Genomic DNA, 113391 nt, shown 5'->3' on the forward strand with positions numbered 1-113391 from the left:
GTCCCCATCCGGCACGGGTCGGCGCACGAGTGCGCGGATCGGCGGTGGGATGGCGGACGCGCGGGACGGCGCGGGGCGCGTCACGGCAGGGGCGTCGGATGAGCCCCGATCGTCGTCAGCTGCCGGTGGTCAGCGGCGACACGTCGGACACAGACAGCGCGCACCGGTCGCACGGCGGAGGGCCGTGGGGGCCGGACGGGCCTCGACCTGTCGAACCAGGTGGGTGCGCGGATACATGTGACAAAGGAGACCAAGTCGCGGGTGACGGTGTCAAGCGGTTCGCCGATATCGGGGTGTCGGGTCTGTCACCTGTGCGGACTTCGTCCGGATCGCGCCCCGGGAACGGAACCGCGCTCGCCCCCGGGGCTCGCCGCCTCCGGCGGCGGTGGCGATGTCCCGGAAATCGGCGGGTGCGGTGCGGTGGGGCGGGTGCCGCGGCGTAGGTTCGGGAATGCGTTTTCGTCCGGCCGAAACGGCCGGGAAGCGGTGCTGCGGACGAAGCGGTGAGCGGACGGCTGTCGGAGGTGGCCAGTGCGGGACGGACATCGTCCGATCCGCCCCGGCGGAGCCGGGGGTTCCGCCGATGTGCCCGAGGCGCGCCTGGTCCGGATACTCGTGCGTGCCCTGGTCGTGGCCGCCGCGGGAATCATGGCGACCGGCTTCTTCCATTGGCGGGCCGGACTGCTGGTGGCGGTGTTGACCGCGATCACGGCCGTGCTGCTGGCGCGGCGGCACAAGGCACCCCCTCCGTAAGCGACCGAAAATCCTTACCTCTGCGGGAGAGGAGACGAGCGTCGCAGAGGTCGACATCGGCCCTTCCGGCCGTTCCCGAGCATGGGCCGCCTCCCGGCGGGTACGGGAGGACCTGCACCGATTCCACGTAGGGCGGGGTTTTTGTACCACTGCGTGGTGGCCAGCTGCGGTTCGTGGTAAAGGTCGTGAATCGCTACGAATTTTGGCAGAGGCGGTTACCGGCCCGCGAAGAGAGGCCTAGATTCTAGGAATATGACGGACCAGGACCTTGTCCACGCCCTGCGATCCAACAGGATTCAACCGTCCGACGCCTACGCTCGGCTCTATGACGCCTACGGTGAGGAGCTTTATCGCGAATGCTGGGTGTCGCTGCGTGACACCGACATGGCGCATACGGTTCTTCGCGACACGTTCATCGTGGCCAGGGCGCATATCGACCGGCTTTCCGATACCACGCGCCTGCGGGAATGGCTGATCGCCATCGCCCGCGCGGAATGTGCGCGGCATCCGCGCACCGCCCGTGCGCATGCGGCCGCGGTCGCCTCATCGAGGGCATCCGGCACGGCGCCCGCGCCCGTGGCCGGGCCACTCGGCGACGAATGCGACGACGGCTTCGGCACCGAAACCGATTCCTGCCGCCGCCCGCCGTGCCTGCGCCTGCGAGTCCTGAGCGGCGTCACCGGGCCGGACCTCTCCGGCTACCGCGCGCATATCGCCGAACGCGCCGACTCCTTCGACCGCGGCGGATTCCCCGTCCCGCCCTCGCAGCAGTGCCCCGACACCCTGTCCTCCCGGTTGGTCCCGGGCCTCATCCTCGCCGCCTGCGCGCTGCTCATCCTCGTACTGGTCGTCTACGTCTGTGTCCGGACGACCCCGGCTCCCATGCCCTGGCCGCTCGACCCCCTCGTGACGATGTCGGGCTGACCCGGTTCCCCCGAACCCCGATCGACGGCGCGCGGCGACACGCCCGGGTGTCCGGGATGCCCGGATAATCACCCGACAGAACACCGCGAACATGCCGCGGCCCGGTGGGGGCACCCCCACCGGGCCGCGATCGGCACGTCGAAACCCCTCCGAGGCTCGCCCTGCCGGAGGACTACTCGCCGCCGTGCGCGGTGCCGCCGTGCGCACCGTGCTCCTCGGCGCGCTTCACCGAGGCCAGCACCTCCTGCTCGGCCTCGTGGCGGCCCACCCACGTCGAGCCCTCGACGGACTTCCCGGGCTCCAGGTCCTTGTAGACCGTGAAGAAGTGCTCGATCTCAAGGCGCTCGAACTCGTTCACGTGGTGAATGTCACGGAGGTGCTCCATGCGCGGGTCCGTGGAGGGCACACACAGCACCTTGTCGTCGCCGCCGGCCTCGTCGCGCATCCGGAACATACCGATGGCGCGGCACTTGATCAGGCAGCCCGGGAACGTCGGCTGCTTCAGCAGGACGAGAGCGTCCAGCGGGTCGCCGTCCTCACCCAGAGTGCCGTCGATGAAGCCGTAATCGGCCGGGTAACTCGTCGAGGTGAACAGCATCCGGTCGAGACGGATCCGGCCCGTTTCGTGATCCATCTCATACTTGTTGCGCTCGCCCTTGGGGATCTCGATGGTGACGTCGAATTCCATGCTGATCTCGGCTTCCCTTACGACTAGTGTCGTTATGTCAGTACACGTTTTTCGCGATGCCGAAGGAAGGCGGTGCCGGGGTGCGGCAGGTACGGGCCCGAGCTCTCCTTGCCTTGGCCATGCTCAACATATTCGTGCTGGTGGCAGGCGTGGTCGCGGTGGATGTGCTCAAGTCCCGGCCATCGGCGACCATGCCTTACCCTGTGGCCCTCGCGGAGGAGGCCCCCGCATCGGCCGGGTCGGACGCCGACCCGATCAGCCCTGATCGGCTCGCGGACAAGCTCGATGATCGCATGTCCGACTCCGACCTGAGTGACGGACTCTCCGCTTTCGTCACGGATGCGGCCACAGGCACCGTTCTCTTCCAGAAGGACGCGGGCGAGGCGAGAATTCCCGCGTCCACCACCAAGATCGTCACCGCGATCACCGCACTCGACGTGCTCGGCCCCGACGCGCACCTGCGCACCACCGCCGTCCGCGACGGCGGGACCGTCATCCTCGTCGGCGCCGGCGACCCCATGCTCACCGAGCGCAACGCGCCCGATGACTACCCGCAGATGGCGAGCCTGGAAGAGCTGGCCGACCGCACCGCCGAGGCGCTGCGCGGCGACGGCGTCGACAGCGTGCGCCTCGCCTACGACGACTCGCTCTACACCGGCCCCGCCGAGGGCCCGGACTGGAAGCCGAGCTACATCTGGGACGGCAATGTCGCCAAGGTCACCGCGCTGATGGTGGACGGCGGCCGCACCAAGAAGCAGGTGAACTACAGCGAGCGGGTCGACGACCCGCCGCGCGCCGCCGCCGACGCGTTCGCCCGCCGCCTGCGCGACGCCGGGGTGCGGGTCGAAGGCCGCCCCTCCCCGGCCGAGGCCCCCGCCGACGCCGAGGAGCTGGCCGCCGTCGGCTCCGCGTCGATCTCGGCGCTGGTCGAGCGGATGATGCTGGACAGCGACAACAACATCGCCGAGGCTCTGTTCCGGCAGGTCGCGCTGGCCAAGGGGGAGGAGGTCTCGTTCTCCGGGGCCTCGCGGGCCGTCGGTCGGGTGATGGCGGACTTCGGCGTGTCGGGTGTGCACGTCGAGGACGGCAGCGGCCTGACCCGCAACAACAGGATCAGCCCCAAGGCCCTGGTCGAGCTGCTGGAGATCGCGGCCGACCCGCAGCACCCGGAGTTGCGCGCCACGATCACCGGCCTGCCCACCGCGCACTTCAGCGGGTCGCTGCACGACCGCTACTCCGCCGACAGCGGCTCGGCGGCCGGCGCCGGGCTGGTCCGCGGCAAGACCGGCACGCTCAACGGCGTGAGCGCGCTGGCGGGGACCGTGCACGCGCGCGACGGCCGCCTGGTGCTCTACGCCTTCGTCGCCAACGACGAAGCGGCCGCGGGCCGAACGCTGGACACCTTCACCTCGGCGATCGCGGAGTGCGGCTGCACGTAGGGGGTAGCCCTGAGGAAACCCCGAAATCGAAGCGGGGCCCGCCTTCGGCGGTAGAGCAATGGGTACGGTGAGAGCGTGAGCCTGATCGACTGGGACGTAGCCGTCAACACCGGAATCCGCCTCGTGCGCCCCGGCCCGCAAGTGGACCTCGCCGACGCCCGCCAAGCGGTGGCGCAGCTGCGCGAGCTGTCCGTGACCGCCCAGGGCCATGTGCGCGACTTCACCGGAATGCAGCCCCTTGAACCGGCCGGGCCGGCGGTCATCGTCGACCGTCCCGGTTGGATCAAGGCCAACGTCGAGGGGTTCCGCGTCGTGCTGGAACCCATGCTCGACCGCCTCGGCTCGGAGAAGCTGGGCAACAACACGGCCGCCTCCATCACCTCGGCGGTGGGATCCCGGGTCACCGGGGTCCAGCTCGGTGCCGTGCTGTCCTACCTCGCCGGGCGCGTGCTCGGCCAGTACGAGCTCTTCCTGCCGCCGGACCCCGACGGCACCGCCCCGACCGGCCGCCTCACCCTGGTCGCCCCCAACATCGTGCACACCGAGCGGGAGCTCGACGTCGACCCGCGCGACTTCCGGCTCTGGGTCTGCCTGCACGAGGAGACCCACCGCACCCAGTTCACCTCCACCCCCTGGCTGCGCGAGTACGTACAGAAGCAGATGCAGGAGCTGCTGCTCGCCTCCAACGTGGACGCGGCCGAGTTCCTCGACCGGCTGCGCGCCGCGGGCGAGGCCGTCGCCGAGGTCGTGCGCGGCGGCGAGGGCAACCTCATCGAGGTCTTCCAGACCGACGAGCAGGGCGAGATCCTGGAGCGCATCACCGCGGTCATGACGCTGGCCGAGGGCCACGGCGACTACGTGATGGACGCGGTCGGCCCTGAGGTCGTGCCCTCGGTCGCGGAGATCCGCCGCCGTTTCCAGCGCCGCCGCGAGGGGGCCAACCGGATCGACAAGATCATCCGCCAGCTGCTCGGCCTCGACCTCAAGATGAAGCAGTACGAGGAGGGCGCGGCGTTCGTCCGCCAGGTCGTCACGCAGGTGGGCATGGCCGACTTCAACCGGGTGTGGGAGTCGCCCGAGACCCTGCCGACGATGACGGAGATCCGCGCGCCGGAACTGTGGATCAACCGCGTCGTGCGCGGGGCCGAGCTGCCCCCGTCGCCTGAGGGCAACGGTCAGGTGCCTGCGCCGCCACAGCAGCGCTCGGGGGACGGCCCCGGGGAGGAGTGAGCCGCCGCGCCCGCGTCGATGATCATGGGCACGCATCGGAGGATGCCCGCCCTGTCCGGTCGATCGCGCCCGGTCGGTTTCGTCCGGCCGATGCCGTCCGATCGGTTCCCGTGATCATCCGGTGGAGGCCATGACCGTGCCCGACCCGTCAGCCACCGGCCCCACTGGCCCCGGCGGTCCCGCCGGCGGCGCCCCGCGGCGCCGCCCGGCCCAGCCTCCGCCGGCCGTCGCGACCGCGCGCCGCGCGGTGTGGCGGGCGCTGGCCGCGCCCGGCGGGCCGCAGGCCGGTGACCTCGTCCTCGTCGCGTGCAGCGGTGGGGCCGACTCCCTCGCCCTGGCCGGGGCGGCGGCGTTCGTCGCCCCGCGCAGCGGGCTGCGTATCGGCGGGATCACCGTGGACCACGGGCTGCAGGACGGATCGGCCGAGCGAGCCACCGCCGTCGCCGGCACCCTGCGCGGGCTCGGCCTCGACCCCGTCGAGCAGGTGCGCGTCGACGTCGGAAGCGCGGGCGGCCCCGAGGGCGCCGCCCGCACCGCCCGGTACGCCGCACTCGACGCGGCGGCCGAGCGGCACGGCGCCGCCGCCGTCCTGCTCGGGCACACCCGCGACGACCAGGCCGAGACCGTGCTGCTGGGGCTCGCCCGCGGGTCCGGGGCCCGGTCGCTCTCCGGGATGGCCCCGCGCATCGGCCGCTACCTGCGCCCCTTCCTCGGACTGGACCGTGCCGCCGTCCGCTCGGCCTGCGCCCTGATGGGCTTGGCGGCGTGGGACGACCCGCACAACACCGACCCCGCCTATGCGCGTTCGCGCGTGCGCGCCGCGGCACTGCCGGTGCTGGAGGATGTCCTCGGGCCGGGCATCGCCAAGGCCCTCGCACGCACCGCCGACCTGCTGCGGGACGATGCCGAGGCGCTGGACGCGTGGGCGGGACGGGTCGAGACGGAGGTCCGCGGCCCGGAGGGCGGGCTCGACGTCGGCGCGCTGGAGGCGCTGCCGCGCGCGGTGCGGACCCGGCTGCTGCGGCGTGCCGCGCTCGCGGCCGGGTGCCCGGCGGGCGCCCTGACCGCAGGGCACGTGGCCGAACTCGACCGGTTGGTCACCCACTGGCGTGGCCAGGCACACGTCGACCTCCCCGGCGGCATGCGCGGCCACCGCACCGGCGGAATGATCGCCGTCACCCCCTCCCCCCGCTGATCGCGGGGACACCGACCGGTGTCCTCGCCGCTCTCGGGTCGATGGCCGTGAGGTCGACGGAAGGGGTGGGGATGGGGAGAGCTTTTGACGGTGAGCGGGGTGTATATGGCCCGCGTGGCACCTTCTGCACCTTTATCCTGGTTGCGCATCAGTCCGACGGAGCAGCGAGGCAGTGAAGCGTGGACGCGAAAGACATGGGCGAGGATCTGGAGAAGGTCCTGGTCACCGAGGACGAGATCAAGGCACGGCTGCGCGGGATGGCCGCCGAGATCGACGCCGACTACGCAGGTAAGGAGCTGCTGCTCGTCGGTGTCCTCAAGGGCGCCGTCATGGTGATGGCCGACCTCGCCCGGGAGCTGCACCACGATGCCGAGATGGACTGGATGGCGGTGTCCTCCTACGGCGCCGGCACGACCTCCTCCGGTGTGGTGCGCATCCTCAAGGACCTCGACACCGACATCAAGGACCGCCACGTCCTGATCGTCGAGGACGTCATCGACTCCGGCCTGACCCTGTCCTGGCTGGTCGGCAACCTCAAGTCGCGCGGCCCGGCCTCGGTGGAGATCTGCACGATGGTGCGCAAGCCGCTGGCCTTCAGCGTCGACCTCGACGTCAGGTACATCGGGTTCGACCTGCCCAACGAGTTCATCATCGGCTACGGCCTGGACTACGCGGAGAAGTACCGGAACCTCCCCTTCATCGGTACCCTGGCGCCGCACGTCTACCAGGAGTGAGCGAGCTCACCGTGCGGTACCGCGGCGACCGCGCCGCAGGAGCCGCGCGAACGCGGCACCGTCCGATCACCGGGTGCGCCGGGGAGGACGGGAACAGATCGTGCCCATCATGCGTTGCCGTCATGACGGGTGCTCAGCGGAGCGCACACCTCGCCGCAGGAGTGCGTTCGCCGACAGCTGGGGTGTACCGTCAATTATCCCGGCATCATTATTCGGGAGTACGTGTCCGATAGGTCCCGCTTCCGGCGGCCACACGAGGCCCTCCGGCAGAACGGTGGAGCAACTCGGGTGCGGCGCACCGCCGCGTCGTCCCGCACCACCCGCCCGCCCGGTCGGGCGCCTCTGCGGTACTGGGGGCAGGCCGCCTGGTCAGGAGGGACGGACCCAGCGGGGTTCCGTATAGATGAATCTCAAGCGTTTGTACCGCGGGCCGTGGCTTTGGATCCTGGCCATTGGCCTCTTGCTCTTCGCGTTCTTCCAGTTCACCAATTTCGGGTCCGGCCCTGAGCCGGAGAAGGTCGACACCTCCAAGGTCTTCGACCTCATCTCCAAGGACCAGGTCGACAACGCGAAGCTCATCGACAAGGACCAGCGGATCGAGCTGACGACCACCGACGACAAGGTCTACGAAGCCTACTGGGTCGAGGGTCAGGGCTACGAGCTCGCGCAGGAACTCGGCAAGCAGGAGATCGAGGGCGAGAACCTCAAGTCCTACGACGTCGAGGTCCCCAAGGACAGCATGTTCGTGTCCCTGCTGTTCAGCTTCTTGCCGCTGATCATCCTGATCGCCATCTTCCTGTTCATCATGAACCAGATGCAGGGTGGCGGCTCCCGGGTGATGAACTTCGGGAAGTCCAAGGCCAAGCTGATCACCAAGGACACCCCCAAGAACACGTTCGCCGACGTGGCCGGTTCGGACGAGGCCATCGAGGAGCTCCAGGAGATCAAGGAGTTCCTGCAGAACCCCGCCAAGTTCCAGGCCATCGGCGCCAAGATCCCCAAGGGCGTGCTGCTCTTCGGCCCCCCCGGCACCGGTAAGACGCTGCTGGCGCGCGCCGTCGCGGGCGAGGCCGGAGTGCCGTTCTACTCCATCTCCGGTTCCGACTTCGTCGAGATGTTCGTCGGTGTCGGCGCCTCCCGGGTGCGCGACCTGTTCGAACAGGCCAAGGCGAACGCCCCGGCGATCATCTTCATCGACGAGATCGACGCCGTCGGCCGCCACCGCGGCGCCGGCATGGGCGGCGGCCACGACGAGCGCGAGCAGACGCTCAACCAGATGCTCGTCGAGATGGACGGCTTCGATGTCAAGGGCGGCGTCATCCTCATCGCCGCCACCAACCGCCCCGACATCCTCGACCCCGCGCTGCTGCGCCCGGGCCGCTTCGACCGGCAGATCGTCGTCGACCGGCCCGACATGGAGGGCCGCAAGGGCATCCTGGAGGTCCACGCCAAGGGCAAGCCGATCGCGAGCGACGTCGACTTCGCCGTCATCGCGCGGCGCACCTCCGGTATGACCGGCGCCGACCTGAACAACGTCGTCAACGAGGGCGCCCTGCTGACCGCCCGCGCCGGGCGCACCGAGATCGACATGGCCACCCTGGAGGAGGCCATCGACCGCGTCATGGCCGGCCCGGAGCGCAAGACCCGGGTCATGTCGGACGCCGAGAAGAAGGTCATCGCCTACCACGAGGGCGGCCACGCGCTCGTCGGGCACGCGCTGCCCAACTCCGACCCGGTGCACAAGATCACCATCCTGCCGCGCGGCCGCGCGCTGGGTTACACCATGTCGGTGCCGATGGAGGACAAGTTCCTCACCTCGCGCTCGCAGATGATGGACCAGCTCGCGATGATGCTCGGCGGGCGCGCCGCCGAGGAGCTCGTGTTCCACGAGCCCACCACAGGCGCCGCCAACGACATCGACAAGGCCACCTCCCTGGCCCGCAACATGGTCACCGAGTACGGCATGAGCGAGCGGCTCGGCGCGCGCAAGTTCGGTTCGGCCAGCACCGAGCCGTTCCTGGGCCGCGAGATGTCGCACGCCCGCGAGTACTCCGAGGAGATCGCCTCCCTGATCGACGAGGAGGTGCGCCGCCTCATCGAGTCCGCGCACGACGAGGCCTACGAGGTCCTGGTCGAGAACCGTGAGGTCCTCGACGACCTGGTGCTGCACCTGCTGGAGAAGGAGACCCTCTCCAAGGAGGAGGTCCTGGAGATCTTCGCCCCGGTGAACAAGCGCCCCGGGCGCGGTTCCTTCACCGGATACGGCAAGCGCCAGCCCTCCAAGCAGCCGCCCGTGCTGACGCCCAAGGAGCTCGCGCTCATGGGTCCCCAGGAGGTCGAGCAACTGACCACCGGCAACGGCCAGACCTCCTGGACCGGCACCGAGTCGTGGCAGGGCGGCCCCGAGGCCGACCCGTCCGGGCGCGTCAACGGGACGCCGGACGCGCAGCGTCGCGGCGGTGACGCCGAACCAGGGGAGCACGCGTGAGCACCGGGGCCGGCGGCGACGTCTTCGCGACGGAACCTCCCGTCACGGGTGTCGACCAGCCGCGGATCGAGAAGGCCGTCCGGGAGATCCTCCTCGCCATCGGGGAGGACCCGGACCGCGACGGCCTCGTGGACACCCCCGCGCGCGTCGCGCGGGCGTATCAGGAGCAGTTCGCCGGGCTGTCACAGCGGCCCGAGGAAGTCCTGACCACCGTGTTCGAGGCCGGGCACGACGAAATGGTGCTGGTCAAGGACATCGAGATGTTCTCGACCTGCGAACACCACCTGGTGCCGTTCTACGGCAGTGCCCACATCGGCTACATACCGAACACCCAGGGGCAGATCACCGGCCTGTCCAAGCTCGCCCGGCTGGTCGACGTCTACGCCCGCCGCCCGCAGGTTCAGGAGCGCCTGACCACCGAGATCGCCGACGCGGTGATGGGTATCCTCGACCCGCGCGGCGTGATCGTGGTCATCGAGGCCGAGCACCTGTGCATGACCATGCGCGGCGTGCGCAAGCCCGGCGCCAAGACCGTCACCTCCGCGGTGCGCGGCGTGTTCGCAAAGCGCGACCGTACCCGCGCCGAGGCGATGAGCCTCATCATCGGCCGGAGCTGAACACCGCGAAGCGGGACGAGTCATACTCCCGACGGCGCCCGTCGCGACCGAGAGGCCGCGACGGGCGCCGTCGCGCGTCGCGAGTCTCGTAGGGTGTTGGCATGGCGTCGACGTACAAGCTTCCAGGGTTGCCCCAGCACGGGCGCTGCCTGGTCATGGGGGTCGTCAACGTCACCCCGGATTCCTTCTCCGACGGTGGCGCCTGGTTCGATCCCAAGAGAGCCATCGAGCACGGTCTGCGGCTGGCCGAGGAAGGCGCCGACATCGTCGATGTCGGTGGCGAGTCCACCCGCCCCGGCGCCCAGCGCATCTCGCGCGACGAGGAACTCCGCCGGGTGGCCCCGGTGGTCCGGGAGCTGAGTCGCCAGGGGGTGGCCGTCAGCATCGACACCATGCGCGCCGAGGTCGCCGAGCACGCGGTCGAGGCCGGTGCGCGCCTGGTCAACGACGTCAGCGGCGGCCTCGCCGACCCGTCGATGGCCCGACTGGTCGCCAAGACCGGTGTCGCCTACGTGTTGATGCACTGGCGCGGGCACAGCCACGACATGCAGCACCGCGCCATGTACGACGACGTCGTCCGAGAAGTCCACAATGAGCTGAGGCAGCGCATGGAGGCCATGGTCGACGAGGGGGTCGCACCCGACCAGATCATCCTCGACCCCGGGCTGGGCTTCGCCAAACGGCCCGATCGCAGTCACAACTGGGCGCTGCTGAGCGCCATGAACGAGTTCCACGACATGGGCCGGCCCCTCCTGATCGCAGGTTCCCGCAAACGCTTCCTCGGTCGCCTGCTGAGCGACGCCGAGGGCGGCGCGCGGCCGGCCGTCGAGTGCGACGCCGCCACCGTGGCGCTCACCACGCTGGCGGCGGACCGGGGCGCCTGGTGTGTCCGCGTGCACGACGTCCGGCCCAACGCCGACGCGGTACGGGTCGCGGCGGCCTGGCGCAGCGGGGGCGCCGACCTCGACGAAGGTCGGGCCGACGTGATCGGCCGGGGCGGCCAGTGAGGTCCCGCCACGAGGTCATGGAGCGCGTGGCCGAGGCCAACGCGCAGTTCTACGGAGCCATCGAGAACGGCGACATCGACCTGATGCGCCGCGTCTGGGCGGAGGAGGACGAGGCGCCCGACCTCGTCTGCGTGAACCCCGGCTGGCCGCTGCTGCGCGGCCGAGCCGAGATCATGCGGGCCTGGTCGCTGATCATGGCCAACGTCCCCTACATCCAGTACGTGCTGACCGACACCCACATCGGTGTGAGCGGCGACGTCGCCATGGTCACCTGTGAGGAGAACGTGCTCACCGCCGAGGACGACAGCCCCGGCTTCGTCGCGGGCGGCCAGGTGGTGACCACCAACATGTTCGTCAACACCGAGCACGGTTGGCGACTGTGGTCGCACCACGCCTCACCGGTGCTGATGGACGAGGAGGACGGGGAAGAGGACGACCAGTGACCGCAGGAGCGATGAGCGGGGAGCCGGACCGCATCGCCGTACGGGGGCTGCGTGCCTTCGGCTACCACGGGGTGTACCCCGAGGAGCGGCGCGAGGGCCAGGACTTCGTGGTCGACGTCGTCCTCGGGCTCGACACCCGGGCCGCGGCGAAGAGTGACGACGTCGCCGACACCGTTCACTACGGCGAGCTCAGCGGCCGCCTCGTCGCGGTGGTCGAAGGGGAACCGGTGAACCTCATCGAGACCCTGGCCGAGCGCCTGGCCGCGGCCTGCCTCGACGAGCCGCTGGTGCAGGAGGCCGAGGTCACCGTCCACAAACCGGACGCGCCCGTTCCGCACCGCTTCGACGACGTCGCCGTCACGATCCTGCGGAGACGCGGATGAGCGCGGAGCGCCCGGGCGAGCCGCCGCAGGCGGGGGAGGCGGCCACGTCGGCACAGGATGCCGGCGCGGCCGGCCCCCTGCAGGCGCGCCGCGTCATCCTGGCACTGGGCAGCAACCTCGGTGACCGGATGGCGACCCTGCAGGGGGCCGTCGACGCCCTGTCCCGCGACCCCGCGCTGCGGATCACGGCCGTCTCGCCGGTGTACGAGACCGCGCCCGTGGGCGGCCCCGAGCAGGGCGCCTACCTGAACGCGGTCATCGCCGCCGAGTGCGCGCTCGCGCCCGCGGCCGTGCTCAAGCGCACCCAGGGAGTGGAACAGGAGTTTCACCGGGTGCGCGAGGTGCGGTGGGGGCCGCGGACCCTGGACATCGACATCATCGACGTCGAGGGGGAGAGGGACGACGACCCGGTGCTCACCCTGCCGCACCCCCGCGCACACGAGCGCGCCTTCGTGCTGCGGCCGTGGTCCGATATCGACCCCGACGCCGCCGTCGCCGGCCGGGGCGCCGTGCGGGACCTGCTCGGCGCGGTCGCCGACCAGGAACTGCGGCGCCGCCCCGACCTCGCACTGCGACCGCCGGAGTAGGTGAGCCCATGGACGACGAGAGGAACGGGAAACCCCGCGAGGGCGGGATGCGGCTGACCGGGTGGCAGCTGCCCCTGGGGATCATCCTCGTCAGCGGCGCCCTCGCCTACGTGGTGGTCGAGGCCGTGTACGGCCGGCTCCCGATCCTGCCCTGGACCGCCATCCCCACCCTGCTGCTGCTCGCGGCGGGGGAGGGCATCGCGGCCTGGCACACCCGCCGCCGGATCCGCAGGGTGCCCGGCACCGAGCCGGTCGATCCGCTGAGCGCGGCGCGGCTCGTGGCCCTGGCCAAGGCCAGCGTGATCATCGCCGCCCTGGTGATCGGCGTCTTCGGCGGCACCGCCCTGTCCCTGGCCGACCGCCTCGACGTGCCGACCCCGCGAGCCGACGCCCTCACGGCCTTCGGCACCATGCTGGCGGGCATCGTCCTGCTCGCGGTGTCCCTCTGGCTGGAACACGCCTGCCGCGTCCCCGAGGACGGCGACGACTCCAGCGGTCCGGTGACCCCGACGGCGTAGGCGCGGTCCTCCGCTTCCCACCGGATTCCACCGGGTCCCGCGGCATCCCACCGCGTCCCACCGGGGTCCGCCGGGCGGCAAGGCCGCACAGCGGAACTTCGCCCCAGTCCGTGCTCGGTCGTGTGGGGGCGCGGCATGTCACTGCGGATTGGCGTGGGGATGATTGACTGGAATCGTGGATTTTGCCGCGTCTGACGCGAAGTCACAGCAATCCGATGGCGATGCGGGTCCCGGGGAGCACCCGGAGCCCGACGGCGGTGCGCCGAGAGTCGCCGAACCCGGTGCTGACGTGCCGACGTCGGCCGAGGACACCGAGCATCCCGCGGGCGAACCGGTGTCGGCGTCCGCCGATCGGGCGGAGGGGGCGGCCGCGCCCGAGGGGGCCGGAAGCGCGGTCGCACCGGAGGGATCCGACGGCACGGTCGAGCGCGACGGGGGCGGATCGGCTCCGGAAGGGGGGTCGGCCGAGGAAGGCGCCGGAACCTCTGCGGAGGGGGCGCCACCCGCGGTGCCCGAAGCAGCGCGGTCCGGGGTCGAGGCGGCGTTCGCGGCTCCGGGGGGCACGTCGTGGAACCGGGTCGCCCCGGAACTGGACTGGTACCGGCGGCTGGTCGTGCTCGCGGCGCTGGTGCCCGCCGCCGTCGTCGGCGGCACGGTGATCTGGGTCTGGTCCGGCTGGGGCTGGGCGCTCGCCTGGGTGGTGCTGTGTGTCCTGGGCATGGCCGCCGGGTGGGTGGCGGCCGAACCCGCGCGCCGCTCCTGGGGGTACGCGGAAGGACGCACGGACCTCTACCTGACCTACGGGGTCGTCGTGCGGCAGCTGGTGGTCGTGCCCTACGGCCGGATGCAGGTCGTGGACGTGACCTCCAATCTGCTGGAGCAGGCCCTCGGGATCGCGACGGTGCAGGTGCGGACCGCCGCCACCACCGCCGCCACGCGGATCCCCGGTATGCCCTTGGACGACGCCGTCGAACTGCGCGACCGCCTGGCCGCGCGCAGCGAAACCTTCTCCACGGGACTGTGACGCGTGAGCGAAGCCGATCGGGACCACCCCGAGACCGACCAGGACACGGCCCACGACCGGTCGACCCCGCAGACCGGGGTGAAAGCCGACCCGCAGGCCGAGCCGCACGACCACGCGAGCGCGGAACCGCCGCCCGACCCGCCGGGACACCCGGGTGCCGAGTGGCGGGCCGACGTGGCGGGCGAACCGTCCGAACCGTCCGAACCGTCCGAACCGTCCGAACCGTCCGGATCGGCCGGTTCCGGCCGGGGGACGGGGGGCCGCGCGGGCGATGAGGACGACTGGTTCTTCCCCGAGCCGCTGCCGCCCGCCGACCCTCCGGCGCTGCGGGAGGTGACCGCGCCGACCGACGCGAATTTCGTGGAGCAGGTGGCGCCGCCGCTCCCGGCCGACCTGGGGGCGGACCCGACGCGGGGCGTCGACTCCGCCGGCCCTGCCGGGCATGCCCCTCCCGTTGGGGCCACCGAACCCGCCGCGGGCGATATGGACGGTGCCGGGGTGGCCGGGCCTCTGTGGCCGCGGGGGCGGTCGCGGGAGGACGAGGGGCGACCGGTTTCAGGACCCGGCGGGCCGGGGGTGCGGGCGGAGGCCGACGCGGCGGACCCTGGTGGTCCGGGTGAACACGGGCCTTCCGCCGGGCCGGAGGGTGGCGATACGGGTCGGGGCATGCCGCGCTTCTCGCCGCCCGCGCTTCCGTCGGCGTCGGTGCCCTACGGGCCGCGATCGGCCGCCACCCCCACCCCGGGGCCGCAGGCCGCCCCCGGTGGTTCTGGGCAGCCGCCGGTCCACCACCCGCCGCACGTCGCCCCTCCCCACGCGCCGACCGGCTACCCGTACCACGGGGTGCGGGCGGCGGGGCACCGTCCCGGATACCCGTTGTACCCCGCGAGCACGGGCTATCCGGGGTACAACGGGGGCGGCTCCCCTGCGCCGCCTCCCCCTCAGCACGCGTACCCGGTGGCCGGGGCCTCCCCGGGCGGCAACGTGCGTTTCCTGCCACCGATGGCGCCGGTGGGCGGGCAGGTCGCGGCACGTCCGCAGCAACCGCCGCCCGCGCCGGTCCGGCCGCCACAGGAGGATGAGGACGACGTCACCCGCGGCTCCCACCAGCCGCACTGGGCGACGGTCCCCTTCCAGGTGCTGCTGGTCTCACTGGTCTTCATCGCGGTGCCGGGGCCGCTGCTGATCGGGTTCGGGCCGGGGTGGCTGATGACGAGTACGCTCGCCGTCGCCCTCGGCACCACCGTCTATGCCCTGCTGTCCTGGTGGAACTCCTCCTTCGGACTGCGCGACGACCACCTCGTCGTGCACAGCGGCGTGTTCCGGCGCGTGTCCCGCGAGGTACCGCTGAGCCGCCTGCAGGCGGTCGACGTGGTGCGCCCGCTACTGATGCAGATCCTCGGTCTGGCGGAGCTGCGTATCGAGCTGGCCGGGGGCGACTCCAGCGGGATCCGGCTGCGCTACCTGAGCCGCCGGACGGCCGAACGCCTGCGCGCGGCGCTGCTGGCCCACGCCGCCGGGCTGTCCGGGACGACACCGGAGGCACCGGAGTGGCCGCTGTACCGGCTGCCCTTCGGGCTGTTACTCGGTGCGCTGGCGTTCCGGCTGCCGGTGCTGGGTGCGTTCGTGCTGTTCCTCGCGTTGATGGTGGCGGGCATCTGGCGCGGTGAGCCGGGGGTGCTGGGTGCCGCCGTGCCGCTCCTACTGGGCCTGATGCAGGGGTTCATCGGTCCGCTGCTGCGCTACACGGACTTCTACGCCTCACGCTCCCCGGACGGGTTGCGCCTGCGCTACGGGATCTTCCAGGCGCGTATGCAGACGGTCCCGCCGGGCCGGGTGCAGGCGGTCCGCATCGTCGAGCCGCTGCTGTGGCGGGCGCTGGGCGTGGTCCGGGTCGAGGCCAATGTCGCCGGGTATGTGGGGGAGCGCCAGATGGACTCCTCAACGCTGCTGCCGGTGGTCCCGCGCGCTGTGGCCTATGCGGTCGTCGGCGAGGTCCTCGCCGGGGCGGACGCGACGCGGGTCCCGCTGCACCCGTCAAGCCGGGCCGGGGTCGGTGTCGGGGCCGGGCACGACGCGCTGGGCCTCGACGAGCGCCTGTTCGTCACCCAGCGCGGTGTCCTGTGCCGGATCACCGAGATCGTCCCGCATGCGCGGGTGCAGAGCATCCGGTTGACGGCGGGCCCGATCAGCCGGTGGCGGGGCGTGGCCGACGTGGACGCGGACACACCGCCCGGACCGATCCGGGCACGGGCCGTCGGCCGGGACCTGGCGGAGGCACGCCGAGTGGTCGACGGGGTCGCGGAGCGCGGGCACTCGGCCCGGACCACGATGGCGGGTCCGGAGCGCTGGGCGACGCGGAGCGAGATGCCCGGTCGAGCCGGATGAGTCCCGTTTCGCAGGTGTGAGCCACGTTTGTTCGGGGGACGAGTACGTCAGCCCCCGGAAAGCCCTGCGGGTGTGTGGCCTCGGAGGGGGGCGAAGCGGCCTGCCCCGACCCCCGCCGCAGCAGGGAACCGGCCTGTCGTGTGGGTGAGTTTGCGGCCGAAAAGGCCTCGGTGCGTCACGCCGTAAATGTGACGTGCGTCACGTGCGATGCCGTGTGTTGGGGAGATTCCTGTCGGCATTTCCTGACTTCTGCCCTTACTCCCGGTCAATGAAAGACTCCCGGCTGTTACTCATGTTCCTGGTTTTGCTGCTGTGACCCGGCGAAGTGTGGCTACATGGAGACCGAACACGCGATGTGTTCACGAACCCACTCAAAGCAAACTTTCCGGGTGGCACGGTCGCCCGGTTCGAATGAGGAGATCCGAGAGTGCTGAAGAAGACCTTCGCCGCCACCGCCGTCGCCGCCGCCGCTTCCGCCGTGCTGCTGGCCGGCGCCCCCGCTCACGCCCACAGCAACAAGACCTCCGGCGCGGGCAGCGTCGCGGGTGGCAACCAGGTCGTGGTCCCCATCGGTGTCGCCGCCTCCATCTGCGGCATCAACGCCGTCAACGTCATCGGCAGCCAGAACGCCTTCTGCAAGGGCGTGGCCAAGAACAACCAGAACTGATCGGTCGGGTCGTGCGCACCCCCCGTGCGCACGACCCGACGCCAGAGGACTGGTGCCGTCCTTCCCCCAGGACGGCACCAGTCCTCTTTTTCGTGTGGCCGGTTCGGAGGTTTCCGGGCGTGGCGGTGGCCTTGGGGCAGTGCCAGGCCGGTGGATCGTGGCCGGTCGTTGCCGCATCCGGCGACGCGTCGGCCACGTGTGCTCGGAACCGTCAGCGCTGAAAAGGCGTATCGGTGGACGGCGGAATCACGGGCACCGCCTGTGTCTTGCGTCACATGCACCTCACGCGTCGCGGCGATTCCCTGTGCGAAATCCGGATATGTCCCGTCGCTTGACGTGATGATGCCGTTCCTCCGTGTCATTTTTCGAGGTCGAACGGCTGCGATCGGGTGACGATGTCTGGCTAAATGGCACTTGGGCACGGACAGTGCTCACGCAATCACACCCCCCGATGGCCGGTCGGATTCCCCGGGCCGGCCCGTACAAGGAGTCATGCAGTGCTGAAGAAGTCCCTCGCCGCCGGTGCCGTCGTCGCTGCCTCCGCGGGCGTCCTCCTCTCCGCCGCCCCGGCCAGCGCCGTCACCGGTGTCACCGCCGCCGTCCCCCCGGTGAACACCGTCATCGGCAACGCCCCCACCCCCGGCATCGCCGAGGGCAACAAGGTCGGCACCGCGGTGCCCGGTGGCGCGCCCTCCGAGACCGGGGCGGTCATCGCCGCCCTGAAGCCCTTCGGCGTGTACCTCGGCGAATAGGCGGGCGGTGTCCGGGCACACCACCTCGCAGCCGGACGGTAGGAATCCCCTCAGCAGAACCTCGGGCGTGACCGCGCACCACGACCCGATCGACGGCGCCGACCCCTTCCCCTCAGGGGCGGCGCCGTTCGCATGTCCGGGCTCTGTCCCGGTGCCTGGGCGCCGGTCGGTCCGCAACCCTGGATAGGGAGCGGCAGAAGGGGGCCGATGCGGGGGGTGTTCGCGGGGTATTGACTATGGCGGCCCTGGTCTGTTTGGTCCACTAAATCCGGATACGTCAGCATTCATGCGCCGCTGATGATCAGGCTCTGTGATCATTCTTCGAGGTTTGGGGGCTATTGCGGCCCATGGCCGGGCACATCGGAAATGAGCCCGTGTGGTCCCCGGGCTGTACCCCCTAAGGGCCGGTTCCCCGGTCGGCCCGTATGGATGGAGTCAGAGAATGCCGAAGAAGACCCTCGCGACCCTCGGTGTCGCCGCTGCAGGCGTGCTGTTGGCCGCGGCCCCGGCACACGCGTACAACAACGACGCAGGGCCGGTGTCGGCCGAGGTCGGGGTCGCGATCGAAGCCGAAGCCGCTGCCTTGGCCGAGCTCGGCAATGCCGGCAACGACGCAGGGCCGGTGTCGGCCGAGGTCGCGATCGAAGCCGAAGCCGACGTCTCGGTCGGGATCGGCAATGCCGACAATGAGGGCTGAGCCCGTGCGGTCTCCGGGCTGTACCCCTGTGGGCCGGGTCCCCCGACCGGCCTGAACAAGGAGTCATACGGTTCACGAGAAGTCGCTGCCGTCGTCGCGGGTGTGGTCCCTACCACCGCCCCTGCCCACGCCGTTTCCCTCGGAGGAAACCAGGTCGACGCCCCGACCTCTGCGGCTGTCAACGCGTGCGGTAACACCATCGCGGTCCTCGGAGGCACAGCGATGTGCTTCCGAGGACCGAGGGGAGCCCGGTTCTGGCTCGACAACGTGAACGGAACCTTCTGAGTCCTCCTCACCTCGCCCGGTCTCAGCGCCCCGGCCCCCGATCGCGTCCCGCCCCTCGATTCTCCTTGTCTGTGCACGTCCGGCGTAGTCTGGATCCCGGTGCTCGTGATCCGCTACGGACAGTAGGGCTTGCTGATTTCTGCGCCAATCTGACCAAATTTGGCCGTGTGACCTGCGGATTTGCCAGGTGGTCAACATCCACCCCCGTAGCACGAAGGTTGAAGCACGCACTATCTGCTCATGCCCTCGTGCCGCGACCGCAGGAGTAGTAGATGGCAAAAAAGAAGCGGAAGAACGAGCTCCCGGCGCTAGCCAAGAGCTGGGAGCGAGCCCTCCGGGCCGGGATCAGCCCGACGAGGAAGGAACGGAAGTCCGCGAGCAAGCACACGATCCACAACTACCTCAAGACCCTCAGTCTCCTCGCGGCGCACCTCGACGAGCACGAGCTGCCCGCCACCGTAAAGACGATGCGTGTCGGCGACCTCGACGACTGGATCACTCTCATCACTGACCGGACGTCCGCCGCCAATGCGGGCCACCACTACCGCAATCTCGTTGCATTTTGGGCGTGGGTCGTCAAGGTGGAGAAGATGGTCCCGCCCGGCAAGAACCCGATGCTCGAAGTGCCCGCCCCCTACGAGCCCCAGATCAAGCGTCCACCGCTGAGCCACGATCAGGGGCACCGGGTCAACCACAAGCGCGTCGAGCGCCTCATGCGGGCCGTCGGCCTGCAGGGCATCCACCTGCGCCGAAAGATCCGTACCACCGTGCCCGAACCGTCCGATCAGCCGGTCCCCGACCTGCTCGGCCGGGACTTCACCGCTGATGCTCCCAACAGCCGCTATGTCGGCGACATGCCCTCCTTGCCCGCCATCGGGCAGGAGGGGCCCCCTACCTGCCTGTGGAAGGGGGCCGCTTCTGCTATCTGGCCAGTGTGATCGACCTGTACTCGCGGCGCTTGGTGGGGTGGTCGATCGCCGAGCACATGCGCACGTCCCTTGTGGTCGACGCGCTTGCGGCCGCGCGACGCGAGCGCGGGAGCCTGGCCGGCGCGGTGTTCCAATCCGATCACGGAGCCCAGTACACCTCGGCGGAGTTCGCTTCTGTGTGTGAGCAGTTCGGGGTGGCCCGCTCGATGGGCGCGGTGGGGTCCAGCGCGGACAACGCGGCGGCCGAGGCGCTCAACGCCACGTTGTAACGGGAGACGTTGCAGGGGCGGGGGTTGAAGCGGTGGGAGAGCACGAGGGCGGCCAGGTTGGCGGTGTTCTCCTGGATCGCCCGCTACAACACCAAGCGCCGCCATTCCGCGAACGGGCAGCTCAGCCCGCTCGTCTACGAGCAGCAGGCGGCGAGCCTAGAGCTCGCTGCCTGATCAGAAGGTGTCCACTACTCAGGGGAAAGCCCCGCGCGGGCACCGGGACATCAACAGCACGGCGTGCCCCGGTGACGACCTCTACGCCTGGGTGAAGGCGGGCATGCCGGTCAACAACACCACCCCGCCGTCATCGAGCGGGGATGGCGCGACTCCTGGCACCAAGGCACCGGCCTTCCCGCTTCGCCGCGGGACGAGGTTCCCGCCGAGGTCGCCGCCGCTGTCGTGGTCGTCCTCGGCGCGGTTGTCGGGTACCTAACGCCACACACCCCACGGCCTGACCAGGGATGACCTAATACTATCCGTACTCATGTTCGGTGTGGGTGGGGGAAGACCAGCATCGAACGCAGCGCCCCCGCCGCCACTTTGGCGGCGGGGGCGCTTTCGCTGTCTGCGGCGGATGGTCCAATCGGACACCAGGTGCGGTGCTTCTGCTGCTGCCCGTCGACTCAGCTCGGCCTTGGCTCAGACGGTGATGGTGGTGACCATCCCGAGCGCCACGAGGCCCTCGGCGCGGCACAGCCGGTCGGACGTCCCACCGACTTCGGTCTGCAGTAGCTGGTAGTCAGCACCGGACCGGTACCCCCAGGCCATGGCCGCGCGCCACAGCGTGCGCCCATGGCCACGTCCGCGGTACTCGGGCAGGACTCCGAAATACTGGGGCAGTAGCCGGGCGTGTCCGAGGGGGTCGGGACGGGTCGCCATGGGTCCGATGGCGCCAACGATCCGACCGGTCTCGGTCACCGTCAAGACGGGCCCGTCGAGAGTGCCCGCCCGCTCATGGGCAGCGAGGAAGGCGAAACCCTCGCCCGCTAGTTCCTCGGCGAAATCCGGCCACGTAGCTCGCACCTCCGAGGGGAGGCGGTCGAGCTCGGTGATCCCGTCGACAGCGGGCGCCTCGGTGCCGGGTCCGAAGGTGCGCAGTTGGATCCGGCAGCATCGTCCAGCCTGCGGGGTAGGGGTGAGTCGCACGAGGCGGGCATGCTCGGCGCCGAGGTCGGCTGCGAGCTTGGCCGCGTGCTCGGCCTCCTGGTCGAGGTTGACGTCGCCGTACAGGTGGACGCGGACCGTGCGCCGTTTCCCACGCTGGAGCAGCGTCGGCACCGCAGTCTGCTCGTCGCCGGTGCGGACCTGGTCGACCAAGACGTGCTCGCCCTTGGGTCCGCCCCAGCGTGCGTCCTTGTCGTGGGCTAGGAAGCGGCCGGTACCGGAGTTCTCGACGACCTGGCCCCACAGATCGGAGGTGACCGTGTCCGGGTGCATCGGACCCAGGGTGGGAACGTAGGGCACCGAGAACACGAGCCCCGCGGGCCCGCTGGTGTCGCGCATGGCGACATGCTACTCACACGACACGGGCACCGGTGGGAAGTCCACCAGGGCCCGCGTCACCCGACACTAGAACGGGTTGTCGTCACCGGCGTCGCAGCTGCACTTCTCGGATTCGAGGACCGTGTCCAGGTCCTCGACCACCTCGACCGCTTCCTGACTGGGCAGGGTCGGCACAGCGACCGTCACAGGGGCCATTACGCATTCACCTCCTTCGGCTTTCCGTGCTGGCAGTACGTCCCCAAGGGGGCCTTGGCCTGCTGGTACTGCTTGGCCAGCGGGCGACACACCGTGCAGGACCCGGACAGGGCACATCCGGAGCACCCGCCGGTGCGCAGCATGAGGCGGTCGGCGATCTCACCGAGCCGTGACAGGCCCTCAACGCCCTCGGCCATGAGGTCGATGGCGTCGTCTCGGCCGACTTTGCAGATCGAGGCGCGCCCGTGCGGGTCGGAGTGGAAGAAGGTGTGTCCGGCGTTGCATCCGCCGAATGGCTTACGCTCGCGCAGGTACTCGGCTGACTGGGTGACCAACACCCGGCCGTCGCCCTGGATGGTCGGGACCATGTTCACGAACACGTGATGCGGTAGGCCCCTGCTCTCGGCCATGGCGCACATGGCGTCGACCTCGTGCTCGTTGTGGTTGGACACCACCACGTTGATGTTGACCGGGAGACCAGCCTCGACGGCAGCGTCGAGGCCCTTGACGAACTTCCGGTAGGAGCCGCGGCGGCGGGTCATGCCGTCATATGACTCTTCGGTCGCTCCATACACCGACAGGGTGATCCGGTAGGGCCGGTAGGTGGTCAGCAACTCCAGGATGCGCGGGTTCGACAGGCGGGACCCGTTCGAGCTGATGCTGATCATCATGCCCAGCTCGTAGGCGAGCCGATGCACGTCGGGGAAGTGCCTGTCGATCAGCGGTTCCCCGCCGGTGAGCTGCACCCACACCACGCCGGCGTCGCGCATGATGTGCAGCAGCCGTTCGCGCCCCGCCCAGTCGAGCCCGTCGAACGGGCGGTCGCCCAGGTAGCAGTGTTCGCAGTCGTAGTTACAGCCCAGGTTCAGCTCGTAGGAGGCCCGCACGTACCCATACGGGGATCGGTCGCGCACCAACACCGTGGGAGTCAGCGGACGCCCCATCAGGTCGAGGCCGTACACCCCGGCTGCGGTGTCGACCAGCCAGGTAGGCACCGGGGCGTCGCCGGGCGTGGAGGCCAGTTCGTCGTAGCGGCGTCGGGGGAGCTTGGCGCCCGCGGTGTGACCGGGGTGCATCAACAGGTAGGTGTCGAGGAACGGGGCGACGATCAATTCGTGCATCGGGTTCCTTCCGATCGCTCGTAACGTTGGTGGTGGTGCCCCGTGCGCCCAGGATCCGAACCCCCAAGGCCACGGTGGTCATCAGCCTCTTCCACATCCCCTCGACGGTTGGTCGCGCCCCGCCCCCGGTCGGGGCGCGACCAGCCGAGGTACCACCCCCGAGGGCTCCGGTCCGGCCCTCGGGGGCAGCGGCGGGCCGCCGTGTCCCCTCGACGTCGGCGGCCCGCCTCCGCGGCCGGGATGTTGGGGTCCGTAGCCTCCCGGTCGCGGGGTGGTGGCCGCCCGGCCCCCGGGGGAAGAACCGAGGCCGGACGGCGGTTCAACGGGGCGATCGCGGCCGGGTTGCGCGGGCGGCTACCCGCCACGCGGCACGGTGCGCCGCCTCATGGGCGAGCTCCGACAGCCGCCACATGGCCTCGGCCGCAAGGTCGGCGCCGTCACCGGTGGTCGGCACGATGACGCGCGCATCGCCGAGCACAATGTGCACATGGCGCCCGTCGGCCGAGTCGACGATGTTCATCTGATGGGGGTCGAGGTCGGCGACGTCGATCGTGGTCGACCAGGTCTCGCCGGTGACGTCCATGTGCGGCCCGGCGTGGTCGAGCGGGCGGGCACACGGGGGCCATGCGACGCCGGGAGTGGAGGCCTGGTAGCCGGGGCGCCGCTGTGAGCACCGGGGCTCACCAGCAGCCCCATAGCGCGCGAGGTAGGCGGCGGTCACCGGGCCACCCCCTCATCGGCGATGGCGCCCTCCATGCGGCGCGTCAGCTCACGGACGTCACCCCAGACCCCCATCAGCTCTCTGCCGGACGGAGTAAGCGGGTGGTCGCCGGTGTCGGGGTCGATCGCGTCAGGGTCGCGAAGGTGGTCGATGATGTCGCCGAGGATGCCCTCAGCTTGGCGCACCATCGTGTGTGCGGCGCGGAGCCGCCGCTCGTCGGCGGGGGTCGGCTTGGCCCGGTAGTAGCTGCGGGGGGCGGGGGTCACCGGGCTACCTCCGTGCGGGCGTGCTGGTCGAGGTCGGCGCGCTCGGCGGCTGCGCGAGCGGCGTCGCCCGGCGACGGCGCTGACCTGGCGGCCGCGTATGGCCGGAGCATGGCGGGGGGGTCGAGCATGTCGAGCGTGGCCTCCAGTCCGGCCACGTTGGACGCGGCGAACACGATCGTCGGATCGACCCGGTGGCGCGCGGTGTAGGGGGCCAGGGCGTCGTGGTCGTAGGTGAAGCTCCAGAGACCGGCGTGCCTCGACAGCTCGGCGAGCCGGTAGAACGCGTCCCGGTCGCGGATGCGCGCCGGCCGCGGCGCTGGTGCGGCGGCGGTGCGGCTGTCGGCCGCATACGGGCGCGACCGCGCCGACGTTCGCTGTTCCGCCTGGCGCTTCGAGGAGGCGGGGGAGTGGGGCGCCTCAGGGGCGCGGGCGGTGGCCGCATGTCGACCAGCAGGGGATGGCTGCTGACCAGTCACACGCAGCAGCAGAGCCGCTAGAGGGATGAGGAGGGATACGACGTACCCCACACACCAGATCTTGCATACAGATTTCATGGGGGATCCTGCCACTGTGTTGCTATCAGGTACCGCCATGCTTATATGCAATCAACAGAATCGCAAGGGGTTCTGCGAAAGATTCATAGTGCGAGATCGCCCTAGACTGGGGGCATGCCGACTCGCCCCCGTACTATCCACAGCCCAACCGTGCGGCTACGGCGACTTGCCGCCGAGATGCGGCGCGCACGCCTGAACGCCAACTACACGCAACTCGGCGACGCCGCGAAGGCGCTCGGGTGGTCCGGGCCGAAGCTGAGTCGGATCGAGGACGGCAAGACCCGCTTCATCAAGCCCGACGACATCGACCGGCTTTGCGACCTGTACGGGATCAAGGACGGGGAAGCCCGCACGGCCCTCCACGCTCTGGCCCGTGAGGCACGCGAACGCGGCTGGTGGTCGGAGTACAAGGACGTCTTCGGCGACAACGTCCTGCCCGACTTCGAAGCAGAGGCGTCGATGATCCGCGCCTATGAAGCTCTGGTCATCCCGGGACTACTGCAAACGGCCGAGTACACAGAAGCGGTCTTTCGCGGAGGGCAGGCACACCCCGACGACGTCGTCGAGCGACACGTCTCGGCACGGCTCGAACGCCAGCAGATCCTCAACCGGCACAAGCCACCACACTTCTCGGTGGTGATCGACGAGGCGGCCCTGCGCAGGCATGTTCTGGAACCGGGCGTCATGCGCGACCAACTTCAGCACCTGCTGAACATGGCTACACGGCACAACATAGACATACAGGTGTTACCGTTCAGCGCTGGTCCGCATGCTGCGACAACCGGCCCGTTTGTCATCATGGACTTCCCGGCAGAGATAGACCCCTCGATCGTGTACACCGAGACCGCGACCGGGCACGTGATCAGCGAGGGCGAAGGCGTCGCGCAGTACGTGACGATCTTCGGACACGTGCAGGCCGCGGCGCTCCGCGCGTCAGAGTCGGTCAGTTTCATCAGACAGCTACTGACCCAAGAGAGTGATGATCCACAATGAGCGAGACCAACCCGCGCCCGCTGCTGTTCCACAAGAGCAGCTACAGCGCCAATAGCGCCAACTGCGTGGAGGTCGCCGCCACTGACAACGGCGCCGCTGTGCGCGACTCGAAGCAACCACACCATGGTCACCTCTTGTTCGCCGCGGCCGAGTGGCGCGCCTTCCTCCACGATCTCAGGGCAGGCCACATCTAGCGCCCTCCGCGCAACAAACACGCGGCCCCCGGTCGAAGGAACCGGGGGCCGACGCATACCTGAAAGCAACCCAATGGGCTAGGGAGAGCCTACCGCTGCGACTGCTGTTCACCCCACACGAGGCCGATTCCGAACACCCTCCCACCTCCAGTGCACGAGGAAGCCCTCCCGGAGACCGTTCGCTGCCTCAGGGAGGGCTGATGAGATCGGAGGGACTCCGGAAAGGCCTCGGCTAGTCGACCTCGCCCACGAAGAAGATCGTGGGGCGCTCCCACACATCGTCGTTCACCGACACCTCGATCTGCAGGTACGTCTCGTCCTCCGGCATCGCGCACCCGTAGTCGGCGGTGGCCTGGCGCCCGTCCATAAGCGTGCTGGTGAAGCCGTCGCCCAAGCCCTGATCGGCATCGGCGACGAACTCCCCGCGGCGGCCTTCGTCGCCTACCTGGCACTCGACGTGGGTCAGGGCGGTGTCGATAGAGCTGCCGCTGTCGTTCTGAAGCTGGATGGTGAACTGCACCATGGGCGCGTTCTCCGGGAACGCCCACTTGCCGGACACGCCCCGCTCGACGCCGGAGAGCTCGACGGCCAGGCCGTCGTCGAACTCGTAGGTGCCGCCGAGCTTGACCTCGACGGTGTCAGCCTCCGCGCCTTCCGCGTCGTCCTTGGCCTCCTCGGCCGCGGCGCCCTCCTCCTCGACGGCGTCCAGTTCGGTGGTCCGGTCCTCGGCGCCGCCGCTGCCGCATGCGGTCAGGCCGAGCAGGGCGGCCAGGGCGACAGCGGTCAGGGGCATGGTGCTGCGCATGCTTGCTCCCGTGGATCGTGGGGGGGTGAATGGGTCCGGCGGAGCGGGAGCCGGAGTCGCCAACCGCGGCACCGGCAGGGGCCGGCGGAGGCGTTGAGGGGGAGCGTAGGCCCTGGGGTGCACGGGCCGCCGGGGAATGACGGGAGGCGCGGCAGGCCAGGCGCTCTAGTAGTACGTGCTGGCCACGGAAGATTTGGCAAACACTACTCGTAGCACGACGGTCGGTGATAGCGTGCCAGCCACCTCGGCATCCGTCGGTCGCACGAAGGTCATGCAGCAGACTACGGACAGTAGGCTGTGCGCACGACGTCCGGTACCCGTCCGTGGACTGGAACGAGGGGCAGCGATCCGATGGAAACCACACAGCAGCGACCGGCACGGCTCACGGTCGGGGTGATCGGCCCCGGCCGCGTCGGGTCGGTGGTCGGGGCGGCGCTGGAGCGCGCCGGGCACACCGTGGCCGCCGCGTCCGCGGTCTCGGCCCCTTCGCGTGAGCGGGTCGAGCAGCGGCTGCCCAACGCGCGCGTGTGCGAACCGGCCGACGTCGTCGCCGCGTGCGACCTGGTGCTGCTGACCGTCCCCGACGACGCCCTGCGCCCCCTGGTGCACGGCCTCGTGGAGACCGGTGCCCAGGTCGAGGGCCGCATCCTCGTGCACACCAGCGGCGCGCACGGCTACGGGGTCCTCGACGACGCCACCGCCAGGGGCGCCCTCCCGCTGGCCCTGCACCCGGTGATGACGTTCACCGGTCGCGACGAGGACCTGGATCGCCTGGCCAGCTGCTCCTTCGGGGTCACCGCCCCCGAGCAGCTGCGACCCATCGCCGAGGCGCTGGTCGTGGAGATGGGGGCCGATCCCGTGTGGATCGCCGAGGAGCACCGCACGCTCTACCACGCCGCCCTGGCCGGCGGCGCCAACCACCTGGTCACCCTCGTCGCCGAAAGCGCCGGCCTGCTCACCGCAGCCGGGGTGGAGCAGCCCGGCCGCATGCTCGGCCCCCTGCTGGGCGCCGCCCTCGACAACGCGCTGCGGCTCGGTATCGACGGCCTCAGCGGCCCGGTGCTGCGCGGCGACTCCGAGACCGTCGCCGCCCACATCGCCGAACTGCGCGCCCACGCCCCGGAGAGCGTCACCAGCTACGTGGCGCTGGCCCGCCTCACCGCCGACCGCGCCCTTGCCGCAGGTCTGCTCAAGCCCCACGACGCCGAACGCCTGCTGGACGTCCTCCAGGCGTGAGTCGCCACCCCGCCCGACCATTGAGGACACCCGACATGACAGAACCGGCAACCACTCCTCCCCGCACCGCCCCGGTCGTGGCCCGGACCCCCGAAGAACTCGACCGGCTGCGCCCCGACCTCGGCCGCATCGCGCTCGTCCCCACCATGGGCGCCCTGCACACCGGACACCGCAGCCTGGTCGCCGCCGCGCGCGAGCAGGCCGACGCCGTGGTCGTCAGCATCTTCGTCAACCCCCTCCAGTTCGGGCCGAACGAGGACTACGACCGCTACCCCCGCACCTTCGAGGCCGACCTCGCGATCTGCGCCGAGGACGGCGTCGACGCGGTCTTCGCCCCGCCGGTCGAGGTCATGTACCCAGGGGAACAGGTGGTCACGGTCAGCCCCGGCCGGATGGGCCAGGTGCTGGAGGGCGAGTTCCGCCCCGGGTTCTTCGACGGGGTGCTCACCGTCGTCAACAAGCTCTTCAACCTGGTCCGGCCGGACATCGCCGTCTTCGGCCAGAAGGACGCCCAGCAGCTGGCCGTCGTGCGACGCATGGTGCGCGACCTGTGCATGCCCATCACCGTCATGGGCGCGCCGACCGTCCGCGACAGTGACGGCCTGGCCACCTCCAGCCGCAACGTCTACCTCGGAGCCGAGGAGCGCACCAGCGCGCTGGCACTGTCCCGCGCCCTGCTGTCCGGGGCGGACGCGTCCGTGACCGGGCCGGTCGGTATCCTCAGCGCAGCTCGTGACGTTCTGGACGAAGCCGCCCGCGCGACCCCGCCGGTCGCCGTGGACTACCTCGCCCTGGTCGACGCGCACACGTTCGACGAGGTCCCCAACGACTTCCGGGGCGAGGCGGTGCTCGCCGTCGCCGCCTGGGTCGGCAAGACCCGACTGATCGACAACGTGCCGCTGACCCTGTAGCGCACGAGTCATCCCGGCGGGACGCGGCACCACCGGCCGTGTCTGCCGTGACGAGGGCGAACGACGTGGACATCGAGGAGGTCACACGGGTGAGCGAGAGACAGGCGCCGCTGCCCCGCCGGCTCACGGCGCCCGCGCCCGGCTGGTCCGTCGAGGCCGACGTGGTCGTCGTCGGCTCGGGTATCGCCGGGCTGAGCACCGCTCTGCGCTACGTCGAGCGCTCCCCGGCGGGCCGGGTCGTCCTCGTCACCAAGGACCTGTTGTCCACCGGGTCCACGCGCTGGGCCCAGGGCGGCATCGCCGCCGTCATCGACCCCTCCGACGCCCCCGTCGCGCACATGGTCGACACCGTGATCGCCGGGCGCGAACTGTGCGCCCCCGAGGCCGTGCGCGCCCTGGTCACCGAAGGCCCCGATGCGCTGCGCTGGCTGATCGAACGCGGCACCGCCTTCGACCGCACCGGCGCCGGGGAGCTCGCGCTGACCCGCGAGGGCGGCCACCGGGCCCGACGCATCGCGCACGCCGGGGGCGACGCCACCGGCGCCGAGATCCAGCGTGCGCTGAGCGACGCGGTCCGGGCCGCGTCCCGCATCGAGCTCATCGAGCACGCCTTCGTCCCCGACCTGCTCATCGGCGCGGGGGTCGGGGGAGCGGTGCGCGGCGTCACCGTGCACGTCATGGGCGAGGGCGAGCGCGACGGCGTGGGTGCCGTGCGCGCCGGGGCGGTCGTGCTGGCCACGGGCGGCATCGGGCAGGCCTTCGCCGCTACCACCAACCCCGAGGTGTCCACCGGCGACGGGGTGGCGCTGGGCCTGCGCGCCGGAGCCACCGCGCGCGACCTGGAGTTCGTGCAGTTCCATCCGACGGTGCTGTGGCTGGGCGCCGACGCCCGCGGCCAGCAGCCGCTCATCTCCGAGGCGGTGCGCGGAGAGGGTGCCTTCCTCGTCGATGCCGCCGGCCGCCGCTTCATGCAAGACCTGCACGACCTCGCCGACCTCGCCCCGCGCGACGTCGTCGCCCAGGGGATCGCCGCGGCCATGGCCGCCACCGGTGCCGACCACGTCCACCTCGACGCCCGGCACTTCGGCGCAGCGATGTGGGAGGAGCGGTTCCCCACCATCCTCGCCTCGTGCCGCAAACACGGCATCGACCCGGTCACCGACCTGATCCCGGTGGCCCCCGCCGCCCACTACGCCTCCGGTGGGCTCACCACCGACCTCAACGGGGAGACCGACGTCCCCGGGCTGTTCGCCGTCGGCGAGGTCGCCTGCACCGGTGTGCACGGCGCCAACCGGCTGGCGTCCAACTCGCTGCTGGAGAGCGTCGTGTTCGCGCACCGGGTGGCCGAACGGCTGATTCGACGCCCCGCCCCCCGGCCCGACGCCGTCGCCGACCGGACCGCCGACCTGTCGGCGGGGCTGGTCGCGCCGAGCGTCGTGCCGCGCATCCGCGCCACCATGTCCCGCCACGTGGGCGTCGGCCGCGACGCGCAGGGCCTGGAACGTGCCCTGCGCGAGCTCGACGCGCTGGCCGCCGACCCGGCCAACGCCGACGCCGAGCCCGGCACCCCCGCCTGGGAGGCCGCCAACCTGCTGACCGTGGCGCGCACGCTCACCGCCGCCGCCCTGCACCGCGCCCGGCACCTGACCGCGCCGGGCGGCCCCGCACCGAGGCGCGGGCCGACCAACGTCGCGGTCCGAATCGAAGGGAATGCCATGTCCGTGGACCGGTCCCGCGGCGAGGTCCGGCTGCCCGAGCACCTCGCCGCCGAGCTCGCCGAGATCACCCGGGGCGATGTCCGCGGGTCCGGCACCCTGGGTGTCGAGCGGCTCGTCGCCGACGCCCTCGACGAAGACCTCGGCCCCGACCAGGACGGCCCGGATGTCACCACCGCCGCCACCATCCCCGCCGCGCAGCTTCGCACCGCCGACGTGGTGGCCCGCGCCGACGGTGTCGTCGCCGGGCTGCCCTTGGCCGAGTACGTCTTCTGGGCGGTCGCCGACGGGATCCTCGACGTGGAGCGGCACGCCGCCGACGGCGACCGGGTGCGCCGCGGCGATGTCCTGATGACGGTGACCGCCCGCACCCGCCACCTGCTCACCGCCGAGCGCACCGCGCTCAACCTGCTCACCCACCTCTCCGGTATCGCCACCGCCACCCGCGCCTGGGCCGACGCCGTGGCCGGGACGCGGGCGAGGATCCGTGACAGCCGCAAGACCCACCTCGGCCTGCGTGCGGTGGAGAAGTACGCGGTGCGCTGCGGGGGCGGGACCAACCACCGCTTCGGGCTGTGCGACGCCGCGCTCATCAAGGACAACCATGTGGTGGCCGCCGGCGGAGTGGCCGAGGCGGTCGCGGCCGTCCGCGGCGCCTTCCCCGACATCCCGCTGGAGGTCGAGGTCGACCGGATCGACCAGATCGAACCGGCGCTGCGGGCCGGTGCGGAGGAGATCCTGCTCGACAACTTCACCGTGGAGGAGTTGCGCGCGGCCGTGGCCCTCGTGGACGGCCGCGCGCGGCTGGAGTCCAGCGGAGGGCTGACTCTTTCCGCCGCTTCACGGGTGGCGGAGACCGGGGTGGACTATCTTGCGGTGGGTGCCCTCACGCATTCCAGCCCGGCGCTGGACATCGCGCTCGATCTGCGCGAAAGTCACTGATCCGTTCCACGACCTCGGATAAGGCCCAGATGCTGCTCGCTATCGACGTCGGTAACTCGCACACCGTCCTCGGCCTCTTCGACGGGGACGACCTGATGGAGCAATGGCGTGTCGGGACGGAGGCCCGGCGCACCGCTGACGAGTGGTCGGTCGTGCTGCGCGGACTCGTGGGCTCCAGCGAGCTGCTGACCATCGCCGACATCGACGGGATCGCGCTGTGCTGCTCGGTGCCCTCCGTGCAGCACGAGATGCGCGAGATGTTCCGACGGCAGTTCGGGGACGTCCCGGCGGTGATCGTCGAACCGGGTGTGAAGACCGGCGTCCCGGTCCGGATGGACAACCCCAAGGAGGTCGGCAGCGACCGCATCATCAACGCACTGGCGGCCGTGCAGCTTTACGGCGGCCCGTGCATCGTCGTGGACTTCGGCACCGCCACCACGTTCGACGCGGTGAGCGTCAAGGGCGAATACGTCGGCGGTGCCATCGCCCCGGGGATCGACATCTCGGTGGAGGCGCTGTCGCAGCGCGGTGCGCAGCTGCACATGGTGGAGATCGTCAAACCGCGCAGCGTCATCGCCAAGAACACCACCGAGGCACTGCGCTCGGGCATCGTCTACGGCTTCTCCGGCCAGGTCGACGGCATCGTCGACCGGATGGCCCAGGACCTCACCGACGACGTCGACGACGTCGACGACGTCACGGTGGTGGCCACCGGCGGGCTGGCGCCCCTGGTGGTGGAGGAGTGCGAGACCGTGGACGTCCACGAGCCGTGGCTCACCCTGGTCGGGCTGCGCCTCGTCTTCGCCCGCAACGCGGGGTGAGAAGGGGTGCGGCGGTTGTGGACAGGCGCCCCGGGCACACGGATCGGGCCGATAGGATCGGGCCTGTGAGCGATGTGCTGGACGAATCCTACGATGAGCTGCCCGAGCAGATGCGGGTCCGGCGGGAGAAGCTGGACCGGCTGCGGGGCGAGGGGATCGACCCCTTCCCCGTCACCTTCCCCCGGACCACCGCCATCGGTGCGGTGCGGGAGAAGCACGCCGGGCTGGAGCCCGACACGGCGACGGGCGAGCGCGTCGGGATCGCCGGCCGGGTCATGCTCTACCGCACCGGGGGCAAGCTCTGCTTCGCCACGCTGCGCGACGAGTCCGGCGACCTCCAGGTGATGATGTCCCTGGACAAGCTGGGTGCCGAGGCACTGGCAGCGTGGAAGAGCGACATCGACCTGGGCGACCACGTCGGCGTCGAGGGCGAGGTCATCACGTCGCGGCGCGGCGAGCTCTCGATCATGGTCGACGCGTGGCGGCTGACCGCCAAGTGCCTGCGCCCTCTGCCCGAGAAGCACAAGGGGCTGACCGACCCCGAGGCGCGCGTGCGCCAGCGCTACGTCGACCTCATCGTGAACCCCGAGTCGCGGGAGATGGTGCGCCGCCGGTCGGCCGCGATCCGGTCGCTGCGCTCGACCCTGGACGGGCTGGGCTATATCGAGGTCGAGACCCCGATGCTGCAGCCCGTGCACGGCGGCGCCACGGCGCGCCCGTTCACCACGCACATCAACGCCTACGACCTCGACCTGTACCTGCGCATCGCGCCGGAGCTCTACCTCAAGCGGCTCGCCGTCGGCGGCATGGAGAAGGTCTTCGAGATCAACCGGAACTTCCGGAACGAGGGTGCGGACTCCACGCACAACCCCGAGTTCACGATGCTGGAGTTCTACCAGGCCTACGCCGACTACAACGTGATGGCCGACATCACGCGCACCCTGATCCAGGACGCGGCGCGGTCGGTCTTCGGCTCGCCGGTCGTGGAGCGCGACGGCGAGGAGTTCGACCTCGGCGGAGAGTGGCCGTCGGTCACCCTGTTCGGCGCGGTGTCCGAGGCGCTCGGCGAGGAGATCACCCCGCGGACGCCGATCGACACGGTGCGCAAGCACGCGGACGCCCGGGAGATCGAGTGGAGCCCCGACTGGGGCCAGGGCAAGCTGGTCGAGCACCTGTTCGAGGAGCTGGTGGAGCACACCCTCGTGCAGCCCACCTTCGTGCGGGACTACCCGCTGGAGACCAGTCCGCTGACCAGGGTGCACCGCGAGGACCCGTTGCTCACCGAGAAGTGGGACCTCATCGGGTTCGGCATGGAGCTGGGCACCGGGTACTCCGAGCTGGTCGACCCGGTCGAGCAGCGGCGGCGGCTGACCGAGCAGTCGCTGCTCGCGGCGGGGGGCGACCCCGAGGCCATGCAGCTCGACGAGGACTTCCTGCGCGCCCTGGAGTACGGTATGCCGCCCTCGGGCGGCGTCGGCATGGGCATCGACCGCCTGCTGATGGCCTTCACCGGCAAGAACATCCGGGAGACCGTGCTCTTTCCACTCGTCAAGCCGGAGTGAGCGCGGCGGGGTCGGCGCGCGGTGCGCGAACGCCGGTCCTGGGGTGAGACGATCGCCGGGGGCATCCGGTTCGCGTTGCCGAATCGTGATATTCGTTCACTGTGTAAAGCCCCAGGCCATCGCACTGTCTTCATGGTCACTTTCTTCAATACTCTTCGGCCGATCACGGTCCGTGCCGCGCCTGCGCGCTGAAGATTATTTTCGCAGGTCACTGCCGTCTTCGTAGGTTCTTGTTCTCTACGGATGTGACGATACGTCTGTTTATAATCACTCTGAGTAAGATGATTGACCTTGACGCCCTGTTCCCAGCCGCTTAGCGTTTCGAAGCGAGCGGAGATTTTCCGCCTGTTTGCCGTAGTGGATCTGAGGTGACGGCGAGTGAGGATGGCTGAGCGCGGCTCCGGCAGGTTCGCCCATCTCTCGCCGTGTGTGCACTCGCCCGGTCTGTCCGTCCCAGACCGAGGTCATCGGGTCCGCGGATCATGGCCTACACCGAGCTCTCGTTTCTGTGCCAGGGGAACGAGTACGTCGGTGGCCTGCCGTCGGTCCGCATCAGCGCCCGAGCGCATATGTCCGGAGGTTCGTACCTCACCTCACCCAAGGTTCCTGCGGCGACGAGTTGTTGTTCCGCACTCACCATGGATGAGGGAGGACGGAGTGGAACAGGCCACACTCGTACGTCGTGCCGTAAACGATCCCGGTGTCCCGCCGTTCGGCGAGGCAATGGTGCCGGCCCCCGCGCCTTCGCGCGATGGCGGGCCGAGCCTGCCGGTCGAGCTGACCGACGATGAGCTCCAGCTGCTGGCGGAGATCGCCACCGGCGTGACCACGGACGTCGCCGCGCGGCGTCTCGAACTCAGCGCGCGCACCCTGCGCCGCCGTCTCCGGGCCATATGCGACCAATTGGGCGTCAACACCCCGATAGAAGCGGTGGTGTGGGCCGCCCGCAAGCAGCTGATCTGACCGAACACCGAACCGTGTGAAGTTCCGCCCGGGAGAACGAGGCATCCCGGGTGGGACTTCTGTGGTGCCGACTCCGCGCGGGTGACACGGGTAGGTAACCTTATTCGGTCATGCCCATAACGCAGGTCGCCGTCCGCCGCGCGCGGACCCAAGACGTCATCCACATCCGCCGACTCATGGATATGTTCAGCGGGGAACGCCGTGTCCTCTCCAAGAGCACGGTCAACCTGTACGAGGACATCCAGGAGTTCTGGGTGGCCGAGGCCGACGATGGCGAACGGCGGACCGTCGTCGGCTGCGGTGCCCTGCACGTTCTGTGGGAGGACCTCGCCGAGGTCCGCACCGTCGCGGTCGACCCCGCCCTGCAGGGGCACGGCGTCGGCCACCGCATCGTCCGCGAGCTCCTGGTGCACGCCCGGGATGTGGGGGTGCGGCGCGTCTTCTGCCTCACCTTCGAGACCGCCTTCTTCGGCAGGCACGGCTTCGAGCCCATCCAGGGCACTCCCGTGTCCCCCCGCGTGTACGAGGAGCTGCTGAGGTCCTATGACGAGGGCGTAGCCGAATTCCTCGACCTGGAGCGGGTCAAACCCAACACCCTCGGCAACACCCGCATGCTCGTGTATCTGGATGACTGAGCACGCCCGGACGGCCGCGCAGGCGCCGGGGCGTGGATCAAATGGCGCCACCCCTTCGGGTACGTCCGATTGCATTGCCGACGGCGGGTTTCTCCGCAGAGTGCACGAATCCCGGTGGTTTCTGACAACTGGTGGGGAGGGTGCGCAGGTCCCCGGCACCGTTTTCGTCCCCGCCCGGAACACCGGGGGCGGGCTGGACGGGTCGGATTGGCACGCACATCCCCATACCGGGTGGGGGTGAGTGAAATCACCGCGACCCGGTAGGGCAATGCCGGGGCGGTAGGCGCACGGGTGGAGCGTTCACGGCCGAATCCCACAGTGAGCCCGTGAGTACTTGGTGCGAATATGCAGTTCAGGTCGGAACCCGGCGCCCTACCTCCCAAAGTCCTCTTGTAGCGTGCCCGTAGGACTTACGCTCTTCTTAGATGGTGTCCCGTTAGGTACCGCCAGAGTCACGATCCCACAACTTGCCGAGGTCGTTTGCGCGTTCGCGTCAACCGGGGTGAGAGTGGGGTATAGAGGCAGGTAATCTATGGATTGTGATCGAGAGGCCGCGGGAGGCTTCCTTCCGGACGTGCCGAGCCGGGCGAGTGGGGCCGGTTTCATATCCCCAACCCTCTCGGGGGTGATTCCGCTCGCATGTGGCTACGAAGCGTTGTCAGTTCACCGGTGATTCGGTCGCGACCCCCCGCGCTTATGGGAGATCGCGAAGTCCTCGGGACGCCGTCCCCCCTATTGCGGCCCCGGCTGCCGCCCGGGTCGAGGTTCTGGGACTCCTCGCACGTAGGGGGTCTTGGAAAGGGGCCGAAGGTGTCTATGATGTCGGGGTCCCCCTTCCCACACGGTTGGGGATGCGGTCAGAGTGTCCGCGTGACCCGAACACGCCCCTCCGTGGGGTAATTGCTGCATAAAGTAACGACAAGGAAGGGGAGTGCGTTCGATGGGTGATATTTTGTCGGCGCTGATCCCCCCTGCCGTTGTCGCGGCGGTCTTCTGCACGTTCGTCGTCAAGCTGCTCCGTAAGGAGATGGCTCCGAGAACGTCGGACGGCCGGCTCGTCAGTGAAGTCGACGACGCAACGGGTTCCGCGCAGGGCGACGCCGCGGCGGCGAGCCCGGCCGGGGCCGCCGCCGTTGCGCCGGAAGACGGGGCAAAGGGTGCGGAGGGGGCTTCTCCGGAAGTTCCCGCCGACCGTGGCGATGCCGCTGACCGCTAACCGACAAGGTATGGGAATGGGGTCAGGCCCCTCGTGTTAACCCTTGCCGCCCGCCCAGGGGTGCGGCAGGGGTATCGAGCGTCGCGCCGAGCTTTTCGCCGGGGAGGCTCCGGCGCGGACCGCACGATTTTTTGCCGCGCGGAGAATTGTCTTCCGCGTTCTTTCCGGATAGCTTTATATTAAGGTGCCGTCGCACCGCACTCTTGAAAGGTTTGTATCTATGGCACAAAAGGTTCAGGTGCTTCTCGTCGACGATCTCGACGGCGGCGAAGCGGAGGAGACCGTTTCGTTCGGGGTCGACGGTACTAGCTACGAAATCGACCTCAGCTCGGACAACGCCTCGAAGCTGCGCGAAGCGATCGCCCCGTTCGTCGAGGCCGCCCGCAAGGCCCCGGCCAAGCAGGGCCGCGGCGGACGCCGCGCCGCGCGCAGCGCCCCCAGCCGTGAGCGCAGCGCGGAGATCCGCGCCTGGGCGAAGGCCGCCGGCAAGCAGGTGAACGAGCGTGGCCGCATCCCGGCCGCGATCGTGGCCGAGTACGAGGCCGCCCAGCGCTGACCCCGCGCCATGCGGGCCTAGCGTGCATCGCGTCGTGGAACACGGCCGCGGGCCGACACGTGTCGAGCGGATGCTTTCCGGTGAGCGAGCGCCCTTGCGGCGGCCGCGCGTGAGGAAGCGATCCGCACAACGCGCCCTGGGCCCGCGGCGGTGCGGGGCTGCGCCGTTCGCGGCGAACCGGGCCCCCTTCCGGACCCGCACGGGGATCACCGCCGGATCACCCGGTCCGGAGGACCCCGAGTCCCGCGAGGCGGTGTTCGCGGCCTGCCGCTCTCTGTTCGCTGAGAGCAAACCACCGCAGTATTCACAGGACGGCCCGCGTGCCCCCGCCATCCGGGGGCGCGCGGGCCGTTCGCTTGCGGCGTACTTGGAACACTGAAGGCCCGATTGGTAGTTGGATGAGGGTGAACGCCCTATCGTCGGGGAAAGTCTCTGGCACGGATGGTCTGGGACGGCCACCGTGCGGGATGTGTTTGTCGGGTCGGTCCGGGTGGACCGGACGGCTTGGTGGACGGGTGCGGTAGCGCCCTGCAGGGGCTCACTCCCCGGCGGGGCCGGAATGCGGAAAAGTGAGGGCCGGAGCTTCCGTCCCTGCCGGACCGCTCTGTGAGGAGCGACGAGACATGTTCGAGAGGTTTACCGACCGCGCACGGCGCGTGGTGGTCCTGGCGCAAGAAGAGGCCAGGATGCTCAACCACAACTACATCGGTACGGAGCACATCCTGCTCGGCCTCATCCACGAGGGTGAGGGCGTCGCCGCGAAGGCCCTGGAGAGCCTGGGGATCAGCCTGGAGGCGGTCCGCCAGCAGGTCGAGGAGATCATCGGGCAGGGTCAACAGGCTCCTTCCGGTCACATCCCCTTTACCCCGCGCGCGAAGAAGGTCCTGGAGCTCTCCCTCAGGGAGGCCTTGCAGCTCGGGCACAACTACATCGGTACGGAGCACATCCTGCTCGGCCTCATCCGCGAGGGCGAGGGCGTGGCCGCGCAGGTCCTGGTCAAGCTCGGTGCCGACCTCAACCGTGTGCGCCAGCAGGTCATCCAGCTGCTGCACGGCTACCAGGGCAAGGAGCCCCAGGCCACGGGTGCCTCCTCGGAGTCCACTCCGTCCACGTCCCTGGTGCTCGACCAGTTCGGCCGCAACCTGACGCAGGCGGCGCGCGAGAGCAAGCTGGACCCGGTCATCGGCCGGGACAAGGAGATCGAGCGCGTCATGCAGGTGCTGTCGCGCCGGACCAAGAACAACCCGGTCCTGATCGGTGAGCCCGGCGTCGGCAAGACCGCCGTGGTCGAGGGCCTGGCGCAGAAGATCGTCAAGGGGGAGATCCCCGAGACGCTCAAGGACAAGCAGCTCTACACGCTCGACCTGGGCGCGCTGGTCGCCGGCAGCCGGTACCGCGGCGACTTCGAAGAGCGCTTGAAGAAGGTGCTCAAGGAGATCCGCACGCGCGGTGACATCATCCTGTTCATCGACGAGCTGCACACGCTGGTCGGAGCGGGCGCGGCGGAGGGCGCCATAGACGCCGCCTCCATCCTCAAGCCCATGCTGGCCCGAGGTGAGCTGCAGACCATCGGCGCCACCACCCTGGACGAGTACCGCAAGCACCTGGAGAAGGACGCCGCGCTGGAGCGCCGCTTCCAGCCGATCCAGGTCGACGAGCCGACGATCTCGCACACGATCGAGATCCTCAAGGGCCTGCGCGACCGCTACGAGGCGCACCACCGGGTGTCCATCACCGACAGCGCGCTGGTGGCCGCGGCACAGCTCGCCGACCGCTACATCAGCGACCGCTTCCTGCCGGACAAGGCCATCGACCTCATCGACGAGGCCGGCTCGCGCATGCGCATCCGCCGCATGACCGCCCCGCCGGACCTGCGCGAGTACGACGACAAGATCGCCGAGGTCCGCAAGGACAAGGAGTCCGCGATCGACGCGCAGGACTTCGAGAAGGCGGCGTCGCTGCGCGACGACGAGAAGCAGCTGCTGAACAAGAAGGCGCAGCGGGAGAAGGAGTGGAAGGCCGGCGACATGGACGTCGTCGCCGAGGTGAACGAGGAGCTCATCGCCGAGGTCCTGGCCACCGCCACCGGCATCCCGGTCTTCAAGCTCACCGAGGAGGAGAGCTCCCGGCTGCTGCGCATGGAGGACGAGCTGCACAAGCGGGTCATCGGCCAGGAGGACGCCATCAAGGCGCTCTCCCAGGCGATCCGCCGCACCCGGGCCGGGCTCAAGGACCCGAAGCGCCCCGGTGGCTCGTTCATCTTCGCCGGCCCGTCGGGTGTCGGTAAGACCGAGCTGTCCAAGACGCTCGCCGAGTTCCTGTTCGGTGACGAGGACGCGCTGATCCAGCTCGACATGAGCGAGTTCATGGAGAAGCACACCGTCTCGCGCCTGTTCGGCTCGCCTCCCGGCTACGTCGGCTACGAGGAGGGCGGCCAGCTCACCGAGAAGGTGCGCCGCAAGCCGTTCTCCGTGGTCCTCTTCGACGAGATCGAGAAGGCCCACAACGACATCTTCAACTCGCTGCTGCAGGTTCTGGAGGAGGGTCGGCTCACCGACGCCCAGGGGCGCACGGTCGACTTCAAGAACACCGTCATCATCATGACGACGAACCTCGGTACGCGGGACATCTCCAAGGGCGCGGCCATGGGCTTCGCCAAGGAGGACGACGCCAAGACCAACTACGACCGGATGAAGGCGAAGGTCAGCGAGGAGCTGAAGACCAACTTCCGGCCCGAGTTCCTGAACCGTGTGGACGACGTCATCGTCTTCCACCAGCTCACCGAGAAGGAGATCATCAGCATCGTCGACCTGATGGTCAACCAGCTCGACGAGCGCCTCAAGGACCGCGACATGGGCCTGGAGCTGCGTCCGAAGGCCAAGACGGTCCTCGCCGAGCGCGGCTACGACCCCGTCCTGGGCGCCCGGCCCCTGCGCCGGACGATCCAGCGGGAGATCGAGGACCAGCTCTCGGAGAAGATCCTCTACGGCGAGGTCCAGCCCGGCCAGATCGTCGTCATCGACGCCGAGGGCGAGGGCACGGACGCCAAGTTCACCTTCCACGGTGTGCCCAAGCCGGACTCGGTTCCGGACACCCCGGCGGTCGAGGAGACCGCCGCGGGCAAGAGCGAGTAGCCGCACCCGCTCCACCGCACCCGGCCTGACCGAAGCGGGCCCACGCCACCACGGCGTGGGCCCGCTTTCGCATAGGTGGGGTGATAGTGGTCGCCTGAGGAACTTCTATGGAATCCCTGCGCGAAGACGACCGCGAGGAGTATGGTCGTGAGTATGGCAACAAAGAAAGTGACCATCACCATCCCAGAGGATCTACTCGAAGAGATCCGTGCCGAGGTGGACGAGCGGGGCATATCGGCGTACTTCACTGAGGCCGTGCGCCAGAAGCGGGACCGTGACCTGCTCGCTGAACTGTTCGACTGGCTCCAGGAGGAGTACGGTCCGGTCAGCGAGAGTGCACGCGCCGCCGCGTGGGCTGAGTTGGCGGAAATCGACGCCGAGCACGAGACACGGCGTGCTTCTGCTCGCGAATCGGAGGACGCCGCGTGACGAGGCGGTACGCCAATCTCAAGCCACTGCGCTACTTCGTTCTCGACTCTGAAGCACTGTCGCTGATAGTGCACGGCGATGAGCGGATGATGGCATTCGTCGAGATAGCGGTCGGAGGCCACGCCGACATGGTCACCTCCCCGATGACACTCGTCGAGGCCTACGACGGGAAGATCACCGAACGGCGTTGGGACTGGGCGCTCTCCCGGATCCAGGTCAACAAGATCGGCAAAGAAGAGGCCCGTGCTGCTCGCCGACTACTCGCAGAGACCAAGCTCCATGGACACCAGTATGCGGTGGACGCTGTCTTGGCTGTCATCGCCCGCCGGTTGAAGGGTGATGTCACGATCTTCACCTCGGACGTGGAGGACCTGAAGCTGCTGGCCCCGGGCATCAGCATCCGGCGCGTGTGAGCGCCTGACCGGTGTGGGCCGGCGGCCGGCTCACACCGGTCAGCTCGGGAGGGCGTAGCGGCCGTCGTCGAGGGGGTCGACCAGGCCGTCGGCGACCAGGGCGTCCAGGGCGCGCTCGCGCTGGACGGGTTCGTCCCACACGCCGTCCAGGGCCGGCTTCTCCACCGGGCCGGGGGCGTCGCGCAGGACGGCCAGCAGGCGGCCGCGGACCTGCCGGTCGGTGCCCGCGTAGGTCTGGCCACGGCGCGGCGGGCCGTCGTGGGCGGGTTTTCCGGCCAGGCGCCAGGCGCACTTGTCGGCGATCGGGCAGTCGGCGCACGCGGGGGAGCGGGCCGTGCAGACCAGGGCGCCGAGCTCCATGATGGCCACCCCCCACCGGGCCGCGACATCGGGTTCGGGCGGGAGCAGCGATTCGGCGAGCCGCACCTCGGCCTTGCTCTGCGCCTTGGGCGGGTACTCGATGCCGGTGTCGGCACGCGCCAGGACCCGGCGGACGTTCGTGTCGAGGATGGCGTGCCGCTGCCCGAACGCGAAGCTCGCAACCGCCGCGGCCGTGTAGGGGCCGACGCCGGGCAGCGCCAGCAGGTCGGCGTGTGAGTCGGGCACCTGGCCGCCGTGGCGGTTCACGATCTCGCGGGCGCAGGCGTGCAGGTTGAGCGCCCGGCGCGGGTACCCGAGGCGGTTCCACATCCGGACGGCCTCACCCGACGGTTCGGCGGCGAGGTCGGCGGGGGTGGGCCAGCGCTCCATCCACGCCTCCCACGCGGGCCGTACCCGCACGACCGGCGTCTGCTGCAGCATGATCTCGCTGACCAGGATGGACCAAGGTGAGGCATCCGGGCGGCGCCATGGCAGATCGCGGGCGTTGGCCTGGTACCAGGTGAGAACGGTGGTGCTGTAGGGGTTGTCGAACATGCGCAATCAGTGGAGAGTTCGGCGGGTTGAGTAGGTGACACGCGGGGAAACCCGGAATACTACGCCCCATGGCGGCAAGTGCTGGGCATCCTGGACCTGTTAGTCCGGAAACGTATTGGAAGCGACGTGTGTTCGTCCTGGCGGGGCTCCTCCTCGTTGTGGCGCTGATCGCCTACGCGTGTTCCCGCCCCTCGTCCTCCGACGAGGACAGAGCGGCGGCGGGTACCGACGCCGACGCGTCACCGGAGGCGGCCTCGCCCAGTGTCTCACCCGAGCGGTCTCCCGGTACCGAGGAGAGCCCGAATCCCGACGGGGACGTGGATGCCGACACCGGCGACGGCGACGGTGAGGCCGGGGGCGCCGACGGCGGCGGCTCGGGCGGGGGTGCCGACACCGGCGCCGCAGGGTCGGCGGCCGGATCGGGGACCGGGTCGGGGTCCGGAGGCTCGGGCGGGTCGGGCCGGTCCGGCGCCAAGGAGTCGGTGCCGATGCCCACGAAGGCGAGCGACCCGTGCCGCCCGCAGGATGTCGTGGTCACCTTCGAAGTCGACAAGTCCGACTACGCCTGGGACGCCAAGCCCAAGATCAAGATCACCGCAGTGAACACCGGCGAGCAGGCCTGCACCGTGGACATGGGGCCGAAGAACATGGAGGTGCTGATCAGGTCCGGTGACGACCGGGTCTTCTCCACGGCCGACTGTGCCAAGGGCGACAAGGCCACGGTCAAGAAGGAGTTGGAGCGCGGAGTCCCCGAGACCCGCACGATCAGCTGGGACCGCAAGCGGTCCTGGAAGAACTGCCGTGACGCCGACGTCAACGCGCCCCGTCCCGGCACGTATGTGGCCGTGTTGGAAAGCGACTACGACGAGGGCGCCGAGCGCCAGGTGTTCCGCCTGAACTGACGGCGTCCGCACGCGTCCCCGTGGGTCGCCCGGCCCCGCCCGGTGCCGCACCGCTCCACTCGGTGCGGCGCCGGGCGGGGCCGCGTCATGCGGTGCCCTGGGACCGGCGCCGGGACGGCAGCGCCAGCCGCAGCCCCTCGGCGAGGTCGTCGATGCCGATGGTCTCGATGCCCTCGACCGGTTCCTCGCTGTGCCGGGGTACGACCGCCTGGGTGAAGCCGAGCCGCTGCGCCTCCATCAGCCGCCGCTGCACGCCGCTGACGGCCCGCACATCGCCGGCCAGACCCACCTCGCCGATGGCGATGAGCCCGCGCGGGAGCGCGACGTCCTTCACCGAACCGGCCGTGGCCAGCGCCAGCGCGAGGTCGACCGCGGGCTCGCCCAGTCGGACGCCGCCCACGGTGGATGAGAAGACGTCGGCGTTGGCGATGCGCACACCGGCCCGCCGCTCCAGGACGGCCATCACCATGTTGACCCGGCCGGTGTCCAGTCCGGAGGTGGCGCGGCGCGGGGCCGGCAGGTTGGAGTGCGAGACCAGTGCCTGCACCTCGGCGATGAGCGGACGGCGCCCCTCCAGGGTCACCGTGACACACGTGCCCGGCACCGGCTCGTTGCGCCGGGTGAGGAACAGGCCGCTGGGGTCGGGCAGGCCGATGATGCCGGAGTCGGTGAGCTCGAAGCAGCCGATCTCGTCGGTGGGGCCGTACCGGTTCTTCACCGCGCGCAGCATGCGCAGCTGCGAGTGGCGGTCGCCCTCGAACTGCAGGACGACGTCGACCAGGTGCTCCAGCAGCCGCGGCCCGGCGATGGACCCGTCCTTGGTCACGTGCCCGACCAGCACCGTGGCGATGCCGCGCTCCTTGGCCAGCCGGATCAGCGCACCGGTGACCTCGCGCACCTGGGTGACCCCGCCCGGAACTCCGGAGACCTCGGGCGAGATCATGGTCTGCACCGAGTCGACGATCAGCAGCCGCGGTGCCACCGCGTCGACATGGCTCACCACGGCGGCCACCGATGTCTCGGCCGCGAGGAACAGCTTGGACGAGAGCGCGCCGAGCCGCTCGGCGCGCAGCCGCACCTGCCCGGTCGACTCCTCGCCGGTCACGTACAGCACGGGACCGCTGTCGGCGGCCAGCGCGGCGACCTCCAGAAGCAGCGTGGACTTGCCGACACCGGGCTCACCGGCCAGCAGCATGACCCCGCCCGGGACCACGCCTCCGCCCAGCACCCGGTCCAGCTCGTCGAGCCCGGTGGGCGCGGCGTGTGCGGCCTCGACGTCGATCTCGGTGATGGGCAGGGCCGGGGACGAGACACGCGACGGCGCGATCACCTCCGTCGAGGCGGTACCGGCCTCGTCGACCGTGCCCCACGCCTGGCACTCGCCGCAGCGCCCGACCCACTTGAGGGTGGTCCAGCCGCACTCGGCACAACGGAACGTGGTCTTGGGAGCCTTGGCCATGCCAAGCACGCTAGCGCCCACCACCGACATCCCGCGCAGGTTGTCCACGGACTCGGGGGAAGGGCGCATCGTTCAGGGCACGCCTCAGTAGTCGCGCCACCAGAGGTTGATCGCGTAGTCGACCTCCAGGCCCGGGTGGGTGGCGATGACCTCGTCGGCGACGGCGGGGGTGAACTCGATGCGGACGACAGCCTCGAAGTCGGCGCGGTCCTCGAACAGCCAGCGGATGGTCAGCCGTTCGCGCTCGAAGCCCTGACGGGCCCAGAAGCGTTCGACGGCCACCGGGTCGTAGGAGGGGAGGAAGCGCCGGAACCAGGTGCCGAACGTGCTGCGGGTCGCATCGTTGTCGATGATGAACGCGACGCCGCCGCGCCGCATCACCCGGCGCAGTTCCGCCAGGCCCGGTTCGCAACCCGGACCGAAGAAGTACGCCCAGCGGGCGTGCGCGACGTCCGCGGAGGAGTCGGGGACGGGCAGCCGCTGGGCGAGTCCGGTGCGCACCGCGGCGTTCTCCACCCCCGCCACCCGGGCGCGCGCCGCGCTCGCCAGCCCGGCGTGCGGCTCCACCCCGGTCACCCGGGCCGCCCGCCGGGCGAACCGGGGGAGGTGGAAACCGGTGCCACACCCGATGTCGAGCACGTCGGCGCCGTCCATGCCGCGGATGCGGCCCATTGCGGCGTCGATGACACCATCGGGGTCGACCGCACGGTTCTCCAGCTCGTACACCCGGGGGCTGTTCCAGATGTTGGGGCTCGGGATCGCCCCCTCCAGCGCTGCGCTCACCCGTAGGACGATAGCGATCGGCGGCGGATCCGAGCCAATCGGAGGCCGCACCGCATACCCTTGTCAAGGTGAGCGCTATCCAGGTTCCAGACGCGCCCGTTGTGCTCTCGTCGGCGTCGGTCTACCCGGAGAAGACGCCGGTGGCCTTCGAGCTCGCCGCCAAGCTCGGCTACGACGGCGTTGAAGTTCTGGTGTCCACGGACCGGGTGAGCCAGGACATCGACATGCTCCGCCGCCTCTCCGACTACCACGGGGTGCCGATCCTCGCCGTCCACGCCCCCTGCCTGATCTTCACGCAGGCCGTCTGGGGCCGCGACCCGTGGGGCAAGCTCGTGCGCTCCAAGGAGATGGCCGAGAAGCTGGGGGCCAAGACCATCGTGGTGCACCCGGCGTTCCGCTGGCAGCGGGACTATGCCCGGGAGTTCGAGACCGGTATCGAGCGGATGCAGGAGGAGACCGACGTCGTCTTCGCGGTCGAGAACATGTACCCGGTGCACATGCGGGGCAAGGAGGCCGTGCCCTACGCGCCGAGCTGGAACCCGCTGGACCGCGACTACCCCGACGTCACCCTGGACCTCTCGCACACGGCCATGTCGCGCTCCGACGCGATGGACATGGCCAAGCAGCTGGGCGACCGGCTCTCCCACGTCCACCTCGCGGACGGCACGGGCAAGCAGAACTTCGACGAGCACCTGATCCCGGGACGCGGCACCCAGCCCTGCGCCGAACTGCTGGAACACCTGGCCACCACCGGCTACGAGGGTCAGCTCGTGCTGGAGGTGAACACCCGAAAGGCCGCCGACCGCGAAGCCCGCCAGCTGGAGCTGGCCGAGGCGCTGGCCTTCACGCGGCTGCACTTCGCAGCGGGGGTGCGGGGGTCGTCCCCCGGGGAGCACGGTGCAGCGGGGGTGCGGGGGTCGTCCCCCGGGGAGCACGGTGCAGCGGGGGTGCGGGGGTCGTCCCCAGGTTCCCCGGTATCCCGGGACGCGGAGGCGCCCCGCCCCCGCGACCGCCGCGAGCGCATCGCCCTGCAGCGTCGGGCCGAGCCCGCTCCACCGCGCCACTTCGTCGTGGACACCGACGGCACGGTCACGGACGAGACCTGACACCCTGGTCGCCATGGCGAGAACAGGACGACGGCCGGGCGCCACGCAGACCCGGGAGGAGATCCTGCGGGCGGCCCGCGAACAGTTCGCCGAGTTCGGCTACGACGGCGCCACGATCCGCGGCATCGCCCGGGCGGCAGGGGTCGACCCCGCACTCGTGCACCACTACTTCGGGGCGAAGGAGCAGGTGTTCGTCGCGGCGATGCGGCTGCCCTTCAACCCGGCCGAGAAGATCCCCGCGATCATCGCCGAACACAGGGACGACCCCGCCGAGGCGATCATCCGGTTCTTCCTCGGCGTCTGGGACGCCCCCGAGACCCGCGAACCGCTGCTGGCCCTGATCCGCTCCGCGGCCGGCCACGAAGACGCGGCGGCGGTCGTGCAGGGCTTCATGAACGATGTCATCGTGCACCGCATCGCCGAGGAGTTCGGCTTCGCGCCGCTGCGTGCGGCGATGATCGGATCCCAGCTGTTCGGCCTGGTCCTGATGCGCTACGTGGTGGGCGTCGAGGTGGTCCGCACAGCGGACGCCGAACAGATCGTCGCCATCTACGCCCCCGCCATCCGCGCCGTCATCGAGGGGGGCGATGCGTGACCGCCACTCGCAGTCCCCGCCCGGTGATCGGGAGCATCGGGAACCCGGGTTCGTCCCGCCCTGCCTGTTGAACGCGCATCCCTTCGCCTCCCCGAGGTGCCCTCGGTGGCTCCGGCCGGCGGACCCTCGGCCCGCCCACGGGCCGACCGGGCGCCGGAGGTTCGTCGCGGGGGCATCGTGCACCGGACCCGTTTCCCGGCGTCCGCGGCTGCGTGCCCTCGACAGGGATCGGGGCGTCGGGCGGCGTAGGCTCGAAAGACCCCCTGGTGTCGTGGTGTGGATGGAGGAGCGGCGGATGGTCTGGCGGAACGCTTTCCTGGCGGTCTCCGGGAACGAGCGGTTGCGGTCGTTCGTCTCGTCGTCGCGGGTGACGCGGGGGGTCATCGACCGGTTCGTCGCCGGGGAGAGCGCCGTCGACGCGGTGCGGGCGGCGGGGGAGCTCGCCGAACGCGGTATCTACTCCTCGGTCGACCTGCTGGGGGAGGACACCGCGCACCCTGCGCAGGCCGAGGAGATCACCCGCGGGTACCTGCGGCTGCTGGAGCGGCTCGACGACGCCGGGCTGTCCGGGTGGGCGGAGGTGTCCGTCAAGGCGACCGCCGTCGGCCTCGCGCTCGGGGCAGAGGGGGAGGCACTGGCCGCCGAGAACGTCGGGCGCATCTGCGCGGCCGCCGGCGACGTCGGGACCACCGTCACCGTCGATATGGAGGCGCCCGACACCGTCGACGCCACGCTGCGCATCGCCACCTCGCTCCGCGACCGGTTCCCCTGGCTGGGCTGCGTGCTGCAGTCGTACCTGTACCGCACCGACGCCGACACCGCCGCGCTGGCACTGCCCAAGGCCCGGATCCGGCTGTGCAAGGGTGCCTACGCTCCCGACCCCGTCACCGGATTCACCGCGCGGCGCGACGTGGACGCCTCCTACGTGCGCTCGCTGCGCCTGCTGATGGCGAGCGAGGCCTACCCCATGGTCGCGACGCACGACCCGCGGCTGATCGACATCGCCGGGACGCTCGCCCGCCGCTACGGCAAGGCGCCGGGCGACTTCGAGTACCAGATGCTCTACGGCGTGCGCCCCGACGAGCAGCGACGACTGGCCGACGAGGGCCACAAGGTACGCGTCTACATCCCCTATGGCGACAACTGGTACGGCTATCTGGCCCGCCGCCTCGCCGAGCGACCCGCCAACCTGATGTTCGCCGCGCGGTCGGCGGTGTCCAGGAAGTGAGAAAGGCGACGCGCGGGGCAGCCGAGCGCCGATACCGTTGAAAGCGTTCGAAAGGTGGAGTGAATGATCGCGATCATCGGTGCCGGGAAAATGGGCGAGGCCCTGCTCGCCGGGCTGCTGGGGACCGGGTACGACCCGGCCGACGTCCTCGTCGTGGAGCCGCGCGCGCCGCACGCCGCCCGGCTGCGGCAGCAGTACGGGGTGGAGACCGTGTCGCCGCGCGAGGCGGCGCAGCGCGCCGCGACGCTGCTGCTCGCGATCAAGCCGCAGGACATGGTCGACCTGCTCGACGACCTCGCCCCGCACCTGGGCGGCGGTCGGCGCCTGGTCATCTCCGTGGCGGCCGGGATCACCACCGCGGTGCTGGAGAAGCACCTGAGCGCCGACGTCGCCGTCGTCCGCGCCATGCCCAACACCCCCGCACTGGTGGGCAAGGGCATGACGGCGATCGCGGCGGGCACGCACACCACGCCCGAGCAGCTCGACCACGCCGAGCGGCTGCTGCGCTCGGTCGGCGAGGTGGTGCAGGTGCCCGAGAAGCACATGGACACGGTCACCGCGCTGTCCGGGAGCGGTCCGGCCTACTTCTACTTCATCGCCGAAACGATGGTCGAGGCGGGCGTCGCGATGGGCATGCCGCGTGACACCGCGCAGCGGCTCGTCGGGCAGACCATCGCCGGGGCGTCGGCCATGCTGAACGAGTCCGGGGAGCACCCGGTGGTCCTGCGCGAGGCGGTCACCTCGCCGGGCGGAACGACCGCCGCCGCGGTCCGGGAACTGGACCGCCACGGAGTGCGGACCGCGTTCGCCGACGCCATCGAGGCGGCGCGCGACCGCAGCCGCGCCCTGTCGGAGGGCTGAACCCCCGCCGGACGCTCTGGACGCATCCGTCTCCTCCGTCGATCTCGGTGCCGCGGGCCGGATACCGGCGGGCATCCGGTCGACGGCCCCGAGGGCGACGGAGGGGTGCGGGCGGGGGAATGACCCCGGTCGTCCATTGGTTTGTACCGGTTGACTACTGTGTTGTTCGGCACAGGCCGCGATGTCGGGACCGCTGGGAGGGCGCATGGGCTGTTCGCTTCACCTGGCCTGGGATGATGGGTTGACCGCCTACAACTTCGGGCCGGAGCATCCGCTCGCGCCCGTCCGGGTGGAGCTGACCATGGCCCTCAGCCGTGAGCTGGGCGTCTTCGACGCGCCCGGGGTGTCGTTCATCGGCGCGGAGCCGGCCTCGGACGACCTGCTCAAGCTCATCCACGATCCCGGCTACATCGAAGCGGTGAAGCGCGCCGGGGACACGCTCGTCGGGGACGAGCAGTACTGCCTCGGCACCCCCGACAACCCCGTCTTCCCGCAGATGCACGAGGCCGCCGCCCTCGTGGGCGGGGCGTCCGTCGCCGCCGCCCGCGCGGTGTGGAGCGGCGAGACCGAGCACGCCGCCAACATCGCGGGCGGGCTGCACCACGCCATGCCCAAGCACGCCTGGGGCTTCTGCGTCTACAACGACGCCGCCCTGGCCATCGCCTGGCTGCTCGAACAGGGCGCCAAGCGCGTCGCCTACGTCGACGTGGACGTGCACCACGGTGACGGCGTGCAGGCCATGTTCTACGACGATCCGCGCGTGCTGACGATCAGCCTGCACGAGTCGCCGCTGACCCTCTTCCCCGGCACCGGCCGCCCCACCGAGGTCGGCGGCCCCAGTGCCGAGGGCTACTCCGTCAACGTCGCCCTGCCGGCCGGGACCGATGACACCCGCTGGCTGCGCGCCTTCGAGGCCACCGTCCCGCCGCTGCTGCGCGAGTTCCAGCCGGAGGTGCTGGTCACCCAGCAGGGTGCCGACACCCACCTGCTGGACCCGCTGGCCAACCTCACGCTGAGCCTCGACGGCCAGCGTCGGATCTACTCCGCCATGCACAAACTGGCCAAGGAGACCGCGGGCGGGCGCTGGGTGGTCCTCGGCGGTGGCGGGTATGAGCTGGTGCAGGTCGTGCCGCGCGCGTGGACGCACCTGCTGGCCGAGGTCGCGGGGGTCGAGATCGACCCCGGCATCGAGACACCGGAGGCCTGGCGGGGTTTCGTCCGCGAGCGCACCGGCGAGGCCCCTCCGCTGTACATGACGGACGGGCGCGCCCCCCGGTTCACCCCCTTCGACGAGGGCTTCGACCCGGATGACCCGGTCGACCAGGCGATCCAGGAGACGCGGAAGGCGGTCTTCCCCAGCCACGGGATCGATCCGAGCCTGTGAGCGCGGCCACGACTCCCGGGTCCGATTCGCCCACCGCAGCGGTGGGTGAAGTTGAATGCGGGGCGGACAGGGTATGACGACGCGTGCTGCCCGTCCCCGGGCGGATCGGGATCGGCCGCGCCGTGGGGAATGGAGCGGGACCCGCCGCTGCGCGTGGCGCGTGCGGCGGGTCGTCGGCCGGGAACGAGCCGGATCGACGGGTCCGGCAGTGGGAGGGGGATCTTTTGGTGGCGCCGCCTTCGCGTGCAGAACTCATCCAGCACTTGGTGCGCACCGGTATCGCCGGGCACGTGGACACACCCCGGCAGAGCAACCTCAGGCACTACCGGCGGCTGTGCCACAAGGACCCCTACTACCAGTTCGGCCTCACCTTCGCCCATGAGTGGTCGTTCTCGGAGGTTCTGGCCCTGATGGTGAAGCGCTGCGGGGTGGTGGCCGACGAGTCGCACCAGTGGGGGATCGACACCATCGACCCCGATCTGACCGTGGACGCGCTGGAGGCCGTGGGCGACCGCCTCGCCGAGGCGGCGCGCTACCGGGAGCGGGTCATGTTCGCGACCGGCCACCCGCGCAATCTGCTGGAGACCTACCAGCTGTGGAAGAGCGAGCTGGAGAAGCGCGGTTGCGAGGTCGTCACCGCGGCGGGCGGATACTCCTATGAGGTGACGACCGAACAGCCGCCCCACCGCCGCATCCTGGTGTGGCGCGACGGGGTCGGACTGGTGATGGACGGTGAGGCACCGCGGCACAGCCACCATCCCTTCGGAATGCGGGCAGCCCTGAACTCCCTTACTGAGCGGGGCGAAGAGTGGCCGCAGGTGGTCATCGCCGATCATGGTTTCGCGGGTGCCGCCGGCGAAGCGGGTATCCCCACCATCGGGTTCGCGGACTGTAACGATCCGGCGCTCTTCCTCGCCGAACACGAGGGAAAACTCCTCACCACGGTCCCCTTGGACGACGGATACTCCACCGACGACTACCGCCCGCTGTCCGACTACGTCCTGCACAGGGCGGGGTTCAGGTGACAGGGGAGCCGTTTATACCCATCCGCTAAACCTCACGCGACCCCCAGCCCTCATGTAGCTGCAGAGACAGCAAAACCGGCCTTTCAAAGCCGTGCACGCGGATCTACCCTGAAACCGGACGTGTCAGCAGTTACCGAACGGCACGCCGGCGCGGCGATGGGGCGTAGCGGCCGGGAGCCATCCCCTCACTGCCGTACGGGGTCATCGCGTCGGCAGACAGAAGCAGTGACACCTACGCGCACGTCCGGAAGCGAGGGCGTTGCAGAACATGAACGGGAGTAAGGCACCTCTGGAAGAGGTCAGGTTCCTCACCGTGGCCGAGGTCGCCACGATCATGCGTGTCTCCAAGATGACCGTCTACCGAATGGTCCACTCCGGTGTGCTTCCCGCGATCCGTGTGGGCCGCTCGTACCGAGTGCCGGAACGCGCTGTCCACGACTACCTCCGCGAAGCGTTCGTCGAGGCCGGTTGAGCAAGCGGCGTGTCACCCATGGGGGCGGTGCAGCCCCGCCCATCGCCCCTAGGGTGGGCCGCGGTACACCACGATCGCATTTCTGTGTGAGCCGACCACCGACGGCTCCGGCGCGGGCCTGATACGGGCCCGTCACCGGTACGGCCCGGTCCGACCCACACCCGGCGCGGGTGTGGCGTGAGACCGAGGTCGGCGGCCGGCGGAGAAGCGGACAACAGGGGCATCGAAGCAGGCGCCGACGCATCTACTACACTTTGTCGTTGTTGACGTCGTGCCCGCCTTCACCTCCCGTTTCCGAGGTCCCACCGATGCCCTGTAACCGAACCGGCGCTCGCCTGCGCCCGGCCCTCCTGAGTGCCGCAGCCGCGCTCGCGGCCCTGACGGCGCTGGCCGGATGCGCCGGAGGCGGGACCGCCGAGACCGGGAGCTCCGACAACCGCTACATCGCCGGGGACGGCTCCAGCACCTCCTATGAGCCCGACGAGCGCAAGGACGCGCCCGAGGTCGGCGGCGAGAGCCTCGACGGCGACGCCATCGCGCTGGCCGACTACCGGGGCGACATCGTCGTGGTGAACTTCTGGGCGAGCTGGTGCGGGCCGTGCCGGTCCGAGACCCCGGTCCTGGAGGAGGTCCACAGCGAGTTCGCCGACGACGGGGTGGAATTCCTCGGCGTCAACATCAAGGACGACAAGACCGCAGCCAAGGCCTTCGAGCAGAGCCAGGGGGTCGGCTACCCGAGCATCTACGACCAGCCCGGCGAGGTCGTCCAGGCGTTCCGCGAGACCGTTCCGCCCAAGGCGATCCCCAGCACGCTGGTCATCGACCGCGAGGGGCGCATCGCCGCGCGCGTCATCGGTGAGACCGACTACCGGCAGCTCAAGGGACTCGTCGAGACCGTCGTCGCCGAGAGTGGCGGGGACGGCGGAGACAGCGGGGACGCTGGTACGGGATGATCGCCGAGACCATCCTGCAGGGCTCCCTGCTGTTCGCCATCCCGCTCGCCGTCGCCGCGGGGCTCGTGTCCTTCCTCTCACCGTGCATCCTGCCGCTGGTCCCCGGCTACCTCTCCTACGTCACCGGGATGAGCGGCGCCGACATGGCGGCTGCCCGCCGCGCGCGCCGTGCCGCCGAGCAGGACGGCGCGCAGACCAGCGGAGAGGGGCACTGCGGAGGCGGCGCGGCCGCCGACGGTACCCGTCATGGCGCTGCTCCCGGCTCCGCGACCGGCACCGCCACCGTGCCGAGCGTCGATGAGGAGCTGGAGTCGCGCCGCTGGACCATGCTCGCCGGCAGCATCCTCTTCATCGCCGGGTTCAGCGTCGTGTTCGTGTCCGTGGGCGCGTTCGTGGGGAGCGTCGGCGGGCTGCTGCTCGACTACGCCGACCCCATCACCCGGGTCCTGGGCGTCCTGACGATCCTGCTCGGGCTCGCGTTCATGGGCGTGATCCCCGGCCTCAACCGGGACATCCGCTTCACCCGGCTGCCCAAGGCCGGTCTGGCCGGAGCCCCGCTGCTCGGCGTGCTCTTCGGCCTCGGCTGGACCCCGTGTATCGGCCCGACCCTCGCCGCCGTGCAGACCCTCGCCTTCACCGAGGGCAGCGCGGGCCGCGGGGCCCTGCTGTCACTCGCCTACTGCGTGGGGCTGGGCCTGCCGTTCATCGGCGCGTCCCTGCTCTACCGCCGCGCCCTGAGCACCTTCGACTGGATCAAGCGCCACCACCGGGTCGTGACGGCCGCGGGCGGGCTGATGCTGGTGCTCGTCGGCCTGCTCCTGGTCAGCGGCGTCTGGACCGACATCACAGCCATCATGCAGGGCTGGACCCAAGGCTTTACTACGGTGATTTGAGAAGTGACCTCAGTGACGACCGGCGAACCCGGTGGAACCAAGGACTCCGATGGGACGGGTGCCGTCGGGGCCGCAGACGGTGAGGCGACGCCCCCCGCCCCGACGCCGGGCGGCCGCGACGACGTCGCCGTCCCCCGGCTGTCCGCGCTCGGTTGGGCGCGTTGGGCCTGGCGCATCCTCACGTCGATGCGAACCGCGCTCATCCTGCTCTTCCTGCTGGCCATCGGCGCCATCCCCGGCTCCGTGCTGCCGCAGCGCGAGGTCAGCGTCGACCAGGTGACCAACTACTACCTGGACAACCCCGACATCTCGCCGTGGTTGGACCGGTTCTATCTCTTCGACGTGTACTCCTCGCCCTGGTACGCGGCGATCTACCTGCTTCTGTTCGTGTCACTGACCGGGTGCGTGCTGCCCCGGGCCATGGCGCACTACCGCGCGATGCGGGCCCGCCCGCCCAAGACGCCGCGCAACCTTGAGCGGATGCCCTACTCCGCGCGCTTCACGACCGACGCCGCGCCCGACGAGGTGCTGAAGCAGGCGCGCACCGTGCTCAAGGGGTACCGGACGGAGACCGACGCCGAGTCCGGACCCGGGGCCGACGCCACGGGAACCCCCGGTGGCGGCTCCGTTGCCGCGGAAAGGGGCTACCTGCGGGAGAGCGGAAACGTCGTCTTCCACCTCGCGCTGCTGGCCATCCTCCTCGCGGTCGCCGCCGGGTCCTTCTTCGGCTACCGCGGCAACATGCTCGTGGTCGAGGGCACCGGCTTCGCCAACGGTGTGCCCTCCTACGACGCGTTCTACCCGGGCCACCTCGTGGACGCCGAGGACCTGCAGCCGTTCTCGTTCACCGTGGACGAGTTCCGGGCCAGCTTCATCGAGGACGGCAACCTCAGCGGCCAGGCCGAGTCCTACGTCGCCGACCTCACCTACAAGGAGGCGCCCGACGCCCCCGAGGAGAAGCACCGACTGGAGGTCAACAAGCCGCTGTCGGTGGACGGCGCCCAGGTGTACCTGCTGGGCCACGGTTACGCGCCGGAGTTCCAGGTGACCAACTCCGACGGCGACGTCGTGTTCGACCAGGCCGTTCCGTTCCTCTTCCGGGACACGTTCAGCTTCACCTCCGACGGTGTCGTCAAGGTCCCGGACACCGGTGACGAGGACCAGCTGGGCTTCAGCGCGGTCTTCTATCCGTCGGAGGCGCAGAACTCCGAGGGCGAGCTGATCTCCGACTTCCCCGACGCGCGCAACCCCGTCGTCACCCTCCAGGCGTTCAAGGGCGACCTCGGCATGCGCAGCCCGCAGTCGGTCTACCAGCTCTACACGGAGGACATGGAGGAGATCGGCGACTCGCCCGAGCTGCGGCCGGGCGACACCTGGGAGCTGCCGGACGGCTCTGGGACGATCACCTTCAAGGGCTACCGCGACTACCTGAGCATGCAGGTGAACAGCGACCCGGCGCGGATCCCCGCGCTGCTGGCGTCGACACTGGCGGTGCTCGGGCTGCTGGCCACACTGTTCGTCCGCCCACGCCGCGCCTGGGTGCGTGCGAAGCGGGGCGACGACGGGCGTACCGTGGTCGAGGTCGCCGGGCTCAGCAAGACCGACGCCGCGTGGGCGACCGCGGAGTTCCACCGGATCGCCACGGGACTCAGGGACCGACTGCGGGATGCGCCCGCATCCACACCCACAACCGCCAAACATGACGCAGGGACGAAGGAGTAACCGGTGATGCAGATGCTCGCCGCTGAGACGGCGGTGAACCAGAATCTGGCATCGATCAGCGACAACCTGATCCTGGCCATGATCGTGTTGTACTCGATCGCCCTGTTCCTGTTCGTGGTCGAGGCCGCCTACGGGCGCCGCGAGACCCTGCGCGGCAACCGGCTCGTGCCCGTTCACGCGAGTGCGGGCGCCGATGGCCGGTCGGCCCCGCACGACCTCGACGACGACATGACGGTCAATGTGCGCGACGAGGAACCCGCGGCCACGGCCTCCCAGCACTTCCTGGGCAAGGTGGCGCTGGCCGTCACCACCGCCGGGTTCCTGGTCAACCTCGCCCAGATCGTGGCCCGCGGGCTGGCGGCCGATCGCTGGCCGTGGGGCAACATGTTCGAGTTCGTCGTCGCGATCAGCCTGTGCGCGGTGGCCGCGTTCCTGTTCGCCGCGGTCCGCTACCAGGCGCGCTACCTGGGGATGTTCGTTCTGATCCCGGTGGTGCTGCTGCTCGGTATCGGCGTGAAGTGGCTCTACACGGAGGCCGGTCCGCTGATCCCGGCGCTGGACTCCTACTGGATCCCGATCCACGTGTCGGCGCTGATCCTGGCCACCGGCGGGTTCATGGTCTCGGGTGCGGCGGCCATCACCTACCTGGTGGCGAACCGCACCGAGCTGAAGCGCGCCGCGGGCGAGAAGGTCGCCGGCATCGCCGGCCGACTGCCCAGCTCCGAACTGCTCGACAGGGTGTCGCACCGGTTCATCCTGTTCGCGTTCCCGCTGTGGACGTTCGGCGTCATCGCCGGCGCCATCTGGGCCGACGAGGCGTGGGGCCGCTACTGGGGCTGGGACCCCAAGGAGGTCTGGTCCTTCATCACCTGGGTCGTGTACGCCGCCTACCTGCACGCGCGGGCGACGGCCGGGTGGCGCGGCTCCAAGGCCACCTGGATCGGCCTGATCGGCTTCGCGTGCCTGCTGTTCAACTTCTTCGGTGTCAACTACATGTTCAGCGGCCTGCACAGCTACGCGTGACGGTAGGCCGGACAGTCGGCACCGACCGGACGACGAAAGTGTGGGGCCCACCCGGATGCCGGGTGGGCCCCACACGCACGTGCGACGTCTCAGTCCTCGGGGTTGATCCGCTTGTTCAGGCGGCGCAGGAACTCCGGGTCGTCGTCCGGGCCGAGCGGATGGGATCGCCCGGACGGTGGCTGCGGGTCGGATGGGTCCATGTGCTCGGTCGACGCGGGATGGGGCCCGGTCGACGTGGCGCTCGCGGTCGCCGCCTGGGGGCGTCCGAGAAAGAGCCAGAGCAGGGCACCGACCGGAACGAAGAGCGCGATGATGACCAGCCAGAGGAGTTTGGGCAGGTTACGTGCCTCATCCGCAGGGCAGGTGAGCGCGTCGAAGAACGCGTACACCCAGAGCACGATCGAGATGAGCGTGATCAGACCAGCGAGCCACACCATGGTGAAAGCCTATCTTCGATCCACCCCACCTGCATGGGGAGACGCTGACTCGGTGGTCGAGGGGGAGATCCAACTCGCCGTTCTCCGCGTGACGGGCTGGGGATGAGGTCTCGGAGCTCGTCAGGTGGTCGTCTCTGTGGGCTCCCCGTGCAGCAACGCGCGGACTTCGGACTCACGGAACCGGCGGTGTCCGCCGGGTGTTCGGATACTGCTGATCCGGCCTGAGGCAGCCCAGCGGGTCACCGTCTTGGGGTCGACCCGGAAGAGCGAGGCCACCTCTCCGGGGGTCAGCAAGCGTTCGCTTCCTCTTTCCACCTTCACAATCCCCCTTCGGGCCCGCCGTCGATGTCTGGGGGAGGCGGGCGTTTGATCCCCTAGTCTGCACGAGTTAGTCCGTTTCCTCCCTAGTTTTCGTAAAGATTGAGTGGAACAGGGGGCGAGTGCGCGATATGTGATCGGAACGTAACCTTTATTCCTGCCTGTCGGTTTCGATACGTCCGATGATCCGCGTTCTTTATGGGGCTGGTCGTGCTCCGGCGCCCACGCGGGGTCGATGACGGACCCCATGGACCTGCCCTTACCCTGGTGAGGTAGGGGATGCTCCGGTGGGCATGCCGAGGAGGCATGGGGCCGGTGCCGAAGCCGCCGACGTCACCGCGCCGGTGATTTCTCCCACAAGACCAATCTATTCCGATCTTCACCCGTTGTGAGGCAGTTTTCGTGCGTAGCGTCCTCGTCTACACCGCGTCCCGGCTCCTCCTCTTCGCGGTCGCGCTCGGTGTGCTGTATCTCCTGGGCGCCCGTGATTTCCTCGCTCTGGCGCTGGCCTTCCTGATCAGCGGACTGGTGAGCTACGTCCTGCTGTCCCAGCAGCGCGACGCCATGTCCACCGTCGTCGCCGACGGCCTCGCCAAGATGCGCGGCATGGGTGACCGCCTCGAAGAGGGCGCGTCCAAGGAAGACGCCGCCCAGCGTGCGGCGGCCGCTGCGGCGACCGAGTCGGCCGAGCCCGCCGCCGACGCGAGCGCCGACACCAAAGCGGACGACGCCACGTCGGCCACCACCGCCGCCGACCGCACCCACTGACGCACCCACAGCGTCGTCAGCCCCCGTTGATCTCGGCGAGGTGCACCGAGGCCCGCGGGCCTCGGTGCACCTCGCCGAGATCAACGGACACACGTGAAGGCCGCCCGGCCCTGCCCCCTCCGCAGGACCGGGCGGCCGCTTTGCGCGCACCTCAGCGCAGCGTGCCCCAGGGGTCGTCGGGTATAAGCCCGTCGAGCCCGAAGGTCCGCCGCACGGTGTGCACGGCGAGGTTCTCCGCGGTGGCACCGCACACGGCCCGCCGCTGCCGCTGGACCCTGACAGCGGCGACGAACTCGGCCAGCCGCCGCGTTTCGGTCTCGGCGCCGCTCAGGCGGGGGATGACCTGCCGCACGTGGTAGCAGAACGCCCCGGCGGGTTCGTGGAAGAGCGTGACCGTGAAGGAGTTGGCCCGCCGCTTGAGCGCGCTGCACAGAGGGAAGCGCTCGCGGTGGACGCACCGGTGCCGGGTGCCGTCATCGCACACGACCTCGGCGGTCGAACAGGGTGTCCGGACCGCCCGCAAGGAGCTGACCGAGGCGGTGGACCAGGCCCTCGCCGCGGATGGGGCCAGCACGAGGGCCTGGCCACGTGCCGTACGCCGATCGACCAGCCCCGCCTGGCACGAACGCGTAACGGAGCTTGAATCGAAGGCACGGTCCATTGCGATGGCGGCCCCCATGCTCGTACCTGGGCTGCTCCAGGTGCCTGACTACGCGCGTCACATCTTCAAGCAGGGGCGCCCCGGGGAATCGGCAGAAGTGATCGAAGGCCTCGTGCGCGTCCGTACAGAGCGACTGACCGAGCTGACCAGGGATGATCCCCCGATCCTGTCGATAGTTGCCTACGAGTCGGCTATTCGTCGGCCAGTGGGAGGTCCGGCAGTACACCAAGCACAGGTCCGACATCTCGTGGACCTGGCCGAGGGTGGGCCGATTACGATCGGCATCATTTCGGACGGGTCGCGGTGTGCAGCGCTCTCCAGCGGGTCGTTCCGGTTCCTAGAGCTCCGCGATCAGGGCACCGTGCTTCGGGTGGATCACAGTGCCGGGTCCCCCGTGATCGACGCCGAGGTGGAGGTCCGACGCCATGAGGCCTTGTTTCGTTCCGCCCTTGTGGGGGCGGACACCCCCGAGAAGTCAGTGGAGATGCTGAGAACGATGATCGAGGGCGACCGGGAGAAGTCCTCCTACTCGGGAGCACAGTTTGAGTGCGTCGAGGTCAGGGGAGCCTTGAACAACGTGGATGTCCGCGACTCCAAGGACCCTTCCCTCGGGCACCTCGCCTTCACCGGCAACGAGTGGTGTGCCGTCCTCACCGACGTCAAGGCCGGCCGACTCTGAGCCTTAGAGCGAAGACGGCCCCCCGACACCGGGGCCCTCTTTCTTCGTTGATCTCGGGGATACTGGGGTAAAAATCGACGCTGATACCCCAATATCTACGAGCTCAACGAAGAAAGAGGGTTGGAAATCGCTTTCCCCGCCGCGGCCCCTCTCAGCGGAGGGGGAACATGCCGATGCGGTCGCGTTTGTAGCCGGCGAGGCGTTCGGTGTCGCTGCCGATGAAGAGGCCGGTGGGGGTGGCGGTCAGGGCCTCGGCTCCGTGGCCGCGTTGGCGGCCGGGGTTCCAGGGGAGGGACGCGCCGGTTCTGGGGTCGAGGGCGGCGACGCCCTCGCGGTGGACGGCGCCCGGGCCGGCGTTGAGGTGGCCGCGGGGGTTGTCCATCCACCGCTGGTGGCCGCCCACGTAGACGGCGGGGCCGGTCGCGGCGACCGAGTAGAGGGAGTCGCCGCCCGTGTGGTTGACCCAGGTGTACCGGGCGTTGGGGATGTCGCCCGTCTCCCAGCGGGCCGCGGTCTTGCACAGCCCCGGTTTCAGGTACGGGCCGCCGGCCGTGACGATCACGAAGTAGGAGCCGTCCGGGGCGAAGTCGATCTGGCGGATGTAGGTGTGGATCCGGTTGTAGTCGCACGGTGCGCTGTAGGCCTCCGTGGACCAGCGGCTGAGCCGGGCCGGCTCGACGCCGGTGTCGACCATGGCGACCTGGTAGCGCCGCTGCCCGAGCACCCGGGTGAAGGTGCCGCCGACCACCAGTCGGGTGCCGCCCGGGCTGAGGGCCAGCTCCTGGACGCGCAGCGACCCGCGGCGGGAGTTGCTCAGCCGCATGTCGAAGCCGGTGTCGACCTCCCCCGTGTAGGCGTCGAGCAGGGCCAGGGCGGCGCGGGAGACGCCGTTGACGGAGTGGAAGGTGCCGCCGATGTAGAGCTCGTCGTCGTAGGAGGCCAGCCGGTAGACCGAGCCGTTGCCCAGGCTCGCGCTGAACCCGTCGACCGGCCGTCCGGTGAAGACGGACAGGCGGGCCACCCCGCGGCGGCCGTCGCCGTCGATCCCGGTGAAGGATCCGCCGACGTAGACGGTGTCGCCGGGACCGGCCGCCAGGGAGCGGACCGTCCCCTTGACCCGCGGGGCGAAGTCGGGGCGAATCCGTCCGGTTCCGTAGTCGAACGCGAAGATGTTCTCGCGGGTGTGGGTCCGCTGCCGTCGCGGGTCGGTGACCCTGGTGAAGTCGCCGCCCACGACGACCACGTCGCCGACCTGCGCGATCGTCTTGACGCTGCCGTCCAGGACGTGCGGCGTCCAGGACACGGGCCGTTCGCCGACGACCCGCGTGTGCGGGGTCGCCGCGGGGGCGGCGTCGGCGGGCCCCGCGGTCAGCGCCGAGGCGAGGAGGGTGAGCGTGCTCAGCGCCGCGGTCAGCATCGGGCGGCTGTGCCGGGGGCGCCCCGCAAGGCCGCGGTGTCCCCGGTGTTCGCGGTGTTTCTTCAGTCCCACGGGCGGTGTTCTCCGGTCTCGTCGGGCGGAACCACGAGACCACTGTGCGGGGGGACCGCCGGTTCACCGAGGTGCGACTCCGGGTGATTGCTGTTCGCTTACCGTAACCATTCCTGCCTTCGATGCCGGAGGCGTGCGGCGGCACGCTGTGCGAACCGGGTCCGATCGGGCCGGGGGCCGCCGTAATCTGGTGGGCATGACCCGCGCCGAACTCGACAAGCAGCCGTCCGACGTCGCCACGATGTTCGACGGCATCGCCAGCCGCTACGACCTGGTGAACGACGTCATCTCGCTCGGACAGGACCGCGTCTGGCGGCGCGCCGTGGTGAAGGCGGTCGAGGCCTACAGCGGTGAGCTCGTCCTCGACCTGGCCGCCGGGACCGGGACCTCCGCCGAGTCGTTCGTGTCGAAGGGGGCGCGGGTCATCGCCTGCGACTTCTCCCAGGGCATGCTGCGGGTCGGCGCCGAGCGCCGGGGCGGGGCCTCGCGCGGCGGGGTGACCTTCGTGGCCGGGGACGCGCTGCGGCTCCCGTTCGCCGACGAGACCTTCGATGCCGTGACGATCTCCTTCGGGCTGCGCAACGTCAACGACGTCGACCAGGCGCTGAGCGAGCTGCGCCGGGTCACCAAGGTCGGCGGCCGAATGGTCATCTGCGAATTCAGCCATATCCCGGTCGAATTGGTCGACCGGTTCTATTCCACCTATCTCATGGCCGCGCTGCCGAAGATCGCCAAGTGCTTCACCTCGAACGCCGAGGCCTACGAGTACCTCTCCGAGTCGATCATGCACTGGCCGGACCAGGCCGCGATGGCCGCGCGGCTGCAGCGCGCCGGGTGGTCCCGGGTGGCGTGGCGCAACCTCACCATGGGCGTCGTCGCACTTCACCGCGGGGTGCGCGAGTCCTGACGGCCGACGCGGCCCCCGGGCGGCGGCGCCCGACGCCGGGCCGCGAACGGTTTTCCGACAAAGACCCTGAAGCAATGCGCTTCAGGGTCTTTTTGGTATGGACGGCTCTTTGGTGATTTTGGGCGACAAACCGGGCGTGTTTCACTTCATGCACGCAGGTCACAGGCAAGATGGCGCTTTTGTCATGATTCGTGAGTCATCAAGAAGAAGGTCATCTGGGACTCGCCTTGGGGGCGTCGATGGGTCTAGACTCTGGACCGAGGCCTTGTGAAGTCCTTCACAAGCTAACGAGTCATTGGTAACAGCGCATGTAGACGTAGGACACATCCGCGAATGAAGCGCCGCCCCGCAGGCGCACCCCCGCAGAGCGGCACACCGCTCGACACGTACGTCAAGGACCGAACTCGTGAGCGAGACAGCAGCCACCCCACTGTCCGTCCGGGGCCACCCCGCGATCGAGGCCGACGTGATCGTCGTCGGCGCCGGACCCGCCGGCTCCACGACGGCTTACCACCTGGCCCAGGCCGGGCTCGACGTCCTCCTGTTGGAGAAGACCTCCTTCCCGCGTGAGAAGGTCTGCGGCGACGGACTGACCCCGCGCGCCGTCAAGCAGCTGGCAGCCATGGGTATCTCCTTCGACGACAAGGGGTGGATCCGCAATCGCGGCCTGCGCATCATCGGTGGCGGCGTCCGGCTCGAACTCCCCTGGCCGGAGCTCGCGGAGTACCCCTCCTTCGGCCTGGTCCGCACCCGCTACGACTTCGACCGCATCCTCGCCGACCAGGCGGTCGCGGCCGGCGCGCGGCTGTGCGAGAACACCACCGTCACCGGACCGCTTCTCGACGAGCGCACCGGCCGCGTCGCCGGCGTCCGCGCCAAGGGCCCCGACCGCGAGCCGCTCACCTACCGCGCGCCGCTCGTCATCGCCGCCGACGGCAACTCCTCGCGGCTCGCCGTGTCCATGGGCGTCCGCAAGCGCGACGACCGCCCCATGGGTGTGGCCGTGCGCACCTACTTCACCAGCCACCGCCACGACGACGACTACCTGGAGTCCTGGCTGGAGCTGTGGGACTCAAGCGGCGGCAAGGACGTACTACTCCCGGGCTACGGCTGGATCTTCGGCGTCGGAGACGGCACCAGCAACGTCGGCCTGGGCATCCTCGACTCCTCGGCCGGGTTCCGCGACATCGACTACCGCAAGCTGCTGCGCCGCTGGACCGCGAGCATGCCCGAGGAGTGGGGCTTCACCGAGGAACGGCAGTGCGGTCCCATCCGCGGCGCCGCCCTGCCCATGGGGTTCAACCGCACCCCCCACTACGCGCGCGGGCTGATGCTCGTCGGCGACGCCGGGGGCATGGTCAACCCCTTCAACGGCGAGGGCATCGCCTACGCCATGGAGGCCGGACACATCGCCGCCGACGTCGTGGTGCAGGCGCTCAGCCGCCCCACCGTCCAGACGCGCGAACGCACCCTGCACCGCTACCCGCAGATCCTCTCCGACACCTACGGCGGCTACTACACGCTCGGCCGCTACTTCGTGAAGATGATCGGCAATCCGGACTTCATGCGGCTGGCGACCAAGCACGGCCTCCCCCAGCGCACCCTCATGAAATTCATGCTGAAGATGCTGGCCAATCTCACCGAGCCCAGCCGGGGGGACGCGATGGACCGCGTGATCAACGGGATATCCAAGATGGCGCCCGCGGCGTAGCGCAGGGAACCGGCACAGGACGCGAAGCCATGGCGAGCGCACACCACCGCCCGACCCCGCTCGTGAACACGATCACAAGCGGGTCCGCCGCCATGCCGTCCGCACACCCGACCCGCACACCCGCGCACTCCATGGGCATGAAGGGGAACGGCTGGTAATGGAGCTGTACACACCCGTATTCGTTCTCGGTGCGATCGGCGCCGCGTTCGTCGTGGTCTCGATGGTCGTCGGCGCCGTCGTCGGGCCGAAGCGGTACAACCGCGCCAAGCTGCAGGCCTACGAGTGCGGCATCGAGCCCACGCCGCAGCCGGCCGGCGGCGGCCGCTTCACCGTGAAGTACTACTTGACGGCGATGCTCTTCATCGTCTTCGACATCGAGATCATCTTCCTCATCCCCTGGGCGGTCCACTTCGACGCCCTCGGTGTCTTCGGTGTCATCGCGGTCCTGCTCTTCCTGGTCAACGTGTCGATCGCCTATGCCTACGAGTGGAAGCGCGGAGGCCTGGAATGGGAGTGATCCGCGCCGGAACGGCACCCGGGACCCCGCTCGGACCGCGCACGCACGCACCTGCGGCCGACGACCGACGGCCCGGCCACGCCAACGACTCCAGCAGTTCCAGCAACTCCAGCAACTCCAGCAACGGGAAGGGGGGTTCGCCGGATGGGGCTTGAAGAGAAGCTGCCGAGCGGCGTCATGCTGACGACCGTCGAACAGGTCGCCGGGTTCGTCCGCAAGACCTCGATGTGGCCCGCGACGTTCGGCCTGGCCTGCTGCGCCATCGAGATGATGTCGGTCGGCGGCCCGCACTACGACCTCGCCAGGTTCGGCATGGAGAAGTTCGGGGCGACCCCGCGCCAGGCCGACCTGATGATCGTGGCGGGGCGCGTGAGCCAGAAGATGGCCCCCGTCCTCCGGCAGATCTACGACCAGATGCCCGAACCCAAGTGGGTCATCGCCATGGGCGTCTGCGCCTCCAGCGGCGGCATGTTCAACAACTACGCCGTCGTCCAGGGCGTCGACCACATCGTCCCCGTCGACATCTACCTGCCCGGCTGCCCGCCGCGCCCGGAGATGCTCCTCGACGCCGTGCTCAAGCTGCACGACAAGGTCCAGAACACCAAGCTCGGCGCGCACCGCCGCCAGGAGATCGAGGAAGAGGAGGCGCGCCGGATGCGCCGCTCCCTCCCGCTGATCGAGCGCCCCGAGGAGGTGACGCGATGACGGACGACGCGACCGCCGCTCCCGGAGGCGACGACGGCGAGGAGAACCTGCCCGCCAAGGCCGGGGAGGACCGCCTCGCCTCGCCCATCGCCCGCCGGGGCATGTTCGGCACCCGCACCACCGGAGACACCTCCGGCTACGGCGGACTGCTGGTGCGCCGACCGGCCGTCCCCGACGCCGTGCGGCCCTACACCGACCCGGACGACCCGCGCACCGCCGACTTCGACACGGTCGCCGACGCCCTGGAGAGCGCCCTCGCCGACGCCCCCGTCTCCTACGCCGATGCGGTGGAGCGGGTCGCCGTCGACCACGGCGAGATCACCTTCCAGGTGCGCCGCGAAGCGCTGCCCGAGGTGATGCGGAGACTGCGCGACGACCCGCGGCTCCGCTTCGAGCTGTGCCTGGGTGTCAGCGGCGTGCACTACCCCGAGGACACCGGCCGCGAGCTGCACGCCGTCTACCAAATGCGTTCGATCACCCACAACACCGAGATCCGCGTCGAGACCACCTGCCCCGACGCCGACCCGCACATCCCCTCGATCGTGGCCACCTACCCGACCAACGACTGGCACGAGCGCGAGGCGTGGGACTTCTTCGGGATCGTCTTCGACGGCCACCCCGCGCTGACCCGCATCCAGATGCCCGACGACTGGCACGGCCACCCGCAGCGCAAGGATTACCCGCTCGGCGGGATCCCGGTGGAGTACCGCGGCGCCAAGATCCCCCCGCCCGAGCAGCGGAGGTCCTACTCATGAGCACCAACATCACCGAGGACTACATCGACGCCACCGGCGGCGACTGGGACGAGGTCATCCAGCGCGCCCAGTCCAGCGGCGCCGAGAGGCTCGTCGTCAACATGGGTCCGCAGCACCCCTCCACCCACGGCGTGCTGCGGCTCATCCTCACCCTGGACGGCGAGACCGTCACCGACGCCCGTGTCGGCATCGGCTACCTGCACACCGGCATCGAGAAGAACACCGAGTACCGGACGTGGACCCAGGGCACCACGTTCGTCACCCGGATGGACTACCTGACGCCGCTGTTCAACGAGGCCGCCTACTGCCTGGCCGTGGAGAAGCTCCTCGACATCACCGACCGCATCCCCGAGCGCGCCAACGTCATCCGCGTGCTGATGATGGAGCTCAACCGGATGGCGTCGCACTTCGTGGCGATGGCGACGTTCGGCATGGAGATCGGCGCCACCACGATCATGACCAACGGCTTCCGCGAGCGGGAGATGGTGCTCGACATCTTCGAGCTCATCACCGGCCTGCGGATGAACCACGCCTACATCCGCCCCGGCGGGGTGGCCCAGGACCTGCCGCCCGGCGCGACCGGCAAGATCCGGGAACTGCTCGCGGAGATGCCCAGGCGCATCACCATCATGCGCAAGCTGCTGGACGCCAACCCGCTGTTCCTCGCCCGCACCCGCGACATCGCCTACCTGGACCTGGCCGGCTGCATGGCGCTGGGTATCACCGGCCCGCTGGTGCGCGCCTCCGGGCTGGCCTGGGACCTGCGCAAGGCCAAGCCCTACTGCGGTTACGAGAACTACGAGTTCGACGTCCCCGTCTCCGACGGCTGCGACGTCTACGCCCGCTACCGGGTCCGCGTCGCCGAACTGGAGCAGAGCCTGCGGATCATCGAGCAGTGCCTCGACCGGCTCGAACCCGGCCCGGTGATGATCGAGGACGCCAAGATCGGCTGGCCGGCCAAGCTCTCGCTGGGCGCCGACGGCCTGGGCAACTCACCCGACCACATCGCGCACATCATGGGCGGCTCCATGGAGGCGCTCATCCACCACTTCAAGCTCGTCACCGAGGGCTTCCGGGTCCCGGCCGGGCAGGCATACGCGGCCGTGGAGAGCGCCAAGGGCGAACTCGGCTGCCACGCGGTCAGCGACGGCGGCACCCGCCCCTACCGCGTGCACTTCCGCGACCCGTCCTTCACCCACCTGCAGGCGGTCGCGGCGATGTGCGAGGGCGGAACCGTGGCCGACGTCATCGCGGCGGTGGCCAGCATCGACCCAGTGATGGGAGGGGTGGACAGGTGAGCACGACGACCGGCGGATTCACCGAAGAGGTACGGGCCCGGCTGGAGGTCGACGCCAAGGAGATCATCGCGAAGTACCCCCGGGAGCGCTCCGCCCTGCTGCCGCTGCTGCACCTCGTGCAGGCGGAGGAGGGCTACGTGAGCATGGCCGGGATCGCGTTCTGCGCCGACCGGCTCGGCCTGACCAAGGCCGAGGTCACCGCGGTGGTCACCTTCTACACCATGTACCGGAGGCGGCCCGGCGGCGACTACAACGTCGGCGTCTGCACCAACACCCTGTGCGCGGTCATGGGCGGCGACGAGATCTTCGCCGCGCTCAAGGAGCACCTCGACCTCGGCAACGGCGAGACCACCGAGGACGGCTCGGTCACCCTCGAACACGTCGAGTGCAACGCGGCCTGCGACTTCGCCCCCGTCGTGATGGTCAACTGGGAGTTCTTCGACAACCAGACCCCCGAGTCGGCCCGCCGCCTCGTCGACGACCTGCGGCTCGGCAGGGACGTCGCCCCCACCCGCGGCCCCGACACTCTGTGCACCTGGAAGCAGGCCTCCCGGGTGCTCGCCGGCTTCTCCGACGGGCGCGCCGGCGAGGGCACCCAGGCCGGCGAGCCCTCCCTGGAAGGCCTGCGCCTGGCCCGCGAACGCGGCTGGAGCGCGCCCGACCCCGCGGCCCTCCCGCACCGCCCCGCCGAGACCGGAGAGGGGGAGGCGAAGTGACCACGCCGACCACACCCGCGCCGCTCACCCCCGTCCTGTCCAAGGACTGGGACCGACCCGACCTGTTCACCCTCGACGGCTACCGGGCCACCGGCGGTTACGAGGCGCTGCGCACCGCCCTGGACATGGAGCCCGACACCCTGGTGGACCTCGTGAAGGCCTCCGGCCTGCGCGGGCGCGGCGGCGCCGGGTTCCCTACCGGGATGAAGTGGGGGTTCCTTCCCAAGGACAACCCCAAGCCCCGCTACCTCGTCGTCAACGCGGATGAGTCCGAGCCGGGCACCTGCAAGGACATCCCGCTCATGCTCGCCAACCCGCACGTGCTGCTGGAGGGCGTGGCGATCTCCTCCTACGCCATCCGGAGCAACCTGGCCTTCATCTACGTCCGCGGGGAGGTCCTGCACGTCATCCGGCGGCTCCGCCAGGCCGTCGCCGACGCCTACACCGCAGGGCTGCTCGGCAAGGACATCCTCGGCAGCGGTTTCGACCTCGACGTGGTGATGCACGCCGGGGCCGGCGCCTACATCTGCGGCGAGGAGACCGCGCTGCTCGACTCCCTGGAGGGCTACCGCGGCCAGCCCCGGCTCAAGCCGCCGTTCCCCGCCGTCGCCGGGCTGTACGCCTCGCCGACCGTGGTCAACAACGTCGAGTCCATCGCCAGTGTCCCCAGCATCGTCGCCAACGGTGCCGAGTGGTTCACCGCCATGGGCACCGAGAAGTCCTCCGGGTACGGGTTCTTCTCCCTGTCCGGGCACGTCACCCGGCCCGGCCAGTACGAGGCACCGCTCGGCATCACCCTGCGCGAACTCCTCGACATGGCCGGGGGGATCCGATCCGGACACGAACTGAAGTTCTGGACCCCCGGCGGGTCGTCCACCCCGATCTTCACCGCCGAGCACCTCGACACCCCGCTCGACTTCGAATCGGTCGGCGCCGCCGGGTCGATGCTCGGCACCCGCGCCCTGCAGATCTTCGACGAGACCACGTGCGTGGTCCGCGCCGCCGGGCGCTGGATCGCCTTCTACGAACACGAGTCCTGCGGCAAGTGCACCCCCTGCCGTGAGGGCAACTACTGGATGGTGCAGGTGCTCGACCGCATCGAGCGTGGCGAGGGGAGCGAGGCCGACCTCGACAAGCTGCTGGACATCTGCGACAACCTGCTCGGCCGCTCCTTCTGCGCCCTGGGCGACGGCGCCGCCAGCCCGGTCATGTCGTCGATCAAGTACTTCCGCCAGGAGTACATAGACCACGTCGAGCAGCGGGGATGCCCGTTCGATCATGCGAAGTCGACCCTCTGGGGAGGTGCGTGATGACCGTCACGGCCAACACGACGTCCGGGGGCACCCCCGCCGTGCCGCCCGAGGACCTTGTCACCGTCACCATCGACGGGTTCCAGATCAAAGTGCCCAAGGGCACCCTGGTGATCCGTGCGGCCGAGTTGCTGGGGATCCAGATCCCCCGGTTCTGCGACCACCCGCTGCTCGACCCGGCCGGGGCCTGCCGCCAGTGCCTGGTCGAGATCCCCGACGCCGGGAACGGGCGCGCCATGCCCAAGCCGCAGGCGTCGTGCACCATCACCGTCATGGAGGGGATGGTCGTCCAGACCCACCTCACCTCGCCGGTGGCGGAGAAGGCACAGCGCGGGATCATGGAGTTCCTGCTGATCAACCACCCGCTGGACTGCCCGGTCTGCGACAAGGGCGGCGAGTGCCCGCTGCAGAACCAGGCGATGTCCAGCGGGCAGGGGGAGACCCGCTTCCTCGACACCAAGCGGACCTTCCCCAAGCCCATCGCGCTCTCCAGCCAGGTGCTGCTCGACCGCGAGCGCTGCATCCAGTGCGCCCGCTGCACCCGCTTCTCCGCGCAGATCGCCGGCGACCCCTTCATCGAGCTGCTGGAGCGCGGCGCACGGGAGCAGGTCGGCATCGCCGAGGGCGAGCCCTTCCAGTCCTACTTCTCCGGCAACACCGTGCAGATCTGCCCGGTGGGCGCGCTCACCGGCGCCGCCTACCGGTTCCGCTCCCGCCCCTTCGACCTGGTCAGCACGCCCAGCGTGTGCGAGCACTGCGCCTCGGGCTGCGCCCAGCGCACCGACCACCGGCGCGGCAAGGTGACCCGCCGCCTGGCCGGGGACGACCCGCAGGTCAACGAGGAGTGGAACTGCGACAAGGGCCGGTGGGCGTTCACGTACGCCACCCAGCCCGACCGGCTCAAGCGCCCCCTGGTCCGCGACGAGGAGAGCCGGGCGCTGGAGGTCGCCTCCTGGCCCGAAGCGGTGTCCACGGCCGCGCGCGGACTGGAGTCGGCGCGCGGGCGCGCCGCCGTCCTCACTGGGGGCCGCCTCACCCTCGAAGACGCCTACGCGTACGCGAAGTTCGCCCGGGTGGCGCTGCACACCAACGACATCGACATGCGGGCCCGCGCCCACTCCGCCGAGGAGACCGACTTCCTGGCCGCCCGCGTCGCCGGGACCGGCATCCGGGTGAGCTACGACGACATCGAGGCCGCCCCCGCCGTCCTGCTCGCCGGGTTGGAACCGGAGAACGAGTCGCCCATCGTCTTCCTGCGGCTGCGTAAGGCCGCCCGGAAGAAGGGCCTGAAGGTGTACTCGATCGCCGCGTACGGCGACCGGGCACTGGACCGGATGGACGGCTCGCTCATCGCCACCGCGCCCGGCGACGAGGCGCGGGCCATCCAGCGGCTAGCGGGTACCCACCCCGAAGAGGTCGAAGCGCTCGGTGCCGACGGCGCGCTCATCCTCGTGGGCGAACGCCTCGCCGAGACCCCCGGTGCCCTGTCGGCCGCGGCCCGGCTCGCCGACCGCACCGGCGCCCGGATCGCCTGGGTCCCCCGGCGGGCCGGCGAGCGCGGTGCAATCGAGGCCGGTGCCCTGCCCAACCTGCTGCCCGGCGGACGCCCCGCGGCCGACGCCGCCGCCCGCGCCGAAACCGCGCGTGCCTGGGCGGTCGGGGCGCTGCCCGAGCAGGAGGGCCGCGACACCGACGCGATCCTCCGCGCGGCCGCCGCCGGAGAACTCGACGCGCTGGTCATCGCCGGGGTCGACCTGGACGATCTGCCCGACCCGGAACTCGCCCGTGCCGCCCTGGCCCGGGTGCCCTTCCTGGTCAGCCTGGAACTGCGGGCCAGTGCGGTCACCGACCGCGCCGACGTGGTGTTCCCCGTCGCCGCCGTCGCCGAGAAGGCCGGGACGTTCGTCGACTGGGAGGGCCGCGAACGCCCCTTCGGGGACGCGCTGAAGGTCCCCGGGATCCTCTCCGACCTGCGGGTGCTGGCCGCGATCGCCGACGAGATGGACGTCCACCTCGGCCTTCCCTCCGCCGAGGCCGCGCACGGTGAGCTGAGCCGGCTGGGCCGCTGGGCCGGCGAACGGGTCCCCGACCCCGTCACCGCCGCCGAGCAGCGGCCCGAGCCGGGCCCCGGCCAGGCGGTGCTGTCCACCTGGCGGCAGCTGTTGGGCGGCGGCCGGATGGAGGACGGCGAGCCCTACCTCGCCGGCACCGCGCGGCCCGCCCTGGCCCGGATCTCGGCCGCCACCGCCGCGGAGATCGGGCTGCCCGACGGCGGGGTGCTGCGGGCCACCGGCTCCGGCGGGTCGGTCAGCCTGCCCGCGGTCGTCACCGAGATGCCCGACCGTGTGGTGTGGCTGCCCGCCAACGGCGAGGGTCGCGACATCCGCCGCGAACTCGGCGCCGCCAACGGTGCCCTGGTGGACCTGGAAGTCGACAAGCAGGCCCGCGAGGCCGCCGACACGAGTGCAGGGAGCGAGACGTGATGGCCATCCCGCCGGAAGCCGCGGGCGTCGGCGCGGTGCTGGCCGCCGAGCCCGGGCTGGACGCGTTCGGCGGTGATCCCTGGTGGATCATCCTGATCAAGGCGCTCGCCATCTTCGTGTTCCTGATGGTCTGCGTGCTGATGATGATCATGGCCGACCGCAAGGTCATGGGCCGCATGCAGCAGCGTCACGGTCCCAACCGGTTCGGCCCTTGGGGGCTGCTGCAGTCCCTGGCCGACGGCATCAAGCTCTCCCTCAAGGAGGATCTGATCCCCCGGGGCGTGGACCGGGCCCTCTACATCGCCGCGCCGATGATCGCCGCCGTCCCCGCCTTCATCGCCTTCTCGGTGATCCCGGTCGGTGGCGAGGTCACCATGTTCGGCGTCCAGACCCAACTGCAGCTCACCGACCTTCCGATCGCGGCGCTGGTGGTGCTGGCGACCGCCGCCGTCGGCGTCTACGGCATCGTGCTCGGCGGCTGGGCCTCCCAGTCGCCCTACGCCCTGCTCGGCGGCCTGCGTGCCTCGGCCCAGGTCATCAGCTACGAGATCGCGATGGCCCTGTCGTTCGTGGCGGTGTTCATGTACGCCGGGACGCTGACCACCTCGGGCATCGTCGACGCGCAGCGGCCGGTGTGGTTCGCGGTCATCCTGCTCCCGTCGTTCCTCATCTACCTGGTCACCATGGTCGGCGAGACCAACCGGCTGCCCTTCGACCTCGCGGAGGGCGAGGGCGAGCTGGTCGGCGGCTTCATGACCGAGTACGGGTCGATGAAGTTCATCATGTTCTTCCTGGCCGAGTACGTGAACATGGTGACCGTCGCCGCGATCTCGGTGACCTTCTTCCTCGGTGGCTACCTCGCACCCTGGCCCATCACCGCCTTCTGGCCCGGCGCCAACGAGGGCTGGTGGCCGGCGCTGTGGTGGCTGCTGAAGTTCATGGGCGTCATGTTCCTCTTCATCTGGATCCGCGGCACCCTGCCCCGCATCCGCTACGACCAGCTCATGCAGCTCGGCTGGAAGATCCTCATCCCCGTGCAGCTGGTCTGGATCACCGCGCTCGCCGTCATCCGCGTCATGGACAACGAGGGCGCCCCGCTGTGGGCGACCGTCGGTGTGGGCGTCGCCTTCGCCGCACTGTTCACCGCCTCGGCCTACGCCATGGTGCGGTCCGCGAGGCGGCGGCGCGCCGAAGAGGAAGCCGAACACCACGAGGAGGTGCGGCGGATGCGCGAGGACGCCTCCTACGGCGGGTTCCCCGTGCCCCCGCAGAACCTGCCGCACTACGGCAGCAGCGTGCCCGCGGAGGGGCCGCGGACCGCCCCGACTCCACCGAACCGAGCCGAGAAGCGTGAGGAGGTTACCGGTGCTTGATTTCCTCAACCCCGTCAAGGGGTTCGGCGTCACCTTCCACACCATGTTCACGAAGGTGCCGACCATCGAGTATCCCGAGGTGAAGCGCCCGACGGCGCCCCGCTTCCACGGGCGGCACCAGCTGAACCGCTGGCCCGACGGGCTGGAGAAGTGCATCGGCTGCGAGCTGTGTGCCTGGGCCTGCCCGGCCGATGCGATCTACGTGGAGGGCGGCGACAACACCGAGGACGCCAGGTACTCGCCCGGCGAGCGGTACGGCAAGGTGTACCAGATCAACTATCTGCGGTGCATCCTGTGCGGTCTGTGCGTCGAAGCGTGCCCCACCCGGGCACTGACCATGACCAACGAGTACGAGCTCGCCGACGACAACCGCGAGAGCCTCATCTGGACCAAGGAGCAGCTGCTGGCGCCGCTGCGCGAGGGAATGGAGGCGCCGCCGCACCCCATGCGGCTCGGTGACACCGAGGAGGACTACTACCGGTCCGGAAACAGCGTGTCCCGCGACATCGAGGTCGAGAACGACGGCGAGGCGGTCCGGTGACACCGCAGCCCGCGACCCCCGCGACCCCCGTCGACGCGCTCACCCTGGCCGCCCCCATCTCCACCGCGGAGGCCACGACGTTCTGGCTGCTGGGCGCCGTGGTGGTGCTCGGCGCGCTCGGCGTGGTGTTCTGCCGCAAGGCCGTCCACTCCGCGGTGATGATGGCCGTCGTCATGCTGGGGCTGGCCGTCTTCTACGGCATCAACCAGGCGCCGTTCCTGATGGTGGTGCAGATCGTCGTCTACACCGGCGCGGTGCTGATGCTGTTCCTGTTCGTGCTGATGCTCGTCGGCGTCAGCTCGGCCGACTCCCTCGTCGAGACGATCCGCGGGCAGCGGCTGCTGACCGCGTTCGTCGCACTCGGCTTCCTCGGCTCGCTGTCCCTGGGGCTGACCCGCATCGTCACCGGCGACCCCGTCGGCATGGACGAGGGGGTCGCCGCCGCGGGCGGCAGCATCCCGTGGATCGCCGGAGAGGTCATCTACCGCTACATCATCGCCTTCGAGGCCACCGGGGCGCTGCTCATCACCTCGGTGCTCGGCGCCCTGGTCCTGGCGCACGTCACCAAGTTGAGGAAGCGCCGCACCCAGAAGGAGATCTCCCGGGAGCGGATCCGGGGCGACCACCCCACGCCGCTGCCCGGCCCCGGCACCTACGCCCGGCACAACGCGATCGACATGCCGGCGCTGCTGCCCGACGGGTCGGTGGCCCGGCTCTCCCTCAACCCCGTGCTGCTGGCGCGCGACCCCGAACTCCAGTCGGGGGTGCCCACGGACGTGCGGATGGGCATCGAGCCGGAGCCCGGCGGGGCGTCGTCGACGGCCTGGGCCAAGGAGAGCCACGAGCCGGGTGAGGCGGGCCCCGATGCCGGGGCCGAGGACGCCGAGGCCGACCGCGACGAGGACGGCCAGGACGGGCAGGGGGCCAACCGCTGATGGACCCGATGAACTACATCGCCCTCGCGGCGATCGTCTTCACGATCGGCGCCGTCGGGGTCCTCATCCGACGCAACGCGATCATCCTCTTCATGTGCGTCGAGCTCATGCTCAACGCCTGCAACCTGGCGTTCGTCGCCTTCGCGCGGCTGCACGGCGACATCGGCGGCCAGGTCATCGCGTTCTTCGTGATGGTCGTGGCAGCGGCCGAGGTCGTCGTCGGGCTGGCCATCATCATGCAGATCTTCCGGACCCGCAGGTCGGCATCGGTCGACGACGCCAACCTGCTCAAGAACTAGAAGGCGACGTGGCTGTGTCCGACATCTTCCTCGCCGCCGAACCGGTGGTCACAACGGAGGCCGGCGGGGCGATCATGTCCAACGCCTGGCTGCTCATCGCCCTGCCCCTGCTGGGGGCGGCCGTCCTACTGCTCGGCGGGCGGCGCACCAACGGCTGGGGCCACGGGGTCGCGGTCGTGCTGCCCCTGGCGGCCTTCGCGTGGGCCGTCCTTCTCCTCGTCGAGCTGCTGGGGATGGCGCCCCACGAGCGCAGCGTCTCGGTGCCGGTGTACACGTGGTTCTCGGCCGGCGGGTTCAGCGCGGACGTGACCCTCCTGATCGACCCGCTGTCGGTCAGCTTCGCCCTGCTGGTGACCGGCGTCGGCTCCCTCATCCACATCTACTCCGTGGGCTACATGGCCCACGACGAGAACCGGCGGCTGTTCTTCGCCTACCTGAACCTGTTCGTCGCGGCCATGCTGGTGCTGGTCCTGGCCGACAACTTCGTGCTGCTCTTCCTCGGCTGGGAGGGCGTCGGCCTGGCGTCCTACCTGCTCATCGGGTTCTGGCAGCACAAGCCGTCGGCGGCCGTCGCGGCCAAGAAGGCGTTCCTGGTCAACCGTGTCGGCGACCTCGGGCTGCTCATCGCGATCATGCTGATGTTCGCCACGTTCGGCACGGTCGCCTTCAGCGGGGTCCTCGGCGCCGCCGACCAGGCCGGGCAGGGCGTGCTCACCGCCATCGGACTGCTCCTGCTGCTCGGGGCATGCGGCAAGTCGGCCCAGCTCCCGCTGCAGTCCTGGCTGCTGGACGCGATGGAGGGCCCCACCCCGGTCTCCGCGCTCATCCACGCCGCGACCATGGTGACCGCCGGCGTCTACCTCATCGTCCGGGCCGGGCCGATCTTCGAGGCCGCGCCGACCGCACAGCTGGCCGTCGCCATCGTCGGCGCCGCCACCCTGCTCGCCGGCGCGATCATCGGGTGTGCCAAGGACGACATCAAGAAGGCGCTGGCCGGATCCACCATGAGCCAGATCGGCTACATGACGCTGGCCGCCGGACTCGGCCCGATCGGCTATGCCGCGGCCATCGCCCACCTGATGACGCACGGCTTCTTCAAGGCCGGGCTGTTCCTCGGCGCCGGGTCGGTCATGCACGGCATGAACGACGAGGTCGACATGCGCCGCTACGGCGGATTGCGGCGGCACATGCCGATCACCTTCGTCACGTTCGGTCTGGGCTACCTCGCCATCATCGGGGTCCCGCTGCTGTCGGGGTGGTGGACCAAGGAGGGGATCATCCAGGCCGCGTTCGAGTACCCCGGCGTGGCCGGGCAGCTGCTGGGCACGGCCACCCTGCTCGGTGCCGGGCTGACCGCGTTCTACATGTCGCGGATCATGTTCATGACCTTCCTCGGGGAGAAGCGCTGGGCGGAGGACGCCCACCCGCACGAGTCGCCGATGTCCATGACCGCGCCGATGATCGTGCTGGCCGTCGGGTCCGTGGCCCTGGGCGCGCTGCTGGTCGTCGGCCACACCTTCGCCGACTTCCTCGCCCCCGCCATCGGCGCGGAGGTGCACGCCTTCGACTTCGCCCACATGGTGCTCAGCCCCTACTCGCTGATCGCCCTGGCGGTGCTGGCCGCCGGTGTCGCCCTGGCCTGGTGGCGCTACGTCAAGGCCCCGGTCCCGCTCACCGCCCCGCGCGGCAACGTACTGACCGTCGCCGCACGCAACGAGCTCTACGGCAACACCATCAACGAGGGGCTGTTCATGCGTCCCGGCCGGGTGTTGGCCGCCGGGCTCGACGTCTTCGACCGGGCGGTCGTCGACGGAACGGTCAACGGTGTCGGCACGACCGTCCGCGACAGCTCCACGGGGCTGCGCACCACACAGACCGGGTTCGCCCGCACCTACGCGCTGACGATGCTGCTCGGTGCCGCCATCGTCGTCGCAATGCTGGCTGTGAGGATCTAAATGACCGATATCCCCTGGCTCACCCTGGCCATCGCGCTGCCCGCCCTGGGCGGCCTGGCCATCGCGCTGCTGCCGCGTGAGCGGACCGAGACCGCCAAGCGGGTGGCGCTCGGCGTCGCGCTCGCCACGCTGCTGCTGCTGGTGGCGATGGCCTCCCGGTTCGACGTGTCGAGCACGCAGCGGCTGCAGTTCACCGAGGTCCACCCGTGGATCCCGCAGTTCGGGGTCTCCTATGCGGTGGGCGTCGACGGCATCGCGCTGGTGCTCATCCTGATGTCGGCGCTGCTGGTCCCGCTGGTCGTGCTGGCCGCCTGGCGCGAGAACGACGACAGGGACGACGGAGGCAAGGGCTACTTCGCGCTGATCCTGCTCCTCGAAGCGATGATGATCGGGGTCTTCGCCGCCACCGACGTCTTCCTCTTCTACGTCTTCTTCGAGGCCATGCTCATCCCGGTCTACTTCATGATCGGACGCTACGGGCGCGGCGCGGACCGGCGCCGCGCCGCGGTGAAATTCCTGCTCTACAGCCTGCTGGGCGGGCTGCTGATGCTGGTCGCGGTCATCGGCGTCTACGTCTACGGCGGCACCTTCCTCTGGAGCGACCTGGTCGAGCCGGGCAGCGGGCTGGCCGCCGTCGACACGGATGTGGCGCGCTGGCTGTTCCTCGGCTTCTTCGTCGCCTTCGCCATCAAGGCGCCGATGTGGCCGGTGCACACCTGGCTGCCCGCCGCGGCCGGGTCCTCCCGGCCGGGGACCGCGGTGCTGCTGGTGGGCGTGCTGGACAAGGTCGGCACCTACGGCATGCTGCGCTACTGCCTGGAGCTGTTCCCCGGTGCGGCCTCCTGGTTCGTCTGGCCGGTGGTGGCGCTCAGCCTGATCAGCATCGTCTACGGCGCGATCCTCGCGGTCGCGCAGAGCGACATGATGCGCCTGATCGCCTACACCTCGATCTCCCACTTCGGGTTCATCACCCTGGGCATCTTCGCGATGACCACGCAGGCGCAGTCCGGGGCGGCGCTGTACATGGTCAACCACGGGTTCGCCACCGGCGCGCTCTTCCTCATCGTCGGGTTCCTCATCGCCCGGCGGGGGTCCTCGGCCATCGCCGACTACCGCGGGGTGCGCACCACCGCGCCGCTGCTGGCGGGGACGTTCCTGGTGGCCGGGCTCGCCGGGCTCTCCCTGCCCGGCCTGGCCCCGTTCGTCAGCGAGTTCCTGGTCTTCATCGGCACGTTCATGTTCCACCCCGTCCCGGCCGTCATCGCCACGGCCGGAACCGTGCTGGCCGCCCTCTACATCCTGTGGATGTACCAGCGGACCATGACCGGCCCCCTGCCCGAGTCGCACGGCCGCCTGCCCGACCTGTCCCTCCGCGAGGTGTGGGTGGTCGGACCGCTCATCGCGGTCATCGTGCTCTTCGGCCTCTACCCCCAGCCGCTGCTGGACGCCATCAACCCCGCCGTGGAGCAGACCATGCAACAGATCGACGCCACCGACCCCGCACCGGCGCTGGACACCGCCGGTGAGGTGCCCGGTGGGCAGGAAGGAGCCGACGAGTGATCGCCCCGATGGTCTCGGCGCCCGCTGCGGTCCTCGCCGCACCGGTCATCACCGAAGAGGCCCCAAGAATCGACTACTGGCTGCTCTCCCCGATGCTGGTGATCTTCGCCGCGGGGGTGATCGGCGTGCTGGTCGAGGCGTTCGCCCCCAAGGAGCGGCGCAGGGCGATCCAGCTCGGCCTCACCATGGCCTCGGTGCTGGGCGCGTTCGTGCTGGCCGTCCTGCTGATCGGGGAGATACCGGCCGGGGAGGCCGGAACCACGGTGGCGCTGGGCAGCGTGGCCATCGACCGCGTCTCGCTGTTCCTGCAGGGCACGATCCTGGTGCTCGCGTTCGTCAGCCTGCTGCTCATCGCCGAGAACCGGCACTCCGAGGCCGCGTTCGCCGCCCAGGCCGCCGCGGTGCCCGGCAGCGAGGAGGAGCGCGGGCACATCCTCGCCGGGTCCCGGCACACCGAGGTCTACCCCCTGGTGCTGTTCGCGGTCCTGGGCATGATGCTGTTCACCTCGGCCAACGACTTCCTCACCCTGTTCGTCGCGCTGGAGGTCATGAGCCTCCCGCTGTACCTGCTGTGCGGACTGGCGCGCACCCGCCGCCTGTTCTCCCAGGAGGCGGCGGTCAAGTACTTCCTGCTCGGGGCGTTCTCCTCGGCGTTCTTCCTGTTCGGCATCGCGCTGGTGTACGGCTACGCGGGCGCGGTCAACTTCGCCGATGTGCACGCCGCCATCGAAGCGGGCGGCGCCGACGTGTTCGCCGACCCCGAGTCCGCCCAGCCGCTGCTGCTCGCCGGCATCGCGCTGATCGCCGTCGGGCTGCTCTTCAAGGTCGGCGCGGTACCGTTCCACAGCTGGAAGCCCGACGTCTACCAGGGCGCGCCCACACCGGTCACCGCACTCATGGCCTCCTGCACCCTGGTCGCCGCCTTCGGTGCGCTGCTGCGGGTGTTCCTCGTGGCGTTCGGCGCGTCGGTGGCCGACTGGCGCCCGATGCTGTGGGTCGTGGCGATCCTCACCATGGTGCTGGCCGCCGTCATCGCGGTCACCCAGCGGGACATCAAGCGGCTGCTGGCCTACTCCTCGGTGGTGCACGCCGGGTTCGTGCTGACCGCCGTCGTGGCGGCCAGCCCCGAAGGCATGGCCGGCGCCATGTTCTACCTCGCCGCCTACGGCTTCACCACCATCGGCGCGTTCGCCGTGGTGACCCTGGTGCGCACGCACGAGAACGGGCCCGAGGCCGGGGAGCTGACCCGGTGGGCCGGGCTCGGCCGCACCTCTCCGCTGCTGGCCGGGTCGCTTGCGCTGTTCCTGCTGGCCTTCGCCGGCATCCCGCTGACCAGCGGGTTCATCGGCAAGTTCGCGGTGTTCCAGGCGGCCATGGCGGCCGGCGCCACCCCGCTGGTGGTCGTCGGTGTGCTGAGCAGCGCCGTGACCGCGTTCTTCTATGTGCGGATCATCGTGCTGATGTTCTTCGCCGAACCGGCGGCCGAAGCGCCCACCGTGATCCGGGCCGGGGCCTTCACCGGTTCGGCCATCGCCGTCGGGGTCGCCGCCACCCTGGTGCTGGGCGTCTTTCCGGCGCCGCTGCTCGACCACCTCTACCCGCCGGACGGGGCGGGCATGGAAGTGCAGGCCGTTGTGCAGGCCAGCGGGTTCGCTCGGTAGCCGAGAGAGCTCGGTGGGTGGCTTTGGCTGTTCATTCGCCGTCGGATAACTTGGCTATCCGGTCTGTGTTCATCCCGAGAGCGCGCGATACGTCCGGTTGGGTATCGCGCGCCCGTTGACATGTGGAGCTTTCAGGTGAGCGGTGCTGTCCCGAGCGGTTTCCTCGCTTTGCCGTCGATCGACGCGACCCTCGCTCGGGAGGTCCAGGAAGGCCTGGAACAGGTCGAGGAGGTGCTGCGGGAGTCGGTGACCTCCAGCGAACCGATGCTGTACGAGGCCGCCAGCCACCTGCTCGCCGCCGGCGGCAAGCGTTTCCGGGCCACCCTCGTCCTGCTCGCGGCCCGCTTCGGCGACCCGACCTCCACCGACCTCATCAAGGCCGCCGCCGTGGTCGAGCTCACCCACGTCGCCACCCTCTACCACGACGACGTGATGGACGAGGCCGAGCTGCGCCGCGGCGAGCCCAGCGCCAACCAGCGGTGGGGCAACACGATCGCCATCCTCACCGGCGACTACGTGTTCGCCCAGGCCTCGTTGATGCTCGCGGACCTGGGCACCGACGCCGTGCGGATGCAGGCGCGCACCTTCGCCCGGCTGGTTCAGGGGCAGATCCTGGAGACCTCCGGGCCGCGCGAGGGCACCGAGGCCATGGACCACTACCTGCAGGTCGTCGCCGACAAGACCGCCTCGCTCATCGCCGCCTCGGCCGAGATGGGCGCCATGTTCGGCAAGGCCGACCCCAAGGTCCAGGACACCATCGCCCGCGCGTGTGAGGCGCTCGGCACGGCATTCCAGCTCTCCGACGACATCCTCGACATCGACAGCGAGTCCGTCGAGTCCGGCAAGGTACCCGGCACCGACCTGCGTGAGGGCGTGCTGACCCTGCCCATGTTCCACGTGCTGCGGGGCACCGACCCGGCCGACGCGCGGCTGCGCGACCTGCTCGGCCGCGAACTCGACGACGCCGAGACCGAGGAGGCGCTGCGCCTGCTGCGCGCCCACCCGGCTATGGACGCGGCCCGCGCCGACCTGCTCTCCTGGGCGGACCGGGCGCGTGCCGAGCTCGCCACCCTGCCGACGGGCGCGCCGCGCGACGCGTTCGAGGCGCTGTGCGACTACGTGGTGGAGCGCACCGGCTGACGGCGCCACCCCGCCCACGAACGCCGAGGAACGGCCCGCGCCCCGATCGGGGCGCGGGCCGTTCGCACTGTTCGAACGGGTCATGTGAGGTCCTGAAAAAGGTAACGGCGCAGTAAGTCCGGCATGGCGGTGGAGGGTCGGGGGAATCGGCACATTGCACACTGGTTGTCCCGCGGCGGCGCTGTGAGCTGCGCGGATCCGGGAGTCGGGCACCACGGCGTCCGGGGGCAGGCGACACGGGGGAGTGAATCGGTGTGACAGCACAGCTAGGCGTTCAGCACCTCATCGGGCATCGGCTGCTGGACCGGGACGGCGCATGCGTCGGCAAGATCGGCCAGATCTTCTACGACGACCGGACCGACGCGCCGAAATGGGTGACGGTCCGCTCCGGGCTGTTCGGCACACGCGAGAACTTCGTTCCGCTCCGCGGCGCGCGGCTGTCCGAGGGCGACCTGCAGGTGCCCTACGCGAAGTCCGTGATCAAGTCCGCCCCCGGCTTCCAGGTCGAGGCGCACATCTCCATGAAGCAGGAAGACCTCGTCTACGAGCACTACGGCCTGGAACCCGAGGCCCCCGGTCAACGCGCGGCCGAGCCGATCTGGAGACCCAAGGGCAAGCACGCCCGGCGCCCCGACGTCCCCGCACAGGAGGAGCGCTACCGCGACAGCCGCGGCGGAGACGCGGCCTGACCCGGGGCGTCGGCACACCCCGCGTCCCCGACCGCTGCCACCGGCCTCGGAGACAGCGGGGTCTCGGAGCCGGTTGCCACCGCACGGTCCTCGCGACCGGCGGCGGGCGGGCGCGGGCCGGTGTGGCGCAGCATATCGACCACGAACACCACCAGTGCGACCCACACGATGCCGAACCCGACCCACCGGCTGAGCGGCAACTCCTCGGCGAAGACCAGCCAGGCGAAGAGGAACTGCATCACCGGCACCATGAACTGCAGGAGACCGATCATGCTGAGCGGGATGCGCCGCGCCGCCGCGCCGAAGCAGAGCAGGGGGACGGCGGTGACGACGCCCGAACCGATGAGCAGGAGCGTGTGCTGGGTGGACACGCCGGTGAACGTCCCGGTGCCCGAATGCCCCAGGAAGAGCAGGTAGCCGAGCGCCGGCAGGAATATCAGCAGTGTCTCGACGGCGAGGCTGTCCAGACCGTCGAGGCTGACCAGCTTCTTCAGCGCCCCGTAGGTCGCGAACGTGAGCGCGACGGTGATCGACATCCACGGGAGGGCGCCGTAGGCGTAGGTGAGGACGGCGACCGCGAGCGCGCCCAGCGCGACGGCGATCCACTGGGCGCGGCGCAGCCGTTCGGCGAAGAACAGCACCCCGAACACGATGCTGACCAGTGGGTTGATGAAGTAGCCGAGCGCGGCCTGGGAGGTCTGCCCCGAGTTCACGGCATAGATGAAGACACCCCAGTTGACGGAGATCGCGGCGGCCGCCCCGGCGAGGATGAGCAGCTTCCGGCGGTCGCGGAACGCGGCGAGCAGTCCGTTCCAGCGTCCGCGCGCCGCGAGGATGACGGCGACGGCGAGCAGCGCCCAGACCATCCGGTGGGCCAGGATCTCGACGGACCCGGCGGCGTCGAGCAGGGGCCAGTAGAGGGTGGAGAAACTCCAGATGAGGTAGGCGCTCGCTCCGAAGAGCACGCCGCGCTTGGATTCCGACACGCGGTTCAGATTATTGGAAGTATCATCGGATGAATAGTTAATTCTGCTTATGCGATCGCTGAAGCGAGCGGAAAGCCTCGGCCCCTGGCCGGTGCGGCCACCGGTGCGCAGCGCCGATCACCGTGGGTACGCGGGAGCGGTCGGGTTCCGCATCGGGTCGGGACATCGCACACGGACTAGGCTGGGCCCATGTTCGGGCAGAGAACCACCATGGTCGACCGGGCCGAGGCACTGCCCGGCCGCGACACTCCGATCCCCGCGCCGCCGCCCCACGAGGTCCTCGGCACGTCGCTGACCCCGACCTACCCGGCGGGTAGCGAGATCGCCGACTTCGGCATGGGCTGCTTCTGGGGCGCCGAACGCAGGTTCTGGCGGATCGGCGCCGAGAACGGCATCATCACCACCGCCGTGGGCTACGCGGGCGGCTACACGCCCAACCCCACCTACGACGAGGTCTGCACCGGCCGCACCGGCCACACCGAGGCGGTCCGCGTCGTCTTCGACCCGCGCCGGATCTCCTATGCCGACCTGCTCAAGGTGTTCTGGGAGAACCACGACCCCACCCAGGGCATGCGCCAGGGCAACGACGTCGGTACCCAGTACCGCTCGGCCGTCCTCTACCACGACGACGCCCAGAAGGCCGCCGCCGAATCCACCCGGGACGCCTTCCAGTCCGTCCTCACCCGCTCCGGCTTCGGCCCGATCACGACGGAAATCCTCCCCGCGGGCGACTTCTACTTCGCCGAGGCCTACCACCAGCAGTACCTCGCGGACACCAAGAACCCCGGCGGCTACTGCGGTATCGGCGGCACCGGCGAGTCCTGCCCGGTGGGGATCGCCCGCACCGGCGAGTGAGCACTTGCTGAACTGACCGTTCACAGGTTGGGCGACACGCGCAACGCGCGTCGCCCAACCTATGCGTCACGCCTCATTCGCCGCTGATGCGCTCTCTCCATTCATCGCCTTCAGCGGCGAGCCAATACGGCACAAGCTTGATCGGGAAGGGGGTATCGGTCTCGAAGACCTCTTCCCCGTAAACCTGCGTCACTTCGGTGTACTGACCGCTGTCGAGCCGGAGCTCGACCAGGCCGATCTTGTCCGGCGCAGGGTTGATGATCCAGTAGGACTCGATGCCGAACTCCGCGTACTCCCGCCGCTTGGTGTGGGTATCGCGGATCACACTCTCCGGGGAGACGATCTCGACCGCCAGTAGAGGAGGGCGGGTGAGATAAGGGTGCTCTCGTTCCTCCGTACGGATGACCGCGATATCGGGGATGCGGTGGTGCGTCCGGTCGGCGTTGAAGTTGATTCCCGGGCCGCTGGCCACGGTGAATCCCTCGGGCGCAACGGCGAATGCCAGGTAGGCGGTCAACCTTGTGTCGATGGTCGTGTGGTTGAAGACCGGTGCCGGAGACACGTCAAGCCTCCCGTCGACCAGCTCGTAGCGGCGCCCGTCGTCGGGCATCCGTTCGAGGTCGTCGACGGTCAACGGCCGCGTGGGAGGTTCCGGCTTCCCGATGCTCATGACAGACATACTGCCCCCCTTCTCGCATGGAGACCAGTATTCGGATCTGTGTTCGGCTACGGGTGAGTGCGAGGAAATTCGCGGAGCCGCTGTGTCAGATTCTCTGAGGTGTGCGGGATCGACGACGTCGAAGTGTCGTACGAGCGGGATACATTCCTCGGGCTGGGGACGATTTGTCGTCGCCCTCGGCCAGCCCACGCAAAGGCTGGGCAAACGCCTCGGAGCGGGGAAGACGGCAGAGGCATCCGAACCTAGGTTGGATCAATGATCACCAAACTGCACTCCACCACCATCATCGTCGCCGATCAGGAAGAGGCCCTGCGCTTCTACGTCGACACGCTCGGCTGGGAGAAGCGGGAGGACAACACCATGGGCGAGATGCGCTGGCTCACCGTGGCGCCGCGCGGGGCACAGACCGCCGTCGTCCTCGGGCAGCCGGAGGTCTACGACCGGAAGCCCCCGGCTCCGGGCGAGGCCAAGGGCTGCGGCATCTCGGTGGTCACCGATGACATCGACGCCGAGTACGCCTCGCTGCGCGCCAAGGGCGTCGACTTCACCCAGGAGCCGGAGACGATGCCCTGGGGCGACAAGGCCACCTGGTTCAACGACCCGTCCGGCAACCAGTTCTTCCTCGTCCAGCCGATGGAGTGACGCACGCTTCCCACGGTGTCCACGCCGAACGGCCCGCGTGCTGACGCGCGCGGGCCGTTCGGGTGGAGTGGGGAGGGCGGTTACCAGCCCTGCTGCTGGCCGTAGCCCGGGTACTGCTGGCCGTAGCCGGGCTGTTGACCGTAGCCCGGGTACTGCTGCTGGTCGTAGCCGTAGCCCTGCTGCTGGTCATAGCCGGGGTACTGCTGGCCGTAGCCCGGGTGCTGCTGGCCGTACGCCTGCTGGGGGTGGCCGCCGGTCTGCTGGTAGCCGGAGTAGGCATCCTGCTGCTGGGCACCGGTCGGATGCTGCTGGTAGGCCTGCTGGGCGCCCGTGCCCTCCTGGGCCGCCTGGTCCTTCCCTGGCCGGCCGGCGTCCTGCTGCGGGTCGAGACGGAAGATGAACAGCCGCATGGACTTGCCCTCGGAGTCCTCCGTGGGCGTGATCATGTCCAGCCGCCATCCGGCCTCCTCGATGCCTTCGAGGATGCGGGTGAGGCCCGGCCGCACCTTGCTGGTGCCGTCGTCGTAGCTGTTCACATCCAGCTGGATGATGAACATCCTGCGCTTCTGCTGCGCGGCGACCTTGGCATGCTCGACGACGGTGCTGTCCCTCACGACCTGCGTGACGCTCATGTGTCAACCGTACCTATCCGCTCGATTGGGCGCGGATCCTCCCCGCGGGCGCGGGAAGCACCGCCGGCGCGCCGCTTCCGGCGGCTACGGCACCGGTGAACCTCGCGGTCCGCCCGGAGAGGCCGCAGCCGGGCCGCACCGCACCCATGATGCCCTCTATGCGCCCATCTGACCACAAGGTTCCGGCCGCCGACCCCGGCTCCCCGCGCCCGTGCTACTCCGCCAGGGCGGCCACGGCATCGGCGACCGGGGTCTCCCCGTCCACGAGTTCCAGGACCCGGCCGATCGTGGCCGGTTCGTCGAGCAGCGCGACGATCACGGCGGCGACGTCGTCCCGGCTCACCGCAGCGCGCCCGGTCTTCTCGGCCAGCCGGACCTTCCCGCTGCCCGGCTCGTCGGTCAGCCGCCCCGGACGCAGGATGGTCCAGTCGGTCTCCAGGCTGCGCTCCCGAAGGTCGGCGTCGGCCGCCCGCTTGGCCTCCACGTAGGCCGCCCACACCGGCTCGGCGTCGGGAGCGGGGCCGTCGTCGACGCCGATCGCCGAGACCATGATGTAGCGGCGCACCCCGGCCAGTGACGCGGCGTCGGCCAGCAGGCGCGCCGCCGCGCGGTCGACCGTGTCCTTGCGCGCCGCCCCGCTGCCCGGCCCGGCGCCGGCGGCGAACACCACCGCGTCGGCGCCCATGACCTTCTCGGTCAGCTCGGTGGCGGTCGCGGCCTCCAGGTCGATCACGACGGGTTCGGCGCCCGCGGCCGTGACGTCTGCGGCGTGGTCGGGGTTGCGGATGAGGCCGACGGGGGTGTCGCCGCGGTCGGCCAGCAGCCGTTCGAGTCGCAGCGCGATCTTTCCGTGCCCTCCGGCGATGACGATTCGCATGGTCGCAGGCTACGCCTTCGTCGCCGGGGCGGGAATCGGCCGGTCCCAGCGGCGCGCGATCGGCGGCAGGAACGTCCACAGCAGCAGTGTCAGCGCGACCGTGAACACGCCGAGGCTGATCCCGGCGACGATGTCGGTAGTCCAGTGCACGCCCAGGAGGGGGCGGCTGAACGCCGTGCTGGCCGCGATGCCGACGGCGACGACCCAGGCGAACGTCCGCCAGCCGCCGCGCAGCAGCGGCAGGACGGCGAAGAGCAGGATGGCCATGCCGGTGACGGCCATGAGCGCGTGCCCGGACGGGAAGGACGGGCCGACGCCGGTGGCGATCGGGTCGGTGAACTCCGGGCGCGGCCGGTCGACGCCCACCTTGATGATCAGCCCGAAGAGGTTGGCCAGGAAGACGGTCGCACCCGCCCAGACCGCGGTGCTGAACTGACGCCGGATCAGCAGCCACAGGGCGGCCAGGAGGGACACGATCCGCATCGCCCAGGTCCCGAAGGCCTCCGTCCACAGCTCCAGGCCGTGGGCGAGGGCGGGAGAGGGGGAGACGGCGTCGTACAGCACCCGCGCCACCGACAGGTCGAAGGAGATCAGCGGATCCCACCGCGCGGCGACGAGCGGGAGCAGGACCAGCAGCGGGATGACACCGATGGCCATCGTCGTGGCGAGGACGCCGCGTCGGGCGGGCAGCGGGCCGGGAGCCACGTGGCGGTCACCGTCCTGTGGGGTCCGGGGGGCCGGGGACGGCCCGGTGCGGTCGGGGGTAGGGGTTGTGGAATGTGCGCTCATAGGGGCGAAAGACTAACAATCAGGGGGATCAAAGTGGAGTGAAACCGGCCATCGGGTAGCGGATCCGCAGCGCCGCGCCTCCCTCACCTACGCGTGTACCTCGGGCGCGCCGGTATGCGGCTCTCCGCCCGGGACCGCGGCGAGGACACCGGGGCATGCCGACGGAAGCGTCGAATCGAGTCCAGGGTAAGGATTCCGGCCGGGTGCGCGGGCCCGAATACGCCCCCTGGGGCCGCGAACACGTGTGGGGCGGGGCACCGGGTCGCCGGTGACCCGCCCCACACGCCTCCGGCGGCGCCCCGTGGGCGAGCGGGCAGGCGGAGGTCGGGTCAGTCCACTGTCCAGGTGTCTCCGCTGGCCAGCAGCCCGGCCAGCTCGCCGCGGCCCTGCACCGCCTGGGCCTCGCCCAGTTGCTCGGCCATGAGCTCGTCGTAGGTCGGCCGCGCGACATCGCGGAAGATCCCCACCGGGACGTGGTCGAAGGCCGGGTAGTCCAGCCGCGACAGCGCGAACGCGTACCCCGGGTCGGCGCGGTGCGCGTCATGGCGGAGGATCCGCTCCTCGCCGACCTCCGCGACGTCGGCGACGCCCAGCTCGCCGTACTCGCCGAGCACCACGCCCCGGTCCGCACCGACGAGCAGCGGCTCGCCGTGCTCCAGCCGCAGCAGCCGGGTGTCCCGCTCGGCCGGGTCCTTCAGCGGCTCGAACGCGTCGTCGTTGAAGATCGGGCAGTTCTGGTAGATCTCCACGAACGACGCACCCTCGTGGTCGGCGGCGGCGCGCAGCACACCGGTCAGGTGCTTGCGGTCGGAGTCGACGGTGCGCGCCACGAACCCCGCCTCGGCACCGAGCGCCAGCGACACCGGGTTGAACGGGGAGTCCAGCGACCCCATGGGCGAGGACTTGGTGACCTTCCCCGGCTCCGAGGTCGGCGAGTACTGCCCCTTCGTCAGCCCGTAGATGCGGTTGTTGAACAGCAGCACGTTGATGTTGACGTTGCGGCGCAGCGCGTGGATGAGGTGGTTGCCGCCGATCGACAGCCCGTCGCCGTCGCCGGTGATCACCCACACCGACAGGTCCGGGCGGCTGGCCGCCAGGCCGGTGGCGATCGCCGGGGCGCGCCCGTGGATCGAGTGCATGCCGTAGGTGCTCAGGTAGTAGGGGAAGCGCGAGGAGCAGCCGATGCCCGACACGATCACGATGTTCTCCCGGGGCACCCCCAGCTCCGGAAGGAACCCCTGGAACGCCGCCAGGATCGCGTAGTCACCGCAGCCCGGGCACCAGCGCACCTCCTGGTCGGACTTGAAGTCCTTCATCTTGTAGGAGACGTCGGCACGCGGGACGAGCTTCAGCCCCTTGGGGGACCACCCGCCCTGCGCCGGTGACGCCCCGGAGCCCGGGGCGCTGCCATCGCCGCCGCCGGGGCCGCGCACACTCTCACTCGCCACGGTCGATGACCTCCTGAAGCACGCCCGCCAGCTCTTCGGCCTTGAACGGCAGGCCGCGGACCTTCGTGTATCCGATGACGTCGACCAGGAACCTCCCGCGCAGCAGCAGCGCGAGCTGGCCGAGGTTGATCTCCGGGACCAGCACCCGGTCGTAGGCCCGCAGCACCTCGCCCAGGTTGGCCGGGAAGGGGCTGAGGTGGCGCAGGTGGGCCTGGGCGACATGGCCGCCCGCACGGCGTACGCGCCGCACGGCCGCCCCGATCGAACCGTAGGTGCCGCCCCACCCGAGCACGAGCACGCGCGCGTCGCCCGTCGGGTCGTCGACCTCCAGCGGCGGGATGTCCCGCGCGATCCCGTCGACCTTGGCCTGGCGGGTGCGCACCATCAGGTCGTGGTTGGCCGGGCTGTAGGAGATGTCGCCGCTGCCGGAGCTCTTCTCGATGCCGCCGATGCGGTGCTCCAGCCCCGGCGTACCCGGCACCGCCCACGGGCGGGCCAGTGTCTCGGGATCGCGGTGGTAGGGGAGGAACCCGCCGTCGGGCCCGTTGGGCGCGGTGGTGAACTCCACCGACAGGTCGGGCAGCCCGCCGACGTCGGGGATGCGCCAGGGTTCGGACCCGTTGGCGAGGTAGCCGTCGGAGAGCACGATCACCGGGGTCCGGTACGTGACGGCGATCCGGGTGGCCTCGATCGCGATGTCGAAGCAGTCCGAGGGCGAGCGCGGTGCCAGCACCGGCAGCGGCGACTCGCCGTTGCGCCCGAACATCGCCATCAGCAGGTCGGCCTGCTCGGTCTTGGTGGGCATGCCGGTGCTGGGTCCGGCCCGCTGCACGTCGATGACGATCAGCGGCAGCTCGGTCATCACGGCCAGCCCCAGGGTCTCGGCCTTCAGCACCATGCCCGGCCCGGACGTCGTCGTCACGCCGAGGGAACCGCCGAACGACGCACCCAGCGCCGCGCCGACCCCCGCGATCTCGTCCTCGGCCTGGAACGTGCGCACACCGAACCGCTTGTGCTTGGACAGCTCGTGCAGAATGTCGGAGGCCGGCGTGATCGGGTAGGAGCCCAGGAACAGCGGCAGCCCCGACAACCGGGCCCCGGCGATCAGGCCGTAGGAGATCGCCACGTTGCCGGTGATGTTGCGGTAGGTCCCCGGTGCCAGCCGGGCCGGCTTGACCTCGTAGGACACCGCGAAGTCCTCGGTGGTCTCGCCGAAGTTCCACCCCGCCTGGAAGGCGGCGAGGTTGGCCGCGAGGATCTCCGGCTTCTGCGCGAACTTCGACTTCAGAAAGCCGTGGGTGCCCTCCGTCGGCCGGTTGTACATCCAGGACAGCAGCCCGAGCGCGAACATGTTCTTCGCGCGCTGGGCGTCCTTCTTGGAGATGTCGAAGTCCTCCAGCGCCTTGACCGTCATCGAGGTCAGGGGGACCGGGCTCACCTTGAGGCGGGAGAGGCTGCCGTCCTCCACGGGGTCGCCGCCGTAGCCGACCTTGGCGAGGTTGCGCTTGGTGAACTCGTCGGTGTTGACGATGACGACGGCGCCGTCGGGAAGATCGTCGACATTGGCCTTGAGCGCGGCCGGGTTCATCGCCACCAGCACGTCGGGGGCGTCGCCCGGGGTCATGATGTCGTGGTCGGCGAAGTGCAGCTGGAAACTGGACACGCCGGGGAGCGTCCCCGCGGGGGCGCGGATCTCCGCGGGGAAGTTCGGCAGGGTGGACAGGTCGTTGCCGAACGACGCGGTTTCCTGGGTGAAGCGGTCACCCGTGAGCTGCATCCCGTCGCCGGAGTCCCCTGCGAACCGGATGATGACACGGTCGAGTTGTCGGACCTGCTTGGTCACTGAGATCGCCGACCTCCTTGGGGGAGCCGCCGGGCACGGGGACGGCGGCTCGATGCGGTGACTCGGTCCTCGCCCGCTCGGCCGACCCGTGGCGGATGGTGCGTTCGCCCGGGCGTTCGCCTGAGACCTCGCCGGAGCGGGGCGGAACCGGGTGGATTTCACGGCCGCGGTCGCGTCACCGTCGCCGCCGGAAGCGGGGGCGGAGCCGCGTGCGGTGGCGGACCGTTGCGCCGCGCCTCCTCGGGACTGGGCACGGGACGGGCCGCGGGGGGTTCAGGGTCGACACATCACCCCGGCGGTGCGGACGGTGTCCAGGAGCGGACGGCCGACGCGCGGCGCCCCCGGCTGGGCGATCAACGTGATGAGAACCACTCTTGCACTATAGGTCGTCCTTGTCGGGGGAGTGGTGCGTGGTGTGCTAGATCACACCCCTGGGTGCGGTGCGGCGCTCCGGGGTCGGTAGGGGCTGCGTCGGTGGGAAGGGCGGGGTGGCCCGCGCTGTCCTGCGCTTCTTACGGCGGCGCGCCGGCGGGAGGCCGCGCGTGAGGCCGCACGGCCGTGTGCCGGTGCGGCCGACACCGGCCGACCGCACCGCGTCCTGGTGGCCCGGTTGTTGCCGAGATGGGAGATTTTGCGGCGCTGCGTACTTTTCTGTTGCCTTCCGCCCACCCTGCGGTGTGGTTCATCCCCCGGTGACGGGAACGCACGGCCACGATCCGCGCGTTCGTAAGGGTGGATGGCCTGGAGAGGGGCCGGAGAGTGAGGAGGGCGCAGTCGTCGTGCACCGCAATACGATCCGCGCAGCGTGCCTGCTCGCCGGTCTCTCGGCGCTGGTCGTCCTGGGCGGCTGGACGATCGCCGGTGCCCAGGGGCTGCAACTCGGGATCGTCCTGGTGATCGTGATGAACGGCCTCGTGCTGTTCTTCGGCGACTCCATGGCCTTGCGCGCCATGCGGGCACGGCCCATCAGCGAGATCGAGCAGCCCGAGCTCTACCGGATCGTGCGTGAGCTGGCCACCGAGGCGCGCCAGCCGATGCCGAGGCTCTACCTGTCGCCGACACCGGCACCCAACGCCTTCGCCACCGGGAGGGGGCCGCGCCGGGCCGCCATCTGCTGCACCACCGGGCTGCTGCGCCTGCTCAACGAGCGCGAGCTGCGCGGTGTCATCGCCCACGAGCTGGCGCACGTGCGCAGCCGCGACACCCTGGTCTGCTCGGTCGCCGCGACGCTGGCCGCCATCATCACGTCGCTGACCGCCCTGGCGCTGCTGCTGCCGCTCGGCGACTCCGAGGACGAGGACGTGCCGAGTCTGCTGGGCGGGCTGCTCTTCCTGGTGCTCGGCCCGGCCGCGGCCATGGTGGTCCGGGTCGCCGTCTCCCGCGGGCGGGAGTACCGTGCGGACGCGGCCGCGGCCCGCCTCACCGGCGACCCGGTGGGCCTGGCCAGCGCGCTGCGCAAGATCGAGGTCGGCGCGCGGACCCACCCGCTGCCGACCGAGGGGCGGCTGCTGGCGTCCGGCCACCTGATGATCACCCACCCGTTCCCGCCGCAAGGGATGAGCCGGATCTTCGCCGTGCATCCGCCCACGCGCGAGCGCATCCGCCGCCTGCGCCGCCTGGCCGAGGACGAAGGCTGGGGCCTGCGGTGAACCGGGCCGCCGCCCTCGCCCTCGCCCTCGCCCTCGCGCGCCGAGCCGGCGAGGCGCGGATGCCGTCGGCGGGCGACCCGTCCGGCGGAATCGGCTAGCGGTAGTTCACGAACTGGAAACGGGGGTGGAGCCACCAGGGGCTCCACCCCCCTTAAGCCTCTCTGACCTGGCATTTCATGTCTCATCGCGTCGCGTCGAATCTCGCTCGATTCCAACCCTGTGTGCCCTGGATGTGCCCTCCTCCAGGCACACACCAGGAGCGTCTAGGCGTCGGCGTGCGCCTCGTCGAGCGCGTCCCGGTATTCACGCGCCCACTCGGCGCCCCGCTGGTCGTCGGGTAGACCGTCGAGTCCCACCCGGAGGTTCTCGGCGGCGTCGGCGTGGTCGCCGAGTGCCAGCAGCGCCAACCCGATGCCCATCCGGGAGAAGGTGGGCGAGAGCCAGTAGGCCGTGTCCGGGGGCGCCTGGTCGGCCGACGCGTCGGCAAGGTCGGCCGCCTCGTCGAGCAACCGGCGGGCGTCGTCCCGCTGCCCGAGCCAGGCGTAGCCGTGGGCGGCTTGGACGGCGTCGCCGACGCGCTGTAGGGGCGTGGCGCCGGGCGTGTGGTAAGCGGCGAGGAACCACCGCACGACCGCCCGGGGGCGTTGCTGCTGGCGCGCTAGGTACCCCTTGAAGTTCGCGGCTTGCGCGGCCAGCTCCCCGCTTCCGACGTCGTCGGCGCGTTCTTCGGCGGCGGTGAGCCAGCGGACCGCGTCGGCGTCGTTGCGGGCTTCGGCGTGCAGCCACCCGATGAACTGGGCCCATTCGGCGGCGACCTTGTGGAAGTCCTCCGCGTGCGGGCCGCGCGCATCGCGCGCCAGCTTGTCGATGCTGTCCCATTGCGCGGTGGTCGCGGGCAGCATCGCCACGGCGGGGAACACGTCGTCGAGTCGCCGTTGTGCGGCCAGGGCTCCGGCGAGTGCGTCCACGGTGCCCCTGTCGAGCCGCGAGGGTGCGGCGAGGGTGCGGGCGATGCGGGCGCGGTCGTCGGGGGTCAGGGCGTCGGCGAGTTCCACCAGCGCGCCCTCGGCGCCGAGGAGTTCGTCAAGGGCGTGGGCGAGCTGGGATGAGGGGCGTTGCTTGCCGTTGAGCACGCGCGACAGGTAGGCGCGGTCGTAGTTGAGCGTCCGCGCGGCTTGGCTCATCGACATACCGCGTGCGCGTAGCGCGTGGCGGACGCGAGAGGCGAAGTCGGTCACGGGCACTCCCGGGTTGACCGTTGACTGTCACGGTAGTCAACACCGGTCAACTTCCGCCGGACAAGGGGCGGCCACCATGCTGCCGTCATGGGAACCGACCACGCCACGCTCCCCCAATTCGTCCGGCCTGCCGCCATAGCTCCAGATGATCATTCCTATACCGCTGGCTACTGGTCGGAGTCGGGCTTGGCATCCGGCTGCATCACAACGAACGAACCCATGCCGGGCTCCGTGTACACCAGGCCATCCGCCCGCAACGCCCGCATGACCTTCTGGCCGGTAGCGGTTGCTATGCCGAACTCCTCGTGCAGCTGGATGACCGAAGGAATCCGCGTTCCAGGCGCATAAGTCCCAGAGCGGATGCGTTCCTTGATGATCTCGTGAACCTGGCGCCACCTGGGGCGATTGTCAGCTAGCTCTACCACGAAGCACACAGTAGAGAGTCATCCCATGGTTGGGCGAGCGATAGCATGACACGCTTGCTATAGCACACTGTAGTTCGGTTGTGTAAGGTCGGTAGACACAGAAGACCCCGGCGGCGTGGGGCGCCCCGGGGCACGGCCACCAGCTGTCAGGAGCTGATGACGATGTCCATCCTGCCATCGCGGCGGAGCCGCCGCATCCGCCCGTACATCACCGCGCTGGAACACCGGCGGGCCATCGAGGCCCGCCGGTTCCGGCAGTTCGCCGGACTGGTCGCGCTGAAGGCGATGGAGGTCGCGCGATGACCTCCGCTATCCGTGTCGTCCTCGGCGACATCACCGTGTTCCGCGAGTCCGAGCTTCCGTTCCCGCAGCGCTACACCGCCCGCTACCTCGGGTTCACGATCCGCCTGCGCACCTCCCGCGGCGACGTCTTCCGCGCGCTGGTGCGCGAGTGCGGACTCACCCGCGACCAGGCCGCCCGCCTGCTCAACCAGGTGGACAGGGGCCGACGATGACCACCTGGTGTGAGATCAAGGACGTCGGCGACCCGATCCGGCTGCGAGCATGGGCCAACGCCATGGGCGCCCCGATCGTCCGCTCCGGCTACACCCTGGACGGCCGCGTCGTCCTCAGCGCGACCTGTCCCCACTGCGAGCGGCTGACCATCGTCGCCACCACGTCGGAGAAGAGCCTCTACCCGCCGATCGTGTGGAGGTCGCCCTTCGAGTAGCCAGATCCCCGCAACCGCCTGAACAGAACCCCGCCGTTACAGGGGACGGCGGGGTTCGTGCTGTTCGGGAAGCGCCCACCCTTGGCGTGTACGGGCACGATGGCGTCCACTCTCCGCCCCGAACTCGGAGACATGTGCCCCGGGTGTGCCCTACGGCAGTGGCCGGAGCATGAAACTGCTGGTCAGAGAACCGGGCGGCTAGCGGTCAGCGGTAGTTGACGAACTGGAGGGCCAGGTCGAGGTCCTTCTCCTTGAGCAGGTTGATGACCGACTGCAGATCGTCCTTCTTCTTGGAGCTGACACGCAGCTCCTCGCCCTGGATCTGGGCTTTGACGCCCTTGGGGCCCTCTTCGCGGATGATCTTGGAGATCTTCTTGCCGTCCTCGGTGGAGATGCCCTCCTTGAGGGCGACCGGCAGGCGGTACTCCTTGCCGGAGATCTTCGGCTCGTCGGCCGGGTCGAGGACCTTCAGCGAGACGCTGCGCTTGATCAGCTTCTCCTTGAACACGTCGTATGCGGCCTTGACGCGCTCCTCGGAGTTGGCGCGGACCTCCACGCCCTGGTCGCCCGACCAGCTGATGGAGGCGCCGGTCCCCTTGAAGTCGAAGCGCTGGGAGAGTTCCTTGCCGGTCTGGTTCAGCGCGTTGTCGACCTCCTGGCGGTCGAGCTTGGATACGACGTCGAAACTGGACTCAGCGGCCACGTGTGTTCACACCTTTGACAGACGGTTGGCAGACGACCTTCGGGACCGCCCCGCAGGGCGGCCCGAGGGGTGGTGTCGACGCAGCCGGTCCGCGACGGGCAGGTCCGCGTTCGTCCGGCTGCGGCAGAGACAGAGCTTAGTCGTGCGGTGGCCGCCGTGCCCGGACAGCATGCCGAACGCGGCCTCAATCGCCCGGGAGGCAATCGATTTCGTGTCCGCGCCACATGTCCGCTATCCTCATTCATGCGCCGCGACGACCACGTCGCCGCATCCCAGGCAGGTTGCCCGAGTGGCCAAAGGGAGCGGTCTGTAAAACCGCCGGCTCAGCCTACGCAGGTTCGAACCCTGCACCTGCCACCCGAGGAGAACGCCCTCTGACCGCGCTTGTGCCGGTCAGGGGGCGCTTTCGTGTCCGTGGGCCCCGATCCGGGGATTTGTCGCGGTGCGATGCCGGTGTGTCGGACCGGGGGCGCGGTCGGCCGTTGTTCGGCAGGGGCGACACCGACCGGGCCGGGCGGGTGGTTCTTCCGAGCGGCGCCGTGCTTCCCCGCCGCGGTCCTGCCCCGGCGCCGGCCGGTCCGCTAGGGCGTGTTCGGCGGATGCTTTCCTCCTGAGCGAGCGTCGTTCCGGTGGCCGCGAGCCGGGAATGATCCGTCGAACACATCCCCAACCTCTCAGGGCAGTACACCTAGGGCGGAGCGACACGCGACACGCCGTGTTCCCGCGGCGATTCTCCGGTGGAGCTATCCCGACATGGTGGAAATCCTTCGCTCGGAAGCGTCCGCGACGCCCGACTCCGCCGTGATTCAAGCTGATTTCATCGCGTGCGGTAAATGTTTTTCCAAAAGATTCGCCAATGGTCCTTGCATTGCAAGCCGTTTTTATCTCCAATCATCCCCGAAGGGATGAACTGGACATTTGGAGTCAGGTGTTTTGTCGTTGACAAAACTATTGGCGCCGGAAGATGATTGCCCACGTCCACCGCATCAGGGATGCCTGTCTTGGCGTCCTCATTCTCAGTAACCTCGTCTTTATCATCGGGGGATCCGTCATGAAAAAGCTCGTAGCTGCGGGAGCCGCAGCTAGCGCGCTCTTGGGCGCAACGCTCATGGCTGCGCCCGCTCACGCAAACGGTCAGGCCAACAACAACTTCCAAGTGCTGCCCGTCCAGGTGTGCAACGCCAATGTCGGCGTGCTGGGTCTGGCGCTGCCGCTCGCTTCGCCACAGAAGACCGGCCACTGCACGAATGGTCCTGTCAGCAAGAACGTGGGCCACCACCACCACAAGAAGCACCACGGCCACCACCACTGACCACGAAAGAGGGAACCCCATGCTTCGCAAGCTGGGAATCGCCGGCCTCGCCGTCGGCGCTGCGATGGGCGCAGTCTTGGCCGCCACGCCCGCCAACGCGGATGTGCAGGCCAACAACAACCTGCAGCTGATTCCTTTGCAGGTGTGTAACGCCAACGTCGGCGTGCTCGGCGCGGCCGTTCCGATCTTCTCGCCGCAGACGGCGAAGAACTGCACCAACGGCCCGGTCAACACGAGCATCAGCCACCACCACCACAAGAAGCACCACGGCCACCACCACTGACCCAAAGGAAGGAAGCGCCATGCTTCGCAAGCTGGCCATCACCGGCCTCGCCGCCGGCGCCGCCCTGAGTGCGGTTCTGTCCACTGTGCCCGCGCACGCGAGCACGCAGGCCAACAACAACCTGCAGGTGCTCCCGATTCAGTTCTGCAACGCCAACGTCGGCGCGGTCATCGGCTTCGCCGTTCCGATCGCGTCGCCGCAGACGACGAAGAACTGCACCAACGGGCCGGTCAACACCAACGTTGACGTGCACCACAAGAAGAAGCACCACGGCCACTACTGATCAGGGAAGGAATCCCAATATGCTTCGCAAGTTCGCTGCGGGCGCTCTCATGGCCGGTGTGACGATGGGCACCGTCATGATGGCCGCGCCCGCCCAGGCCAACGGCGTCAACAACAACCTGCAGCTGGTCCCGATCCAGCTCTGCAACGCCAATGTCGGCGTCCTCGGTGCGGCCATCCCGGTCTTCTCGCCGCAGACGACCAAGAACTGCACCAACGGCCCGGTCAACACCAACATCCAGAAGCACCACCACCACAAGAAGCACCACGGCTACTACTAGGCCGGCAGCGGTCGACACGGTGGCCCAGACCCTGCCGCCGTCGGAACCGAGCTTCTGCGAGAAAGGGAGGATTCCCCGCGCCCGCCGCAACGGGCCGGGGGATCCTCCCCCTTTTTTTCCTTTCCGTCACCGCCGGACGACGACCGCGGAGCCGTGCCCGAAAAGCCCCTGGTTCACCGCGAGTCCGACCCGCGCCGATTCCACCTGCCGCCCGGACGCGCGGCCCTGCAACTGCCGGGTGATCTCGCAGACCTGGGCGATCGCCTGCGCCGGGACCGCCTCCCCGAAACTCGCCAGACCGCCGCTGGGATTCACCGGAATGCGTCCGCCGATCTCCGTGGCGCCCTCGCGCAGCAACCCCTCGGCCGTACCCGGCGGGCACAGTCCGATGTCCTCGTACCAGTCCAGCTCCAGCGCGGTCGACAGGTCATAGACCTCGGCCAGATCGAGATCGCCGGGGCCCACCCCCGCCTCCTCGTAGGCGGCTCGCGCGATGGAGGCGCGGAACGGCGTCTCGGGAGGTTCGGCGGCGAGGCGGGAATCGGTGGCGACGTCCGGTATCTCCAGCACGGGATCGGGGAATCGCGGTGTGACCGTGGCCGCCGCGCAGAGACGCACCAAAGGCCCCCGGAGGCGCCGCGCCTTCTCCATGCGCATCAGCACGAGTGCGGCCGCGCCGTCGCTGGTCGCGCAGATGTCCAGCAACCGCAGCGGGTCGGCCACCACGGGGGACGCCAGGACCTCGGCCTCGGTGACCTTCGCGCGGTAACGCGCGTGGGGGTTGGCCGCCCCGTGGCGCGCGTTCTTCACCTTCACCCGGGCGAAGTCGGCGGGCGTGCTGCCGTACAGCTCGATGCGGCGCCGTGCCGCCAGCGCGAAGTAGGTCGGGTTGGTGGCGCCGAGCAACCGGAAGCGGAGCCAGTCGGGGTCGTCCGGCCGGTCGCCCGCGACCGGGGCGAAGAAGCCCTTGGGCGCGGCGTCCGCCCCGACCACCAGGGCGGCGTCGCACAACCCGGCCAGGATCTGCGCGCGGGCCACCGCGATGGCCTGGGTCCCGCTCGCGCAGGCCGCGTAGCAGCTGGCGATCCGGGCGCCGCTCCAGCCGAGGGCCCGGGCGAAGGCGGCCCCGGCCACGAAGCCCGGGTAGCCGTTGCGAATAGTGCACGCGCCGGAGATGAAGCCCACATCGGTGTGGTCGATCCCGGCGTCGGTGAGCGCGGCGCGCGCCGCGGCCACGCCGTACTCCACGAAACCGCGCCCCCACTTGCCCCAGGGGTGCATCCCGGTGCCGACGACGGCGACCTCCCCGCCGCTCACCGCTCGACCCCGCCCGCGCCCCATGCGCGGGGGCGCCACTTCCAGATCAGGTACTCGTGCTCGCCGTCGGTGTGGAGCACGTCCGCGGCCAGCTCCATCTCCCGGCCGATCTCCAGGTCGTCCACGGTCACCCCGGGCACCGTCTGGCCCAGCACGATGATGCGCTCGGCCGCGAGCTCCACCGCGGCCAGGGTGAACGGCTCGTAGGGATCGCTCCGCGCGATGTAGGGGGCCGGCGGCGGGTACCGGCTGTCGGTGTAGGACCAGACGCGGCCGCGCCGCGACAGCCGGATGCCGGGGAGGTCCTCGCCGGTGCAGCGCGGGTTGCGGCAGAAGCCGTGCTCCGGGGGAAAGTGCACGGTGCCGCACGCGGCACAGCGCGTCCCGAGCAGGTGCGGTCCGTCGGCGTCGACCGTGAACCATCCCTCGGCGGCGGAGACACGTCTCGTTCCCATCACCTACGTATAGCAGTCAAGCGCTTGTTTGGTAAGTGGTGTGCCAGGCCGCGGGTGTGGACGTGGGCCCCGGCCGTTGTGGACGTCTCCAGGCAGGCCACCCGGAAGTGAGAGCCACCGCAGCACCGGGGATCACCCGATTGCGCGGCTTGCGCAACGGCGGGAGGAAAACGCATGGGAACGACACGTCTGGCCGTCATCGGGGCGATCTGCGCCCTCATGGCCCTCACCGGCTGCGGCGACCGAAACGGGGGCGCCGGAGGTGACCAGGACGGCGGGCCGTCGCCGACCCCGGCCGACCCCACGGCCGAGGAGAACGCCCAGGGCGGCGACGAGTACGACGAGATCTACGTCTTCAACACCTACGGCGACGAGCAGGGCTACCCCGACCAGCGCCCCGAGGTCCTCGTCGCCTCGGAATTCACCACCTTCAACGGGCTCACCTGGTCCGCCTGGGGGTCGGTGCCCGCCTCAGGCGACGGCTACGTGCTGGGTACCTGGTGCCTCCCCGAGTGCCAGGACGACCCCTACCCGGTCACCGTCGAGCTCGGCGAACCCGAGCTCTTCGACGGCGACGCCTACTACACCACCTACTGGGTCACCGAGGACTCCGAGATACCCGATGACATGAGGAAGCTGATGGAGGAGTCCGACGGAGGCCGGCTGATGGTCCCCTCCGGCTACTAGCTAGGGCGTGCTCTGCGGATCATGTCCCAGCCGCCACGTACAGCGGGGAGAGCATCCCGCAGACTCCTCAAAGATTTACAGGGGTCGGTTTCTTTGCAGGTCAAGGCGTAAATTCGGGTCCCTTCAGGTCGGTTGGAGCCCGGGATTCGGCCGCGGCGGTGGCCCAGGGTCTTTAGTCTGCTGAGTTGTGGGTGACTCAGCGAACCAGGCGACGGCGGCCGCCGCCGACGGTGGCGTGCGCGCCGGCGGGGGCGACGGCGACACAGGCGCTCCCGTGCCCAGGCACGGCCGCGCAGCGCTGCTCCGCCTCGCCACCTGGTTCGAAGCCGCCGAGTCCGATACCGCCCACGAGCTCTTCACCGCCGCCTTCGGCGCCCACCCCGCCCGCCACCTCGGCGGCACCGGTGAGGACGCGGTGGCCGCGACGACGAGCTGGTGGGACGCCCCGCTGGCGCGCACCGCCGCGCTCCGCCTGGCCGGCGCCCTGCCGGCCGCCCCCGTCCCCGACCACGGCGACCAGCAGGCGCGGCTGCGCGACGCCGCCGAGTCCTCCGCGCACTGGCGCCGCACCGCCGCCCAGGAGCTGCGCCGGGTGCTGGCCGAGCCCACGGGCGACGACGCCCGACCGCACCTGTCCGGTCTCGCGCTGGACGTGCTCATGGAACTGCTCACCGCCGCTTTGGGCGCCGGTGACGCCACCCTGTCCCCGGTCTGCGCGGGTGACCTCGAACTCGGTATCCGGCTGCACGTCCGCAGCGTCCCCGATGCGCGGATCATCCTGCGCGGAGCGGACGGCGACCTTACCCTCGAAGGGCTGCGCATGCAGGTCACGGCCTATGCCGTCGAAACGGGCACCGATGATGCAGCCGACGGCGCGTGCGACCGCGGCGTGCCGGAGCCGGAGGCTGCGGCACGGCTGGTCCGCCAGGCGTGAACCGCGGCGGCGGCACGTTCGGGAGCCCCCGACCGCGCGGCCGGCCGACACCGATCGGGAGGGACCGGAGCCCGCACGGCTCCGGCCACCGCACAACGAGGCGCAGGAGGTGACGGACACCAGTGGAGTCCAGCGAGGACATCGCACTCACCGGGGAACGCCAGGCGGCCGCGCGGCTGCTACTGGCCACCCCGATCGTCACCGCCCGCACCCACCCTGAGGACTTCGCGGTCATCCGCACCCACTCCGACTGGCTGACCCAGCGGTTCCAGCGCATCCTGGGCTACCGCCTGACGGTCGCGGCCGACCACGCGCGCCTCGCCAAGACCGGCCTCGTCCGGTCCGTCGCCACTCCGCTCACCCGCGCCGGCGGCGCGTTCTTCTCCCCCCGCGCCTACACCTACCTCGCCCTCACCCTGGCCGCGCTGGTCGAGGCGCCGGCCAAGCTCCCGGTCGCGCGCCTGGCCGCCGACGTGCATTCGGCGGCCGAGGAGGCCGGGCTCGACCTGGACCCGCGCGACCGGATGGCCGAGCGCCGCGTCTTCACCGCCGCACTGCGCCACCTGGCCACCTGGGGGGTGCTGACCGAGCGCGAGGGAAGCCTCGCGGAGTACGCCGCCGACGGAACCCGGGAGGTGTGGCTCGACGTCAGCGTCGAGCTCGCCCGCCGCGTGGTCGCCCACCCGCCGCACTCCGCCCCCGACCCCTCCGGTTACCTGGAGAGCATGGAGGGCGCCGACCCGTCCGGCGACGAGGCGGGCGAGGTCGCACTGCGCCGACTGCTCGCCGAGACCGCCGTCGTCTACCGCGGCGATCTCGCCGACCGGCAGCGCGAGCGCCTCGCCCACCATCAGTGGCGTGCGGTCGCCGAACTCGGCGACCTGCTCGGCTGCGACGCCGAGATCCGCGCCGAGGGGGTCGCGCTGATCATGCCCGACGACGCCGAGGAGGAGCGCGGCGGTGCCTGCTGCTTCCCCAGCGGCGACCCGATCGGCCAGGCCGCGCTGCTCCTCCTGGAACGCCTGGTGACACGGCTGCGCCCGGAACACCTCCCGTGCGGCGCGGTCCCGGTCCCGCCCGACGTGCTGCGCGAGGAGCTCGCCGCGGTGGTCGGCCCCGGCGCGGAACCGCGTCGCCGCTGGGCCCGCACCGCCCTGTCGCACATCCCCGACCAGGACGATCTCACCGCCCGGGCGCTGCTGCTGCTCCGGGACGCCGGACTCATGGGCCGCCCCGCACCGGGCGCCGTCGGCCTCGACGGCTGGAACCTGCTCGCCGCAGCCGCGCGCTACGGCGGTCGGCGCGGCGAGCGGCCGCGGGATGCCGAGGACACGGCGGAGGACGACGTGGAACCGGGAGCGGGGACGTGACGAGCACGGCAGCGCCTTCTGGGCGAATGACGTCCGGCCACCGGTCGGGATCCGGGACAATGTCAGCACCATCGGCGGGCGGGCCTACCCCGGCCAGGGCCGCGGTAGGACACGGAGCGGAGGACGATCGGTGAGCGTGAGCGGTGGCGAGAGCCCCTCCACGAGCGCGATCGAGCAAGCGGAGGCGTCGATGTCCGACACGGATGACCCCATCGCCTCGGTGATGCGCCAGGTGCGCAGCATGGGTCCGGCCAAGGGCGGCGATGACGAGGCGACCACCCCGGCGGCCGTGAACGCGGCCGGCGGATCCGCGGCGGCGGAGGGCACCGGAGCCGACCTGCTCGCGGAACCCGGGGAGCCCCTTCCGGCGGGTGACACGTCGGACCCCGCCGCAGCGACCGGCGTGCTCGACGGGCCCGCGCCGGGCCGGGCCGCGACCCCCACGGTCGAAACCGGGACGGCGGAGGACACCGACGAACCCACCGGGGGCGAGCCCGGCACCGACACCGCCTCGGCGTCCCCGCCCTCCGGCGCCGCCGAGGGCTCCCGGGCGGCCGACGGCCGCGATGCCGACCCGGCCTGCCGCTACCGGCTCAAGCGGGCCGGAATCCGCAACGTCTGGCAGTACGACGACCACACCTTCGACTTCGCCGACGGCCGCCTGCTGCTGCGCGGCCGCAACGGTACCGGCAAGTCCAAGGCGCTGGAGATGCTGCTGCCGTTCCTGCTCGACGGCGACGCCCGACGCCTCGACACCACCGGCACCAGCCGGACCAGCCTGCGCTGGCTCATGCTGGACGGCCGCACCCCCGTCGGGGGCGACGGCGAGGCCGACGCCGATACCGGCCCCGACGCCGGCACCGACGACGACGCCGACCCCGCAACCTCACTGCTGGGTTACCTGTGGGTGGAGTTCGCCCTCGACGGCGAGGCCCCCGGCGGTGCAGCGGCGCCCGCGACCCCCGCCGGGGACCCCCTCCCGGCCCACCTCACACTCGGCGCCGCCATCACCGCCTCCGCCGACGCCGGTGCCCGCAGCGTCTTCTTCGTCACCGACCGCCGCATCGGCGCCGACGACCTCTCCTTGATCGTCGACGACCGCCCCATGCCCGTCGACCGGCTGCGCACCGAGGTCGGCCCGGACAACTGCTACGACACCCCGGTCGCCTACCGGTCGCGGGTGATGCGCGAACTGTTCGGGATCGACGACCCCGTCCGGTACCGCAACCTCATCCACCTCCTCTACAGGCTCCGCCGCCCCACCATCGGCGAGCGGCTGGAGGCTGGCGAGCTCGTATCCGTCCTCGCCGAGGCCCTGCCCCCCATGGACGAGACCGTCCTGGACGAGGTCGCCCGCAACATCGCCGACTTGGAGGAGGCGCGCGAGCGGCTGGCCTCGCTCGGCACCGCCCGGGAGCAGGTCGCCGACTTCCTCGACGATTACCGCGGCTACCTGCGCGGTGCCCTGCGCACCGAGGCGCGCGCCGTGCGCGAGCAGATCGGCGAGTACCGGCGCCGCGACGCCGAGGTCGTCCGCCTCACCGACGAGCTCGACCGGCTCGTCGCCGCAGAGAGCACGGTGCAGGAGGAGCGCGACCGGCTGCGCCGCACCCGCGACACCGCCGCTTCCGACGCCGACACCCTCAGCGCCGGAGCCATCGCCGAGGCCGGGATCACCCCCCAGGAGCACGAGGCCCGCCAGGCCGCCGTCAACGCCTACATCCGCGCCGCCGAAGCCGCCTGGACCGCCGCCGGCTACGCCCTGGTGTCGGAGGAGCGCGCCAAGGAGCGCATGGCCTTCGACATCTCCGCCATCGAACGCTCCCTGGCCGGGCTGCAGCGCCTGCACACCGAGATGGCCGAGACCGCCCGCACCGGCGGCATCGACCCCGCCGCCCTCGGCGAGGTTCCCCAGCCCGTGCCCACGATCCTCGCCCCCCGGGAGAGCGTCACCCACGTCGACCTCGAAGGCCTCGAACAGGCCGTGGAGCGGGAGCCGGTCCCCGGCATCGACCTCCCCGAACTGCGCGGTCGCCTCGCCGAGCTCCACGACCGGCTCGGCTACCTCGACGCCGCCGCCCTGTCCCGTTCCGAGGCCGCCGCCGGGCTGCGCGAACGCGCCGTCGAACGCGCCGCCGCCGAGCGGCGCGAGGCCGCCCTCGACGGCGAAGCCGAAGCCGCGGAGGCCGCCCTCGAACGCGCCGCCGAGCGGGAGCTGTCCGCCATCGAGGGTGTCCGCACCGCGAGCGCCGACTACGCCGACCGCGTCCGCGCCTGGACCGCGCGCCTGCGCGAGGTCGCCCCCGACGCCGACCTCACCGAGGCCGTGGCCGCCCTCGAAGAACACGTCGAACTGCCCCTCGACGACGCGCGCCGCGTCCTCGACGCCGACGTCCCGGCCTCCCTCGCCGCCCGCGTCCACGCCGTCGTCGACCCGCTCCTGCGCGACCTGCGCACCCGTCGCGACACCGCGGTCGGCGAAGAGCGCGAGCTCGCCGGTGAACTCGACGACCTGTCCGAGCGCAAGCGCAGCGGTACCGACCACCTCGCCGTGGACCGCCCGCAGTGGGCGACCGCCCCACGCCGGCCCGGCGTGGGCATCGCCTTCCACCGGGCCGTCGAGTTCGCCCCCGAACTCACCACCGCCGAGCGCGCCGGCCTGGAGGCCGCCCTGGAGGCCGCCGGACTGCTGTCCGGGTGGATCACCGCCGACGGCGCCGTCGTCGACCCCGGCACCCGCGACCTGATCCTCACCCCCTCGCGCCAGGCCAACGGCCGCACCCTGCTCGACGCGCTGACCCCGGGCGACATGGGCGACTCCGGCGTCGCCCCGCGGACGGTCGAGGCGCTGCTGTGCTCCATCGGGCTGCTGCCCGCCCCCGGGGAGGAGGTCATCGACGTCCGACCCCGGCACCGCCGCGACAGCGCGTCCCCGCCGGCCAGCGCGGTCTCCCTCGACGGGCGGTGGCGCCTCGGCGTCGCCTCCGGCGCCCACTTCAAGTCGTCCCCGGAGTACATCGGCGCCGACGTCCGCGCCGAGACCGACAGCCGCCACCTCGCCAACATCGACAGGCGCATCGACATCGCCGAGGCGCTGCTGGCCGAGGTGGGGGAGCGGCGCAGCGACGTCGAGCAGCGGCACGCCGCCCTGGTGGCGACCGTCCGCGACCTGCCCGGCCCGGGCCAACTGGCCGCCGCGTGGGCCGCCCTCGACAATGCCCGCTCCTGGCTCGCCGCCGCCAAGCGCGACCACGCGGCCGCCACCGAGGCCGCCGCGGAGGCCCGGAGCCGAGCGCTCGCGCTGCGCTCGGAGATGGCCGACCCCTCCGCCGAGCACGCCCTTCCCACCGCGCCCGACCGCCTCACCGCCGCCCTCACGGTGCTGGACCGGCTGCGCGTGCAGATCGCCGCCGCCTACCGCGACCTGGAGGCGCTCGCCGTCCAACTGGAGGAGTACCAGCGGCATACCGCCGACTGGGAGCACACCCGCAACGACCGGATCATCGCCGAGGACGCGCGGACCGCGGCCATCGGCGACATGATCACCGTGCGCCGCCAGATCGAGCTGACCGACCGCGCCCGCGTGGCCGCCCCCGAGCAGATCGACACCGCGGTGGGCGAGGTCCGCGGTCGCATGGAGGAGGCCGAGGAGCGCCTCCCCGAGGCCGAGCGCGCGGCCCAGCAGGCCCGCGACGACCGCGTCGCCGCCGAGACCCGCCTCGATACCGCCGTCTTCGAACGGGCCGGCCAGGCGCGCCGCGCCCACACCGCCGGGGCCGCCCTGCACCGGATGATCGAGGACGCCGACGGCAGCCCCGACACCACCCTGCTGGCGGCCGCCGGACTCGCCGACGTCGCCGTGCTCGCCGGAACGGACGTCGCGGACGCGGCGGACGACGCGGAGGGCCCGGGCGGGCCGGAGCGCGCCGACGCGGCCGGGGGCGCAGAGGAGGGGCAGGACACCGACGCCGCGGCCGCGGCCCACGCCGAGGACGACGCCCTGGCCGCGCGCGTGCGCGAGCTGGACGCCCTCGTGACCGCCATCGAGGCCGAACTGGGCGACGGCGGGGACGACGACCCCCGGATCGATGACAGCGGCATCCTGCGCCGCCGCGAAGAGCTGCACCGCCTGCTGGCCTCCAGTGGCGCGGTCGGCGCCCGCACCGAACTCACCGAACCGCTCGGCCTCAAGCGCGTCACCGTTCACGACGACGGCGGCTCCCACGACATCACCCACTACGCCCGGCGCCTCGACGAGGCCATCGCCCATGCCGAGGAGGAGGTGCTGCTGCGCGAGGAGGAGGCGTTCGAACGGCACCTGCTCGGCGAGCTCGCCGGACACCTCGCCCAGCAGATCGACGCCGCCCGTGCGCTCATCTCCTCGATGAACGGCGTGCTCGGCGATGTCACCACCTCCCAGGGCCTGGGCGTGCGCCTGGAGTGGGACCTCGCCCCCGACGCCGACGAGGACATCCAGGCCGTGGTGCCGCTGCTCGCCCGCCCGGCCGCCCAGCGGACCCGGGTGGAGAGCACCCGGCTGCGCGACGCGTTGCGCCGCTGCATCGAGGCCATCCGGCGACTGGACCCGACCGCCACCGGTGGTGCGCAGCTGCGGGCGGCCCTCGACTACCGCTCCTGGTTCGCGTTCACGGTGTACGTCACCAACGCGGCACACCCCGAGCGGGAGCGGCGCCTCAGCCATCGCACCGCGCTCAGCCAGGGCGAGCAGCGCGTCATCGCCTACCTCGTGCTGTTCGCCGCCGCCGCGGCGCAGTTCGACGCCCTGGCCGAGCACGCCCCGGCCGCGCCCCGGCTCATCCTTCTCGACGATGCGTTCGCCAAGGTCGACGAGCCCACCCACGGGCGCCTGCTGGGGTTGCTGGTCGAGCTCGACCTCGACTTCGTGCTCACCTCGGAGCGGGTCTGGGGCTGCTTCCCGAGCGTGCCGAGCCTGCACATCTACGAGTGCCTGCGCGACCCCGCCGTTCCGGGGATCGCCACCCTGCACTTCAGCTGGGACGGTCGGCGAAGGCGGCTCGTCGGTGTCTGACCTCCGCCGACGCCCGGCTGTTGCTTTCCCCGCCCGGAGTCCTAACCTGCAAAGGAACGGTAAAGCGATGGGACGGGTGGGGTGATCGGCGGTGGCGTCAATCCCTGCGACGGTCTCCGATGAGGACGCCGGACAGGACGACGGTGGCGAGTCCGCCCAGGAGGTCATGGAGCGGCTGGCCGACTCCGTGCTGGGCGCCACGGCCCGGCAGTGGGTCCTCGCCGCCCTGCACGGCGACGACGCCGTCGCGGCCCTCGCCCGCGGCGAGACGGTCGACGGAATCGCCGAGGACGTGCGGACCCCGCCGCCGCGGCCGCAGTTCGGGCGGGGCTACCTGGGCCGGATCGAGGTGCAGGGGTTCCGCGGGATCGGTCGCCCGGCCGTACTGGACTTCCCGCCCGGCCCCGGCCTCACCGTCATCGTCGGGCGCAACGGGTCGGGCAAGTCCAGCTTCGCCGAGGCCGCCCAGGCGGCGCTGACCGGGCGCAACCCCCGTTGGGACGCCATGCCCGCGGCGTGGCGCGACGGCTGGCGCAACCTGCACTTCGACGACAGCACCGAGGTCAGCGTCGACCTGCACATGGACGGCGACGTCGGCCCCACGCGCGTCACCCGCGTGTGGACCGGCGACAGCGTGCGCTCGGCCCGCGGCGAGGTGGTGTCGCCCTCGGGGATGACCGCCCCGCTGCGCAGCCTCGGCTTGGACCCGGAGCTCGCCCGCTACCGGCCGTTCCTTTCCTATGACGAGCTCGGCCGCACCGTCACCGGCCGCGCCGTCGAGCTGTACGACACCATCACCGCGCTCCTCGGACTGACCGGGCTCGCCGAGGCCGAGCGCCGCCTGGCCAAGGCCTGCGACCGGCTGGCCAAGCTGCGCGACCGGCCCGGCCGCGACCTGTCCTACCTGGTCTCCCGGTTCAAGGGCGCCACCGATCCGCGGGCCGAGCGGGCCGCGGAGCTGCTCACAGCCGAGTCCATCGACCTGGAGCGGCTCGCCGTCATCGCCGCCGACGACGGCCCGGCCGACCCCGCCCGGCAGCTGGTGATGCGGCGGCTGCGCCGTATGTCGGTGCCCGAGCGATCGTTGATGGGCGACGTCGTCAACGAGCTGCGCGGCGCCGCCATGGAGCTGGCGATGGCGGCCGGGACCAAGGGCGACCGCGCGCGCGGCGTCGTGACGCTGCTCCGCCAGGCGCTGGAGCACCACCAGCGCCACCCCCAGGAGTCCGACTGTCCCACCTGCCACGCCGAGGGCGTTCTCGGGGCGGACTGGGCGCAGCGGGCGCGCGCGGAGATCGCCCGGCTGGACCCCGTGGCGGCCAGTGCCGCGGCCGCCTACGAGCGGGCCGAGGAGGCGCGCGACAAGGCCCGCTTCCTGCTCGCCCCCATGCCCTCCTGGTTGCCGGTCGACAGCGAGCTGGGACAGGTCTGGGCGCAGTGGGAGGCGGGGGCGAAGATCAGCGACCTGGGGGAGCTGGCCGACCACATCGAGACGGTGGGCCGCCGCTTCCGCTCCGCGGCCACGACGGCCCGCCGGAACGCCGGGGAACGGCTCGACGACCCCACCGACGGCTGGGCGGCCCTGGCCGAGCAGCTGGCCGCGTGGATCGACGACGCCCGGTCGGCCACCCGCGCCCACGAGACGCTCATCCCCGCCGAACAGGCACTCGACTGGCTCACCGGCCTGGCCGGGGAGATCCGCAACGAGCGGCTGCGCCCGCTGGCGGCCCAGGCCGAGCACGTGTGGCAGCGGTTGCGCCAGGAACGCCACATCGACCTGGAGCGGCTGCGCCTGGTGGGCCGGGGCATGCAGCGGCGCATGGCGGTCGACGTCGCCGTGGACGGTGTGGACAACGAGGGCAACGCGCCGGGTCTGCTCAGCCAGGGCGAGTTCCAGGCGCTGGCGCTGTCGGTGTGCCTGCCCCGCACGCTGATCCCGGGCAACCCCTTCGGCTTCCTCGTTCTGGACGATCCCGTGCAGGCGATGGACACGGAGACCGTGGAGGGGCTGTCGGCCGTGCTCGCGGAGGTCGGCCGGCACCGCCAGATCATCGTGTTCACACACGACACCCGGCTGCCCGACGCCCTGATCCGACTGGGCCTGCCGGCCGCCATCCGGACCATCCACCGCGATGCCACGTCCAACGTGTGGGTGGACGCTCCCGGGCAGTACGGGGGGTGACGGGGGCCTCTCCGGCTCGATTTGGCATAGCACCCCGAAACCCCTGTATAGTCTTCATCAGCGCCAAGGCGGAACCCCGGAAGGCCGGGGGGAAGCCGCAGGAGCATGCCCCTTTAGCTCAGTCGGCAGAGCGTCTCCATGGTAAGGAGAAGGTCTACGGTTCGATTCCGTAAAGGGGCTCCACCACTTGTTTGAGCTTCCTGTCCACTCAGGTGGGTGACCGGCGGAATCTCATTCGCCGGTCAAGCCGGGCTCCGGTATCCTTTCACTGCGGATCCGGGGGCTCCCGGCCTTCCAGGCGGAGTAGCTCAGTCGGTAGAGCAAGCGGCTCATAATCGCTGTGTCGTCGGTTCAAGTCCGGCCTCCGCTACCACCTGCGTGACCCCTGTGCCTACGCCAGGGGTCGACGCGGGTCTTTTGCAGTGTGCTGTGCAAGCAGTAGTTGTCAGTCGTATTCCAGCGAGAAAGGCACTCCGACGTGGCTGCCACCGACGTGAGGCCGAAGATCACCCTGGCCTGCCAGGAGTGCAAGCACCGTAACTACATCACGCGCAAGAACCGTCGGAACAACCCCGACCGTCTTTCGCTGAAGAAGTTCTGCCCGAACTGCCGGCAGCACTCCGAGCACCGCGAGACCCGCTAGTCCCGCCTTCCTGCGGAGCGCCGCGCGCCCCGTTCCCCCGGTCGCTCCGGGGGCGCTGCCGTCCGCACCCGGCCGTGCCCGACACGGGCGGTGAGGTCCGCGTGCGGCGATCGGGAACGCGGCGGTCGCGCGGTCGTATATGCGCAGATAGCCCAGTGAGCGTCGCAGCTCACTGGGCTATTAGTGTGAGTGGGGGTCGGCGCCCGGGGCGCCGATCGGTGTGGTGCCTCGGCCGCCGCGGACGCGACGCGGCGAATCATCGGCTTGTGAGAGGGAGTCCATGGCGATCAACCGCGACTGTCTGGGGCGGGAGTACCGGGCGGCACAGCCCTACGAGGTGACCCGCGGCAAAATCCGGGAGTTCGCCGGGGCGATCAACGACCCCAACCCGCTCTACACCGACGTCGACGCGGCCAAGGCCGCCGGCCACCGCGACGTCGTGGCCCCGCCGACCTTCCCCATCATCATGGGCATGGACGCCGCGGCCCAGGCCGCCGTCGACCCCGAACTCGGCCTCGACTTCTCCCTCGTGGTCCACGGCCAGCAGAGCTTCCGCTACAGCCGCCCCCTGCAGGCCGGCGATGTCGTCGACAACGTGACGCGCATCACCGAGGTGAAGAACCTCGGCGCCACCGAGATGATCACACTGGAGACCGACATCTCGACCGTCGAGGGAGAACACGTCGTCACGTCCGTCAACATGCTCGTGGTGCGCGGCGACGCCGCCAAGGACCGAGCGTAGGGAGCAGGGATCACCGCAATGACCGCCAACGTCCGCTACGCCGATGTCGAGGTCGGCACCGAGCTGCCCGAACAGGTCTACCCGGTCACCCGCCTCGACCTGGTCCGCTACGCCGGGGCCTCGGGCGATTTCAACCCCATCCACTGGAACGAGCGCGTCGCCAAGTCGGTGGGGCTCCCCAACGTCATCGCGCACGGCATGTTCACCATGGCCGAGGCCGGACGGCTGGTCACCGACTGGGCCGGCGACCCGGGCGCCCTGGTCGAGTACGGCGTGAAGTTCTCCGCGCCCGTCGTGGTGCCGGACGACGACGCCGGCGCCCGGATCAGCGTCAGCGGCGTCGTCAAGGAGAAGCGCGACGACAACCGGGTCGTCATCGCCCTGACCGCCCGCTCCGGCGGGGCCAAGGTTCTGGCCCGCGCCAACGCGGTCGTCCGGCTCCCCTGACCCTGCCCCGCCCCACGGGGTGCCACCGGCCCCGTCCACCGTCCCAGCAGAGGTAGCACGTGTCCGTTCACACCCAGTCCGACGTCCGGCTGGCCGACTACACCACCCTCGGCCTCGGCGGCCCCGCCGTGCGGTTCGTCACCGCGCGCGACACCGGCGCGCTGGTGGACGCCGTGCGGGCCGCCGACGCCGCCGGCGACCCACTGCTCATCCTGGGCGGCGGCAGCAACCTGGTCGTCGCCGACGCCGGGTTCGCCGGAACCGTGGTGCACGTGGACACCCAGGGCGTCACCCTGGAACCCGGCGGCCGGGACGACACGGTACGGCTGCGCGCGGATGCCGGGGTGGAGTGGGAGCCGCTCGTCGAGCGGACCGTGGCCGAGGGGCTCAGCGGTATCGAGTGCCTCTCCGGCATCCCCGGCCGGGTCGGCTCCACCCCCATCCAGAACGTCGGCGCCTACGGCCAGGACGTCAGCCAGACCATCACCGAGGTGCTGGTCTGGGACCGCCGCCTCGGTGAGCGGCGGGTGATGGGCAACGCCGAGTGCGGCTTCACCTACCGCGACAGCGTCTTCAAGGGCAGCGACCGTTACGTCGTCTGCGAGGTCGTGTTCGAACTCACCCGCTCCGAGATGAGCCGCCCCATCCGCTACGCCGAGGTCGCCCGCACCATGGGCGTGGCCGCCGGAGACCGGGTCTCGCTGGCCGAGGCGCGCGCCACCGTCCTCAAGCTGCGCCGCGGCAAGGGCATGGTGCTCGACCCCACCGACCCCGACACCCGCAGCGCCGGCTCCTTCTTCACCAACCCCGTTCTCGGCGGCGAGGAGTTCACCGCCTTCACCGAGCGCGTCGCCGCGCGCCTCGGCCCGGACACCACGGCCCCCGCCCACCCCGACGGTGCGGGCAACATGAAGCTCTCGGCGGCCTGGCTCATCGACCGGGCGGGGTTCCACAAGGGCTACGGCGCCGGTCCGGCCCGTATCTCCAGCAAGCACACGCTCGCGCTCACCAACCCCGGCGGCGCCACCACCGAGGATCTGCTGCGGCTGGCCCGCGAGGTACGCAGCGGGGTGGACGAGGCGTTCGGCGTGACCCTGGTCAACGAGCCCGTGATGGTCGGCGTCGGTCTCTAGTGTCCTGATCCGCAGGACGCGCCACAGCCGTTCCCACCGATTTTCTTCGGCGGACCCAACTCTTATATTCGGTATTCTTCGGGTCTTTTTCCGGCATGCCGAGAAATTGCATTCCCCGAATTCGACGTATAAAGTCCGATTCATCGAAGGGGAGTAGTCCTCGAATCCGTGCGATCGACATGCTGGCCCGTGCGGGCCCGGTCGCATGAGCCTTCACAGCGACAGGCGGACGAGACCTTCGGGCCGGTCAGGTGTGCCGGGTCGAAGCGTGGCGTCCGCTTTTTCGCTTCCTCCCGGTGCGCGCAGCACGAGGAGAAAGGGAAGCGGGACGACCATGGAGTTCGCCGCCGCACTCGCCGTCGCGACCGTCGCCGTCTTCATCGCGGAAATGGGGGACAAGACCCAGCTCGTCGCGATGTCCCTGGCGACGCGTTACCGGGCGTGGACCGTACTGCTCGGCATCACCGTCGCCACCCTCGCCGTCCACGGCCTGAGCGTCCTCATCGCCGAGGGGCTGGGCCTGGCCATCCCCACCGACTGGGTCACGCTGATCGCGGGCATCTCGTTCATCGTCTTCGGCCTGTGGACGCTCAAGGGGGACGAGCTCACCGACAAGGACGAGGAGCGCGCGTCCTCGCGCCGGATCCGCTCCGGTTTCGTCACCGTCATGGTCGTGTTCTTCATCGCCGAACTCGGCGACAAGACCATGCTCGCCACCATCGCCGTCGGCACGCAGTACCACTGGCTGCCGGTGTGGATCGGGTCCACCATCGGCATGGTCGCGGCCGACGCGATCGCGATCGTCCTGGGTGCCGTCCTCGGCAAGAAGCTGCCCGAGCGCGCCATCCAGATCGGCGCGGCCGCACTCTTCTTCCTCGCCGGCGGTGCCATGCTGTTCCAGGGTGTGCGCATGCTCGCCTTCTGACACCTTCGAGATCACTGGAAACGCGGGACTCAGGTGTCGGTGGGCGGGGGCGTGGCCAGCCAGGCGTCCACGCCGGCCGACAGCTCCTTCTTCAGCGCGTCGGGGGCGGCCGACCCGCGGATGGACATCCGGGCCAGCTCGGCCAGCTCGGCGTCGGAGAAACCGAACACCGTGCGGGCGATCTCGTACTGCTCGGTCAGGCGCGGGCCGAAGAGCAGGGGGTCGTCGGCGCCGAGCGCGATCGGCGCACCGGCGTCGAACAGGCGCCGCAGCGGCACGTGCGCGACGTCCTCGACCACACCCAGCGCGCCGTTGGAGGTGGGGCACACCTCCAACGTGACCTCCTGGGTGGCGATGCGCTCCACCAGGTAGGGGTCCTCGACCGCGCGCACGCCGTGGCCGATCCGGTCGGCGGACAGGTCGTCCAGGCACTCCCGGACGCTGCGCGGCCCCCCGAGCTCGCCGCCGTGCGGGGCCGACACGAGCCCGGCCCGCCGCGCGATCCGGAACGCCCCCTCGAAGTCCAGAGCGCGGCCGCGCCGCTCGTCGTTGTTGAGTCCGAAGGACACCACTCCGCGGCCCTGGTACTGGGCGGCCAGCCGGGCCAGCGCCTTGGCGTCCAGCGGGTGCTTGGTGCGGTTGGCGGCCACCATGATGCCGATCCCCACCCCGGTCCGGTGCTCCGCGGCGCGCGCGGCGTCCAGGACCAGCTCCAGGGTCGC

General features: G+C 70.4%; 113 protein-coding genes, 3 tRNA genes and 1 pseudogene (1 of these 117 running past the window's edge). 88 read left to right on the plus strand and 29 right to left on the minus strand.

Annotated elements, in window-relative coordinates:
* Positions 1 to 531 precede the first annotated feature (531 nt).
* On the plus strand, positions 532 to 753 hold the full coding sequence (locus tag HNR23_RS25205) for a hypothetical protein (RefSeq protein WP_184080914.1): 222 nt from the start codon (positions 532 to 534) through the stop codon (positions 751 to 753).
* Between the two features lie 252 nt (positions 754 to 1005).
* The gene (locus HNR23_RS25210) at positions 1006 to 1677 is read left to right on the plus strand and encodes an RNA polymerase sigma factor (RefSeq protein ID WP_184079384.1); all 672 of its coding nucleotides are present in this window, start codon (positions 1006 to 1008) and stop codon (positions 1675 to 1677) included.
* A gap of 172 nt (positions 1678 to 1849) precedes the next feature.
* Here HNR23_RS25210 and HNR23_RS25215 read toward each other — a convergent pair whose 3' ends face one another.
* Positions 1850 to 2365 (minus strand): inorganic diphosphatase, encoded by a 516-nt coding sequence (locus tag HNR23_RS25215; RefSeq protein ID WP_184079386.1) that lies wholly within the window; start codon positions 2363 to 2365, stop codon positions 1850 to 1852.
* 119 nt (positions 2366 to 2484) lie between these two features.
* On the opposite strand from HNR23_RS25215, the gene dacB reads away from it, so the two are divergent.
* The 18 genes and pseudogenes from dacB to HNR23_RS27070 all read left to right on the plus strand — a co-directional run.
* Positions 2485 to 3804, plus strand: a complete 1320-nt coding sequence (gene dacB, locus HNR23_RS25220; RefSeq protein ID WP_184079388.1) for a D-alanyl-D-alanine carboxypeptidase/D-alanyl-D-alanine endopeptidase — start codon at positions 2485 to 2487, stop codon at positions 3802 to 3804.
* Between the two features lie 81 nt (positions 3805 to 3885).
* The gene (locus HNR23_RS25225; RefSeq protein WP_221308956.1) at positions 3886 to 5034 is read left to right on the plus strand and encodes a zinc-dependent metalloprotease; all 1149 of its coding nucleotides are present in this window, start codon (positions 3886 to 3888) and stop codon (positions 5032 to 5034) included.
* 130 nt (positions 5035 to 5164) lie between these two features.
* A complete protein-coding gene (gene tilS, locus HNR23_RS25230) occupies positions 5165 to 6229 on the plus strand; it encodes a tRNA lysidine(34) synthetase TilS (protein WP_184079392.1) in 1065 nt (354 codons plus the stop codon).
* A gap of 179 nt (positions 6230 to 6408) precedes the next feature.
* On the plus strand, positions 6409 to 6963 hold the full coding sequence (hpt, locus tag HNR23_RS25235; RefSeq protein WP_184079394.1) for a hypoxanthine phosphoribosyltransferase: 555 nt from the start codon (positions 6409 to 6411) through the stop codon (positions 6961 to 6963).
* 403 nt (positions 6964 to 7366) lie between these two features.
* Positions 7367 to 9451, plus strand: a complete 2085-nt coding sequence (ftsH, locus tag HNR23_RS25240; protein ID WP_184079396.1) for an ATP-dependent zinc metalloprotease FtsH — start codon at positions 7367 to 7369, stop codon at positions 9449 to 9451.
* Entirely contained in the window at positions 9448 to 10068 is a 621-nt protein-coding gene (gene folE, locus HNR23_RS25245; protein ID WP_184079398.1) for a GTP cyclohydrolase I FolE, read from the plus strand. The genes ftsH and folE overlap by 4 nt, the downstream gene beginning before the upstream one ends.
* A 101-nt stretch (positions 10069 to 10169) precedes the next feature.
* Positions 10170 to 11075, plus strand: coding sequence for a dihydropteroate synthase (gene folP, locus HNR23_RS25250; RefSeq protein ID WP_184079400.1), 906 nt, complete (start codon positions 10170 to 10172; stop codon positions 11073 to 11075).
* Positions 11072 to 11518 carry a nuclear transport factor 2 family protein gene (locus HNR23_RS25255; protein ID WP_184079402.1) on the plus strand — a complete coding sequence of 149 codons (447 nt, stop codon included), beginning with the start codon at positions 11072 to 11074 and terminating at the stop codon, positions 11516 to 11518. The genes folP and HNR23_RS25255 overlap by 4 nt, the downstream gene beginning before the upstream one ends.
* Before the next feature lie 11 nt (positions 11519 to 11529).
* The gene (gene folB / locus HNR23_RS25260) at positions 11530 to 11901 is read left to right on the plus strand and encodes a dihydroneopterin aldolase (protein WP_184080871.1); all 372 of its coding nucleotides are present in this window, start codon (positions 11530 to 11532) and stop codon (positions 11899 to 11901) included.
* A 128-nt stretch (positions 11902 to 12029) separates the two neighbouring features.
* On the plus strand, positions 12030 to 12488 hold the full coding sequence (gene folK, locus HNR23_RS25265) for a 2-amino-4-hydroxy-6-hydroxymethyldihydropteridine diphosphokinase (RefSeq protein WP_221308959.1): 459 nt from the start codon (positions 12030 to 12032) through the stop codon (positions 12486 to 12488).
* Positions 12489 to 12496: 8 nt separating this feature from the next.
* Positions 12497 to 13006 carry a DUF3180 domain-containing protein gene (locus HNR23_RS25270; protein ID WP_184079406.1) on the plus strand — a complete coding sequence of 170 codons (510 nt, stop codon included), beginning with the start codon at positions 12497 to 12499 and terminating at the stop codon, positions 13004 to 13006.
* A 508-nt stretch (positions 13007 to 13514) separates the two neighbouring features.
* Positions 13515 to 14030 (plus strand): PH domain-containing protein, encoded by a 516-nt coding sequence (locus tag HNR23_RS27585; protein WP_184080873.1) that lies wholly within the window; start codon positions 13515 to 13517, stop codon positions 14028 to 14030.
* Positions 14031 to 14033: 3 nt separating this feature from the next.
* Positions 14034 to 16418 carry a PH domain-containing protein gene (locus HNR23_RS27760; protein ID WP_394353808.1) on the plus strand — a complete coding sequence of 795 codons (2385 nt, stop codon included), beginning with the start codon at positions 14034 to 14036 and terminating at the stop codon, positions 16416 to 16418.
* A gap of 427 nt (positions 16419 to 16845) precedes the next feature.
* Positions 16846 to 17085: a DUF320 domain-containing protein gene (locus HNR23_RS25285; RefSeq protein WP_184079408.1), complete on the plus strand. Its 240-nt coding sequence runs from the start codon at positions 16846 to 16848 to the stop codon at positions 17083 to 17085.
* A gap of 497 nt (positions 17086 to 17582) precedes the next feature.
* Positions 17583 to 17837, plus strand: a complete 255-nt coding sequence (locus HNR23_RS25290; RefSeq protein WP_184080916.1) for a DUF320 domain-containing protein — start codon at positions 17583 to 17585, stop codon at positions 17835 to 17837.
* A gap of 442 nt (positions 17838 to 18279) precedes the next feature.
* Positions 18280 to 18534, plus strand: a complete 255-nt coding sequence (locus HNR23_RS25295; RefSeq protein ID WP_184079410.1) for a hypothetical protein — start codon at positions 18280 to 18282, stop codon at positions 18532 to 18534.
* 102 nt (positions 18535 to 18636) lie between these two features.
* Positions 18637 to 18819, plus strand: coding sequence for a chaplin family protein (locus HNR23_RS25300; protein WP_343070718.1), 183 nt, complete (start codon positions 18637 to 18639; stop codon positions 18817 to 18819).
* 671 nt (positions 18820 to 19490) lie between these two features.
* Positions 19491 to 20191 (plus strand): annotated as a pseudogene (locus HNR23_RS27070) (IS3 family transposase); the annotation flags it as partial.
* Between the two features lie 465 nt (positions 20192 to 20656).
* Here the strand turns inward: HNR23_RS27070 and HNR23_RS25320 are convergent.
* The 6 genes from HNR23_RS25320 to HNR23_RS25340 all read right to left on the minus strand — a co-directional run bounded on the left by HNR23_RS25320 (position 20657) and on the right by HNR23_RS25340 (position 24350).
* A complete protein-coding gene (locus tag HNR23_RS25320) occupies positions 20657 to 21520 on the minus strand; it encodes a GNAT family N-acetyltransferase (RefSeq protein ID WP_184079416.1) in 864 nt (287 codons plus the stop codon).
* Between the two features lie 66 nt (positions 21521 to 21586).
* The gene (locus HNR23_RS27335; protein ID WP_281381906.1) at positions 21587 to 21715 is read right to left on the minus strand and encodes a hypothetical protein; all 129 of its coding nucleotides are present in this window, start codon (positions 21713 to 21715) and stop codon (positions 21587 to 21589) included.
* Positions 21715 to 22836, minus strand: a complete 1122-nt coding sequence (locus HNR23_RS25325) for a radical SAM protein (RefSeq protein WP_184079418.1) — start codon at positions 22834 to 22836, stop codon at positions 21715 to 21717. Before HNR23_RS25325 ends, HNR23_RS27335 begins: the two co-directional genes overlap by 1 nt.
* A gap of 319 nt (positions 22837 to 23155) precedes the next feature.
* A complete protein-coding gene (locus HNR23_RS25330) occupies positions 23156 to 23557 on the minus strand; it encodes a hypothetical protein (RefSeq protein ID WP_184079421.1) in 402 nt (133 codons plus the stop codon).
* On the minus strand, positions 23554 to 23823 hold the full coding sequence (locus tag HNR23_RS25335; protein ID WP_184079423.1) for a hypothetical protein: 270 nt from the start codon (positions 23821 to 23823) through the stop codon (positions 23554 to 23556). Before HNR23_RS25335 ends, HNR23_RS25330 begins: the two co-directional genes overlap by 4 nt.
* Positions 23820 to 24350 (minus strand): hypothetical protein, encoded by a 531-nt coding sequence (locus HNR23_RS25340; RefSeq protein WP_184079425.1) that lies wholly within the window; start codon positions 24348 to 24350, stop codon positions 23820 to 23822. The genes HNR23_RS25335 and HNR23_RS25340 overlap by 4 nt, the downstream gene beginning before the upstream one ends.
* A gap of 141 nt (positions 24351 to 24491) precedes the next feature.
* Here HNR23_RS25340 and HNR23_RS25345 point away from each other — a divergent pair, with 141 nt between their 5' ends.
* Together HNR23_RS25345 and HNR23_RS25350 are read left to right on the plus strand one after the other, a co-directional pair.
* Positions 24492 to 25370 (plus strand): helix-turn-helix domain-containing protein, encoded by an 879-nt coding sequence (locus HNR23_RS25345; RefSeq protein ID WP_281381907.1) that lies wholly within the window; start codon positions 24492 to 24494, stop codon positions 25368 to 25370.
* Positions 25367 to 25564, plus strand: coding sequence for a DUF397 domain-containing protein (locus tag HNR23_RS25350; protein ID WP_184079427.1), 198 nt, complete (start codon positions 25367 to 25369; stop codon positions 25562 to 25564). The genes HNR23_RS25345 and HNR23_RS25350 overlap by 4 nt, the downstream gene beginning before the upstream one ends.
* Positions 25565 to 25796: 232 nt before the next feature.
* On the opposite strand, the gene HNR23_RS25355 is transcribed toward HNR23_RS25350, so the two are convergent.
* Positions 25797 to 26369 carry a hypothetical protein gene (locus tag HNR23_RS25355; RefSeq protein WP_184079429.1) on the minus strand — a complete coding sequence of 191 codons (573 nt, stop codon included), beginning with the start codon at positions 26367 to 26369 and terminating at the stop codon, positions 25797 to 25799.
* A 351-nt stretch (positions 26370 to 26720) separates the two neighbouring features.
* On the opposite strand from HNR23_RS25355, the gene HNR23_RS25360 reads away from it, so the two are divergent.
* The 12 genes from HNR23_RS25360 to HNR23_RS25415 all read left to right on the plus strand — a co-directional run bounded on the left by HNR23_RS25360 (position 26721) and on the right by HNR23_RS25415 (position 40902).
* Positions 26721 to 27605: a Rossmann-like and DUF2520 domain-containing protein gene (locus tag HNR23_RS25360; protein WP_184079431.1), complete on the plus strand. Its 885-nt coding sequence runs from the start codon at positions 26721 to 26723 to the stop codon at positions 27603 to 27605.
* 35 nt (positions 27606 to 27640) lie between these two features.
* The gene (panC, locus tag HNR23_RS25365; protein ID WP_184079433.1) at positions 27641 to 28516 is read left to right on the plus strand and encodes a pantoate--beta-alanine ligase; all 876 of its coding nucleotides are present in this window, start codon (positions 27641 to 27643) and stop codon (positions 28514 to 28516) included.
* An 89-nt stretch (positions 28517 to 28605) separates the two neighbouring features.
* Positions 28606 to 31173, plus strand: a complete 2568-nt coding sequence (locus HNR23_RS25370) for an L-aspartate oxidase (protein ID WP_184079435.1) — start codon at positions 28606 to 28608, stop codon at positions 31171 to 31173.
* A 29-nt stretch (positions 31174 to 31202) separates the two neighbouring features.
* A complete protein-coding gene (locus HNR23_RS25375) occupies positions 31203 to 31994 on the plus strand; it encodes a type III pantothenate kinase (RefSeq protein ID WP_184079437.1) in 792 nt (263 codons plus the stop codon).
* A gap of 65 nt (positions 31995 to 32059) precedes the next feature.
* Positions 32060 to 33556, plus strand: a complete 1497-nt coding sequence (gene lysX, locus HNR23_RS25380) for a bifunctional lysylphosphatidylglycerol synthetase/lysine--tRNA ligase LysX (RefSeq protein ID WP_184079439.1) — start codon at positions 32060 to 32062, stop codon at positions 33554 to 33556.
* A gap of 723 nt (positions 33557 to 34279) precedes the next feature.
* On the plus strand, positions 34280 to 34519 hold the full coding sequence (locus HNR23_RS25385) for a LuxR C-terminal-related transcriptional regulator (protein ID WP_184080881.1): 240 nt from the start codon (positions 34280 to 34282) through the stop codon (positions 34517 to 34519).
* Positions 34520 to 34629: 110 nt separating this feature from the next.
* Positions 34630 to 35154, plus strand: a complete 525-nt coding sequence (locus HNR23_RS25390) for an amino-acid N-acetyltransferase (protein WP_184079441.1) — start codon at positions 34630 to 34632, stop codon at positions 35152 to 35154.
* A 940-nt stretch (positions 35155 to 36094) separates the two neighbouring features.
* Positions 36095 to 36370 (plus strand): hypothetical protein, encoded by a 276-nt coding sequence (locus HNR23_RS25395; protein ID WP_184079443.1) that lies wholly within the window; start codon positions 36095 to 36097, stop codon positions 36368 to 36370.
* A 220-nt stretch (positions 36371 to 36590) separates the two neighbouring features.
* Positions 36591 to 36926, plus strand: a complete 336-nt coding sequence (locus HNR23_RS25400; protein ID WP_184079445.1) for a histone-like nucleoid-structuring protein Lsr2 — start codon at positions 36591 to 36593, stop codon at positions 36924 to 36926.
* 623 nt (positions 36927 to 37549) lie between these two features.
* Positions 37550 to 40060 carry an ATP-dependent Clp protease ATP-binding subunit gene (locus HNR23_RS25405; RefSeq protein ID WP_184079447.1) on the plus strand — a complete coding sequence of 837 codons (2511 nt, stop codon included), beginning with the start codon at positions 37550 to 37552 and terminating at the stop codon, positions 40058 to 40060.
* Between the two features lie 153 nt (positions 40061 to 40213).
* Positions 40214 to 40489, plus strand: coding sequence for a CopG family transcriptional regulator (locus tag HNR23_RS25410; protein WP_184080883.1), 276 nt, complete (start codon positions 40214 to 40216; stop codon positions 40487 to 40489).
* The gene (locus HNR23_RS25415; protein ID WP_184079449.1) at positions 40486 to 40902 is read left to right on the plus strand and encodes a PIN domain-containing protein; all 417 of its coding nucleotides are present in this window, start codon (positions 40486 to 40488) and stop codon (positions 40900 to 40902) included. The genes HNR23_RS25410 and HNR23_RS25415 overlap by 4 nt, the downstream gene beginning before the upstream one ends.
* 39 nt (positions 40903 to 40941) lie before the next feature.
* On the opposite strand, the gene HNR23_RS25420 is transcribed toward HNR23_RS25415, so the two are convergent.
* Positions 40942 to 41817 (minus strand): HhH-GPD family protein, encoded by an 876-nt coding sequence (locus tag HNR23_RS25420; RefSeq protein WP_184079451.1) that lies wholly within the window; start codon positions 41815 to 41817, stop codon positions 40942 to 40944.
* Positions 41818 to 41945: 128 nt separating this feature from the next.
* On the opposite strand from HNR23_RS25420, the gene HNR23_RS25425 reads away from it, so the two are divergent.
* Positions 41946 to 42719: a hypothetical protein gene (locus HNR23_RS25425; RefSeq protein ID WP_184079453.1), complete on the plus strand. Its 774-nt coding sequence runs from the start codon at positions 41946 to 41948 to the stop codon at positions 42717 to 42719.
* A gap of 85 nt (positions 42720 to 42804) precedes the next feature.
* Here HNR23_RS25425 and radA read toward each other — a convergent pair whose 3' ends face one another.
* Positions 42805 to 44178, minus strand: coding sequence for a DNA repair protein RadA (gene radA / locus HNR23_RS25430; protein ID WP_184079455.1), 1374 nt, complete (start codon positions 44176 to 44178; stop codon positions 42805 to 42807).
* An 84-nt stretch (positions 44179 to 44262) separates the two neighbouring features.
* Positions 44263 to 44961, minus strand: a complete 699-nt coding sequence (locus tag HNR23_RS25435) for a methyltransferase domain-containing protein (RefSeq protein ID WP_184079457.1) — start codon at positions 44959 to 44961, stop codon at positions 44263 to 44265.
* 68 nt (positions 44962 to 45029) lie between these two features.
* Here HNR23_RS25435 and HNR23_RS25440 point away from each other — a divergent pair, with 68 nt between their 5' ends.
* The 11 genes from HNR23_RS25440 (at position 45030) to ccsB (ending at position 56223) form a co-directional block, all read left to right on the plus strand.
* Positions 45030 to 46067: a TIM barrel protein gene (locus HNR23_RS25440; protein WP_184079459.1), complete on the plus strand. Its 1038-nt coding sequence runs from the start codon at positions 45030 to 45032 to the stop codon at positions 46065 to 46067.
* A 13-nt stretch (positions 46068 to 46080) separates the two neighbouring features.
* Positions 46081 to 46662 carry a TetR/AcrR family transcriptional regulator gene (locus tag HNR23_RS25445; RefSeq protein WP_184079461.1) on the plus strand — a complete coding sequence of 194 codons (582 nt, stop codon included), beginning with the start codon at positions 46081 to 46083 and terminating at the stop codon, positions 46660 to 46662.
* Positions 46663 to 46957: 295 nt separating this feature from the next.
* On the plus strand, positions 46958 to 47890 hold the full coding sequence (locus HNR23_RS25450; RefSeq protein ID WP_184079463.1) for a proline dehydrogenase family protein: 933 nt from the start codon (positions 46958 to 46960) through the stop codon (positions 47888 to 47890).
* Positions 47891 to 47953: 63 nt separating this feature from the next.
* Positions 47954 to 48751: a pyrroline-5-carboxylate reductase gene (gene proC, locus HNR23_RS25455; RefSeq protein ID WP_184079465.1), complete on the plus strand. Its 798-nt coding sequence runs from the start codon at positions 47954 to 47956 to the stop codon at positions 48749 to 48751.
* A gap of 205 nt (positions 48752 to 48956) precedes the next feature.
* Positions 48957 to 50135 (plus strand): acetoin utilization protein AcuC, encoded by a 1179-nt coding sequence (locus HNR23_RS25460; RefSeq protein ID WP_184079466.1) that lies wholly within the window; start codon positions 48957 to 48959, stop codon positions 50133 to 50135.
* A gap of 227 nt (positions 50136 to 50362) precedes the next feature.
* Positions 50363 to 51160: a phosphatase gene (locus HNR23_RS25465; RefSeq protein ID WP_184079468.1), complete on the plus strand. Its 798-nt coding sequence runs from the start codon at positions 50363 to 50365 to the stop codon at positions 51158 to 51160.
* A gap of 268 nt (positions 51161 to 51428) precedes the next feature.
* Positions 51429 to 51632, plus strand: a complete 204-nt coding sequence (locus tag HNR23_RS25470; protein WP_017593285.1) for a helix-turn-helix domain-containing protein — start codon at positions 51429 to 51431, stop codon at positions 51630 to 51632.
* A gap of 308 nt (positions 51633 to 51940) precedes the next feature.
* Positions 51941 to 52585 carry a TlpA family protein disulfide reductase gene (locus tag HNR23_RS25475; RefSeq protein ID WP_184079470.1) on the plus strand — a complete coding sequence of 215 codons (645 nt, stop codon included), beginning with the start codon at positions 51941 to 51943 and terminating at the stop codon, positions 52583 to 52585.
* Complete coding sequence (locus HNR23_RS25480; RefSeq protein ID WP_184079472.1) at positions 52582 to 53478, plus strand: cytochrome c biogenesis CcdA family protein; 897 nt, start codon at positions 52582 to 52584, stop codon at positions 53476 to 53478. Before HNR23_RS25475 ends, HNR23_RS25480 begins: the two co-directional genes overlap by 4 nt.
* A 186-nt stretch (positions 53479 to 53664) precedes the next feature.
* Positions 53665 to 55200, plus strand: a complete 1536-nt coding sequence (gene resB, locus HNR23_RS25485) for a cytochrome c biogenesis protein ResB (RefSeq protein ID WP_184080885.1) — start codon at positions 53665 to 53667, stop codon at positions 55198 to 55200.
* 3 nt (positions 55201 to 55203) lie between these two features.
* Positions 55204 to 56223 (plus strand): c-type cytochrome biogenesis protein CcsB, encoded by a 1020-nt coding sequence (gene ccsB, locus HNR23_RS25490; protein WP_184079474.1) that lies wholly within the window; start codon positions 55204 to 55206, stop codon positions 56221 to 56223.
* An 89-nt stretch (positions 56224 to 56312) separates the two neighbouring features.
* Here the strand turns inward: ccsB and HNR23_RS25495 are convergent, their stop codons facing one another.
* Positions 56313 to 56660 (minus strand): PLD nuclease N-terminal domain-containing protein, encoded by a 348-nt coding sequence (locus HNR23_RS25495; RefSeq protein ID WP_184079476.1) that lies wholly within the window; start codon positions 56658 to 56660, stop codon positions 56313 to 56315.
* 120 nt (positions 56661 to 56780) lie between these two features.
* Complete coding sequence (locus HNR23_RS25500; RefSeq protein WP_026125787.1) at positions 56781 to 56981, minus strand: BldC family transcriptional regulator; 201 nt, start codon at positions 56979 to 56981, stop codon at positions 56781 to 56783.
* Between the two features lie 399 nt (positions 56982 to 57380).
* Here HNR23_RS25500 and HNR23_RS25505 point away from each other — a divergent pair, with 399 nt between their 5' ends.
* Positions 57381 to 57746, plus strand: a complete 366-nt coding sequence (locus tag HNR23_RS25505; RefSeq protein ID WP_184079478.1) for a DUF4229 domain-containing protein — start codon at positions 57381 to 57383, stop codon at positions 57744 to 57746.
* 151 nt (positions 57747 to 57897) lie between these two features.
* Here HNR23_RS25505 and HNR23_RS25510 read toward each other — a convergent pair whose 3' ends face one another.
* Positions 57898 to 58230, minus strand: coding sequence for a hypothetical protein (locus tag HNR23_RS25510; protein WP_184079480.1), 333 nt, complete (start codon positions 58228 to 58230; stop codon positions 57898 to 57900).
* Positions 58231 to 58285: 55 nt separating this feature from the next.
* Here HNR23_RS25510 and HNR23_RS25515 point away from each other — a divergent pair, with 55 nt between their 5' ends.
* Entirely contained in the window at positions 58286 to 59086 is an 801-nt protein-coding gene (locus tag HNR23_RS25515) for a DUF397 domain-containing protein (RefSeq protein ID WP_343070720.1), read from the plus strand.
* A 151-nt stretch (positions 59087 to 59237) separates the two neighbouring features.
* On the opposite strand, the gene HNR23_RS25520 is transcribed toward HNR23_RS25515, so the two are convergent.
* Positions 59238 to 60503, minus strand: a complete 1266-nt coding sequence (locus HNR23_RS25520) for a delta-60 repeat domain-containing protein (protein ID WP_184080887.1) — start codon at positions 60501 to 60503, stop codon at positions 59238 to 59240.
* 268 nt (positions 60504 to 60771) lie between these two features.
* Between HNR23_RS25520 and HNR23_RS25525 the strand changes: the two genes are divergently transcribed.
* The 18 genes from HNR23_RS25525 (at position 60772) to HNR23_RS25610 (ending at position 81130) form a co-directional block, all read left to right on the plus strand.
* Positions 60772 to 61482 carry a demethylmenaquinone methyltransferase gene (locus HNR23_RS25525; RefSeq protein WP_184079484.1) on the plus strand — a complete coding sequence of 237 codons (711 nt, stop codon included), beginning with the start codon at positions 60772 to 60774 and terminating at the stop codon, positions 61480 to 61482.
* Between the two features lie 406 nt (positions 61483 to 61888).
* Positions 61889 to 63193 carry a geranylgeranyl reductase family protein gene (locus tag HNR23_RS25530; protein ID WP_184079486.1) on the plus strand — a complete coding sequence of 435 codons (1305 nt, stop codon included), beginning with the start codon at positions 61889 to 61891 and terminating at the stop codon, positions 63191 to 63193.
* A 157-nt stretch (positions 63194 to 63350) separates the two neighbouring features.
* Positions 63351 to 63710: an NADH-quinone oxidoreductase subunit A gene (locus HNR23_RS25535; RefSeq protein WP_184079488.1), complete on the plus strand. Its 360-nt coding sequence runs from the start codon at positions 63351 to 63353 to the stop codon at positions 63708 to 63710.
* Positions 63711 to 63854: 144 nt separating this feature from the next.
* A complete protein-coding gene (locus tag HNR23_RS25540) occupies positions 63855 to 64415 on the plus strand; it encodes a NuoB/complex I 20 kDa subunit family protein (protein ID WP_184079490.1) in 561 nt (186 codons plus the stop codon).
* Positions 64412 to 65170 carry an NADH-quinone oxidoreductase subunit C gene (locus HNR23_RS25545; RefSeq protein WP_184079492.1) on the plus strand — a complete coding sequence of 253 codons (759 nt, stop codon included), beginning with the start codon at positions 64412 to 64414 and terminating at the stop codon, positions 65168 to 65170. Before HNR23_RS25540 ends, HNR23_RS25545 begins: the two co-directional genes overlap by 4 nt.
* Positions 65167 to 66468 (plus strand): NADH-quinone oxidoreductase subunit D, encoded by a 1302-nt coding sequence (locus HNR23_RS25550; RefSeq protein WP_184079494.1) that lies wholly within the window; start codon positions 65167 to 65169, stop codon positions 66466 to 66468. The genes HNR23_RS25545 and HNR23_RS25550 overlap by 4 nt, the downstream gene beginning before the upstream one ends.
* Positions 66465 to 67184: an NADH-quinone oxidoreductase subunit NuoE gene (nuoE, locus tag HNR23_RS25555; RefSeq protein WP_184079496.1), complete on the plus strand. Its 720-nt coding sequence runs from the start codon at positions 66465 to 66467 to the stop codon at positions 67182 to 67184. The genes HNR23_RS25550 and nuoE overlap by 4 nt, the downstream gene beginning before the upstream one ends.
* A complete protein-coding gene (nuoF, locus tag HNR23_RS25560) occupies positions 67181 to 68494 on the plus strand; it encodes an NADH-quinone oxidoreductase subunit NuoF (protein WP_184079498.1) in 1314 nt (437 codons plus the stop codon). The genes nuoE and nuoF overlap by 4 nt, the downstream gene beginning before the upstream one ends.
* Positions 68494 to 70977, plus strand: a complete 2484-nt coding sequence (locus HNR23_RS25565) for an NADH-quinone oxidoreductase subunit G (protein WP_184079500.1) — start codon at positions 68494 to 68496, stop codon at positions 70975 to 70977. Before nuoF ends, HNR23_RS25565 begins: the two co-directional genes overlap by 1 nt.
* Complete coding sequence (gene nuoH, locus HNR23_RS25570) at positions 70977 to 72350, plus strand: NADH-quinone oxidoreductase subunit NuoH (RefSeq protein ID WP_184079502.1); 1374 nt, start codon at positions 70977 to 70979, stop codon at positions 72348 to 72350. Before HNR23_RS25565 ends, nuoH begins: the two co-directional genes overlap by 1 nt.
* On the plus strand, positions 72343 to 72891 hold the full coding sequence (gene nuoI, locus HNR23_RS25575) for an NADH-quinone oxidoreductase subunit NuoI (RefSeq protein ID WP_184079504.1): 549 nt from the start codon (positions 72343 to 72345) through the stop codon (positions 72889 to 72891). Before nuoH ends, nuoI begins: the two co-directional genes overlap by 8 nt.
* A complete protein-coding gene (locus HNR23_RS25580) occupies positions 72888 to 73826 on the plus strand; it encodes an NADH-quinone oxidoreductase subunit J (RefSeq protein ID WP_184079506.1) in 939 nt (312 codons plus the stop codon). The genes nuoI and HNR23_RS25580 overlap by 4 nt, the downstream gene beginning before the upstream one ends.
* Entirely contained in the window at positions 73826 to 74125 is a 300-nt protein-coding gene (gene nuoK, locus HNR23_RS25585; protein ID WP_184079508.1) for an NADH-quinone oxidoreductase subunit NuoK, read from the plus strand. Before HNR23_RS25580 ends, nuoK begins: the two co-directional genes overlap by 1 nt.
* A gap of 74 nt (positions 74126 to 74199) precedes the next feature.
* Complete coding sequence (nuoL, locus tag HNR23_RS25590; RefSeq protein WP_184080888.1) at positions 74200 to 76080, plus strand: NADH-quinone oxidoreductase subunit L; 1881 nt, start codon at positions 74200 to 74202, stop codon at positions 76078 to 76080.
* Positions 76081 to 77640 carry an NADH-quinone oxidoreductase subunit M gene (locus HNR23_RS25595; protein WP_184079510.1) on the plus strand — a complete coding sequence of 520 codons (1560 nt, stop codon included), beginning with the start codon at positions 76081 to 76083 and terminating at the stop codon, positions 77638 to 77640.
* Between the two features lie 8 nt (positions 77641 to 77648).
* Positions 77649 to 79301, plus strand: a complete 1653-nt coding sequence (gene nuoN / locus HNR23_RS25600; RefSeq protein ID WP_184080890.1) for an NADH-quinone oxidoreductase subunit NuoN — start codon at positions 77649 to 77651, stop codon at positions 79299 to 79301.
* Between the two features lie 135 nt (positions 79302 to 79436).
* The gene (locus tag HNR23_RS25605) at positions 79437 to 80441 is read left to right on the plus strand and encodes a polyprenyl synthetase family protein (protein ID WP_184079512.1); all 1005 of its coding nucleotides are present in this window, start codon (positions 79437 to 79439) and stop codon (positions 80439 to 80441) included.
* A gap of 254 nt (positions 80442 to 80695) precedes the next feature.
* Positions 80696 to 81130, plus strand: a complete 435-nt coding sequence (locus HNR23_RS25610; protein WP_343070722.1) for a PRC-barrel domain containing protein — start codon at positions 80696 to 80698, stop codon at positions 81128 to 81130.
* On the opposite strand, the gene rarD is transcribed toward HNR23_RS25610, so the two are convergent.
* Entirely contained in the window at positions 81097 to 82116 is a 1020-nt protein-coding gene (gene rarD, locus HNR23_RS25615; protein ID WP_184079514.1) for an EamA family transporter RarD, read from the minus strand. The genes HNR23_RS25610 and rarD overlap by 34 nt on opposite strands.
* A gap of 189 nt (positions 82117 to 82305) precedes the next feature.
* Between rarD and msrA the strand changes: the two genes are divergently transcribed.
* Positions 82306 to 82971, plus strand: coding sequence for a peptide-methionine (S)-S-oxide reductase MsrA (msrA, locus tag HNR23_RS25620; protein ID WP_184079516.1), 666 nt, complete (start codon positions 82306 to 82308; stop codon positions 82969 to 82971).
* A gap of 73 nt (positions 82972 to 83044) precedes the next feature.
* Here the strand turns inward: msrA and HNR23_RS25625 are convergent, their stop codons facing one another.
* Positions 83045 to 83641, minus strand: a complete 597-nt coding sequence (locus HNR23_RS25625; RefSeq protein WP_184079518.1) for a Uma2 family endonuclease — start codon at positions 83639 to 83641, stop codon at positions 83045 to 83047.
* Between the two features lie 264 nt (positions 83642 to 83905).
* Between HNR23_RS25625 and HNR23_RS25630 the strand changes: the two genes are divergently transcribed.
* Positions 83906 to 84292, plus strand: coding sequence for a VOC family protein (locus tag HNR23_RS25630; protein WP_184079520.1), 387 nt, complete (start codon positions 83906 to 83908; stop codon positions 84290 to 84292).
* Between the two features lie 80 nt (positions 84293 to 84372).
* Here HNR23_RS25630 and HNR23_RS25635 read toward each other — a convergent pair whose 3' ends face one another.
* From HNR23_RS25635 to HNR23_RS25655, 5 genes are all read right to left on the minus strand, one after another.
* Entirely contained in the window at positions 84373 to 84924 is a 552-nt protein-coding gene (locus HNR23_RS25635) for a hypothetical protein (protein ID WP_184079522.1), read from the minus strand.
* A 214-nt stretch (positions 84925 to 85138) separates the two neighbouring features.
* Positions 85139 to 85801 carry an NAD(P)H-binding protein gene (locus HNR23_RS25640; protein WP_184079524.1) on the minus strand — a complete coding sequence of 221 codons (663 nt, stop codon included), beginning with the start codon at positions 85799 to 85801 and terminating at the stop codon, positions 85139 to 85141.
* Positions 85802 to 85810: 9 nt separating this feature from the next.
* Entirely contained in the window at positions 85811 to 86506 is a 696-nt protein-coding gene (locus HNR23_RS25645; protein ID WP_184079527.1) for a phosphatase PAP2 family protein, read from the minus strand.
* Between the two features lie 413 nt (positions 86507 to 86919).
* Complete coding sequence (locus HNR23_RS25650; RefSeq protein ID WP_184080894.1) at positions 86920 to 87942, minus strand: 2-oxoacid:ferredoxin oxidoreductase subunit beta; 1023 nt, start codon at positions 87940 to 87942, stop codon at positions 86920 to 86922.
* Between the two features lie 85 nt (positions 87943 to 88027).
* Positions 88028 to 89881: a 2-oxoacid:acceptor oxidoreductase subunit alpha gene (locus HNR23_RS25655; RefSeq protein WP_184079528.1), complete on the minus strand. Its 1854-nt coding sequence runs from the start codon at positions 89879 to 89881 to the stop codon at positions 88028 to 88030.
* 779 nt (positions 89882 to 90660) lie between these two features.
* Here HNR23_RS25655 and HNR23_RS25660 point away from each other — a divergent pair.
* Positions 90661 to 91530, plus strand: coding sequence for a M48 family metalloprotease (locus HNR23_RS25660; protein ID WP_184079530.1), 870 nt, complete (start codon positions 90661 to 90663; stop codon positions 91528 to 91530).
* 263 nt (positions 91531 to 91793) lie between these two features.
* Here the strand turns inward: HNR23_RS25660 and HNR23_RS25665 are convergent, their stop codons facing one another.
* Together HNR23_RS25665 and HNR23_RS25670 are read right to left on the minus strand one after the other, a co-directional pair.
* A complete protein-coding gene (locus HNR23_RS25665; RefSeq protein ID WP_343070724.1) occupies positions 91794 to 92774 on the minus strand; it encodes a helix-turn-helix domain-containing protein in 981 nt (326 codons plus the stop codon).
* 161 nt (positions 92775 to 92935) lie between these two features.
* Positions 92936 to 93193: a GntR family transcriptional regulator gene (locus HNR23_RS25670; RefSeq protein ID WP_343070725.1), complete on the minus strand. Its 258-nt coding sequence runs from the start codon at positions 93191 to 93193 to the stop codon at positions 92936 to 92938.
* A 156-nt stretch (positions 93194 to 93349) separates the two neighbouring features.
* Between HNR23_RS25670 and HNR23_RS25675 the strand changes: the two genes are divergently transcribed.
* The 3 genes from HNR23_RS25675 to HNR23_RS25685 are packed head-to-tail and all read left to right on the plus strand — an operon-like array spanning position 93350 to position 93923.
* Positions 93350 to 93496, plus strand: a complete 147-nt coding sequence (locus HNR23_RS25675; protein WP_184080920.1) for a hypothetical protein — start codon at positions 93350 to 93352, stop codon at positions 93494 to 93496.
* Positions 93493 to 93708, plus strand: coding sequence for a hypothetical protein (locus HNR23_RS25680; protein WP_184079534.1), 216 nt, complete (start codon positions 93493 to 93495; stop codon positions 93706 to 93708). Before HNR23_RS25675 ends, HNR23_RS25680 begins: the two co-directional genes overlap by 4 nt.
* Complete coding sequence (locus tag HNR23_RS25685) at positions 93705 to 93923, plus strand: hypothetical protein (protein WP_184079536.1); 219 nt, start codon at positions 93705 to 93707, stop codon at positions 93921 to 93923. The genes HNR23_RS25680 and HNR23_RS25685 overlap by 4 nt, the downstream gene beginning before the upstream one ends.
* A gap of 205 nt (positions 93924 to 94128) precedes the next feature.
* On the opposite strand, the gene HNR23_RS25690 is transcribed toward HNR23_RS25685, so the two are convergent.
* Positions 94129 to 94626: a YajQ family cyclic di-GMP-binding protein gene (locus tag HNR23_RS25690; protein WP_184079538.1), complete on the minus strand. Its 498-nt coding sequence runs from the start codon at positions 94624 to 94626 to the stop codon at positions 94129 to 94131.
* 275 nt (positions 94627 to 94901) lie between these two features.
* On the opposite strand from HNR23_RS25690, the gene HNR23_RS25695 reads away from it, so the two are divergent.
* Positions 94902 to 94983: transfer RNA gene (locus tag HNR23_RS25695), tRNA-Tyr, on the plus strand.
* A 460-nt stretch (positions 94984 to 95443) separates the two neighbouring features.
* Here HNR23_RS25695 and HNR23_RS27765 read toward each other — a convergent pair.
* Positions 95444 to 95959 (minus strand): hypothetical protein, encoded by a 516-nt coding sequence (locus HNR23_RS27765; RefSeq protein ID WP_184079540.1) that lies wholly within the window; start codon positions 95957 to 95959, stop codon positions 95444 to 95446.
* On the opposite strand from HNR23_RS27765, the gene HNR23_RS25705 reads away from it, so the two are divergent.
* From HNR23_RS25705 to HNR23_RS25715, 3 genes are read left to right on the plus strand one after another with little or no spacing between them, the layout of a single operon-like run.
* Positions 95958 to 96221: a hypothetical protein gene (locus HNR23_RS25705; protein ID WP_184079542.1), complete on the plus strand. Its 264-nt coding sequence runs from the start codon at positions 95958 to 95960 to the stop codon at positions 96219 to 96221. The two genes, HNR23_RS27765 and HNR23_RS25705, sit on opposite strands and share 2 nt — an antisense overlap.
* A 19-nt stretch (positions 96222 to 96240) precedes the next feature.
* Positions 96241 to 96504 (plus strand): hypothetical protein, encoded by a 264-nt coding sequence (locus HNR23_RS25710; protein ID WP_184079544.1) that lies wholly within the window; start codon positions 96241 to 96243, stop codon positions 96502 to 96504.
* 19 nt (positions 96505 to 96523) lie between these two features.
* Positions 96524 to 96784 carry a hypothetical protein gene (locus tag HNR23_RS25715; RefSeq protein WP_184079546.1) on the plus strand — a complete coding sequence of 87 codons (261 nt, stop codon included), beginning with the start codon at positions 96524 to 96526 and terminating at the stop codon, positions 96782 to 96784.
* A gap of 126 nt (positions 96785 to 96910) precedes the next feature.
* Here HNR23_RS25715 and HNR23_RS25720 read toward each other — a convergent pair whose 3' ends face one another.
* Both HNR23_RS25720 and HNR23_RS25725 read right to left on the minus strand, forming a co-directional pair.
* Positions 96911 to 98101: a lipid-transfer protein gene (locus tag HNR23_RS25720; protein WP_343070726.1), complete on the minus strand. Its 1191-nt coding sequence runs from the start codon at positions 98099 to 98101 to the stop codon at positions 96911 to 96913.
* Positions 98098 to 98556: a Zn-ribbon domain-containing OB-fold protein gene (locus HNR23_RS25725; RefSeq protein WP_184079550.1), complete on the minus strand. Its 459-nt coding sequence runs from the start codon at positions 98554 to 98556 to the stop codon at positions 98098 to 98100. Before HNR23_RS25725 ends, HNR23_RS25720 begins: the two co-directional genes overlap by 4 nt.
* A 174-nt stretch (positions 98557 to 98730) precedes the next feature.
* On the opposite strand from HNR23_RS25725, the gene HNR23_RS25730 reads away from it, so the two are divergent.
* The 12 genes from HNR23_RS25730 to HNR23_RS25785 all read left to right on the plus strand — a co-directional run bounded on the left by HNR23_RS25730 (position 98731) and on the right by HNR23_RS25785 (position 112669).
* Positions 98731 to 99243 (plus strand): hypothetical protein, encoded by a 513-nt coding sequence (locus HNR23_RS25730; protein WP_184079552.1) that lies wholly within the window; start codon positions 98731 to 98733, stop codon positions 99241 to 99243.
* A gap of 187 nt (positions 99244 to 99430) precedes the next feature.
* Positions 99431 to 100177, plus strand: coding sequence for a DUF2397 family protein (locus HNR23_RS25735; protein ID WP_184079554.1), 747 nt, complete (start codon positions 99431 to 99433; stop codon positions 100175 to 100177).
* 122 nt (positions 100178 to 100299) lie between these two features.
* Positions 100300 to 101547 (plus strand): DUF2398 family protein, encoded by a 1248-nt coding sequence (locus HNR23_RS25740; protein WP_184079556.1) that lies wholly within the window; start codon positions 100300 to 100302, stop codon positions 101545 to 101547.
* A gap of 136 nt (positions 101548 to 101683) precedes the next feature.
* Positions 101684 to 106597, plus strand: a complete 4914-nt coding sequence (locus tag HNR23_RS25745; RefSeq protein ID WP_343070782.1) for a TIGR02680 family protein — start codon at positions 101684 to 101686, stop codon at positions 106595 to 106597.
* Between the two features lie 166 nt (positions 106598 to 106763).
* Positions 106764 to 108779, plus strand: a complete 2016-nt coding sequence (locus HNR23_RS25750) for an AAA family ATPase (protein ID WP_246422676.1) — start codon at positions 106764 to 106766, stop codon at positions 108777 to 108779.
* 107 nt (positions 108780 to 108886) lie between these two features.
* Positions 108887 to 108962, plus strand: a tRNA-Thr gene (locus HNR23_RS25755).
* 114 nt (positions 108963 to 109076) lie between these two features.
* A tRNA-Met gene (locus HNR23_RS25760) sits at positions 109077 to 109152 on the plus strand.
* Between the two features lie 105 nt (positions 109153 to 109257).
* Positions 109258 to 109422 (plus strand): 50S ribosomal protein L33, encoded by a 165-nt coding sequence (rpmG, locus tag HNR23_RS25765; protein WP_067964523.1) that lies wholly within the window; start codon positions 109258 to 109260, stop codon positions 109420 to 109422.
* Between the two features lie 280 nt (positions 109423 to 109702).
* Positions 109703 to 110164 (plus strand): MaoC family dehydratase N-terminal domain-containing protein, encoded by a 462-nt coding sequence (locus HNR23_RS25770; protein WP_184079560.1) that lies wholly within the window; start codon positions 109703 to 109705, stop codon positions 110162 to 110164.
* Positions 110165 to 110182: 18 nt separating this feature from the next.
* Positions 110183 to 110611, plus strand: coding sequence for a MaoC family dehydratase (locus HNR23_RS25775; RefSeq protein WP_184079562.1), 429 nt, complete (start codon positions 110183 to 110185; stop codon positions 110609 to 110611).
* A 59-nt stretch (positions 110612 to 110670) separates the two neighbouring features.
* On the plus strand, positions 110671 to 111744 hold the full coding sequence (locus HNR23_RS25780) for a UDP-N-acetylmuramate dehydrogenase (RefSeq protein WP_184079564.1): 1074 nt from the start codon (positions 110671 to 110673) through the stop codon (positions 111742 to 111744).
* Between the two features lie 334 nt (positions 111745 to 112078).
* Complete coding sequence (locus HNR23_RS25785; RefSeq protein ID WP_184079566.1) at positions 112079 to 112669, plus strand: TMEM165/GDT1 family protein; 591 nt, start codon at positions 112079 to 112081, stop codon at positions 112667 to 112669.
* Between the two features lie 29 nt (positions 112670 to 112698).
* Here HNR23_RS25785 and HNR23_RS25790 read toward each other — a convergent pair whose 3' ends face one another.
* Positions 112699 to 113391, minus strand: the 3' portion of a protein-coding gene (locus HNR23_RS25790; RefSeq protein WP_184079568.1) for an adenosine deaminase. It continues 339 nt past the right edge of the window; 693 of the gene's 1032 nt are visible here — the last part of the coding sequence; its start codon lies beyond the right edge, outside the window — the gene reads right to left on this strand; it ends in the stop codon at positions 112699 to 112701.

Origin of the sequence: Nocardiopsis mwathae, from assembly GCF_014201195.1 — a bacterium.
In the GTDB taxonomy this organism is placed as follows: domain Bacteria; phylum Actinomycetota; class Actinomycetes; order Streptosporangiales; family Streptosporangiaceae; genus Nocardiopsis_C; species Nocardiopsis_C mwathae.

Coding starts and splice junctions, on each gene's coding strand:
- HNR23_RS25210 (WP_184079384.1), top strand. CDS start 1,006: ATGACGGACCAGGACCTTGTCCACGCCCTGCGATCCAACAGGATTCAA.
- HNR23_RS25215 (WP_184079386.1), bottom strand. CDS start 2,365: ATGGAATTCGACGTCACCATCGAGATCCCCAAGGGCGAGCGCAACAAG.
- dacB (WP_184079388.1), top strand. CDS start 2,485: ATGCTCAACATATTCGTGCTGGTGGCAGGCGTGGTCGCGGTGGATGTG.
- tilS (WP_184079392.1), top strand. CDS start 5,165: ATGACCGTGCCCGACCCGTCAGCCACCGGCCCCACTGGCCCCGGCGGT.
- ftsH (WP_184079396.1), top strand. CDS start 7,367: ATGAATCTCAAGCGTTTGTACCGCGGGCCGTGGCTTTGGATCCTGGCC.
- folP (WP_184079400.1), top strand. CDS start 10,170: ATGGCGTCGACGTACAAGCTTCCAGGGTTGCCCCAGCACGGGCGCTGC.
- folB (WP_184080871.1), top strand. CDS start 11,530: ATGAGCGGGGAGCCGGACCGCATCGCCGTACGGGGGCTGCGTGCCTTC.
- folK (WP_221308959.1), top strand. CDS start 12,030: ATGGCGACCCTGCAGGGGGCCGTCGACGCCCTGTCCCGCGACCCCGCG.
- HNR23_RS25270 (WP_184079406.1), top strand. CDS start 12,497: ATGGACGACGAGAGGAACGGGAAACCCCGCGAGGGCGGGATGCGGCTG.
- HNR23_RS25295 (WP_184079410.1), top strand. CDS start 18,280: ATGCCGAAGAAGACCCTCGCGACCCTCGGTGTCGCCGCTGCAGGCGTG.
- HNR23_RS25320 (WP_184079416.1), bottom strand. CDS start 21,520: ATGCGCGACACCAGCGGGCCCGCGGGGCTCGTGTTCTCGGTGCCCTAC.
- HNR23_RS27335 (WP_281381906.1), bottom strand. CDS start 21,715: ATGGCCCCTGTGACGGTCGCTGTGCCGACCCTGCCCAGTCAGGAAGCG.
- HNR23_RS25325 (WP_184079418.1), bottom strand. CDS start 22,836: ATGCACGAATTGATCGTCGCCCCGTTCCTCGACACCTACCTGTTGATG.
- HNR23_RS25345 (WP_281381907.1), top strand. CDS start 24,492: ATGCCGACTCGCCCCCGTACTATCCACAGCCCAACCGTGCGGCTACGG.
- HNR23_RS25350 (WP_184079427.1), top strand. CDS start 25,367: ATGAGCGAGACCAACCCGCGCCCGCTGCTGTTCCACAAGAGCAGCTAC.
- HNR23_RS25355 (WP_184079429.1), bottom strand. CDS start 26,369: ATGCGCAGCACCATGCCCCTGACCGCTGTCGCCCTGGCCGCCCTGCTC.
- HNR23_RS25360 (WP_184079431.1), top strand. CDS start 26,721: ATGGAAACCACACAGCAGCGACCGGCACGGCTCACGGTCGGGGTGATC.
- panC (WP_184079433.1), top strand. CDS start 27,641: ATGACAGAACCGGCAACCACTCCTCCCCGCACCGCCCCGGTCGTGGCC.
- HNR23_RS25375 (WP_184079437.1), top strand. CDS start 31,203: ATGCTGCTCGCTATCGACGTCGGTAACTCGCACACCGTCCTCGGCCTC.
- HNR23_RS25385 (WP_184080881.1), top strand. CDS start 34,280: ATGGTGCCGGCCCCCGCGCCTTCGCGCGATGGCGGGCCGAGCCTGCCG.
- HNR23_RS25390 (WP_184079441.1), top strand. CDS start 34,630: ATGCCCATAACGCAGGTCGCCGTCCGCCGCGCGCGGACCCAAGACGTC.
- HNR23_RS25395 (WP_184079443.1), top strand. CDS start 36,095: ATGGGTGATATTTTGTCGGCGCTGATCCCCCCTGCCGTTGTCGCGGCG.
- HNR23_RS25400 (WP_184079445.1), top strand. CDS start 36,591: ATGGCACAAAAGGTTCAGGTGCTTCTCGTCGACGATCTCGACGGCGGC.
- HNR23_RS25405 (WP_184079447.1), top strand. CDS start 37,550: ATGTTCGAGAGGTTTACCGACCGCGCACGGCGCGTGGTGGTCCTGGCG.
- HNR23_RS25410 (WP_184080883.1), top strand. CDS start 40,214: ATGGCAACAAAGAAAGTGACCATCACCATCCCAGAGGATCTACTCGAA.
- HNR23_RS25420 (WP_184079451.1), bottom strand. CDS start 41,817: ATGTTCGACAACCCCTACAGCACCACCGTTCTCACCTGGTACCAGGCC.
- radA (WP_184079455.1), bottom strand. CDS start 44,178: ATGGCCAAGGCTCCCAAGACCACGTTCCGTTGTGCCGAGTGCGGCTGG.
- HNR23_RS25445 (WP_184079461.1), top strand. CDS start 46,081: ATGGCGAGAACAGGACGACGGCCGGGCGCCACGCAGACCCGGGAGGAG.
- HNR23_RS25450 (WP_184079463.1), top strand. CDS start 46,958: ATGGTCTGGCGGAACGCTTTCCTGGCGGTCTCCGGGAACGAGCGGTTG.
- proC (WP_184079465.1), top strand. CDS start 47,954: ATGATCGCGATCATCGGTGCCGGGAAAATGGGCGAGGCCCTGCTCGCC.
- HNR23_RS25460 (WP_184079466.1), top strand. CDS start 48,957: ATGGGCTGTTCGCTTCACCTGGCCTGGGATGATGGGTTGACCGCCTAC.
- HNR23_RS25470 (WP_017593285.1), top strand. CDS start 51,429: ATGAACGGGAGTAAGGCACCTCTGGAAGAGGTCAGGTTCCTCACCGTG.
- HNR23_RS25475 (WP_184079470.1), top strand. CDS start 51,941: ATGCCCTGTAACCGAACCGGCGCTCGCCTGCGCCCGGCCCTCCTGAGT.
- HNR23_RS25480 (WP_184079472.1), top strand. CDS start 52,582: ATGATCGCCGAGACCATCCTGCAGGGCTCCCTGCTGTTCGCCATCCCG.
- resB (WP_184080885.1), top strand. CDS start 53,665: ATGCGAACCGCGCTCATCCTGCTCTTCCTGCTGGCCATCGGCGCCATC.
- HNR23_RS25495 (WP_184079476.1), bottom strand. CDS start 56,660: ATGGTGTGGCTCGCTGGTCTGATCACGCTCATCTCGATCGTGCTCTGG.
- HNR23_RS25520 (WP_184080887.1), bottom strand. CDS start 60,503: ATGCTGACCGCGGCGCTGAGCACGCTCACCCTCCTCGCCTCGGCGCTG.
- HNR23_RS25525 (WP_184079484.1), top strand. CDS start 60,772: ATGACCCGCGCCGAACTCGACAAGCAGCCGTCCGACGTCGCCACGATG.
- HNR23_RS25535 (WP_184079488.1), top strand. CDS start 63,351: ATGGAGCTGTACACACCCGTATTCGTTCTCGGTGCGATCGGCGCCGCG.
- HNR23_RS25540 (WP_184079490.1), top strand. CDS start 63,855: ATGGGGCTTGAAGAGAAGCTGCCGAGCGGCGTCATGCTGACGACCGTC.
- HNR23_RS25545 (WP_184079492.1), top strand. CDS start 64,412: ATGACGGACGACGCGACCGCCGCTCCCGGAGGCGACGACGGCGAGGAG.
- HNR23_RS25550 (WP_184079494.1), top strand. CDS start 65,167: ATGAGCACCAACATCACCGAGGACTACATCGACGCCACCGGCGGCGAC.
- HNR23_RS25565 (WP_184079500.1), top strand. CDS start 68,494: ATGACCGTCACGGCCAACACGACGTCCGGGGGCACCCCCGCCGTGCCG.
- nuoH (WP_184079502.1), top strand. CDS start 70,977: ATGGCCATCCCGCCGGAAGCCGCGGGCGTCGGCGCGGTGCTGGCCGCC.
- nuoK (WP_184079508.1), top strand. CDS start 73,826: ATGGACCCGATGAACTACATCGCCCTCGCGGCGATCGTCTTCACGATC.
- nuoL (WP_184080888.1), top strand. CDS start 74,200: ATGTCCAACGCCTGGCTGCTCATCGCCCTGCCCCTGCTGGGGGCGGCC.
- HNR23_RS25595 (WP_184079510.1), top strand. CDS start 76,081: ATGACCGATATCCCCTGGCTCACCCTGGCCATCGCGCTGCCCGCCCTG.
- nuoN (WP_184080890.1), top strand. CDS start 77,649: ATGGTCTCGGCGCCCGCTGCGGTCCTCGCCGCACCGGTCATCACCGAA.
- msrA (WP_184079516.1), top strand. CDS start 82,306: ATGTTCGGGCAGAGAACCACCATGGTCGACCGGGCCGAGGCACTGCCC.
- HNR23_RS25625 (WP_184079518.1), bottom strand. CDS start 83,641: ATGAGCATCGGGAAGCCGGAACCTCCCACGCGGCCGTTGACCGTCGAC.
- HNR23_RS25630 (WP_184079520.1), top strand. CDS start 83,906: ATGATCACCAAACTGCACTCCACCACCATCATCGTCGCCGATCAGGAA.
- HNR23_RS25635 (WP_184079522.1), bottom strand. CDS start 84,924: ATGAGCGTCACGCAGGTCGTGAGGGACAGCACCGTCGTCGAGCATGCC.
- HNR23_RS25640 (WP_184079524.1), bottom strand. CDS start 85,801: ATGCGAATCGTCATCGCCGGAGGGCACGGAAAGATCGCGCTGCGACTC.
- HNR23_RS25675 (WP_184080920.1), top strand. CDS start 93,350: ATGACGATGTCCATCCTGCCATCGCGGCGGAGCCGCCGCATCCGCCCG.
- HNR23_RS25680 (WP_184079534.1), top strand. CDS start 93,493: ATGACCTCCGCTATCCGTGTCGTCCTCGGCGACATCACCGTGTTCCGC.
- HNR23_RS25685 (WP_184079536.1), top strand. CDS start 93,705: ATGACCACCTGGTGTGAGATCAAGGACGTCGGCGACCCGATCCGGCTG.
- HNR23_RS25705 (WP_184079542.1), top strand. CDS start 95,958: ATGCTTCGCAAGCTGGGAATCGCCGGCCTCGCCGTCGGCGCTGCGATG.
- HNR23_RS27765 (WP_184079540.1), bottom strand. CDS start 95,959: ATGGGGTTCCCTCTTTCGTGGTCAGTGGTGGTGGCCGTGGTGCTTCTT.
- HNR23_RS25710 (WP_184079544.1), top strand. CDS start 96,241: ATGCTTCGCAAGCTGGCCATCACCGGCCTCGCCGCCGGCGCCGCCCTG.
- HNR23_RS25715 (WP_184079546.1), top strand. CDS start 96,524: ATGCTTCGCAAGTTCGCTGCGGGCGCTCTCATGGCCGGTGTGACGATG.
- HNR23_RS25725 (WP_184079550.1), bottom strand. CDS start 98,556: ATGGGAACGAGACGTGTCTCCGCCGCCGAGGGATGGTTCACGGTCGAC.
- HNR23_RS25730 (WP_184079552.1), top strand. CDS start 98,731: ATGGGAACGACACGTCTGGCCGTCATCGGGGCGATCTGCGCCCTCATG.
- HNR23_RS25750 (WP_246422676.1), top strand. CDS start 106,764: ATGGAGCGGCTGGCCGACTCCGTGCTGGGCGCCACGGCCCGGCAGTGG.
- HNR23_RS25770 (WP_184079560.1), top strand. CDS start 109,703: ATGGCGATCAACCGCGACTGTCTGGGGCGGGAGTACCGGGCGGCACAG.
- HNR23_RS25775 (WP_184079562.1), top strand. CDS start 110,183: ATGACCGCCAACGTCCGCTACGCCGATGTCGAGGTCGGCACCGAGCTG.
- HNR23_RS25785 (WP_184079566.1), top strand. CDS start 112,079: ATGGAGTTCGCCGCCGCACTCGCCGTCGCGACCGTCGCCGTCTTCATC.